The 113,289-nt window shown below is 73.6% G+C and carries 98 protein-coding genes, 1 pseudogene and 1 riboswitch (2 of these 100 cut by a window edge); of the genes and pseudogenes, 64 read left to right on the top strand and 35 right to left on the bottom strand.

Annotated elements, in window-relative coordinates; translation table 11 throughout:
- From ACFYXU_RS04375 to ACFYXU_RS04350, 6 genes are all read left to right on the top strand, one after another.
- Nucleotides 1-334: the 3' portion of a holo-ACP synthase gene (locus ACFYXU_RS04375; RefSeq protein ID WP_329854382.1), read on the top strand. Its footprint begins 35 nt before the window's first position; 334 of the gene's 369 nt are visible here — the last part of the coding sequence; its start codon lies beyond the left edge, outside the window; its stop codon occupies nt 332-334.
- A 539-nt stretch (nt 335-873) separates the two neighbouring features.
- The gene (locus ACFYXU_RS04370) at nt 874-2,325 is read left to right on the top strand and encodes an NAD(P)H-hydrate dehydratase (protein WP_389407464.1); all 1,452 of its coding nucleotides are present in this window, start codon (nt 874-876) and stop codon (nt 2,323-2,325) included.
- Between the two features lie 246 nt (nt 2,326-2,571).
- The gene (alr, locus tag ACFYXU_RS04365; RefSeq protein ID WP_389407463.1) at nt 2,572-3,720 is read left to right on the top strand and encodes an alanine racemase; all 1,149 of its coding nucleotides are present in this window, start codon (nt 2,572-2,574) and stop codon (nt 3,718-3,720) included.
- Nucleotides 3,721-3,726: 6 nt separating this feature from the next.
- Nucleotides 3,727-4,896 carry an alpha/beta fold hydrolase gene (locus ACFYXU_RS04360; protein ID WP_389456475.1) on the top strand — a complete coding sequence of 390 codons (1,170 nt, stop codon included), beginning with the start codon at nt 3,727-3,729 and terminating at the stop codon, nt 4,894-4,896.
- Between the two features lie 10 nt (nt 4,897-4,906).
- On the top strand, nt 4,907-5,407 hold the full coding sequence (gene tsaE, locus ACFYXU_RS04355; protein ID WP_376507665.1) for a tRNA (adenosine(37)-N6)-threonylcarbamoyltransferase complex ATPase subunit type 1 TsaE: 501 nt from the start codon (nt 4,907-4,909) through the stop codon (nt 5,405-5,407).
- 109 nt (nt 5,408-5,516) lie between these two features.
- The gene (locus tag ACFYXU_RS04350; RefSeq protein ID WP_376507667.1) at nt 5,517-5,678 is read left to right on the top strand and encodes a hypothetical protein; all 162 of its coding nucleotides are present in this window, start codon (nt 5,517-5,519) and stop codon (nt 5,676-5,678) included.
- Nucleotides 5,679-5,785: 107 nt separating this feature from the next.
- On the opposite strand, the gene ACFYXU_RS04345 is transcribed toward ACFYXU_RS04350, so the two are convergent.
- A complete protein-coding gene (locus ACFYXU_RS04345) occupies nt 5,786-6,352 on the bottom strand; it encodes a hypothetical protein (protein WP_376507668.1) in 567 nt (188 codons plus the stop codon).
- Between the two features lie 95 nt (nt 6,353-6,447).
- On the opposite strand from ACFYXU_RS04345, the gene tsaB reads away from it, so the two are divergent.
- The 8 genes from tsaB to ACFYXU_RS04305 all read left to right on the top strand — a co-directional run bounded on the left by tsaB (nt 6,448) and on the right by ACFYXU_RS04305 (nt 12,343).
- Entirely contained in the window at nt 6,448-7,104 is a 657-nt protein-coding gene (gene tsaB, locus ACFYXU_RS04340; protein WP_329854374.1) for a tRNA (adenosine(37)-N6)-threonylcarbamoyltransferase complex dimerization subunit type 1 TsaB, read from the top strand.
- Between the two features lie 23 nt (nt 7,105-7,127).
- Entirely contained in the window at nt 7,128-7,589 is a 462-nt protein-coding gene (gene rimI, locus ACFYXU_RS04335) for a ribosomal protein S18-alanine N-acetyltransferase (RefSeq protein ID WP_329854539.1), read from the top strand.
- A complete protein-coding gene (gene tsaD / locus ACFYXU_RS04330) occupies nt 7,589-8,695 on the top strand; it encodes a tRNA (adenosine(37)-N6)-threonylcarbamoyltransferase complex transferase subunit TsaD (protein ID WP_376507669.1) in 1,107 nt (368 codons plus the stop codon). Before rimI ends, tsaD begins: the two co-directional genes overlap by 1 nt.
- Complete coding sequence (locus ACFYXU_RS04325; RefSeq protein WP_329854372.1) at nt 8,692-8,952, top strand: hypothetical protein; 261 nt, start codon at nt 8,692-8,694, stop codon at nt 8,950-8,952. Before tsaD ends, ACFYXU_RS04325 begins: the two co-directional genes overlap by 4 nt.
- Nucleotides 8,953-8,998: 46 nt before the next feature.
- A complete protein-coding gene (locus ACFYXU_RS04320; protein WP_376507671.1) occupies nt 8,999-9,841 on the top strand; it encodes a polysaccharide deacetylase family protein in 843 nt (280 codons plus the stop codon).
- Between the two features lie 143 nt (nt 9,842-9,984).
- Nucleotides 9,985-10,350, top strand: coding sequence for a YciI family protein (locus ACFYXU_RS04315; RefSeq protein WP_389456472.1), 366 nt, complete (start codon nt 9,985-9,987; stop codon nt 10,348-10,350).
- A 67-nt stretch (nt 10,351-10,417) separates the two neighbouring features.
- The gene (locus ACFYXU_RS04310) at nt 10,418-11,623 is read left to right on the top strand and encodes an RNA polymerase sigma factor (protein ID WP_376507785.1); all 1,206 of its coding nucleotides are present in this window, start codon (nt 10,418-10,420) and stop codon (nt 11,621-11,623) included.
- Between the two features lie 54 nt (nt 11,624-11,677).
- A complete protein-coding gene (locus ACFYXU_RS04305; RefSeq protein WP_389456470.1) occupies nt 11,678-12,343 on the top strand; it encodes a hypothetical protein in 666 nt (221 codons plus the stop codon).
- Here the strand turns inward: ACFYXU_RS04305 and ACFYXU_RS04300 are convergent.
- Nucleotides 12,282-13,472, bottom strand: a complete 1,191-nt coding sequence (locus ACFYXU_RS04300; protein ID WP_389456468.1) for an SAM-dependent methyltransferase — start codon at nt 13,470-13,472, stop codon at nt 12,282-12,284. The two genes, ACFYXU_RS04305 and ACFYXU_RS04300, sit on opposite strands and share 62 nt — an antisense overlap.
- Nucleotides 13,473-13,602: 130 nt before the next feature.
- On the opposite strand from ACFYXU_RS04300, the gene ACFYXU_RS04295 reads away from it, so the two are divergent.
- The 4 genes from ACFYXU_RS04295 to groL all read left to right on the top strand — a co-directional run bounded on the left by ACFYXU_RS04295 (nt 13,603) and on the right by groL (nt 16,974).
- Nucleotides 13,603-14,505, top strand: coding sequence for a polysaccharide deacetylase family protein (locus ACFYXU_RS04295; protein ID WP_376507675.1), 903 nt, complete (start codon nt 13,603-13,605; stop codon nt 14,503-14,505).
- Nucleotides 14,502-14,774 carry a hypothetical protein gene (locus ACFYXU_RS04290; RefSeq protein ID WP_376507676.1) on the top strand — a complete coding sequence of 91 codons (273 nt, stop codon included), beginning with the start codon at nt 14,502-14,504 and terminating at the stop codon, nt 14,772-14,774. Before ACFYXU_RS04295 ends, ACFYXU_RS04290 begins: the two co-directional genes overlap by 4 nt.
- Nucleotides 14,775-14,920: 146 nt before the next feature.
- Complete coding sequence (gene groES / locus ACFYXU_RS04285) at nt 14,921-15,229, top strand: co-chaperone GroES (protein ID WP_017239619.1); 309 nt, start codon at nt 14,921-14,923, stop codon at nt 15,227-15,229.
- 119 nt (nt 15,230-15,348) lie between these two features.
- Entirely contained in the window at nt 15,349-16,974 is a 1,626-nt protein-coding gene (groL, locus tag ACFYXU_RS04280; protein WP_329854364.1) for a chaperonin GroEL, read from the top strand.
- An 88-nt stretch (nt 16,975-17,062) separates the two neighbouring features.
- Here the strand turns inward: groL and ACFYXU_RS04275 are convergent, their stop codons facing one another.
- From ACFYXU_RS04275 to ACFYXU_RS04250, 6 genes are all read right to left on the bottom strand, one after another.
- A complete protein-coding gene (locus ACFYXU_RS04275) occupies nt 17,063-17,761 on the bottom strand; it encodes an ester cyclase (RefSeq protein ID WP_389407457.1) in 699 nt (232 codons plus the stop codon).
- Nucleotides 17,762-17,812: 51 nt separating this feature from the next.
- Nucleotides 17,813-18,832, bottom strand: a complete 1,020-nt coding sequence (locus ACFYXU_RS04270; RefSeq protein ID WP_389407456.1) for a hydroxyacid dehydrogenase — start codon at nt 18,830-18,832, stop codon at nt 17,813-17,815.
- Nucleotides 18,833-18,849: 17 nt separating this feature from the next.
- Nucleotides 18,850-19,701, bottom strand: a complete 852-nt coding sequence (locus ACFYXU_RS04265) for a carbohydrate ABC transporter permease (protein WP_376507680.1) — start codon at nt 19,699-19,701, stop codon at nt 18,850-18,852.
- The gene (locus ACFYXU_RS04260; protein ID WP_376507681.1) at nt 19,698-20,642 is read right to left on the bottom strand and encodes a carbohydrate ABC transporter permease; all 945 of its coding nucleotides are present in this window, start codon (nt 20,640-20,642) and stop codon (nt 19,698-19,700) included. The genes ACFYXU_RS04265 and ACFYXU_RS04260 overlap by 4 nt, the downstream gene beginning before the upstream one ends.
- 4 nt (nt 20,643-20,646) lie before the next feature.
- The gene (locus ACFYXU_RS04255; protein ID WP_389456465.1) at nt 20,647-21,960 is read right to left on the bottom strand and encodes an ABC transporter substrate-binding protein; all 1,314 of its coding nucleotides are present in this window, start codon (nt 21,958-21,960) and stop codon (nt 20,647-20,649) included.
- A 102-nt stretch (nt 21,961-22,062) separates the two neighbouring features.
- Nucleotides 22,063-23,160, bottom strand: coding sequence for a LacI family DNA-binding transcriptional regulator (locus ACFYXU_RS04250; RefSeq protein ID WP_389456463.1), 1,098 nt, complete (start codon nt 23,158-23,160; stop codon nt 22,063-22,065).
- Between the two features lie 197 nt (nt 23,161-23,357).
- On the opposite strand from ACFYXU_RS04250, the gene ACFYXU_RS04245 reads away from it, so the two are divergent.
- Nucleotides 23,358-25,175 (top strand): DUF2264 domain-containing protein, encoded by a 1,818-nt coding sequence (locus ACFYXU_RS04245; RefSeq protein ID WP_389456461.1) that lies wholly within the window; start codon nt 23,358-23,360, stop codon nt 25,173-25,175.
- A gap of 92 nt (nt 25,176-25,267) precedes the next feature.
- Here the strand turns inward: ACFYXU_RS04245 and ACFYXU_RS04240 are convergent, their stop codons facing one another.
- Together ACFYXU_RS04240 and ACFYXU_RS04235 are read right to left on the bottom strand one after the other, a co-directional pair.
- A complete protein-coding gene (locus ACFYXU_RS04240) occupies nt 25,268-26,041 on the bottom strand; it encodes an SDR family NAD(P)-dependent oxidoreductase (RefSeq protein ID WP_389407452.1) in 774 nt (257 codons plus the stop codon).
- A gap of 28 nt (nt 26,042-26,069) precedes the next feature.
- On the bottom strand, nt 26,070-26,744 hold the full coding sequence (locus ACFYXU_RS04235) for an MOSC domain-containing protein (RefSeq protein ID WP_389456459.1): 675 nt from the start codon (nt 26,742-26,744) through the stop codon (nt 26,070-26,072).
- An 80-nt stretch (nt 26,745-26,824) separates the two neighbouring features.
- Here ACFYXU_RS04235 and ACFYXU_RS04230 point away from each other — a divergent pair, with 80 nt between their 5' ends.
- Nucleotides 26,825-27,718, top strand: coding sequence for a LysR family transcriptional regulator (locus ACFYXU_RS04230; RefSeq protein WP_329854353.1), 894 nt, complete (start codon nt 26,825-26,827; stop codon nt 27,716-27,718).
- 94 nt (nt 27,719-27,812) lie between these two features.
- On the opposite strand, the gene ACFYXU_RS04225 is transcribed toward ACFYXU_RS04230, so the two are convergent.
- Nucleotides 27,813-28,196, bottom strand: a complete 384-nt coding sequence (locus ACFYXU_RS04225; protein WP_389456457.1) for a WhiB family transcriptional regulator — start codon at nt 28,194-28,196, stop codon at nt 27,813-27,815.
- Nucleotides 28,197-28,625: 429 nt separating this feature from the next.
- On the opposite strand from ACFYXU_RS04225, the gene ACFYXU_RS04220 reads away from it, so the two are divergent.
- The 4 genes from ACFYXU_RS04220 to ACFYXU_RS04205 all read left to right on the top strand — a co-directional run bounded on the left by ACFYXU_RS04220 (nt 28,626) and on the right by ACFYXU_RS04205 (nt 32,956).
- Nucleotides 28,626-29,237, top strand: coding sequence for a response regulator transcription factor (locus ACFYXU_RS04220; RefSeq protein ID WP_003948568.1), 612 nt, complete (start codon nt 28,626-28,628; stop codon nt 29,235-29,237).
- 243 nt (nt 29,238-29,480) lie between these two features.
- Entirely contained in the window at nt 29,481-30,083 is a 603-nt protein-coding gene (locus ACFYXU_RS04215; protein WP_030211429.1) for a sigma-70 family RNA polymerase sigma factor, read from the top strand.
- A gap of 140 nt (nt 30,084-30,223) precedes the next feature.
- Nucleotides 30,224-31,726, top strand: coding sequence for an IMP dehydrogenase (gene guaB / locus ACFYXU_RS04210; protein WP_361393305.1), 1,503 nt, complete (start codon nt 30,224-30,226; stop codon nt 31,724-31,726).
- A gap of 105 nt (nt 31,727-31,831) precedes the next feature.
- The gene (locus tag ACFYXU_RS04205; protein WP_329854349.1) at nt 31,832-32,956 is read left to right on the top strand and encodes a GuaB3 family IMP dehydrogenase-related protein; all 1,125 of its coding nucleotides are present in this window, start codon (nt 31,832-31,834) and stop codon (nt 32,954-32,956) included.
- Between the two features lie 206 nt (nt 32,957-33,162).
- On the opposite strand, the gene ACFYXU_RS04200 is transcribed toward ACFYXU_RS04205, so the two are convergent.
- Entirely contained in the window at nt 33,163-34,404 is a 1,242-nt protein-coding gene (locus tag ACFYXU_RS04200; RefSeq protein ID WP_389407451.1) for a nucleotide sugar dehydrogenase, read from the bottom strand.
- 344 nt (nt 34,405-34,748) lie between these two features.
- On the opposite strand from ACFYXU_RS04200, the gene ACFYXU_RS04195 reads away from it, so the two are divergent.
- The 6 genes from ACFYXU_RS04195 (at nt 34,749) to ACFYXU_RS04170 (ending at nt 47,907) form a co-directional block, all read left to right on the top strand.
- The gene (locus ACFYXU_RS04195) at nt 34,749-36,455 is read left to right on the top strand and encodes a glycerol-3-phosphate dehydrogenase/oxidase (protein ID WP_376507690.1); all 1,707 of its coding nucleotides are present in this window, start codon (nt 34,749-34,751) and stop codon (nt 36,453-36,455) included.
- 189 nt (nt 36,456-36,644) lie between these two features.
- Nucleotides 36,645-39,134 (top strand): protein kinase, encoded by a 2,490-nt coding sequence (locus tag ACFYXU_RS04190; RefSeq protein ID WP_389407450.1) that lies wholly within the window; start codon nt 36,645-36,647, stop codon nt 39,132-39,134.
- Between the two features lie 156 nt (nt 39,135-39,290).
- On the top strand, nt 39,291-42,446 hold the full coding sequence (locus tag ACFYXU_RS04185; protein WP_389456736.1) for a protein kinase: 3,156 nt from the start codon (nt 39,291-39,293) through the stop codon (nt 42,444-42,446).
- Between the two features lie 112 nt (nt 42,447-42,558).
- A complete protein-coding gene (locus ACFYXU_RS04180) occupies nt 42,559-44,229 on the top strand; it encodes a protein kinase (RefSeq protein WP_389407449.1) in 1,671 nt (556 codons plus the stop codon).
- Between the two features lie 152 nt (nt 44,230-44,381).
- Nucleotides 44,382-46,049 (top strand): succinic semialdehyde dehydrogenase, encoded by a 1,668-nt coding sequence (locus ACFYXU_RS04175; protein WP_389407448.1) that lies wholly within the window; start codon nt 44,382-44,384, stop codon nt 46,047-46,049.
- A gap of 52 nt (nt 46,050-46,101) precedes the next feature.
- Entirely contained in the window at nt 46,102-47,907 is a 1,806-nt protein-coding gene (locus ACFYXU_RS04170; protein ID WP_376507695.1) for a GMC oxidoreductase, read from the top strand.
- 824 nt (nt 47,908-48,731) lie between these two features.
- Here ACFYXU_RS04170 and ACFYXU_RS04165 read toward each other — a convergent pair.
- Entirely contained in the window at nt 48,732-49,022 is a 291-nt protein-coding gene (locus tag ACFYXU_RS04165) for a chorismate mutase (protein ID WP_329854338.1), read from the bottom strand.
- 335 nt (nt 49,023-49,357) lie between these two features.
- Here ACFYXU_RS04165 and guaA point away from each other — a divergent pair, with 335 nt between their 5' ends.
- The 4 genes from guaA (at nt 49,358) to ACFYXU_RS04145 (ending at nt 54,113) form a co-directional block, all read left to right on the top strand.
- Nucleotides 49,358-50,950, top strand: a complete 1,593-nt coding sequence (guaA, locus tag ACFYXU_RS04160) for a glutamine-hydrolyzing GMP synthase (RefSeq protein ID WP_361393313.1) — start codon at nt 49,358-49,360, stop codon at nt 50,948-50,950.
- 111 nt (nt 50,951-51,061) lie between these two features.
- The gene (locus ACFYXU_RS04155) at nt 51,062-51,850 is read left to right on the top strand and encodes a class II aldolase/adducin family protein (RefSeq protein WP_389456454.1); all 789 of its coding nucleotides are present in this window, start codon (nt 51,062-51,064) and stop codon (nt 51,848-51,850) included.
- A gap of 187 nt (nt 51,851-52,037) precedes the next feature.
- Entirely contained in the window at nt 52,038-53,270 is a 1,233-nt protein-coding gene (locus ACFYXU_RS04150; RefSeq protein WP_389456450.1) for a hypothetical protein, read from the top strand.
- 366 nt (nt 53,271-53,636) lie between these two features.
- On the top strand, nt 53,637-54,113 hold the full coding sequence (locus ACFYXU_RS04145) for a DoxX family protein (protein WP_389456448.1): 477 nt from the start codon (nt 53,637-53,639) through the stop codon (nt 54,111-54,113).
- On the opposite strand, the gene ACFYXU_RS04140 is transcribed toward ACFYXU_RS04145, so the two are convergent.
- The gene (locus ACFYXU_RS04140; RefSeq protein WP_376638841.1) at nt 54,023-54,283 is read right to left on the bottom strand and encodes a hypothetical protein; all 261 of its coding nucleotides are present in this window, start codon (nt 54,281-54,283) and stop codon (nt 54,023-54,025) included. The two genes, ACFYXU_RS04145 and ACFYXU_RS04140, sit on opposite strands and share 91 nt — an antisense overlap.
- Nucleotides 54,270-55,610, bottom strand: a complete 1,341-nt coding sequence (locus ACFYXU_RS04135; RefSeq protein WP_389456445.1) for a PspC domain-containing protein — start codon at nt 55,608-55,610, stop codon at nt 54,270-54,272. The genes ACFYXU_RS04140 and ACFYXU_RS04135 overlap by 14 nt, the downstream gene beginning before the upstream one ends.
- A 156-nt stretch (nt 55,611-55,766) precedes the next feature.
- On the opposite strand from ACFYXU_RS04135, the gene ACFYXU_RS04130 reads away from it, so the two are divergent.
- Nucleotides 55,767-57,029: a PspC domain-containing protein gene (locus ACFYXU_RS04130; protein ID WP_329854330.1), complete on the top strand. Its 1,263-nt coding sequence runs from the start codon at nt 55,767-55,769 to the stop codon at nt 57,027-57,029.
- Nucleotides 57,026-57,742 carry a response regulator transcription factor gene (locus ACFYXU_RS04125; protein WP_329854329.1) on the top strand — a complete coding sequence of 239 codons (717 nt, stop codon included), beginning with the start codon at nt 57,026-57,028 and terminating at the stop codon, nt 57,740-57,742. Before ACFYXU_RS04130 ends, ACFYXU_RS04125 begins: the two co-directional genes overlap by 4 nt.
- 158 nt (nt 57,743-57,900) lie before the next feature.
- Here ACFYXU_RS04125 and ACFYXU_RS04120 read toward each other — a convergent pair whose 3' ends face one another.
- The gene (locus ACFYXU_RS04120) at nt 57,901-59,055 is read right to left on the bottom strand and encodes an NlpC/P60 family protein (protein WP_389456443.1); all 1,155 of its coding nucleotides are present in this window, start codon (nt 59,053-59,055) and stop codon (nt 57,901-57,903) included.
- Nucleotides 59,056-59,571: 516 nt separating this feature from the next.
- Between ACFYXU_RS04120 and ACFYXU_RS04115 the strand changes: the two genes are divergently transcribed.
- Nucleotides 59,572-59,925: a hypothetical protein gene (locus tag ACFYXU_RS04115; RefSeq protein WP_376507704.1), complete on the top strand. Its 354-nt coding sequence runs from the start codon at nt 59,572-59,574 to the stop codon at nt 59,923-59,925.
- Nucleotides 59,926-59,993: 68 nt separating this feature from the next.
- Nucleotides 59,994-62,444: a DNA helicase PcrA gene (gene pcrA, locus ACFYXU_RS04110; RefSeq protein WP_329854325.1), complete on the top strand. Its 2,451-nt coding sequence runs from the start codon at nt 59,994-59,996 to the stop codon at nt 62,442-62,444.
- A gap of 64 nt (nt 62,445-62,508) precedes the next feature.
- Here pcrA and ACFYXU_RS04105 read toward each other — a convergent pair whose 3' ends face one another.
- Both ACFYXU_RS04105 and ACFYXU_RS04100 read right to left on the bottom strand, forming a co-directional pair.
- Nucleotides 62,509-64,080: a M23 family metallopeptidase gene (locus ACFYXU_RS04105; RefSeq protein WP_389407444.1), complete on the bottom strand. Its 1,572-nt coding sequence runs from the start codon at nt 64,078-64,080 to the stop codon at nt 62,509-62,511.
- A 221-nt stretch (nt 64,081-64,301) separates the two neighbouring features.
- On the bottom strand, nt 64,302-65,183 hold the full coding sequence (locus ACFYXU_RS04100) for a lipase family alpha/beta hydrolase (RefSeq protein WP_389456441.1): 882 nt from the start codon (nt 65,181-65,183) through the stop codon (nt 64,302-64,304).
- Nucleotides 65,184-65,484: 301 nt separating this feature from the next.
- On the opposite strand from ACFYXU_RS04100, the gene ACFYXU_RS04095 reads away from it, so the two are divergent.
- Nucleotides 65,485-65,892 carry a cobalamin B12-binding domain-containing protein gene (locus ACFYXU_RS04095; RefSeq protein WP_329854321.1) on the top strand — a complete coding sequence of 136 codons (408 nt, stop codon included), beginning with the start codon at nt 65,485-65,487 and terminating at the stop codon, nt 65,890-65,892.
- Between the two features lie 376 nt (nt 65,893-66,268).
- Here ACFYXU_RS04095 and ACFYXU_RS04090 read toward each other — a convergent pair whose 3' ends face one another.
- Together ACFYXU_RS04090 and ACFYXU_RS04085 are read right to left on the bottom strand one after the other, a co-directional pair.
- Entirely contained in the window at nt 66,269-67,900 is a 1,632-nt protein-coding gene (locus ACFYXU_RS04090; protein WP_389456439.1) for a DUF5691 domain-containing protein, read from the bottom strand.
- Between the two features lie 38 nt (nt 67,901-67,938).
- Nucleotides 67,939-69,279, bottom strand: coding sequence for an SWIM zinc finger family protein (locus ACFYXU_RS04085; protein ID WP_389456437.1), 1,341 nt, complete (start codon nt 69,277-69,279; stop codon nt 67,939-67,941).
- A gap of 145 nt (nt 69,280-69,424) precedes the next feature.
- Between ACFYXU_RS04085 and ACFYXU_RS04080 the strand changes: the two genes are divergently transcribed.
- The 6 genes from ACFYXU_RS04080 to sucD all read left to right on the top strand — a co-directional run bounded on the left by ACFYXU_RS04080 (nt 69,425) and on the right by sucD (nt 77,473).
- Nucleotides 69,425-69,838, top strand: coding sequence for a hypothetical protein (locus tag ACFYXU_RS04080; RefSeq protein ID WP_376507711.1), 414 nt, complete (start codon nt 69,425-69,427; stop codon nt 69,836-69,838).
- Between the two features lie 134 nt (nt 69,839-69,972).
- Nucleotides 69,973-71,130: an AAA family ATPase gene (locus ACFYXU_RS04075; RefSeq protein WP_376507712.1), complete on the top strand. Its 1,158-nt coding sequence runs from the start codon at nt 69,973-69,975 to the stop codon at nt 71,128-71,130.
- On the top strand, nt 71,127-73,820 hold the full coding sequence (locus tag ACFYXU_RS04070) for a DUF5682 family protein (protein WP_389456434.1): 2,694 nt from the start codon (nt 71,127-71,129) through the stop codon (nt 73,818-73,820). Before ACFYXU_RS04075 ends, ACFYXU_RS04070 begins: the two co-directional genes overlap by 4 nt.
- Complete coding sequence (locus tag ACFYXU_RS04065; RefSeq protein WP_376507714.1) at nt 73,817-74,965, top strand: VWA domain-containing protein; 1,149 nt, start codon at nt 73,817-73,819, stop codon at nt 74,963-74,965. The genes ACFYXU_RS04070 and ACFYXU_RS04065 overlap by 4 nt, the downstream gene beginning before the upstream one ends.
- 425 nt (nt 74,966-75,390) lie before the next feature.
- The gene (sucC, locus tag ACFYXU_RS04060) at nt 75,391-76,569 is read left to right on the top strand and encodes an ADP-forming succinate--CoA ligase subunit beta (protein WP_329854314.1); all 1,179 of its coding nucleotides are present in this window, start codon (nt 75,391-75,393) and stop codon (nt 76,567-76,569) included.
- A 19-nt stretch (nt 76,570-76,588) separates the two neighbouring features.
- Nucleotides 76,589-77,473 (top strand): succinate--CoA ligase subunit alpha, encoded by an 885-nt coding sequence (gene sucD / locus ACFYXU_RS04055; protein WP_329854313.1) that lies wholly within the window; start codon nt 76,589-76,591, stop codon nt 77,471-77,473.
- Nucleotides 77,474-77,605: 132 nt separating this feature from the next.
- Here the strand turns inward: sucD and ACFYXU_RS04050 are convergent, their stop codons facing one another.
- Nucleotides 77,606-78,988 carry a sigma factor-like helix-turn-helix DNA-binding protein gene (locus tag ACFYXU_RS04050; RefSeq protein WP_389456431.1) on the bottom strand — a complete coding sequence of 461 codons (1,383 nt, stop codon included), beginning with the start codon at nt 78,986-78,988 and terminating at the stop codon, nt 77,606-77,608.
- A 119-nt stretch (nt 78,989-79,107) separates the two neighbouring features.
- On the opposite strand from ACFYXU_RS04050, the gene ACFYXU_RS04045 reads away from it, so the two are divergent.
- Entirely contained in the window at nt 79,108-80,907 is a 1,800-nt protein-coding gene (locus tag ACFYXU_RS04045; RefSeq protein ID WP_389456429.1) for a DUF6350 family protein, read from the top strand.
- 98 nt (nt 80,908-81,005) lie between these two features.
- Here ACFYXU_RS04045 and ACFYXU_RS04040 read toward each other — a convergent pair whose 3' ends face one another.
- Nucleotides 81,006-81,776: a hypothetical protein gene (locus tag ACFYXU_RS04040; protein WP_389456427.1), complete on the bottom strand. Its 771-nt coding sequence runs from the start codon at nt 81,774-81,776 to the stop codon at nt 81,006-81,008.
- Between the two features lie 312 nt (nt 81,777-82,088).
- Between ACFYXU_RS04040 and purN the strand changes: the two genes are divergently transcribed.
- The 3 genes from purN (at nt 82,089) to ACFYXU_RS04025 (ending at nt 86,027) form a co-directional block, all read left to right on the top strand.
- Nucleotides 82,089-82,718: a phosphoribosylglycinamide formyltransferase gene (gene purN, locus ACFYXU_RS04035; RefSeq protein WP_376507718.1), complete on the top strand. Its 630-nt coding sequence runs from the start codon at nt 82,089-82,091 to the stop codon at nt 82,716-82,718.
- On the top strand, nt 82,693-84,258 hold the full coding sequence (purH, locus tag ACFYXU_RS04030) for a bifunctional phosphoribosylaminoimidazolecarboxamide formyltransferase/IMP cyclohydrolase (RefSeq protein ID WP_389407435.1): 1,566 nt from the start codon (nt 82,693-82,695) through the stop codon (nt 84,256-84,258). The genes purN and purH overlap by 26 nt, the downstream gene beginning before the upstream one ends.
- 335 nt (nt 84,259-84,593) lie before the next feature.
- Nucleotides 84,594-86,027 (top strand): DUF2079 domain-containing protein, encoded by a 1,434-nt coding sequence (locus ACFYXU_RS04025; protein WP_376507721.1) that lies wholly within the window; start codon nt 84,594-84,596, stop codon nt 86,025-86,027.
- 53 nt (nt 86,028-86,080) lie between these two features.
- Here the strand turns inward: ACFYXU_RS04025 and ACFYXU_RS04020 are convergent, their stop codons facing one another.
- Entirely contained in the window at nt 86,081-86,686 is a 606-nt protein-coding gene (locus tag ACFYXU_RS04020) for a hypothetical protein (protein WP_376507722.1), read from the bottom strand.
- Nucleotides 86,687-86,936: 250 nt separating this feature from the next.
- Here ACFYXU_RS04020 and ACFYXU_RS04015 point away from each other — a divergent pair, with 250 nt between their 5' ends.
- From ACFYXU_RS04015 to ACFYXU_RS04005, 3 genes are all read left to right on the top strand, one after another.
- A complete protein-coding gene (locus tag ACFYXU_RS04015) occupies nt 86,937-87,797 on the top strand; it encodes a bifunctional methylenetetrahydrofolate dehydrogenase/methenyltetrahydrofolate cyclohydrolase (protein ID WP_376507723.1) in 861 nt (286 codons plus the stop codon).
- 1 nt (nt 87,798) lies between these two features.
- The gene (locus tag ACFYXU_RS04010; protein WP_376507724.1) at nt 87,799-88,269 is read left to right on the top strand and encodes a DUF3017 domain-containing protein; all 471 of its coding nucleotides are present in this window, start codon (nt 87,799-87,801) and stop codon (nt 88,267-88,269) included.
- A 510-nt stretch (nt 88,270-88,779) separates the two neighbouring features.
- A complete protein-coding gene (locus tag ACFYXU_RS04005) occupies nt 88,780-89,769 on the top strand; it encodes a malate dehydrogenase (protein WP_329854305.1) in 990 nt (329 codons plus the stop codon).
- A 101-nt stretch (nt 89,770-89,870) separates the two neighbouring features.
- On the opposite strand, the gene ACFYXU_RS04000 is transcribed toward ACFYXU_RS04005, so the two are convergent.
- Together ACFYXU_RS04000 and ACFYXU_RS03995 are read right to left on the bottom strand one after the other, a co-directional pair.
- Nucleotides 89,871-90,605: an isocitrate lyase/phosphoenolpyruvate mutase family protein gene (locus ACFYXU_RS04000; RefSeq protein ID WP_384566968.1), complete on the bottom strand. Its 735-nt coding sequence runs from the start codon at nt 90,603-90,605 to the stop codon at nt 89,871-89,873.
- A complete protein-coding gene (locus tag ACFYXU_RS03995; RefSeq protein ID WP_329854302.1) occupies nt 90,602-91,117 on the bottom strand; it encodes a carboxymuconolactone decarboxylase family protein in 516 nt (171 codons plus the stop codon). The genes ACFYXU_RS04000 and ACFYXU_RS03995 overlap by 4 nt, the downstream gene beginning before the upstream one ends.
- A 46-nt stretch (nt 91,118-91,163) precedes the next feature.
- Between ACFYXU_RS03995 and ACFYXU_RS03990 the strand changes: the two genes are divergently transcribed.
- The gene (locus ACFYXU_RS03990) at nt 91,164-92,576 is read left to right on the top strand and encodes a PLP-dependent aminotransferase family protein (RefSeq protein WP_389456423.1); all 1,413 of its coding nucleotides are present in this window, start codon (nt 91,164-91,166) and stop codon (nt 92,574-92,576) included.
- Between the two features lie 9 nt (nt 92,577-92,585).
- Here ACFYXU_RS03990 and ACFYXU_RS03985 read toward each other — a convergent pair whose 3' ends face one another.
- Nucleotides 92,586-93,428, bottom strand: a complete 843-nt coding sequence (locus ACFYXU_RS03985) for a hypothetical protein (protein WP_389407430.1) — start codon at nt 93,426-93,428, stop codon at nt 92,586-92,588.
- A 284-nt stretch (nt 93,429-93,712) separates the two neighbouring features.
- On the opposite strand from ACFYXU_RS03985, the gene ACFYXU_RS03980 reads away from it, so the two are divergent.
- Both ACFYXU_RS03980 and ACFYXU_RS03975 read left to right on the top strand, forming a co-directional pair.
- Nucleotides 93,713-94,018 carry a hypothetical protein gene (locus ACFYXU_RS03980; protein WP_389456421.1) on the top strand — a complete coding sequence of 102 codons (306 nt, stop codon included), beginning with the start codon at nt 93,713-93,715 and terminating at the stop codon, nt 94,016-94,018.
- A gap of 15 nt (nt 94,019-94,033) precedes the next feature.
- Nucleotides 94,034-95,218, top strand: a complete 1,185-nt coding sequence (locus ACFYXU_RS03975; protein WP_389407428.1) for a glutathionylspermidine synthase family protein — start codon at nt 94,034-94,036, stop codon at nt 95,216-95,218.
- An 8-nt stretch (nt 95,219-95,226) separates the two neighbouring features.
- On the opposite strand, the gene ACFYXU_RS03970 is transcribed toward ACFYXU_RS03975, so the two are convergent.
- Together ACFYXU_RS03970 and rocD are read right to left on the bottom strand one after the other, a co-directional pair.
- Nucleotides 95,227-95,919, bottom strand: coding sequence for a polysaccharide deacetylase family protein (locus ACFYXU_RS03970; protein WP_389456419.1), 693 nt, complete (start codon nt 95,917-95,919; stop codon nt 95,227-95,229).
- A 238-nt stretch (nt 95,920-96,157) separates the two neighbouring features.
- Nucleotides 96,158-97,363, bottom strand: coding sequence for an ornithine--oxo-acid transaminase (rocD, locus tag ACFYXU_RS03965; RefSeq protein WP_389456417.1), 1,206 nt, complete (start codon nt 97,361-97,363; stop codon nt 96,158-96,160).
- A gap of 107 nt (nt 97,364-97,470) precedes the next feature.
- Nucleotides 97,471-97,561, top strand: a riboswitch (ZMP/ZTP riboswitch).
- Between the two features lie 63 nt (nt 97,562-97,624).
- Here rocD and glyA point away from each other — a divergent pair.
- The 3 genes from glyA (at nt 97,625) to ACFYXU_RS03950 (ending at nt 100,877) form a co-directional block, all read left to right on the top strand.
- Nucleotides 97,625-98,893, top strand: a complete 1,269-nt coding sequence (gene glyA, locus ACFYXU_RS03960) for a serine hydroxymethyltransferase (RefSeq protein WP_389407426.1) — start codon at nt 97,625-97,627, stop codon at nt 98,891-98,893.
- A gap of 284 nt (nt 98,894-99,177) precedes the next feature.
- Complete coding sequence (gene trpS / locus ACFYXU_RS03955) at nt 99,178-100,191, top strand: tryptophan--tRNA ligase (protein WP_376507733.1); 1,014 nt, start codon at nt 99,178-99,180, stop codon at nt 100,189-100,191.
- A 95-nt stretch (nt 100,192-100,286) separates the two neighbouring features.
- Entirely contained in the window at nt 100,287-100,877 is a 591-nt protein-coding gene (locus ACFYXU_RS03950) for a 2'-5' RNA ligase family protein (protein ID WP_389456415.1), read from the top strand.
- A gap of 53 nt (nt 100,878-100,930) precedes the next feature.
- On the opposite strand, the gene ACFYXU_RS03945 is transcribed toward ACFYXU_RS03950, so the two are convergent.
- Entirely contained in the window at nt 100,931-101,686 is a 756-nt protein-coding gene (locus ACFYXU_RS03945) for a decaprenylphospho-beta-D-erythro-pentofuranosid-2-ulose 2-reductase (RefSeq protein ID WP_389456413.1), read from the bottom strand.
- On the bottom strand, nt 101,683-103,080 hold the full coding sequence (locus tag ACFYXU_RS03940) for an FAD-binding protein (RefSeq protein ID WP_389456411.1): 1,398 nt from the start codon (nt 103,078-103,080) through the stop codon (nt 101,683-101,685). Before ACFYXU_RS03940 ends, ACFYXU_RS03945 begins: the two co-directional genes overlap by 4 nt.
- Nucleotides 103,081-103,307: 227 nt before the next feature.
- Here ACFYXU_RS03940 and ACFYXU_RS03935 point away from each other — a divergent pair, with 227 nt between their 5' ends.
- Nucleotides 103,308-104,318, top strand: coding sequence for a YhjD/YihY/BrkB family envelope integrity protein (locus ACFYXU_RS03935; RefSeq protein WP_389456409.1), 1,011 nt, complete (start codon nt 103,308-103,310; stop codon nt 104,316-104,318).
- A 340-nt stretch (nt 104,319-104,658) separates the two neighbouring features.
- On the opposite strand, the pseudogene ACFYXU_RS03930 reads toward ACFYXU_RS03935, so the two are convergent.
- Nucleotides 104,659-105,384: pseudogene (locus ACFYXU_RS03930) on the bottom strand (D-alanyl-D-alanine carboxypeptidase family protein); the annotation flags it as partial.
- Between the two features lie 238 nt (nt 105,385-105,622).
- Between ACFYXU_RS03930 and ACFYXU_RS03925 the strand changes: the two are divergent.
- From ACFYXU_RS03925 to ACFYXU_RS03915, 3 genes are all read left to right on the top strand, one after another.
- Nucleotides 105,623-105,868 carry an SCO4848 family membrane protein gene (locus ACFYXU_RS03925; protein WP_361396408.1) on the top strand — a complete coding sequence of 82 codons (246 nt, stop codon included), beginning with the start codon at nt 105,623-105,625 and terminating at the stop codon, nt 105,866-105,868.
- An 18-nt stretch (nt 105,869-105,886) separates the two neighbouring features.
- A complete protein-coding gene (locus tag ACFYXU_RS03920) occupies nt 105,887-107,164 on the top strand; it encodes a metallophosphoesterase (protein ID WP_389456407.1) in 1,278 nt (425 codons plus the stop codon).
- Between the two features lie 193 nt (nt 107,165-107,357).
- The gene (locus tag ACFYXU_RS03915; RefSeq protein WP_389456405.1) at nt 107,358-108,911 is read left to right on the top strand and encodes an ABC transporter substrate-binding protein; all 1,554 of its coding nucleotides are present in this window, start codon (nt 107,358-107,360) and stop codon (nt 108,909-108,911) included.
- Between the two features lie 11 nt (nt 108,912-108,922).
- On the opposite strand, the gene ACFYXU_RS03910 is transcribed toward ACFYXU_RS03915, so the two are convergent.
- The 3 genes from ACFYXU_RS03910 to ACFYXU_RS03900 are packed head-to-tail and all read right to left on the bottom strand — an operon-like array spanning nt 108,923 to nt 110,566.
- Entirely contained in the window at nt 108,923-109,678 is a 756-nt protein-coding gene (locus ACFYXU_RS03910) for a TetR family transcriptional regulator (protein ID WP_361396398.1), read from the bottom strand.
- 10 nt (nt 109,679-109,688) lie between these two features.
- Entirely contained in the window at nt 109,689-110,126 is a 438-nt protein-coding gene (locus tag ACFYXU_RS03905; protein ID WP_376507789.1) for a thiol-disulfide oxidoreductase DCC family protein, read from the bottom strand.
- 5 nt (nt 110,127-110,131) lie between these two features.
- Complete coding sequence (locus tag ACFYXU_RS03900; RefSeq protein WP_329854283.1) at nt 110,132-110,566, bottom strand: hypothetical protein; 435 nt, start codon at nt 110,564-110,566, stop codon at nt 110,132-110,134.
- A 126-nt stretch (nt 110,567-110,692) separates the two neighbouring features.
- On the opposite strand from ACFYXU_RS03900, the gene ACFYXU_RS03895 reads away from it, so the two are divergent.
- Nucleotides 110,693-111,457 carry an alpha/beta fold hydrolase gene (locus tag ACFYXU_RS03895; RefSeq protein ID WP_376507740.1) on the top strand — a complete coding sequence of 255 codons (765 nt, stop codon included), beginning with the start codon at nt 110,693-110,695 and terminating at the stop codon, nt 111,455-111,457.
- Nucleotides 111,458-111,476: 19 nt separating this feature from the next.
- Here ACFYXU_RS03895 and ACFYXU_RS03890 read toward each other — a convergent pair whose 3' ends face one another.
- Nucleotides 111,477-112,700: an MFS transporter gene (locus tag ACFYXU_RS03890; RefSeq protein ID WP_376507741.1), complete on the bottom strand. Its 1,224-nt coding sequence runs from the start codon at nt 112,698-112,700 to the stop codon at nt 111,477-111,479.
- 86 nt (nt 112,701-112,786) lie between these two features.
- Between ACFYXU_RS03890 and ACFYXU_RS03885 the strand changes: the two genes are divergently transcribed.
- On the top strand, nt 112,787-113,289 hold the 5' portion of the coding sequence (locus tag ACFYXU_RS03885; RefSeq protein ID WP_389456402.1) for a MarR family winged helix-turn-helix transcriptional regulator. It continues 43 nt past the right edge of the window; 503 of the gene's 546 nt are visible here — the first part of the coding sequence; its start codon is at nt 112,787-112,789; its stop codon lies off the right edge, out of view.

Below are 113,289 nucleotides of genomic sequence, written 5' to 3'. Positions count from 1 at the left end.
CGACCGCTTCGCCGCGTCGATCGAACGCACACCGGGGCTGCTCCAGCGCCTCTTCGTCGAGCGGGAGCTGCTGCTCCCCAGCGGCGATCGGCGCGGCCCGGCCTCGCTGGCGGTCCGGTTCGCCGCGAAGGAGGCCCTCGCGAAGGCGCTCGGCGCGCCGGGCGGGCTGCACTGGACCGACGCCGAGGTGTACGTGGAGGGCACGGGGCAGCCCCGGCTGCGGGTCCGGGGGACGGTGGCGGCACGGGCGGCGGAACTGGGCGTGAGGCACTGGCACGTCTCGCTGAGCCATGACGCGGGGGTGGCGTCGGCGGTGGTCATCGCGGAGGGCTGACACGCGCCGCCCACCGCCGGCGCGGGCCCGCCCGTGGTGGGCGCCGCGCCCGCCCGTGGTGGGCGCCGCGCCCGCCCGTTGCGCGCCCGCGCGCGCGTTGTGGGCAGGCGTTCCGCTGTTGTGGGCCGCGCCCCGCCCGTTGTGGGCAGGCGTTCCGCAAGGGGCGGAACGGGTGGGCACAACGGACCAGCGCCCTGCCGGCGCGGGAGGCCCTTGTGCCCTGACCCGCACCCCCGTGCACGGTCTCTGGGCGGTGCGGGCCCAGGCACAGGACGCGGAGGCGCCGCGAGAGGGCGCCGTCCCGTGTGCCCACCCGTCCCGCCCCAGCGGGACGATTGCCCACACGGGCAGCCGGTGAACGCCCACACGGGCAGCCGGCGAACGCCCACACGGGCGCGGGCCGGAGGTCCGCGCGGGTACGGGCCCACCCGAGGCGAGGGCCCACGTGGGCAGCGGGCGCGGGCCCGCACGGGCGCGGGGCGCGGGCCGGTGCCGGGTCGGGGCGCGCGGGTGCCGGAGCGGCGGGGCAGACTGCTGGCATGCGTACCGCCCATCGCGTAGAGACCGTCCGGGCCGCCGAGGCCGCCCTCATGGCCCGCCTTCCCGACGGCGCCCTCATGCAGCGCGCCGCCGCCGGGCTCGCCGCCGCCTGCTGCTCCCTGCTCGGGAAGGGGCGGGTCTACGGCGCCCGGGTCGTCCTGCTCGTCGGCGGCGGCGACAACGGCGGCGACGCCCTCTACGCCGGGGCCCGGCTGGCCCGGCGCGGTGCCGGGGTCACGGCGGTGCTGCTCGGCGACCGCGCCCACGAGGGCGGCCTGGCCGCGCTCCGGGCGGCCGGGGGCCGGGTCGCCGACGAGCCCTTCGCCGTCCTCGCGGGCGCCGACCTCGTCCTCGACGGCATCACCGGCATCGGCGGCCGGGGCGGCCTGCGCCCCGACGCCGTGCCGGTCGCCCGGGCCGCGCGCGGCTCCGACGCGGTCGTCGTCGCCGTCGACCTGCCGAGCGGCGTCGACGCCGACTCCGGGGAGGTCCACGGGGAGGCGCTGCGGGCCGACGCGACGATCACCTTCGGGGCGTACAAGCCGGGTCTGCTCGTCGACCCCGCGCGGGAGTACGCCGGCGCCGTGCGGCTCGTCGACATCGGCCTCGGCCCCGTCCTGCCCGGCGTACCGGACCTGGAGGCGCTCCAGCACCGGGACGTGGCGTGGCTGCTGCCCGTGCCGGGCGCCGAGAGCGACAAGTACCGGCGCGGGGTCGTCGGCGTCGTCGCCGGGTCCGGCCGCTATCCCGGCGCCGCCGTCCTCGCCGTCGCCGGTGCGCTGCGCGGCGGGGCCGGGGCCGTCCGGTACGTCGGGCCCGCCGGCGACCAGGTCCTCGCCGCCCATCCGGAGACCCTCGTCCACTCCGGGCGGCCCGAGAAGGCCGGGCGGGTCCAGTCCTGGGTCGTGGGCCCGGGCCTCGGCGAGGGGACGGGGACCTCGGTCGCGGTGTCGGAGGTCCTCGCCGTCGACGTGCCCGTGCTCGTCGACGCGGACGGGCTGCGGGGCCTCGACCCGGCGGTCGTCCGGGGGCGCGGCGCCCCCACCCTGCTCACCCCGCACGCCGGGGAGGCGGCGGCCCTGCTCGGCGTCGCGCGGGAGGAGGTCGAGGCCGGGCGGCTCGCGGCGGTCCGCGAACTGGCGGGACGGTTCGGCGCGACGGTGCTCCTGAAGGGCTCGACGACGCTGGTGTGCGGGCCGGACGGGAGCGGTCCCGTACGGGTCAACCCGACCGGGACGTCCTGGCTGGCGACGGCCGGCAGCGGCGACGTCCTCTCCGGCCTGGCCGGCTCCCTCCTCGCGGCCGGGCTGCCGCCCCTGGACGCCGCGTCCTGCGCGGCCTACCTCCACGGGCTCGCCGCGCGCCGGGCGTCGGAGGGGGGCGCACCGGTGACCGCGACGGACGTGGCGGACGCGCTGCGGGCGGCGTGGCGGGACGTGACGGAGGAGTAGCGCCGCCGGCGGGCTCCCGCCGGTCGGCCGTCCACGGCACGCCCGTCCCGTACGCCCGGTTTCTCCCGTGGTGGCCGGGCCCTCCGCCTCGGCCGCGGGCGGCTCGCCACGCCCGGCGGGAGCCGTGGTCGCGTCGATCTCCGCCGCGGCGGCGCGCGGAATCTCCGGAGCGTCCTCCCCGAGGGTGACCGGGGCTACATCCGGGGTACGCGGCCCGGGGGCCGACACCTGAGAGACTGTTGCGCGATGACTGAGACACCTCCGCCCCACAGGGCCCGCGCCGAGATCGACCTCGGTGCGCTGCGCGCGAACGTCCGCACGCTGCGCGCCCGCGTCGACCCCCACGTCCGGATCATGGCCGTGGTCAAGGCCGACGCGTACGGACACGGCGCCCTGCGGTGCGCCCGCGCCGCCCTGGACGCGGGTGCGGACTGGCTCGGCACGGCCACCCCGGACGAGGCGCTCGCGCTGCGCGCCGCCGGGATCACGGACGTGCCGGTCATGTGCTGGCTCTGGACTCCGGGCGACCCCTGGGACCGGGGCATCGAGGCCGGGCTCGACATGTCCGTGAGCGGGATGTGGGCCCTGGAGGAGGTCTCCGAGGCCGCCCGGGCGGTCGGGCGGACGGCCAGGATCCAGCTCAAGGCCGACACCGGGCTCGGGCGCAACGGCTGCCAGCCCGCCGACTGGCCGGAGCTGGTCGGGGCCGCCCTGAAGGCCGAGGTCGACGGGCTCGTGAAGGTGACCGGCCTCTGGTCGCACTTCGCCTGCGCCGACGAGCCGGATCACCCGTCCATCGCCGCCCAGCTCACGCTCTTCCGCTCGATGCTCGACCACGCGGAGAAGGCGGGCGTCCGGCCCGAGGTCCGGCACATCGCGAACTCGCCGGCCACCCTCACCCTGCCCGAGACCCACTTCGACCTCGTCCGGCCCGGCATCGCGATGTACGGGGTCTCGCCCAGCCCCGAGCTCGGCACCTCCGCCGAGCTGGGCCTGCGGCCCGTCATGTCGCTCAAGGCGAGCGTCGCGCTGGTCAAGCACGTGCCCGCCGGGCACGGGGTGAGCTACGGGCACCACTACGTCACCGAGGGCGAGACCACCCTCGGCCTCGTGCCGCTGGGGTACGCCGACGGGGTCCCCCGGCACGCCTCCGGCCGCGGCCCCGTCCTCGTCGGCGACCGGGTCCGCACGGTCGCCGGCCGCGTCGCCATGGACCAGTTCGTGGTGGACCTCGACGGGGACACTCCCGAGCCGGGCACCGAGGCCGTGCTCTTCGGACCCGGCGACCGGGGCGAGCCGACCGCCGAGGACTGGGCGGTGGCCGCCGACACCATCGCCTACGAGATCGTCACCCGGATCGGGGCGCGCGTCCCGCGGGTCTACCTGGGGGAGTAGCCGGCCGTGGCGGAGTCGAGTGGCAGCAGCAGCAGCTGGCGGCGTGCCGGGTTCGCCGGCGCCGCGATAGGCGTCCTCGCCGCCGGGGCGGCCGCGGGCGTCGCCGTCGAGCGGCTCACCGTCGGCCGTTCCGTACGGCAGAAGGCCCGGCTCGCGCTGGACGCCACCGGCCCGTACGGCGGTCTGCGCGGCACTCCCGGGCGGGCGCTCGCCGACGACGGGACCGTCCTGTACTACGAGGTGGACGAGGTCGAGGCGGACGCCCCGGACGCCCGGCGCCGCCGGCTCTTCGGACGCCGCGAACCCGCTCCCGTCACCGTCGTCTTCAGCCACGGCTACTGCCTGAACCAGGACTCCTGGCACTTCCAGCGGGCCGCCCTGCGCGGTCTCGTCCGCACCGTCCACTGGGACCAGCGCAGCCACGGCCGCTCCGGGCACGGAGCCGCGCAGGGCGGGGCCGAGCCGGTGCCCGTCTCCATCGACCGGCTGGGCCGGGACCTCAAGGCCGTCATCGACGCGGCGGCGCCCGAGGGGCCGCTCGTCCTGGTCGGGCACTCGATGGGCGGTATGACGGTGATGGCGCTCGCCGCGCAGTACCCGGAGCTGATCCGCGACCGGGTCGTCGGCGTCGCCCTCGTCGGCACCTCGGCGGGGAAGCTCGGCGAGGTGACGTACGGGCTGCCGCTCGCCGGCGTGAACGCCGTCCGGCGGGTCCTGCCGGGCGTCCTGCGGGCCCTCGGATCGCAGGCCGAGCTGGTCGAGCGCGGGCGGCGGGCGACCGCCGACCTCTTCGCCGGGCTGATCAAGAAGTACTCGTTCGCCTCGAAGGACGTGGACCCGGCGGTCGCCCGCTTCGCGGAGCGGATGATCGAGTCGACCCCGATCGACGTGGTCGCCGCCTTCTACCCGGCCTTCACCGAGCACGACAAGACCGAGGCGCTCGCCGCCTTCGGCGCGCTGCCGGTGCTCGCGCTCGCCGGGGACAACGACCTGGTCACCCCCAGCTCGCACACCGAGGCCATCGCGGCCCTGCTGCCGGACGCGGAGCTGGTCATCGTCCCGGACGCGGGCCACCTGGTGATGCTGGAGCACCCCGAGGCGGTCACCGACCGGCTCGCCGACCTGCTGGTGCGGGCGGGTGCCGTCCCGGCCGGGGAGGCCTTCCGCACGCGCTAGGTTTGCGGGTATGGAAGCAGCGCACCCGCCCCTCTCCGGCGCCACCCTCTCCGTCGAGTCCCCGCAGCAGATGCAGGAGCTCGGCCGCCGGCTCGCGAAGATCCTCCGCCCCGGCGACCTCGTCATGCTCACCGGTGAGCTCGGCGCCGGGAAGACCACTCTGACCCGCGGCCTCGGCGAGGGCCTCGGCGTGCGGGGCGCCGTCACCTCCCCGACCTTCGTGATCGCCCGGGTCCACCCCTCCCTGACCGGCGGTCCGGCCCTGGTCCACGTCGACGCGTACCGCCTCGGCGGCGGTCTCGACGAGATGGAGGACCTCGACCTGGACGTCTCGCTGCCCGAGTCCGTGGTCGTCGTCGAGTGGGGCGACGGCAAGGTCGAGGACCTGACCGACGACCGGCTGCACCTCCTCATCCACCGGGTCACCGGCGACACCGACGACGACCGGCGCACGGTCGAGCTGCGCGGGATCGGCGCGCGCTGGGCCGGGGAGGACCTGGAACTGCTCTGAACCACGTATGTTCCGACAACGTGTCGGGAAGGTGTTGCGTGGGCCGCGCGCGCCGTGGTCACATGGATGCACGAGCTGGTTAGGTGCACCTAACCTACGGGAGGCATGCATGGCGACGCCCGAACGCGCGGAACCCGGCCGGGACCACGTCTCGATGAGCGAGCTGCTCGCGTCCTGCGCGGCCGCCCGCACCCTCTCGACGCCGCCGCGGACCGAACCCGGAGAGCCGGAAGAGACGGAAGCGGAAGCCCTGCGGGACGAAGCCGCCTAGAGGCACGACCAGGGAGGCGGAGCCCGAACGGGGCACGTCGCCGTACGGCCCCCCGGGCCACGCCCCTGCACGGAGCGCCCGCGCGGGCACTCCCGGCGGCGGCTTCCCTAGCCGACCACGACGACCTTCGCGCCGATCACCGCGAACGTCCACAGCGCGTCGCCGTCGGCACGCTTCATCCGGATGCCGCCGGTCTTCCGCGCCGGGTCCGGGGACGGCGTCGAGCCGTCCACCGCCGCGCTGAAGCCGATCGCCACGTCCTCGGCCGTCGCGAACCGCACCACGTGCTCGATCTGCACCCCGTCCGAGCCGCGCACCGAACCCGAGCGCGAGGTCACCGCGTAGGCGCCCGCCACCGGGTCGACCGTGCTCGGCCACACCGTGAACGTCCGGGTCGCCTTGCCCTTGCCGTCCACGAGCCACACCCGGCGGTCCGAGAGCGCGTACACGACCCGCTCGCCGGTGCCCGAGTCCGCGGGGACGGCCAGCGGGTTCCTGGCGGGCCGCTTCGGGCCGCCGCTCGGCGCGGCCGAGGGGGCGGACGTGCCCGGCGTCCGCGGCTTCACCGACAGGTCCGCGGGCGCGCTCGCCGAGGCCTGGTAGGCGAGGACGCCGACCGCGACGACGGCCGCCGCGGTGAGCCCGGCCACGAATCCCGAGCTGCTCCTTGCCACCGTGCCCACCTCTCGTACGAACGTATCGAGGGTGACGGTAGCAGCCGCCGCCCCGAGGTTCGGGGCACCGTGCCCGGGAGCCGTAGGCTGTTCGCGTGCTGTTGCTCGCCATGGATACCGCCACCCCCGCCGTCACCGTCGCCCTCCACGACGGCGAGGCCGTCGTCGCCTCGTCGAGTCAGGTCGACGCCCGCCGCCACGGGGAGCTGCTGCTCCCCGCCGTCGACCGGGTCCTCCACGAGGCCGGTCTGAAGCTCGACGCGGTCACCGGGATCGTCGTCGGGGTCGGCCCCGGGCCGTACACCGGCCTCCGCGTCGGCCTCGTCACGGCCGCCGCCTTCTCGTCCGCGCTCGGCGTCCCCGTGCACGGCCTGTGCACCCTCGACGGCCTCGCGTACGCCTCCGGGATCGACGAGCCCTTCGCCGTCGCGACGGACGCGCGCCGCAAGGAGGTCTACTGGGCGCGGTACGAGGACTCCCGCACCCGGGTGGGCGACGCCGCCGTCGACCGGCCCGCCGAGATCGCCGGAACACTCGCCGGGCTCCCCGTCGTCGGCGCGGGCGCCCGCCTCTACCCCGAGGCCTTCCCGGACGCCCGCGACCCCGAGCACCAGTCGGCCGCCGCGCTCGCCGGGCTCGCGGCCGAGCGGCTGGCCGCGGGCGGGGACGGCTTCCTCGACCCGCTGCCGATGTACCTGCGCCGCCCCGACGCGCAGGTGCCGAAGAACTACAAGGTGGTCACGCCCCAGTGACCGGCGTCGCGGAACTGCGCGAGATGCGCTGGTGGGACATCGAACCGGTGCTCGCCCTGGAGGGTGAGCTCTTCCCCGAGGACGCCTGGTCGGCGGGGATGTTCTGGTCCGAGCTGGCGCACTCCCGCGGGCCGGGCGCCACCCGCCGGTACGTCGTCGCGGAGGACGCCGACGGCGGGATCGCCGGATACGCCGGGCTCGCCGCCGCCGGCGGTCTCGGCGACGTGCAGACGATCGCCGTCTCCCGCGACCAGTGGGGCACCGGCCTCGGCGCCCGGCTGCTCACCGACCTGCTCCAGCACGCCACCGCCTTCGAGTGCGACGAGGTCCTGCTCGAAGTGCGCGTGGACAACACCCGGGCCCAGAAGCTCTACGAGCGCTTCGGCTTCGAGCCCATCGGTTTCCGGCGCGGCTACTACCAGCCCGGAAACGTCGACGCGCTCGTGATGCGACTGACCGTCCAAGGAACCGGAACCGATATCTGATGGCTGCTGACGAACCCCTGGTGCTCGGGATCGAGACCTCCTGCGACGAGACCGGCGTCGGCATCGTCCACGGGACCACGCTGCTCGCCGACGCCGTCGCCTCCAGCGTCGACACCCACGCCCGCTTCGGCGGCGTCGTGCCGGAGATCGCCTCCCGCGCCCACCTGGAGGCCATGGTCCCGACGATCGAGCGCGCCCTGAAGACGGCCGGGATCTCCGCCAAGGACCTCGACGGCATCGCCGTCACCGCCGGGCCCGGCCTCGCGGGCGCCCTGCTCGTCGGGGTCTCCGCCGCCAAGGCGTACGCCTACGCCCTCGGCAAGCCGCTGTACGGCGTCAACCACCTGGCCTCGCACATCTGCGTGGACCAGCTGGAGCACGGCAAGCTGCCCGAGCCGACGATGGCCCTGCTGGTCTCCGGCGGCCACTCCTCGCTGCTGCTCTCCTCCGACATCACCTCCGACGTGCGGCCGATGGGCGCCACCATCGACGACGCGGCCGGCGAGGCCTTCGACAAGATCGCCCGGGTGCTCGACCTCGGCTTCCCCGGCGGCCCGGTCATCGACCGGCTCGCCAAGGAGGGCGACCCGGCGGCGATCGCGTTCCCGCGCGGTCTGAGCGGCTCGCGGGACCCCGCGTACGACTTCTCCTTCTCCGGTCTCAAGACCGCCGTGGCCCGCTGGATCGAGGCCAAGCGGGCGTCCGGCGAGGACGTGCCCGTCCGGGACGTGGCCGCGTCCTTCCAGGAGGCGGTCGTCGACGTGCTGACCCGCAAGGCCGTCCGGGCCTGCAAGGACGAGGGCGTCGACCACCTGATGATCGGCGGCGGGGTCGCCGCCAACTCGCGGCTGCGGGCCCTCGCCCAGGAGCGCTGCGAGCGCGCCGGGATCCGTCTGCGGGTGCCCCGGCCGGGCCTGTGCACGGACAACGGGGCCATGGTCGCGGCGCTCGGCTCCGAGATGGTCTCCCGCAACCGGCCGGCCTCGGACCTGGAGCTGTCGGCGGACTCCTCGCTGCCGGTGACGGACCCGCACGTGCCGGGCCACTCCCACTCCCACGATCACGACCACGTGCACGAGGTCAGCAAGGAGAACCTGTACTCGTGAGGCTCACGCTCATGTGGGAGGCCAGGGCCACCGGGGGCAGGGGCGCCGAGCTCCTGGAGTGGGCGCGGGACCGGGCGCGGGTCCTGGCGCGTGAGCCGGTGCGCCGGGAGGTCTTCCGGGCCCCGCAGGACCGGGTCCTCGTCCTCACCTGGTGGGAGGCGGAGACCTTCGACGCCGAGCTGCCCGAGCTGCCGGAGCCGGACGCGGAGCTGATCACCCGTCCGGTCCACCGCTGGCGTTTCGAATCGGTCGAATAAGCGAGCTTCGAGCAACCTTTCGACCCTGTCGGGCATCCCACAGCGCGTGAAGAAGACGATCGCGCTGTGGGGGGCCCTGACCGCCGCCGCCCTCCTGGTGACGGGCTGCACCGTGGAGGAGCCCGCCGCCGCCCAGACCCCCGCCCCGGCGCGGACGACCGCGCCCCCGGACGGACACAAGGCGCCCGGGGATCCCGCGGCCGCCCGGGCCGCCGCGTACCGGAAGTGGGGCCTGAAGCCCTTCGCCGCCCCGCCCGCCCCGCCCTCGGCCAAGCCGGTGGTCCGCCCGGCCGGCGGGCCGGTGCCGGTCATCAGCGAGATACCCACCCGCGAGAAGATCGTCTTCCTCACGATCGACGACGGGGCCGAGAAGGACCCCGGCTTCGTCCGGATGATGAAGGACCTGAAGGTCCCGTTCACGATGTTCCTCACGGACGCCTCGATCCGCGCCGACTACCCGTACTTCGCGCCCCTGATCGCCCAGGGCCACGGCCTCGCCAACCACACCCTGACCCACCCGAACCTCCCCACCCTCGGCGCGGAGGCCCAGCGCCGGGAGATATGCGGCCAGCAGACGAGGCTGAAGGAGCGGTACGGCATCACCCCGCGGCTCTTCCGGCCGCCCTACGGCAACTGGAACGAGGCCACCCGCGCCGCCGCGGGGGAGTGCGGGGTCGACGCGATCGTGCTGTGGCGCGAGTCCATGCAGATCAAGAACATGCAGTACCAGCGCGGCGACCGGAAGCTGCGCCCCGGCGACATCATCCTGGCCCACTTCCGCGGCCCGTCCGAGCTCAAGGGCCGCACCATGACCGAGATGACGGCCACCCTGCTGCGCCGCGTCCAGGAGCAGGGCTTCACCGTGGCCCGCCTGGAGGACTACGTCTAGGCCCCGGTCCTCCGGTTCAGGAGGGGGTCGGGAGCGGGCCCGGGAAAATTCTTCGGGCGCGGTGTCGATGCGGGCCCGGCCCGTTCGACGTATGTGTGGACGGCGGGGAACGGCCCCGCCCACCGCACCACCGAGGAGTCGTCATGCCCCGCTTCCTGTCCCTCGTCCGCATCGAGGAGAACACCATCGACATGGAGAGCGCCGACCCCGGCTTCGAGCAGCGCATGGGCGCCCTCTTCGAGGAGATCACCAAGGCCGGCGCCATGGTGGACACGGCCGGCCTCAGGCCGACCGCCGAGGCCACCCGGATCACCTGGTCGGACGGGAGCCTGTCCTTCACCGACGGCCCGTTCACCGAGACCAAGGAGGTCGTCGGCGGCTACGCGATGCTCCAGTGCAAGGACATGGCCGAGGCCGTCGAGTGGGGCAAGCGGTTCCTGGCCGTCCACCCGACGCACTGGAAGGTCGGCCTGGAGGTCCGCGAGGTCGAGGAGATGCCGGAGAGCTGAGCCGCGTCGTGGTGTCATGTGACCTGTGACGGCCACGGTGGAGAGCACGCTGGAGACGGTCTTCCGGATGGAGTCGGCGCGGATCATCGCCACGGTGGCGCGGATCGTCAGGGACGTCGGCATCGCCGAGGAGATCGCCCAGGACGCGCTCGTCTCCGCCCTGGAGCAGTGGCCGCGGTCGGGCGTCCCGGAACGGCCGGGCGCCTGGCTGACGGCCGCCGCGAAGCACCGCGCCGTCGACCTCGTGCGGCGCCGCGAGACGTACGCGCGGAAGCTGGCCGAGGTCGGCCGGACGCTCGCGGAGGAGTCGTACGACCCCGAGCCGTCCGGGCCGGGGGACATCGACGACGACGTGCTCCGGCTCGTCTTCACGGCCTGCCACCCGGTGCTCTCCGCCGAGGCCCGCGCGGCGCTCACGCTCCGGCTCGTCGGCGGGCTGCGGACGGAGGAGATCGCCCGCGCCTTCCTCGTGCCGGAGGCGACGGTCGCCGCCCGGATCACCCGCGCCAAGCGGACCCTGGCACGGGCGGGCGTCGAGTTCGAGGTGCCCTACGGGGAGGACCGGGCCGCCCGGCTGGGCTCCGTCCTGGAGGTCGTCTACCTGATCTTCAACGAGGGGTACGCGGCGACCGCGGGCGACGACCTGCTGCGCCCCGGGCTCTGCGAGGACGCGCTGCGGCTCGCCCGGGGCCTGGCCGCCCTCATGCCGGGGGAGAGCGAGGTCCACGGCCTCGCCGCGCTCCTCGAACTCCAGGCCTCCCGGACGGCGGCCAGGACCGGCCCCGGCGGTGAACCGGTGCTCCTCGCCGACCAGAACCGGAGCCGCTGGAACCGGCTGCTCGTCCGGCGCGGGTTCGCCGCCCTGGGACGGGCCGGGGACGGGCGCTCCTACGGCCCGTACGCCCTCCAGGCCGCGATCGCCGCCTGCCACGCGCGGGCCGCCTCGTACGAGGCCACGGACTGGGCCACCATCGCCGCGCTGTACGGACGGCTCGGCACCCTCGCGCCGTCCCCGGTGGTCGAGCTGAACCGCGCGGTCGCCGTGTCGATGACCGAGGGCCCCGCGGCGGCGCTCCCGCTCGTCGACGCCCTCGCCGCCGAACCGGCCCTGGCCCGCTACCACCTGCTGCCGAGCGTCCGCGGCGACCTGCTCGCCCGGCTCGGCAGGACGGCGGAGGCGCGCGCGGAGTTCGAGCGGGCGGCCGCGCTCACGAGGAACGAGAGCGAGCGGGCCCTGCTCCTCGGCCGGGCCCGCAACGCGGTCGGCCCGTAGGGGAGTCGGGGGCGCCCGGTCCTCCCGGGACGGGGCCGCCTTAGGGTGCTGGACATGTCCCCACGCACCCCGCTGCCGCCCCCGCCCCCGCCCGTCGAGCTCCGCAGCTGGCCCGACCGGGAGGCCCTGCTCGCCGACCGGGCGACGGCGCTCGACGCGCTCGGCGGGCGGCTGATGGGCGGCGGGCGGCTCGCGCTCTTCCTGCTCTGGTTCCTGCTGATCGAACTGGGCTGGTCCCTGGTCGGCGTGTTCGTCACCGCGCTCGGCGCGCCGCTCGCCGACCCGATGACGGCGATGCTGGGGCTCTTCGCGGCGATCCCCGGCATCGGCGTCCTGGTCCCCGCCGTGTGGCTGACCGTCCGTAGCCTGCGCCGCGACCGGATCGTGCGGGAGCGCCTCGCCCTGTGGGCGGCCCTCGACCGGCACGGGCCGACGGACGCCCGGCTGCGCGCCCCCGTCCTCAGCGCCGTGTGGCTGCTGGTGTCCTTCGCGCTGTGCGCGGTCGGTCTCTGGCTGGGCTTCGCGGTCCCGGCGGGGGCCGGCCCCGACGACGGCTACGGCTTCGTCGCGTACGGCATGGGGGCCGCCCTGATCCTCTGGGTCACCGGTCTCACCGGCCTGGCGAAGGCCGTCGGCCACTTCCGCTTCGCGCTGCGGCTCAACGGCCCCCGTGTGCCGGCCGGCCGATCAGCATCGTCGGGGCGCCCGCGACCCGAGTGAGCAGCACGGTCGCGGCGTTGGGACCCTTCGGCTTCACCTTCCGCCGGATCTCCTCGGGTTCGACCGCGGAGCCCCGCTTCTTCACGGTGAGGGTGCCGACCTCGCGCTCCCGCAGCAGGGCCTTCAACTTCTTGAGGTTGAAGGGAAGTTCGTCGGTGATCTCGTACGCGGCCGCGTACGGGGTGGAGGCGAGGGCGTCCGCCGTGACGTACGCGATCGTCTCGTCGATCAGGCCGCCGTCCAGCTCCTCGGCGAACTCGGCGACGAGGTGCGCGCGGATGACGGCGCCGTCCGGCTCGTACAGGTAGCGGCCGACCGGGCGGACCGCCGGGTCGGGCAGGCCCCGGCCCAGGAGGCCCGCGCCGGAGGGCAGCAGGGTGGCCCGGCGGGCGCCCGGCTCCGTGCCGAACCAGAGCACGGCCTCCTTCACGTCGCCGCCGTCCGAGATCCACTCGGCCTCGGCCTCCTCGGGCACCGCCTCGTGCGGGATGCCGGGCGCGACCTTCAGCGCGGCGACGGGGGCCCGGCGGGCGGCCCCGATCGCCCAGGACAGCGGCGGTGAGTAGGCCTCGGGGTCGAAGATCCTGCCCCGGCCGCCGCGCCGCGCGGGGTCGACGAAGACCGCGTCGTAGGGGCTGGTGTCGATCTCGGTGACGTCCGCGCACCGCACCTCGACGAGGTCCGCCAGGCCGAGGGCGGCGGCGTTGGCGCGGACGGTCTCGGCGGTCAGCGGGTCCCGGTCGACGGCGAGGACGGAGATCCCGGCGCGGGCGAGCGCGATCGCGTCGCCGCCGATCCCGGAGCAGAGGTCCGCGACGCGGCCGATGCCCAGCGCCTTCAGCCGGGTCGCCCGGTGGGCGGCGACCCGGGCTCGGGTCGACTGCTCGACGCCGTGCGGCGTGAAGTACATCCGGTACGCGTCCTCGGCGCCGAACTTCGCCACCGCCCGCTGCCGCAGCCGCGCCTGGCCGAGGGCGGCGCTCACGAGCTCGGCGGGGTGGTCGCGGCGCAGCCGGGAGGCGACCGCCAGCTCCTGGGCGGGGTCGTAGTCGCGCAGGGCGGCGAGGAGCGCCTGCCCCTCGGGGGCGAGCAGGGCGGCGAAGGAGGCGAGGTCGTTCACCCGTCCCATTCTGGGCCCTGGGAGGCAGTGGGCCGGCCGGGGGACGGTGGACGCGGTACGGCGGTGTCGCGCCCCGGAACGGGCTCTCGCGCTGACAGGATGCGGCGCCATGCAGCTCGTACGACAAAAGGAACAGATGATGGCAAACGGCGCGCGTCGCTCCCGTCGGACCCTCGGTGCGGCGCTCGCCGTGGCCGCCCTCGCCTCCGCCGCCACGGCCTGCTCCGGCGGCGCCGAACCCCCGCGCGGCGCCCCCGCCCCCGCCGCGGGACAGCAGGCCCCCGCCGCCGGCGCCCTGAACGCGTACCTGGAGAAGGTCCGCGCCCAGCGTGCCGCCCGCGTGGTCGCCGCCAAGAAGTGGGGCCTCGCGAAACCCCCGCTCGAAGCGCCCGCCCCGCCCGTCACCAAGCCGAAGATCACCACCCGCAAGGGCTTCGAGACCGACGGGGAGGGGCTCCCGCCCGTCTTCACCACCGTGCCGACCAAGGAGAAGGTCGTCTTCCTGACGATCGACGACGGCTCCGACAAGGACCCCGAGCTGCTGCGGATGATGAAGGAGCTGCGGATCCCCTACAGCGCCTTCCTCAGCGACTACGTCGTCAACGACGACTACGGCTACTTCGCCGGGATGCAGAAGAACGGCGTCACCCTGAACAACCACACCCTCAACCACCGCTACCTGCCCGCGCTCTCGTACGGCACGCAGAAGCGCGAGATCTGCGGGATGCAGGACATCATCCAGAAGCAGTTCGGCAAGCGCCCCTCGCTCTTCCGCCCGCCCTACGGCAACTACAACGAGGACACCCTGCGCGCCGCCCGGTCCTGCGGCGTCAAGGCCGTCCCGCTCTGGGCCGCCGAGGCCTTCCCCGACCACATGGAGTGGCGCGAGTGGGACCAGGACCTGCACCCCGGCGACATCGTGCTCACGCACTTCCGGGGCAAGGAGGACTGGAAGGGCACCATGCCCGACATGATCCGCCGGGTGATGAACGTGATCACGTCCAAGGGGTACGCGGTCGCGAAGCTCGAGGACTACGTGTGAGAACCGGGCCGGGCCTCCGGGCCGCCGTCCCGGCCGTGGCGGCCGCCCTCCTCGCAGTCGCCGCCCTCACCGTCCTCACCGCCTGTGCCTCCTCCGTCGACCCGATCGAACGGCTCGGCCGGAAGGCCGCGGAGCGGGTGAGTCCCGGGCCCGCGTCGGCCGGACCCGTACGGGCGGCGGTGGACGCGAAGACCTGCGCGGGGGTGGGAGCACCCCGTACGGTCACGCCACAGAGCGAGGAATTGGCACTCCGCTTGACCGAGTGCTAATCGCGGTCATAGTCTCGGCTCTGGCACTCCCCACTGGAGAGTGCCAACACAGCGACGGGCAGGTCCGGCACCCGCGACGACGGATCCACCTGGTCGCCACCTCAGACAGTTAACCCCGTGAGATCTCCGAAGGGGGAGGTCGGATCGTGACGACCACCAGCTCCAAGGTTGCCATCAAGCCGCTCGAGGACCGCATTGTGGTCCAGCCGCTCGACGCCGAGCAGACCACCGCCTCTGGCCTGGTCATTCCGGACACCGCCAAGGAGAAGCCCCAGGAGGGCGTCGTCCTGGCCGTGGGCCCGGGCCGCTTCGAGAACGGCGAGCGTCTGCCGCTCGACGTCAAGACCGGCGACATCGTGCTGTACAGCAAGTACGGCGGCACCGAGGTGAAGTACAACGGCGAGGAGTACCTCGTCCTCTCGGCTCGCGACGTGCTCGCGATCGTCGAGAAGTAATTCACCGAAGTACCGAAGTACCTGAAGCAGATGCTTTGAGCTGCGCCCCGAGGCCCCTTTCCCAGGCGCCCCGGGGCGCGGTTCGTTCCACCCGATTCCGAGAGGGCTGAACCGCTCCCATGGCGAAGATCCTGAAGTTCGACGAGGACGCCCGTCGCGCCCTTGAGCGCGGCGTCAACAAGCTTGCCGACACGGTGAAGGTGACGATCGGCCCCAAGGGCCGCAACGTCGTCATCGACAAGAAGTTCGGCGCCCCCACCATCACCAACGACGGTGTCACGATCGCCCGCGAGGTCGAGATCGAGGACCCGTACGAGAACCTCGGCGCCCAGCTCGTGAAGGAGGTGGCGACCAAGACCAACGACATCGCGGGTGACGGCACCACCACCGCCACCGTGCTCGCCCAGGCCCTGGTCCGCGAGGGTCTGCGCAACGTCGCCGCCGGCGCCTCCCCGGCCGCCCTGAAGAAGGGCATCGACGCCGCCGTCAAGGCCGTCTCCGAGGAGCTGCTCGCCACCGCGCGCCCGATCGACGACAAGTCCGACATCGCCGCCGTCGCCGCGCTCTCCGCGCAGGACCAGCAGGTCGGCGAGCTCATCGCCGAGGCGATGGACAAGGTCGGCAAGGACGGTGTCATCACCGTCGAGGAGTCCAACACCTTCGGCCTGGAGCTCGACTTCACCGAGGGCATGGCCTTCGACAAGGGCTACCTGTCCCCGTACATGGTGACCGACCAGGAGCGTATGGAGGCCGTCCTCGACGACCCGTACATCCTGATCAACCAGGGCAAGATCTCCTCGATCCAGGACCTGCTGCCCATCCTGGAGAAGGTCATCCAGGCCGGCGCCGGCAAGCCGCTGCTGATCATCGCCGAGGACGTCGAGGGCGAGGCGCTCTCCACCCTCGTCGTCAACAAGATCCGTGGCACCTTCAACGCCGTGGCCGTCAAGGCCCCCGGCTTCGGTGACCGCCGCAAGGCCATGCTCGGCGACATCGCCACCCTCACCGGTGCGACCGTCATCGCCGAGGAGGTCGGCCTCAAGCTCGACCAGGCCGGTCTCGACGTGCTCGGCACCGCCCGCCGCGTCACCATCACCAAGGACGACACCACCATCGTCGACGGTGGCGGCGACTCGTCCGAGGTGCAGGGCCGCGTCAACCAGATCAAGGCCGAGATCGAGTCCACGGACTCCGACTGGGACCGCGAGAAGCTCCAGGAGCGCCTCGCGAAGCTCGCCGGCGGCGTGTGCGTCATCAAGGTCGGCGCCGCCACCGAGGTGGAGCTGAAGGAGAAGAAGCACCGTCTGGAGGACGCCATCTCCGCGACCCGCGCCGCGGTCGAGGAGGGCATCGTCTCCGGTGGTGGCTCCGCGCTCGTCCACGCCGTCAAGGTCCTCGAGGGCAACCTCGACAAGACCGGCGACGAGGCCACGGGTGTCGCGGTCGTCCGCCGCGCCGCCGTCGAGCCGCTGCGCTGGATCGCCGAGAACGCCGGCCTCGAGGGCTACGTCATCACCTCGAAGGTGGCGGAGCTCGACAAGGGCCAGGGCTTCAACGCCGCGACCGGCGAGTACGGCGACCTGGTCAAGGCCGGCGTCATCGACCCGGTGAAGGTGACGCGCTCCGCCCTGGAGAACGCCGCCTCGATCGCCTCCCTCCTCCTCACCACCGAGACCCTCGTGGTGGAGAAGAAGGAAGAGGAGCCGGCGGACCACGGCCACGGCGGCCACGGCCACTCGCACTGAGGCAGCTGACCGAACCACCGAGGCCCGGTACCCCCGTCGCGGGGGCACCGGGCCTCGGTGCGTTCCAGGGGATTCCCCCGGGGTGTCGTTAGCCCTCCACGGCCCCCAGCTGCCCCATGAGCCCGAGCATGTCGTACATCCACCAGCCCTCGACGGCCTTGCCGTCCTCCCGGAAGCGCTGGACCAGCATCCCGGTCATGCTCACCTCCATCCCCGTCGGCTGGAGCCCCATGAAGTCGCCGACATGGGTGCCGTTCCACGTCCAGCGGGTGCAGACCCGGTCGCCGTCGGCCATCTGGTCCTCGACGGTGAAGGAGAAGTCGAACGCGGCCCGCCACATCTCGGCCTCGCGCCGCACCGCGTCCATGCCGACCGAGTCGGCCGGGCTGGTCGGATCGTGGTCGTGGTACCCCTCGGCCAGTACCTCGTCGAGCGGCGCGAGTTCCCCGGGCGCGGCGATCAGCTCCAGGTACCGCCGGGACGCCGCCTTGTACATCTGCTCGTCCCGGACCACGTCCAGATCGGTGAAGGTCGGCATCTCGTCACAGAGCGCCACCATCTCCCGGAAGATCCGGTCGGTCTCGGGGAGCTGAGAGTTCCGCATGGCCACGGCGTACGAGGGGAACTCGACGATCTCCACCACGTGCGAGGCGTCGGAGCGGTCCTTGCCGACGATGCTGTGCGTCGCGGTCCTGCGCCCCTCGGTCTGCTCGACCCACCGGTCCATGAGCCGGTTCAGGTCCTCCATCCGGCTCGTCCTGCAGTCGATGATCTGCACGAATGTCATGACGCCTCCCGAACCAGGTAGGACCTCTCCAGTCTAGGCGGGATGGACCGGTCAGGCCGATCGTGTCAGGTCCGACGCCCGGACCTCCTCCGCGAAGGGCTCCCCCCGGCCGTAGCGCGCCACCTCGTCCAGGGCCTGGTCCGCCATGCGGTGGAGTTCGTTGCCCAGGGAGCCGGCGACGTGCGGGGTGAGCAGCACGTTCGGGAGGGTGTAGAGCGGGGAGTCCGGGGGTGGGAGTTCCGGGTCGGTCACGTCGAGGATCGCGTGGAGGCGGCCCGACACGAGGTGGGGGAGCAGCGCCGTCTCGTCGACGAGGGAGCCCCGGGCCGTGTTGATCACGGTCGCTCCGTCCGGCATGGCCGCCAGCTGGGCCGCGCCGATCATGCGGTACGTGGCGGGGAGTTGGGGCGCGTGCACCGAGACGACCGTGCTGCGGGCGCACAGTTCGTCGAGGCCCACGAGCTCCACGCCGGGCGGCGGGACGTCCACGTACGGGTCGTACAGCAGGATCTCGACGTCGAAGGGGCGCAGCAGGTCGACGACCCGGCGGCCGATGCGCGAGGCGCCGACGATGCCGATGGTGCGCCGGTAGTTGCCCCAGGTGGTGGACTCCTCCAGCCAGGCGTGGTCGGTGCGGAGTTCGCCGTACCGCTGGGCCGAGCGCAGGACCCGCTTCCCGGCGAAGAGGATCGCGGCGAGCGTGTACTCGGCGACCGGCAGCGCGTTGGCCGCGGCGGCCGAGGTGACGCGCAGGCCGCGCTCCCAGCAGGCGTCGGTGACGTGGTGCTTGACCGAGCCGGCCGCGTGGACGACGGCGCGCAGCCGGGGCGCGCGGTCGAGGACCTCGGCGGTGAGCGGGGGCGCTCCCCAGCAGGTGAGGAGGATCTCGGCCCCGGCGAGGGCGGCGGTGACGCGGGGGTCCGGGCCGGTCAGGTCGTGGGCGACGAGCCGGGGGTCGGTGTCCGCGAGTGCGGCGAGGCGGGTGCGGTGGGCGTCCGTGAGGAGGCGTCCGTCGACTCCCGGGCCCATGGCCAGGAGGACGGTGGGGCGGTTGTCAGTGGTCGGGTGCATCGTGGTACCTGTGCTCCTCACTTGACGCTGCCGGCGGTCAGGCCGGCCTTCCAGTGGCGCTGGAGGGAGACGAAGGCGACGACGAGGGGGACGACGGCGAGCAGGGATCCGGTGACGACGAGGGGGTAGTAGTCGGGTTCCGCGTGGGCGTTGCTGTTCCACGCGTACAGGCCGAGGCTCACGGGGAAGAGCTTCTGGTCCGAGAGCATCACCAGGGGGAGGAAGAAGTTGTTCCAGACGGCGGTGAACTGGAAGAGGAAGACGGTCACGAAGCCGGGCATGACCATGCGCAGGCCGATGGACCAGAAGACCCGCATCTCTCCCGCCCCGTCGATACGGGCGGCCTCCAGGGCCTCGTCGGGGATGTAGCCGGCGCAGAAGACCCGGGAGAGGTAGACGCCGAAGGGGTTGACGAGGACGGGGATCAGGACGGCCCAGTAGGTGTTGACGATGCCGACCTCGCTGGCGAGGAGGTACATCGGCAGGGCGAGCGCGGTGGTGGGGACGAGCACGCCTAGGAGGACGAGGCCGAAGAGCTTCTCCTTGCCCCGGAAGTCGTAGACGTGGAAGGCGTATCCGGCGGCGACGCTCACCAGCGAGCAGGCGAGGGCGCCGAGGCCCGCGTAGAGGAGGCTGTTGGCGTACCAGCGGAAGTAGATGCCGTCGTTGTACTCGGCGAGCCGGGAGAGGTTGCCGCCGAGGTCGAAGCCCTCGAAGGAGAAGGCGTCTCCGGCGAGGAGGCCTCCGGCGTCCTTGGTGGCGGCGGTGAGCAGCCAGACCAGCGGGAAGAGCATGTAGACGACGGCGAGGACGAGGGCGCCGTTGACGGCCGCCCCGGAGAGCCATCGCTGCGGGGAGCGGGTGCTCATGCCGGCTGCTCCTTCCGGGCCGGTGCGGTCCGCCGCGCGGGGGCCGGGCGGCGTGCCGTGCCGGCCTTGCGGCGGCCGGTCAGCCGGGTCACCGCGAAGGAGAGCAGGGCGGCCGTCAGGGCGAGGAGGACGGAGGCCGCGGCGGCGAGTCCGTAGTCGTTGCGGTCGAAGGCCGCGGTGTAGGCGTACATGTTCGGCGTCCAGGTGGAGGTGACGGCGGAGCCGGTGCCCTTGTTGAGGATGAGCGGCTCGGTGAAGAGCTGGAGGGAGCCGATGACCGTGAAGAGGCCGACCATCGCGATCGAGGCCCGGACGAGCGGGACCTTGATGGCGAAGGCGATCCGCCAGGCCCCGGCGCCGTCGACGGTGGCCGCCTCGATGACGGAGCGGTCGATGGCCTGGAGGGCGGCGTAGAAGATGACCATGTTGTAGCCGAGCCACTCCCACAGGGCGATGTTCACGACGGACGGCAGGGTGCCTTCGGGGGAGAAGAAGTCGAAGCCGACGCCTCCGGCCTCCATGGCCTGGACGACCGGGCTGAGCTGGGGCGTGTAGAGGTAGACCCAGATCAGCGCGGCGATGATGCCGGGCACGGCGTGCGGCAGGAAGAGCGCGAGCTGGAAGAAGCGGCGGGCGCGGGCGAGCGCCGAGTCGAGGAGGAGGGCGAGACCGAGGGCCCCGGCGAGCAGCAGCGGGATGTAGAGCAGGCAGTACCCGAGGAGGACGCCGAAGCCCTCGACGAAGGCCCGGTCACCCAGCGCCGCGGTGTAGTTGTCGAGGCCGGTGAAGAGGGTCTCGGTGCCCCCGAAGCCCAGTCCGGACTGTTTCTCGGTGAAGAGGCTGAGCCAGACCGCGTATCCGATCGGCACCACCATCACCGCGGTGAACAGGACGAAGAAGGGGGTCAGCAGGAGCGTGGCGGCGCGGGTGCGGGCCTTCACCGGGTCAGCCCTCGACCTTCAGGCCGCGCTTGGTGAGCTCGGCGACGGTGGCGTCGTGGCCGCCCTTGACGGCGTCGGCGATGCCGGGCCCGCCCGGGGCGATCCTGCCGAAGCGGTCCTTGATCGCGGTGTTGGTGGTGCCGGTGGTCGGGCCCCAGGACCAGTGGGGGTTGATGGAGGCGCCGGAGGCCTCGAAGAGGGCGTAGATGTCCTGCCCGCCGTAGAAGCTCGCGTCGAAGGCCTGCTTGGCGACGGGGCGGAGGCTCGCGGCGGCCGGGAAGGCGCTGGAGGTGCCGGACGCGATGCGGGCCTTGATGCCGGCCTCGGTGGTGGACATCCACTCGGCGAAGGCGACGGCCGCGGCCTTGTGCCCGCTGTCCTTCGTCACGGCGAAGGAGGTGCCGCCGAGCATGCCGCTGGCGGGCTTGCCGTCCCAGGTGGGGATGGGGGCGACGGCCCACTTGCCGCCCATCTCGGGGACGTTGCCCTTGAGGACTCCCGCGCCCCAGGAGGCGCCGAGGTAGCCGACGGTGGTGCCGTTCTTGAGGGAGCCGACCCATTCGGGGCTGAAGGAGGCGTCCTTGTGGACGAGGTCGGCGTCGAGGAGGCCCTGCCAGTAGGCGGTGACCTTCGTGGTGGCCGGGTCGGTGGTGTTCACCTTCCACGTGTCGTTCTCGGCCTTGAACCACTGGGCGCCGGCCTGCCAGGCCATGGCCTCGAAGGTGGTGGGGTCGTCGGGGAAGAAGGTGGCGATGCGGGCCTTGGCGTCGGCCTTCCTGATCTGCTCGGCGGCCTTCTTGAACGCGTCCCAGGTGGTGGGGACCTGGACCTTGTACTTCGCGAAGAGGTCCTTGCGGTAGAAGAAGGCCTGCGGGGCGGCGTCGAACGGGACGGCCCAGGACTTCCCGCCGAGGGTGGTGAGTTCGACGGACTGCGGCAGGAGCTTGGCGCGGTCGGCCTCGGTGAACTGGTCGCCGATGTCCTGGAGGGCGCCGGAGCTCACGAACTCGGGGAGCGAGGAGTACTCGATGGAGACCAGGTCGGGGGCGTTGCCCGCCTTCACCGCGTTGGAGATCTTGGCGTAGCCGCCGGCGGTGCCGGAGGGGATCTCCTCGAACTTCACCTGGATGTCGGTGTGGGAGGCGTTGAAAGCGTCCACGACGTCCTTGGAGCCCTTGGCCCAGCCCCAGAAGGTGAGGGTCACGGGCCCGTTCGGCTTGTCGGCGGTGTCGTCACCGCCGCCGCAGGCCGTGAGGACGGCCAGGGCGGTGGCGGCGCCGGCTATGACGCGGGACGTTCTGCTCCAGGTACGGGTCACGGCACGGCTCCTGAGGGCGGGGCGGCTGGGAGGTTGTGGCCGTGATCCTGTGACCGTTCATGACCGAAGTCAAGAGCGAAAGATTGATTGATCGAAAAAGGATCAAATCGTGGATGCCGGGGCCGCCCCGCAGGAGGACCGCACCCGCAGCCACGGCAGCAGGCTCAGATGGCGCCGCGCCGCGTCCTCGTCGGGCCCCTCCGTCAGCCGCTCCACCAGCAGTTCCGCGGCGTGCCGCCCCACCTGCCGCTTCGGCGGGGCGACCGCCGTCAGCGGGGTGTCGGCGAGGGCGGCGACCTCGTCGTCGTACGCGATCAGGGCCAGGTCCTGAGGCACCCGCACGCCCAGCTCGGCCAGCCGCTGCACGATCTCGATCGCGTCCACGTCGTTGTGGACCAGGGCCGCGCTGGCCAGACCCGAGCCGACGGCCTCGTGCAGCGCCCGCACCGCCCGCTCGAAGCCCTCCGGGTCCGCCTCGGCCGGTACGGAGTCGATGACCGGGCGCGGCTTCTCCAGGCCCAGCGTCCCCAGCGCCTCGGCGTACCCCGCGCGCACCGCGAGCGCGGTCGGGGAGTCCCGGCGGGCCACCAGGAGCGGCGTCGCGTGGCCGAGCGCCAGCAGGTGGCGCAGGGCGAGCAGCACCCCGTGGGCGTGGTCGGAGGCGACCCGGTCCAGGCCGTCCAGCGGGCTGCCGGGCTCGGCGCGGCGCTCCAGGAGGACGGCCGGCACGGGCAGCTCGGCCAGCCAGTCCCCGTACGCGAGCCGGTCCTCGGGGCCCCGCCAGCCGGGCGCGACGAGGACGCCCTCGGCGCCCGCCGCGAGCAGCCCCTCGGTGCGGGCGCGGTCCTCCTCCGGCCGGTAGTCGGAGATCCGCAGCACGAGCCGCGCCCCGGCACGGGCCGCCGCCTCGTGCGCCCCCCGGATGACCTCGGCGAAGTAGTACGTGGCGGAGGGCGCGAGCAGGCCCAGGACCAGGCCCTCGCCGGTGCGTCCGCCGCCGGACGCGCCCTGCCGCCGGGGCCAGGACACCTGGCCGTGCACCCGGTCGAGCAGGCCCCGGCCGGCCAGGACCTCGACGTCGCGGCGGGCGGTGACGGGGGAGACCCCGAGGCGTTCGGCCAGTTCGGAGACGCGGGCGGTGCCCCGCTCGCGCACCAGGGCCAGCAGTCGGTCGTGTCGTTCGGCAGCGCTCTCGCGCACGGCGGTTCCCCCTCGCGGTGGTGGTGGTCCGTCGGCCCCGGGGCGGGCCCGGCGGACCGGGGCCGCCCACCCTAGCCGAGAAATGATCGAACGACGGGAGTTTCGATCATTCGCTCTCCAACTCTTGACGTCCGATCGGACGCTGTCCAGGATTCCCGGCGACGCGGACGTCCCCGCACGGAGCCCCAGGGAGCATCATGCCCACGCCACCCGAAGACCGTGAGCTCAGCCCGTACACCGGCTGGACCCGCGCCCACTGGGAAGCCGCGGCCGACCGACTCCTCCTGGACGTCCGCCCGTTCGCCTCACCGGGGCACGGCCTCGTCGACCTCCCCGGGCCCCGCCCCAGCTGGTCGGGCCCCCGCTCCGACGGCCTGGAGGGCTGGGCCCGCACCTTCCTCCTCGCCGCCCTCCGCGTCGCGGGCGCCCACGGCGAGGACCCGCACGGCCACCTCGACCGGTACGCCGCCGGGCTCGCCGCCGGCACCGCGCACCCCGGACGGGACGACCGCGAGTCCTGGCCCCCGATGGCCGGCACCCGCCAGGCGGTCGTCGAATCCGCCTCGGTCGCCCTCGGCCTCCGCCTCACCCGGCCCTGGCTCTGGGACCGCCTCGACGACCGCACCCGGCAGCGGACCGCCGACTGGCTCCGGCCCGCCCTCGGCCCGTCCCCGGTCGACAACAACTGGTGGCTCTTCGGCCTCACCGTCGCCGGCTTCCTCCGGGACGCCGGGATCGAGACCGACCGCGCCGCCGCCACGATCGACCGCTCCCTCGCCCGCGTCGAGGACTGGTACCTGGGCGACGGCTGGTACAGCGACGGCGACAACCGCGCCTTCGACCACTACAACGCCTGGGCCCTGCACTTCTACCCCGTCCTCCACGCCCACCTCTCCGGCGAGCAGGACCTCCTCGACCGCTACGGCCCCCGGCTGCGCGCCCACCTCGACACCTACGTCCACCTCTTCGACGCGAACGGCGCCCCCGTCCCGTACGGGCGGTCCCTGATCTACCGCTTCGCCGCGGCGGCCGCCCCCTGGCTCGGCGCCCTCACCGGCCACACCCCGCTCACCCCCGGCGCCACCCGCCGCCTCGCCTCCGGCACCCTGCGGTACTTCCTCGACCGGGGCGCCACCGACGAGCGCGGGCTCCTCGGCCTCGGCTGGCACGGCCCGTACCCGCCGCTCGTCCAGGAGTACTCCGGACCCGGCTCCCCCTACTGGGCCTCCAAGGGCTTCCTCGGCCTCCTCCTGCCCGCCGGACACCCCGTCTGGACCGACCCCGAGGAACCCCTGCCCGCCGAACGCGCCGACACCGTCCGCCCCGTCGCCCCCGCCGGGCTGCTCGTCCAGACCACCGCGGCCGACGGGCTCGTCCGACTCCACAACCACGGCAGCAACCACGTCCACAGCGCGCCCGGCGAGCCGGACGACCCCGGGTACGCCCGGCACGCCTACTCCACCCGTACGGGACCCAGTACGGGCACGGCGGTGTCCGACAACCACTTCGCGCTGCTCGTCGACGGCACGCCCACCACCCGCGGCCCCGCCGCCCCGCTCACCACCGGCCCCGACCGGGCCGCCTCCCTGCACCACCCGCTGCCGGGCGTCCGGGTCCTCTCCGCGACGCTCGTCGACGGCCGCGCCGAGCTCCGCGCGCACCTCGTCCTGGACGCCCCGGAGGGGACCCCCGTACGGCAGACCGGCTGGGCGGTCACCCCGGACGGCCCGCACGCCCAGCTCCACCCGGTCCACGGCTACCGGCCCGAGGTCCTCGAACTCCCCACCGGGGAGACCCTCCAGGGTCCGGGGACCCGTACCCTCGCCCTCCACGGCACCACGTACGGCCCGGCCGCGCTCTTCGTGGCCCTCGCCTCCCTGACCGGCGAACCCGAGCCCGTCCCCGTGCCGGACCTCGCGGAGGTCCGGGTCACGGGCCCCGGCACCCTCACCGTGACCTGGCGGAGCGGCACCACCGCGCACCTCGACCTCGGGGCCCTCGAACCGCTTCTCTGAGCGTCCGCCGCGGCCCCTGCCGCGGCCCCGCCGTGGTCTTGCCGTGGCCCCGTCCGGGCCGGTTGCGTCTCCGCCGTCTCCCCGCTCCGGCCCTACTCCGGCCCGTACTTGCGGCCCGCCTTGGAGGACACCCCGCCGAGCAGGCCGCGGGGCGCCAGCTTCACCACGCCCATGAGGGCCTTGTAGCGGGGGTCCGGGATCGACACGGTCCGGCCCCGCTCCAGGTCCGCGAGCGCCGCCGTCACCAGCTTGTCCGCGTCGAGCCACATCCAGCCCGGGATGTTGTCCGTGCCCATCCCGGCCCGCTCGTGGAACTCGGTCCGTACGAAACCGGGGCAGAGCGCCATCAGCCGCACCCCGCTGCCCGCGAGGTCCCGCGCCGCGCCCTGGGTGAACTGCACGACCCAGGCCTTCGAGGCGCCGTAGGTGCCGCGCGGCAGGAAGGCCGCCACCGACGCCACGTTCACCACGGCGCCCCGGCGGCGGGCCTTCATCGACGTGGCCGCGGCCGAGGTCAGCCGCAGCACCGCCTCGCAGTGCACCGTCAGCATCTTCAACTCGTCGGCCATGGAGACCTCGAGGAACCGGCCCCTGTTCCCGAAGCCCGCGTTGTTCACGAGCATGTCCACCGGCCGCTTCGGGTCCGAGAGCCGGGCCTCGACGGAGGCGATGCCCTTCTCCTCGGCGAGGTCCGCCGCGAGCACCTCGGCCTCGACGCCGTGCCGGTCGTGCAGTTCGGTCGCCTGCTCCCGGAGCCGCTTCACGTCCCTGGCCACCAGCACGACGTCGTGGCCGTCCGCCGCCAGTCTCCGTGCGAAGGCGGCCCCGATGCCCGCGGTGGCGCCCGTAATCAGTGCTGTCGTCATACGGGCAACCTAGTGCCCCGTCCGGCGCCTACGACGTGGCGTACTTCTCCTTGTACTGGCGGGCGAGCGCCAGCAGTCCGGACTCCATCCACTCGGCGGCGGCCAACGTGTCGGGCAGCAGGGCGCGTTCGGTGGTCGCCGCGCGGTGCAGCCGGGCCACGGTGATGTCGTGGTCCGGCCGGTGCAGCACCGTGATCGTGTCCCCGGCCCGCACCTCGCCGGGCACGATGACCCGCAGCAGCGCGCCCGGACCGGCCTCGGACCGGGTGAACCGCTTCACCCAGCCCTTCTCCTCCAGGAAGCCGGCGAAGGTGCGGCACGGGATGCGGCCGCCGGTCACCTCCAGGACCACCTCCCCGCCGATCCGCCACCGCTCGCCGATCAGCGCCCCGTTCACGTCGAGGCCGCGGGTGGTGAGGTTCTCGCCGAACGAACCGTTGGCCAGCTCACGGCCGAGCTCCCGCTCCCACAGGTCCAGATCCTCCCGGGCGAAGGCGTACGCCGCCCGGTCGTCACCGCCGTGGAAGCGCAGGTCGCAGACCGCGTCCCCGGCGACCCCGCTCGCCCCGACACCGGGCGCGCCCGGCGCCTCGATCCGCACCGGCCCCTCGACCGGGCGCTTGTCGATGCCCGTCAGGCCCGAGGCGGAGTCCGAGTAGTCCACGGGCCTGGCGCGGCCCACATTCACACTGAGCAAGGTCATGTGGGCACTTTACGGGCGCCGATCTCAAAGCCGCACGCGAGAATGGGAAGCTTCACCCAAGAGTCGCTTATGCTGGACGCATGATCGAGGCCCGCCACCTCCGCGTCCTGCGCGCCGTCGCCGCGACCGGCTCCTTCTCGGCCGCCGCGCGCGAACTCGGCTGCACCCAGCCCGCCGTCAGCCAGCAGATGAAGGCGCTCGAAGCCTCCGCCGGCACGCCGCTGCTGATCCGCACCGGACGCGAGATGCGCCTCACCCAGGCCGGCGAGGTTCTGGTGCGCCACGCCTCCGGCATCCTCGCCGGGCTGACCGCGGCCGAGGAGGAGGTCGCGGCCATCGCCGGGCTCCGCGCGGGCCGGGTCCGCCTCGTGTCGTTCCCGAGCGGCAGCTCCACCCTGGTGCCCACCGCCCTCGCCGCCCTGCGGGCCGCGCACCCCGGGACCCGGGTCTCCCTCGTCGAGGCCGAACCGCCGCGCTCGATCGAGATGCTCCGCGAGGGCGACTGCGACATCGCCCTGGCGTTCCGCTACGGGGCGGGGCAGGCCGAGTGGGACGACCTGGTGGTCCGCCCGCTCCTCGCCGACCGGCTCGTCGGCCTGGTGCCGGAGGGGCACCGGCTCGCCGGCGCCGGGGCCGTCGGGATCGCGGAGCTCGCGGACGAGTCCTGGATCGCGGGCTGCCCGCGCTGCCGCCGGCAGCTGGTGGAGGTGTGCGAGGAGGCGGGCTTCACCCCCCGCATCGACTTCGCCACCGACGACTACCCCGCCGTGGTGGGCCTGGTCGGCGCCGGTCTGGGCGTCGCCGTCCTGCCGGAGCTGGCCATCGAGTCCGTACGCCCCAAGGGCGCGCGGACGGTGGCCGTCGAGCCGTCCGTGGAGCGGGAGATCGTGGCCCTGACGCTGCCCGACCTCGCCCAGGTCCCGGCCGTCGCCGCCACCCTCGACGAGCTGATGCGCGCGGCCGCGCGCGCGTAGGACGCGCGGGAGGGGCGGAACAGGTCCGCGCGGCCACACGCGCGTCGGGCGACGCGCGCGGGCGCGCGGCTCAGGGCTTAGAAGAAACGTTCCTTCACATACGTTCCCCGAGCGAGGTCATCGACGTCATGGATGTCGTGGAGGTGGCGGACGTGGCGGACGTGACCGGCGGGGAGGCCGGCGCCGTCGTGATCAGGCGATTGCGCGCGCGTCCCATGAGCTCTTCGCGTTCGTCCTCGGTGAGGCCGCCCCATACGCCGTAGGGCTCCCGCACGGCGAGTGCGTGTGCCGCGCACTCCGCGCGCACCGGGCACCGCATGCAGACCTCTTTCGCCGAGTTCTCACGCGCACTCCGTGCCGCGCCGCGCTCTCCCTCGGGGTGGAAGAACAGGGAGCTGTCGACGCCGCGGCAGGCCGCGAGCAGTTGCCAGTCCCACAGGTCGGCGTTGGGTCCGGGAAGGCGGGAGAAATCTGCCATTGCGCTTGTCCCCTTGAAACCGTGTCGAACGGATTGGTGGGCGGGTGGATGGCTGATGGTCGGGCTCCTCGGGCCCGACGGGTCCGGTGGTTACACCTACTGTCGAAGTAGATGTAAATATGACTCATTGCGAATCTAGCCACAGACACCGCGAAAAGGGAAGAAAAGCCGCTAAATGGGGCATAGCTTTCGATGTTGGGGCGAACGACCCGCGACACTCTCCTCCGCGCACGACCCCTCACGTAGAGTGCCGAAGACGTCGTCCGACCCGTAACTCTTTCGAGTGACCGTCGTTGAGAGTGCGATGGCGGTTGAAGGAACAAGCGATCGGGCAAACGTCCGAGAGCGTCAACCGCACAGGTGACGATACGTACAGCCCTGGAGGCTCAAGGTGACGCGCAACAGCTGCGAGAGCCGCGGAGGTCAGGCATGACATCCGTCCTCGTCTGCGACGACTCCCCGCTTGCCCGAGAGGCGCTCCGCCGCGCGGTCGCGACCGTGCCCGGCGTCGAGCGCGTGACCACCGCGGCCAACGGCGAGGAAGTCCTCCGCCGCTGGGGCGCGGACCGCTCGGACCTGATTCTGATGGACGTGCGCATGCCCGGTCTGGGCGGCGTGGAAACCGTCCGCCGGCTGCTCTCCGCGGACCCCGGCGCCCGCATCATCATGCTCACGGTCGCCGAGGACCTCGACGGCGTCGCCCTCGCGGTCGCTGCGGGCGCCCGTGGCTACCTGCACAAGGACGCCTCGCGCGCCGAGCTGCGGGCCACGGTCACCCAGGCGCTCGCCGACCCGACCTGGCGGCTCGCCCCGCGCCGCCTCCGTTCGGCCGAGATGGGCGCCGCGCCCACCCTCACCGCGCGCGAGATCCAGGTCCTCGAAGGCATGAGCCACGGCCGGTCCAACGCCGAGATCGGGCGCGAGCTCTTCCTCTCCGAGGACACGGTCAAGACCCACGCCCGCCGTCTCTTCAAGAAGCTCGGCGCCTCCGACCGGGCGCACGCCGTCGCGCTCGGATTCCGCTGGGGCCTGGTCCGCTGAATCGCAGGTCACCTGCCGTCTCCCCGTCCTCGCCCGCGTCCGTCGTGGGGTGGACGGGGTGGGCTTGTGTCACTTCCCCGCCGAATGCCGCATCCTTGAGATGTGGAGTTCCTCGGGGACGAGTCGATCGAGCGGGAGGGGAGGGCGCGGGAGATGAGTACCGGCGCACCTGCTCATAACGCTTCGGTGCACAACTACGGACGCGGTGCCACCGACGCCGAGACGTCGGGGCACCATGGAGCGATGCGCGACGACGAGACCGTGGGTTCCCCCATGCCTGCCGGGCAGGGGGAGATCGGCGCGCTCGTCCACCGCGCGGTCGACGGCGACGCCCAGGCCACGCACGACCTGCTCGCGCGTGTCCACCCGCTCGCCCTGCGGTACTGCCGCACCCGCCTCAACCGGCTGCCCGGCGACGCCCGGCACTTCGTCGAGGACCTGGCCCAGGAGGTCTGCGTCGCCGTCCTGATGGCGCTCCCGCGCTACAAGGACACGGGCAGACCCTTCGAGGCCTTCGTCTTCGCCATCGCCGGGCACAAGGTCGCCGACCTCCAGCGCGCCGCCATGCGCCACCCGGGGTCCACCGCGGTGCCCTCCGACGAGATGCCCGAGCGGCCCGACGACTCCCTCGGTCCCGAGGAGCGCGCGCTGCTCAGCGACGACGCCGAGTGGGCCAAGAAGCTGCTCGCCAACCTCCCGGAGAACCAGCGCGAGCTGCTGGTGCTGCGGGTCGCGGTCGGACTGACCGCCGAGGAGACCGGCCAGATGCTCGGCATGTCCCCGGGCGCCGTCCGGGTCGCGCAGCACCGCGCCCTGAGCCGGCTCCGCGCACTGGCCGAGCAGTAAGCCTTGCCGGGCACCGTCGTCCCTTTCGTACACGTGCGAACGTCCAAAGCTTCCCGCTGATCTTGGTCGTGGAATGAGACACGGCTCAGGCCCGTTAGCATGGACATCCCGCACCGATCAAGGCCATTTGGGAAGGTGTCATGACTGCCAACGTCGACGGAGTGCCCGAGAAATTCGCGACACTCGGGCTGACCTACGACGACGTGCTGCTGCTGCCGGGCGCGTCCGACATGGCGCCCGACCAGATCGACACCGCCTCGTACATCTCGAAGAACGTGCGGGTGAACATCCCGCTGCTCTCCGCCGCGATGGACAAGGTCACCGAGTCCCGCATGGCGATCGCCATGGCGCGGCAGGGCGGTGTCGGCGTGCTGCACCGCAACCTCTCCATCGCCGACCAGGCCAACCAGGTCGACCTGGTCAAGCGCTCCGAGTCCGGCATGGTCTCGGACCCGATCACGGTCCACCCCGACGCCACGCTCGCCGAGGCCGACGCGATCTGCGCCAAGTTCCGCATCAGCGGCGTCCCGGTCACCGACCCGGCCGGCAAGCTGCTCGGCATCGTCACCAACCGCGACATGGCCTTCGAGTCGGACCGCAGCCGCCAGGTGCGCGAGGTCATGACCCCGATGCCGCTGGTCACCGGCAAGGTCGGCATCTCCGGCGTGGACGCCATGGAGCTGCTCCGCCGCCACAAGATCGAGAAGCTGCCGCTGGTCGACGACGCGGGCATCCTCAAGGGCCTCATCACGGTCAAGGACTTCGTCAAGGCCGAGAAGTACCCGAACGCCGCCAAGGACAAGGAGGGCCGCCTGCTCGTCGGCGCGGCCGTCGGCGTCGCCGGCGACGCGTACGAGCGCGCCCAGGCCCTCATCGAGGTCGGCGTCGACTTCATCGTCGTCGACACCGCCCACGGCCACTCCCGCCTGGTCGGCGACATGGTCGCCAAGATCAAGTCGAACTCCTCGGTCGACGTCATCGGCGGAAACATCGCCACCCGTGACGGCGCCCAGGCGCTGATCGACGCCGGCGTCGACGGCATCAAGGTCGGTGTCGGCCCCGGCTCCATCTGCACCACCCGCGTGGTCGCCGGCATCGGCGTCCCCCAGGTCACCGCGATCTACGAGGCCTCCCTCGCCGCCAAGGCGGCGGGCGTCCCGGTCATCGGTGACGGCGGCCTCCAGTACTCCGGCGACATCGCGAAGGCCCTCGTGGCCGGCGCCGACACGGTGATGCTCGGCTCGCTCCTGGCGGGCTGCGAGGAGTCCCCGGGCGAGCTGCTCTTCATCAACGGCAAGCAGTTCAAGTCGTACCGCGGCATGGGCTCGCTCGGCGCCATGCAGACCCGCGGCGAGCAGCGCTCCTTCTCCAAGGACCGCTACTTCCAGGAGGGCGTCGCCTCCGACGAGAAGCTCGTGCCCGAGGGCATCGAGGGCCAGGTGCCCTACCGCGGCCCGCTCTCGGCCGTCGTCCACCAGCTGGTGGGCGGTCTGCGCCAGTCGATGTTCTACGTCGGCGGGCGCACGGTCCCGGAGCTTCAGACGAACGGCCGCTTCGTCCGGATCACCTCGGCGGGCCTCAAGGAGAGCCACCCGCACGACATCCAGATGACGGTCGAGGCGCCGAACTACAGCAGGAAGTAACACAGCGCGACGCGGGGGGCGGTTCCGGCATGCGGCCGGAGCCGCCCCCCGCGCGCGTGTCGGGGATACTGGTAGGCGCAGACGTAGAGGGAAAGGCCACACATCGTGACTGAGATCGAGATCGGGCGCGGCAAGCGCGGCCGCAGGGCGTACGCGTTCGACGACATCGCCGTCGTGCCGAGCCGGCGCACCCGGGACCCGAAGGAGGTCTCGATCGCCTGGCAGATCGACGCCTACCGCTTCGAGCTCCCCTTCCTGGCCGCCCCGATGGACTCGGTCGTCTCGCCGCAGACCGCCATCCGCATCGGCGAGCTGGGCGGCCTCGGCGTCCTGAACCTGGAGGGTCTCTGGACCCGGTACGAGGACCCGCAGCCGCTCCTCGACGAGATCGCCGAGCTGGACGAGGCGACCGCGACCCGCCGTCTCCAGGAGATCTACGCCGCCCCGATCAAGGAGGAGCTGATCGGGCAGCGCATCAAGGAGGTGCGCGACTCCGGCGTCGTCACCGCCGCCGCGCTCTCCCCGCAGCGCACCGCCCAGTTCTCCAAGGCGGTCGTCGACGCGGGCGTGGACCTCTTCGTCATCCGCGGCACGACGGTCTCCGCCGAGCACGTCTCGGGCGCGGCCGAGCCGCTGAACCTGAAGCAGTTCATCTACGAGCTGGACGTCCCGGTCATCGTCGGCGGCTGCGCCACGTACACGGCGGCCCTGCACCTGATGCGCACCGGCGCGGCGGGTGTCCTCGTCGGCTTCGGCGGCGGCGCGGCGCACACCACGCGCAACGTGTTCGGCATCCAGGTCCCGATGGCGACCGCGGTCGCCGACGTGGCCGCGGCCCGCCGCGACTACATGGACGAGTCCGGCGGCCGGTACGTGCACGTCATCGCCGACGGCGGGGTCGGCTGGTCCGGCGACCTGCCGAAGGCGATCGCCTGCGGCGCCGACGCGGTCATGATGGGCTCCCCGCTGGCCCGCGCCACGGACGCGCCCGGCAAGGGCCACCACTGGGGCATGGAGGCCGTCCACGAGGACGTGCCGCGCGGCAAGCTCGTCGACCTGGGCGTCGTCGGCACCACCGAGGAGATCCTCGCGGGCCCGTCGCACATTCCGGACGGCTCGATGAACTTCTTCGGCGCCCTGCGCCGCGCGATGGCCACCACGGGCTACAGCGAGCTCAAGGAGTTCCAGCGCGTCGAGGTCACGGTCGCGGACTCGCAGCACAAGCGCTGACCACCGCACACACACGGAAGGGGCCCCGCACCGGCTGGTGCGGGGCCCCTTCCGCGTCCGGACGCGCCCGGAGGAGCGGTCGCGCGGGTCAGGCGGAGACCTTCCTGGTGATGACGAAGCCCTCGTATCCGGCGATGCCGCGGGGATTTCGGGTGCCGTGCCCGGTCAGAGGCGGTGTCCTGTGGGTTTCGGGTGCCGTGCCTGGGTCAGAGGCGGTGGGCCGCACCGCCCGGGGTGGCGCCGCGGGTGTCGAGGAGGAGCTGGGCCTTCACCGAGAGGCCCTGGAGGTCGTACGTGCGGTGCTGCTGGAGCAGGACCGTCAGATCGGCGTGCGCGGCCGCCTCGTAGAGGGAGTCGGCGCGGGGGACGGGCAGGTCGCGGACGCGCCAGTCGGGGACGTGCGGGTCGTGGTAGCTGACGGCCGCGCCCAGGTCCATGAGGCGGCGGGCGATCTCGTCGGCGGGGGAGCCCTGGCGGTCGGGGAGGTCGGGCTTGTACGTGATGCCGAGGAGCAGGATCCGGGCGCCGCGGGCCGACTTGCCGTGCTCGTTGAGGAGGGTGGCGGCGCGCTGGACGACGTACTGCGGCATGCGTTCGTTGACCTGGCCGGCGAGTTCGACCAGGCGGAGCGGGCGGTGGGCTCCCACGGTGTCGACGGGGAAGCCGTGGCCGCCGACGCCGGGGCCGGGGCGGAAGGCCTGGAAGCCGAAGGGCTTGGTCTCGGCGCAGCGGATGACGTCCCACAGGTCGACGCCGAGCTCGTGGCAGAGGACCGCCATCTCGTTGACGAGGGCGATGTTGACGTGGCGGAAGTTGGTCTCCAGGAGCTTGACGGTCTCCGCCTCGCGGGGGCCACGCGCGCGTACCACCTTGTCGGTGAGCCGGCCGTAGAAGGCGGCCGCGGACTCGGTGCAGGCGGGGGTGAGGCCGCCGATGACCTTGGGGGTGCCGGCGTAGCCGGGGATGCGGGCGCCGGGGTCGAGGCGGCCGGGGGAGTACGCCAGGTGGAAGTCGCGGCCGGCGCGCAGCCCGGAGCCCTCCTCCAGGACGTCGCGGAGCAGGCCCTCGGTGGTGCCCGGGGGGACCGGGGACTCCAGGAGGACGGTGGTGTGCGGGCGCAGCCGGGCGGCCAGGGCGCGGGCGGCGTCGGCGACGGCGGTGAGGTCGAGGGTCCGGTCGGGGCCCGGGGAGGTCGGGGCGCAGAGCACGGCGGTGCGGACCCGGCCGAGCTCGGCGGGGTTGGCGGTCGGCCGGAAGCCTCCCGCGAGCATGCGGCGGATCTCGGGGGCGGTGAGGGAGCCGTCGACGGGGGAGCGGCCGGCGGCGAGTTCGGCGGCGGGGCGGGGATCGGTGTCGTAGCCGATGGTGTCGATGCCTGCGGCGGTGGCGGCCTGGGCCAGGGGGAGTCCGTGATGGCCGAGGCCGATGACGGCGAGATCAGCGGGCATGGGGGATGGGCCGTCCTTCCCAGTGGCCGGAGGGGGCGCGGGGCGCGGGCCCCGTGCACAGAACGGGTCGAGCGCAATGTCAGACTAGGCGTAAATATGACCGTTCTGCGGCATTGTGGAGCCGAAGGTCGCCGAGTGTTATCCACAGGTCGGTGGCGAGGCGGTGGCTGAAGTCGCCGGACCGGGACAGAATCGAGCTGTGAGCCGGACCACACGGGCCCGGTTCGCCGTGTGCGTACGGCCCGTGCGGGACAGGCGGGAGACGGCGTACGGGACCCGTGCGGACAGACGGGGGCGGCGCACGGCCCGTGCGGGACAGACGGGGGACGACGGGAGGCAGCAGCGTGAGGACAGCGACACTGGGACCCGCGGAGCGCGCCGAGGCGCTCGCGGCCATGGCCGAGCGAGAACTGGACGTGCTGGTGGTCGGCGCCGGAGTGGTCGGTGCCGGAACCGCCCTCGACGCCGTCACGCGAGGGCTCTCCACCGGCATCGTGGAGGCCCGCGACTGGGCCTCGGGCACCTCCAGCAGGTCCAGCAAGCTCATCCACGGCGGCCTGCGCTATCTGGAGATGCTGGACTTCGCCCTCGTCAGGGAGGCGCTCAAGGAGCGCGGACTCCTCCTGGAGCGGCTCGCGCCCCACCTGGTGAAGCCGGTCCCCTTCCTCTATCCGCTCCAGCACCAGGGCTGGGAGCGGTTCTACGCCGGCTCCGGCGTCGCGCTGTACGACGCGATGTCGCTCTCCTCCGGCCACGGCCGCGGCCTCCCCGTCCACCGGCACCTCTCGCGCCGGGGCGCCCTGCGGGTCGCGCCCTGCCTGAAGAAGGACGCGCTGGTCGGCGCCCTCCAGTACTACGACGCCCAGATGGACGACGCCCGCTTCGTCACCACCCTCGTGCGCACCGCCGCCTCCTACGGCGCCCTGGCCGCCAGCCGGGCCCGCGTCGTCGGCTTCCTCCGCGAGGGCGAGCGGGTCGTCGGCGCGCGCGTCCAGGACGTCGAGGCCGGGGAGGAGTACGAGATCCGGGCCAAGCAGATCGTCAACGCCACCGGCGTGTGGACCGACGACACCCAGGCCCTCATCGGGGAGCGCGGTCAGTTCCACGTCCGCGCCTCCAAGGGCATCCACCTCGTCGTGCCCAAGGACCGCATCCACTCGACCACCGGGCTCATCCTGCGCACCGAGAAGTCCGTGCTGTTCGTGATCCCCTGGGGACGGCACTGGATCGTCGGCACCACCGACACCGACTGGGACCTCGACAAGGCCCACCCCGCCGCCTCCAGCGCCGACATCGACTACCTCCTGGAGCACGTGAACACCGTGCTCGCCACCCCGCTCACCCGGGACGACGTCCAGGGCGTCTACGCGGGCCTGAGACCCCTCCTCGCCGGCGAGTCCGACGCCACCAGCAAGCTCTCCCGCGAGCACACGGTCGCCCACCCGGTCCCCGGCCTGGTCGTCGTCGCCGGCGGCAAGTACACGACCTACCGCGTGATGGCGAAGGACGCCGTCGACGAGGCGGTCCACGGACTCGACCAGCGCGTCGCCCCCTGCGTCACCGAGGACACCCCGCTCCTCGGCGCCGAGGGCTACCGCGCCCTGTGGAACGCCCGGGCCGGGATCGCCGCGCGGACCGGGCTGCACGTCGTCCGGGTCGAGCATCTCCTCAACCGTTACGGCTCCCTGACGGAGGAGATCCTGGACCTGATCGCGGCCGACCCCGGCCTGCGCGAACCGCTCGCGGCGGCCGAGGACTACCTGCGCGCCGAGATCGTCTACGCCGCCTCGCACGAGGGCGCCCGCCACTTGGACGACGTCCTCACCCGGCGGACCAGGATCTCCATCGAGACCTTCGACCGGGGCACGCGCAGCGCCCGCGAGTGCGCGGAACTCATGGCTCCGGTCCTCGGCTGGGACGAGCACCAGATCGACAAGGAGGTCGAGCACTACGAGAAGCGGGTGGAGGCGGAGCGCGAGTCCCAGCGGCAGCCCGACGACCTGACGGCGGACGCCGCACGGCTCGGGGCGCCGGACATCGTGCCCCTCTGACAGGGCGTCCGGAAGCGTCCCTCACGGAGGGAACCTCGGGGCCGTGCGGAGGCGTCGTATCCCGGAGTGCGGACCCGGGGGCGTCACCCGCCCCGAGGTGAGGGACAATGGCCTCTCTTCCAGGGCGGGTTACCGCATCGCGCGGCAAGCGGCAGACGCGGCGCAGATCAGGGATCGCAGAGGGGACGCATGTCGGAGGCGGAGCAGTCGCGGGACAGGGCGAGGGACCCCAGGCGGGACGCCGCCGCGGGGGCCGCGACCGACGGCGACCGAGGAGCGGTTCCGGCCGCGCGTGAGCCGGCGCAGGACACCAAGGACGCGCAGGTCAGCAGGGGTGCACAGGCCTCCGGGGACACGCACGCGCCGGAGCGGGACGTCGCGGACGCGAAGCCCGCGGACGCGAAGCCCGTGGACCCGGCCGGGTCCACGTCGGGCGCGGCGGACCCCCGTGGCCGGGAGGCCGCCGGGGACGTGAAGGACCCTCAGGACGCGCAGCCCGAGAGGGCGACGGGGACGAGCGGGGCCGAAGCCGGTGCCGCAGCCGAAGCCGGTGTCGGTTCTGGCGTCGGTCCCGGTGCCGGTTCCGCGTCCCGCGCCGCCGACGGCGCAGGTGACGGCGGCACGGGTGACGACGCCGCGGCCGGGCGGCTGCGCGGCACCGAGCCTTCGACCGGACGGGCCGGATTCGGAGCCGGCGACGGCGACGGCGAGGGTGACCGGGCTGCGGCCGGAGCCACCGCGCGCGGCGGCGACCGGCTCAGGAAGGCTCCCGTCGGCGAGGGAAGGCTGCTCGCGGGCCGCTACCGGCTCGGCGTGGTCCTCGGCCGCGGCGGCATGGGCACCGTGTGGCGCGCCGTGGACGAGACCCTCGGCCGCACCGTCGCCGTCAAGGAGCTCCGCTTCCCCACGAGCATCGACGACGACGAGAAGCGACGCCTCATCACCCGGACCCTGCGCGAGGCCAAGGCCATCGCCCGGATCCGCAACAACGGCGCCGTCACCGTGTACGACGTCGTCGACGAGGACGACCGTCCGTGGATCGTCATGGAGCTCATCGAGGGCAAGTCCCTCGCGGACGCCGTCCGCGAGGACGGCACGCTCACGCCCCGGCGCGCCGCCGAGGTCGGCCTCGCCATCCTCGACGTGCTCCGCTCGGCTCACCGCGAGGGCATCCTGCACCGCGACGTGAAGCCGTCCAACGTACTGATCGCCGAGGACGGCCGGGTCGTGCTCACCGACTTCGGCATCGCCCAGGTCGAGGGCGACCCCTCGATCACCTCCACCGGCATGCTCGTCGGCGCCCCCTCGTACATCTCCCCGGAGCGCGCCCGCGGCCACAAGCCCGGTCCCGCCGCCGACATGTGGTCGCTGGGCGGCCTGATCTACGCGGCGGTCGAGGGCAGCCCGCCGTACGACAAGGGCTCGGCCATCGCCACCCTCACGGCCGTCATGACCGAGCCGGTCGACCCGCCGAAGAACGCCGGCCCCGAGCTGGAGCAGGTCATCTACGGCCTCCTCGCCAAGGATCCGGCGCAGCGGCTCGACGACGCCCGCGCCCGGGTCCTGCTGCGGGCCGTGCTCGACGCGCCCGAGGCGCCGCCGGCCGTCTCGCCCGAGGCCACCGCGGTCATCCCGCTCCCGCCCCGCCCCGAGCGGACCGCCGCCGCGCCGGCCGCCGACAAGACGCCCGACGCCGCCGCCGACCGGATGCGCGGCGCGCTGAACTCCGTACGGAACGCGGCCGCCTCGGTGAAGGCCGAGCCGAAGCCGTCCGCCGGGCTCGCGACCGAGCCGCTGCGGGGCGGCGGGAAGCCGCCCGCGCCGACCCGCGCCGCGCTGACCGACGTCGTGCCGCGCCGCACCCTGGTGATCATCGCCGCGGTCGTCGTCCTCGCCCTGCTCGGGACGATCATCGCGGTCTCCCTCAGCGGCGGCGACGAGGGCACCCAGGGCAAGGGCGACGGGGGCACCACGTCCTCGGCCGGCGCCACGGCGGGCGGTGACGGTTCCGGCGGCGCCCAGGGCTCCGGCGGGAACGGCGGAGCCCAGGGCCAGTCCTCGGGCGGCACCGGCCAGCAGGGCGGAGTCCAGCCCGGCGGCGACACCGGCAGCGGGTCCACGGGCGCGAACGGCGCCAACGGCACCACGACGGGTTCCACCACCGGGCAGAACGGCGGCACCACGCCCTCCGGGAAGCCCGGCGGCGAGCCCGGCGCGGGGCTGCCGGCCGGGTACACCCTCGTCAGCAACGGCCAGTTGCACTTCTCGATGGCCGTGCCGGCGAGCTACAAGCTCCGCTCGATCCCCGGATACGCCCTCGGCAAGATCTTCAGCGAGAGCGGCGGCTTCCCGCGCGTCCAGGTCGACTACAACGGCAGCCCGAAGGACAACGCCGCGAGCGCCTGGGAGCTGGCCAGGTACGGCGTGGCCGCCACCAGCCAGGACTACAAGCACCTCGGCATACGGACCGTCTCCTACAAGGGCTACCCGACCGTCGCCGACTGGGAGTTCGAGCGCACCCAGAAGGGCATCCGGGTCCACGTGCTCAACCGGGGCTTCAAGGTGGACGCCACGCACGGCTACTCCATCATGGTCAGCTGTGCGGCGGACGAGTGGAACGGCGCGGAGTGCAAGACCCTGCGGGAGACGGCGTTCGCCACGTTCAGCCCCAAGGACTGACCGTGCCACGTATCGTGAGGGCCGAGGACCGAACGCAACCGAACAGAGCCGTCAACCGCGTGGTGACGGACCGGAACTGACGGACTCGCGATCCCGTCCGATCCCTGGGGGACCGGCGGGTCCACGAGGAACAGCGTGCGCGCGTGGGGAGGCGTCGTGGACGACTACGCGGGAAGGGTGCTCGCCGACCGCTACCGCCTGCCGCTGCCGCCGTCGGACGCCGACGCCTACGAGCCGGTGGAGACGCGCGCGTTCGACACCTACAGCGGGCAGGAGGTCCTGGTCCGCCAGGTGCCGCTGCCGGAGTTCGTCGACGCCGAGGTCCTCGACGGCCAGCACGGCCCCGGCGGGGCCCACGGCGGCACGGGCCAGGCCACCCGCAGGCCGGCCGAGCCCGTGGTGCGCCGCGCGATAGAGGCCGCCCAGGCCGCCGCGCAGATCCCCGACCACCCGCTCCTCGACCAGGTCTTCGACGTCTTCGCGGAGGCCGGCTCGCTGTGGATAGTGAGCGAACGCGTGGCGGCCAGACCGCTGGCCGCGCTCCTCGCCGAGCGCCCCCTCAACCCGTACCGCGCCGCCGAGATAGGCGCCGACGTCCTCACCGCCCTGCGCGCCCTCCACGCCCACGGCTGGGTCCATCGGAACATCACCGCCCGGACGGTCCTCGTCTGCGACGACGGCCGGGTGGTCCTCAGCGGCCTCGCGGTGGGCGCCGCCGAGGAGGCCCTCTGCGGCTACGCCCCGGTCCCGGACGAGACCGACGCGTTCGCCCCGCCCCCGTTCCCCGAGGGGGAGGACCCGGAGGGGACGGACCCCGAGACGGAGGGGGACGGCCCGGAGGGGTACGGGACGGGGGAGTATGCGGAGGACGAGTACGTCACGGGGGAGTACGGGGCGGAGGAGTACGGGGCGCGCGGGTACGAGCCTGAGCCGTACGAGCCCGAGTCGTACGAGCCTGCGTCGTATCAGCCCGAGACGCACGCGGCCGACGTGGAGCTCTACGGGACCGGGACGGAGACAGGGGCGGAGACCGGGACCTGGACCGGGACCGGGGCTCAGGCCGACCCCGCGACCGAACCCCTCCCGCCGTACGGCTCCCAGGAGTACGGCCCGGAAGCGTACGAGGTCGACACCTACGAGGTAGACCCGCACGAGGTCGAAGCGCACGAGGCCGAGGGGCACGGGGAGCCCGGCACGGAACACGGTGCCGGGCCGTACCCGGCCGCCCCCGACCCCTACGGTTCCGACCCCTACGGTTCCGACCCCTACGGCCGCGCCGCGCCCGCCGCCGAGACGCAGCCCGTGGCCACGCCGCCCACCGCCGACGTGCGGGCCGCCCGGGCCGGGGCCATCGCCGCCTACCGGGCCGGTGCGCGGGCCGCCGCCCGACTCGGCGAGACCGGGGCGCTCCCCGTCCAGCGCCCCGCGCCTCCCGAGACGCCCGCCCCCCCGCCTCCGCCCCCGACCGCCCCGGCGTCCGGCGCGCCCGAGCCGCAGTGGTGGGCGCGGGTGGCGGACGAGGAGGACGACGAAGACGACGGCGACGAGCCGTACGGCACGGGCCGCCCCGGGGCCGGACCGCCGCCGCCGCGCGTGATGCTGGCCGGCAGCTGGAGCGACGGCCCGCACGCGGCGCGGGACGGCTCCGGGCCGATCCCGGCCGGCGGCAGCCCCGTCCTGCCCGGCTCGGGCCGCCTGGCCCTGCCCGCCGGGTACACCGCGGCGAACCCGGAGCCGAAGCGACTCCCGGTCCCCGCGGGGCCACGGGACGACGCGCCCCTCGCGATCCCGGCCCAGGCGCACCGGGGCCCGACCACGCGGCTCGACGCCGAACGGGCCCGCCAGACCCGGATCGCGGTCGTCGGCGCGGTGACCGAGCGCTGGGCACCGGAGCAGGCGGGCCCCGTCCACGACAACTGGCGGCTCGCCCCGCCCATCGGTCCCGCCACCGACCTGTGGGCGCTCGGCGCGCTCCTCTACCGGGCCGTCCAGGGCCACGCCCCGTACCCCGAGGACAGTGCGGGCGAGCTCGTCCAGCTGGTCTGCGCCGAGCCGCCGGCCTTCGCCGAGGAGTGCGGGCCGCTGCGCCCGGTCGTGGAGTCCCTGCTGCGTCAGGACCCGACCGAGCGGCCCGACTTCGAGGAGCTGCGCGGCTGGCTGCGCTCCCTGGTGCGGTCCGCGCCGGAGCCGGACGCCGGGCTCGGAGTCGTACCGCTGCCGTCCTTCGACGAGGCGCGGCTGCCGATCGTGCGCCGGCGCGGCGAGCTGGTGCGCCGGTGGCGCGGGAAGGCGGGGGCGGGCCGTCACCGTCACAGGGGCGGCAAGGACGTGCGCCCCGGGACCCGGTACGAGGAGCGGCGGGCCCCCGATCGGGCGCCCGCGACCGGCCACGAGCACGAGCACGACCAGGAGTTCGACCAGGAGTACGGGCAGGCGTACGGGCCCTCCCAGGGTCAGGAGTACGGCCAGGAGTACGGGCCCGCGCAGGGGCAGGAGTACGCCCAGGAGTACGGCCGTGCGCGCGCCCCCCGGGAGCACCACGAGGAGTTCCGGGACGGGTTCCGTGAGAAGTCCCGGGGGTCCTCCCGCGCCCCGGGTTCCCCCAGGTCCCTGGGCCGGACGCTCCTGATCCTGGTCTTCCTGCTGCTCGGAGGGGCCGTCGCGTACGCCGTGCTGTTCCTGCCCGGGGACGGCGAGCGGCCCACCCCGCGGGCCACGCCCACGGCCGGTCCGGCGTCCTCGGCGCCCGGCACCGCCCCGCCCACGAGCGGCCCGCCCGCGACCGCGAAGCCGTCCGCCGACCCCACCACGGGACCGGCCACCACCCCGCCCCCGGCGGATCCCGCGGCACCCGCGCTCGCCGCCGGGTACGAACTGCGCCGGGACCCGGAAGGGTTCCGGGTCGGGGTCGCGAAGGGGTGGCGCCGCAGCCCGATCAACGACGCCGGGCAAGTCCGCTACACGAACGGCGACTTCACCCTGATCGTCGTCCCCGGCCGGGACGCCGTCCGGGACAACGGCGCGGATCCGCTGGAGTACCAGAACGTCAAGGAGCGGGAGCTGGAGCCCTACCGGTCGTCCAGCTGGTCGCAGGCGGAGAAGACGCGCCGGGTGGACATCGGGCGGACGCCGACGGCCGAGGGGTCCTACACCTGGCCGGACAGCACGGGCCGCATGGTGTTCGTCCGCAACCTCGCCCTCATCGACGGCGGTCGCTACCACGTGGTCCAGGTCATCGGCCCGGAGAGCGAGCGGGACAAGGTGTCGGAGATCTACGACCAGGCCACGAAGGGTTTCCGGCCGGGGCGCTGATACGAAAGTCCCACCGGGCCCCGGTCACAGTGCTGTTCCTATGACCGCCCCGAGGTTCCGCAGCCCGTGCCCCCCTCCGTAACCTTGCATCAGAAGGAACGGGCGGGGGCAAGTGGAACATTCTCAGAGCACAGGTGCGGGACTGCTGCTCGCCGGTCGCTACCGGCTGGGCGAGTCCATCGGACGCGGCGGCATGGGCAAGGTCTGGCGCGCGCACGACGAGGTCCTCCACCGCGTGGTGGCGGTGAAGGAGTTGACGGCGGGCCGGTTCGTGGCCGAGGCCGACCGGCTCGTCCTGCACGCCCGCACGCAGAAGGAGGCGCGGGCCGCGGCGCGGATCACGCACCCGGGCGTGGTCACCGTCCACGACGTCCTGGAGCACGACAACCGGCCCTGGATCGTGATGCAGTACGTCGACGGGCCCTCGCTCGCCGACGCCGCCAAGGAGGCCGGCACGATCGAGCCCCGCGAGGCGGCCAGGATCGGTCTGCACGTCGTCGGCGCGCTGCGCGCCGCGCACGCGGCCGGGGTGCTGCACCGGGACGTCAAGCCGGGCAACGTGCTGCTCGCGCGCGACGGGCGCGTCCTCATCACCGACTTCGGCATCGCGGCGATCGAGGGCGACTCCACGATCACCCGTACCGGTGAGATCGTCGGCTCCATCGACTACCTGGCACCCGAACGGGTCCAGGGCGCCGACCCCGGTCCCGCCTCCGACCTCTGGTCCCTGGGCGCCACGCTCTACACGGCGGTGGAGGGCACGTCACCGTTCCGCCGGACCTCCCCGATCAGCACCATGCAGGCCGTGGTGACCGAGGAGCCGCCGCGCCCCGAGAAGGCGGGCCCGCTGGCCTCCGTCATCGTGGCCCTGCTGCGCAAGGACCCGGCGCAGCGGCCGCGCGCGGACGAGGCCGAGCGGATGCTGCTCGACGCGATGGAGGGGCGCGCGCCGACGTCCGCCCACGCGTACGTGCCGACCCAGCGCGTGACCAGGGAGGAGCTGGACCCGGCACCGCGCGCGCACGCGCCGGACGGTGCGGGCACGGGCACGGAGCTCCTCGCGGGCGAGCCGGTGAAGGCGACCGCCCAGTGGCCCCAGTCGGCCCAGCCGCCCCACGGACCGCACCCCACCCCGAGCCCCGCGCCCCCGCCGCCCTCCGGCCGGGGCCGGTGGCGCTCCGCCGTCCTCGCGGCGGTGCTCGCCGGGGTGGTCGCGGGTGGTGCCGTCTTCGCCGCCATGAACTACGCGGGCGGCGACCGCGACCCCCGCGGCGACGGAGGCCGGAGCACGTCCGTCACGCCCTCTCCCACCGGCAAGGGCGCTGAGGACATCCCGGCCGGCTGGCACCGCGTCGAGGATCCGAAGGGCTTCAGCCTCCTCGTACCGGCGGGCTGGAAGCGCCAGACGGAGGGCGACCAGGTCGACTACACCCCGGACAACGGCAAGCACCGCATCCGGATCAGCATCGACAAGAGTCCCGACTTCGAGAACCCGTACGCGCACGCCCTCGACCTGGAGCGCCTGCTCGAGAAGCGCATGGACTACGACCGGGTCAAGCTCAACCAGACCACGTACCGCGACCAGGTCCGCTCCGTCCTGTGGGAGTTCAGCTGGACCGAGCGGAAGGACTTCCCGGGGCCCCGGCACGCGATCGACCTCATGTACTACGAGGACGACGGCACCGAGTACGCGATCTACATGTCCTCGCCGGAGTCGAGCTGGGAGAAGACGCGGGAGCAGTTCGACATCGTCCTCCAGCACTGGCGCGCGCCGGGCGAGTGAGGGGCGGGAAAATCTCCGCGTCCGGCCCTCGGCGGCCGTGAGCCGCTGATCAGGACTTATGTGCCAGTGATCGCTGGCGCGGTGTGTGGAGAGGTGGAAAACGCGTTACCGACGGGTACCCAAAGGTCGGAACGCGGCCTACCCTCGGGCTCATGACGGACTCGCAGGCCCCGGCCGCCCTCACGGTTCCCGCCGACACCGCCGCCGAGGCGGCCCGCCCGGCCGCCCCCGCCGGCGCGACCAACCCGGTCGCGCCCGCGCCCGCGGGCGTGCGGACCGCCGCCGACGTCGTGACGCCCGAGCTGGTCGCCCGGCTCACGCGCGGTGTCGTCGGCTCCGGCCGCACCGCCAACCACACCCCCTTCACCGGGGCGAAGCTGGCGGACCTGCCCGAGTCCACCCCCGAGGACGTCGCGGAGGCCTTCTCGCGCGCGCGTGCGGCCCAGGCCGCCTGGGCCGCCACCCCGGTCCGGGCCCGCGCCGCCGTCCTCCTGCGCTTCCACGACCTCGTCCTCCAGCGGCAGGCCGAGGTCCTCGACCTCATCCAGCTGGAGACGGGCAAGGCACGCCTGCACGCCCACGAGGAGGTCCTGGCGGTGGCCGTCGCCGCCCGCCACTACGGCCGCAAGGCCTCCTCCTACCTGCGCGCCAAGCGGCACACCGGCGTCGTGCCGACCCTGACCAAGGTCACCGAGCTGCGCCAGCCGCGCGGCGTGATCGGCCAGATCGCCCCGTGGAACTACCCCCTGGAGCTCTCCGTCGGCGACGCGCTGCCCGCCTTCGTCTCGGGCAACGCCGTCGTCATGAAGCCCGACACGGAGACCGCCCTCACCGCGCTCTGGGCCCGGGACCTGCTCGTCGAGGCGGGCCTGCCCGCCGAGGTCTTCCAGGTCGTCCTGGGCGAGGGCCCGGTCGTCGGCCCCGAGGTCGTCGCCCACGCCGACTACGTCTCCTTCACCGGCTCCACCCGCACCGGCCGCGAGGTCGCCCGGGGCGCCGCCACCCGGCTCGTCGGCGTCTCCCTCGAACTCGGCGGCAAGAACGCGATGCTCGTCCTGCGGGACGCCGACATCGAGAAGGCCGCCGCCGGAGCCGTCCGCGCCTGCTTCTCCTCCGCCGGACAGCTCTGCATCTCCATCGAGCGGCTGTACGTGCACGAGTCCGTCGCCGACGCCTTCCTGGAGCGCTTCGCCGCCCGCACCCGGGCCATGCGGCTCGGCAGCTCCCTCGCGTACGGCGCGGACATGGGCTCCCTCGTCGGCGAGCGCCAGCTGGAGACCGTCACCCAGCACGTCGAGGAGGCCGTCGCCAAGGGCGCCCGGCTCGTCGCGGGCGGCGTCGCCCGCCCCGACATCGGCCCGCTCTTCTTCGAGCCCACCATCCTCGACGGCGTCGAGGCCCCCATGGCCGTCTGCTCCGAGGAGACCTTCGGCCCCGTCGTCTCCGTCTACCGCTTCACGGACGAGGACGAGGTCGTCGACCGCGCCAACGCCACCCCGTACGGCCTGAACTCCTCCGTCTGGACGAAGGACTCGCGCCGCGGCCACGCCGTCGCGGCCCGGCTGCGCACCGGCACCGTCAACATCAACGAGGGGTACGCGCCCGCGTACGGCAGCGTGCAGTCCCCGATGGGCGGCATGAAGGACTCCGGGCTCGGCCGCCGGCACGGCTCCGAGGGCATCCTCAAGTACACCGAGGCACAGACCGTCGCCCAGCAGCGGCTCATCCCGCTCGCGCCCTCCTTCGGGATGGACGACGAGAAGTACGCCGCGTTCATGAGCGTGTCCCTGAAGGCGATGAAGGCCCTGCGCCTGCGCTGACGCCCTTCCCCGGCGACCCTTCCCCTTCCCACCGTTCCGTACGAGGAGAGCCATGACCGCGGTACCCCCTGCCCAGAATCAGGGCGAGGACAGTGCGTACGACTACGACGTCCTCGTCGTCGGCTCCGGCTTCGGCGGTTCGGTCACCGCCCTCCGCCTCACCGAGAAGGGCTACCGGGTCGGCGTCCTGGAGGCCGGGCGCCGCTTCACCCGCGCGACCCTGCCGAAGAACTCCTGGGACCTGAAGAACTTCCTGTGGGCCCCCGCCCTCGGCCTGTACGGCATCCAGCGCATCCACCTCCTCGGCAACGTCATGGTGCTCGCGGGCGCCGGCGTGGGCGGCGGATCCCTCAACTACGCCAACACCCTCTACGAGCCGCTGGCGCCGTTCTTCGACGACCCGCAGTGGAAGGACATCACGGACTGGCGCGCGGAGCTGAGCCCGTACTACGACCAGGCCAAGCGGATGCTGGGCGTGCGCCTCAACCCCACGATGACGCCCTCCGACGTGCACCTGAAGGCCACCGCCCAGGCGATGGGGATCGGCGACACCTTCCACATGGCCCCGGTCGGCGTCTTCTTCGGGGACGGCCGGGACGGCGACGGGACCGCGAAGGCGAAGCCGGGCGGCGAGGTGCCCGACCCGTTCTTCGGCGGGGCCGGCCCCTCCCGCAAGGCCTGCACCGAGTGCGGCGAGTGCATGACCGGCTGCCGGCACGGCGCCAAGAACACCCTCAACGAGAACTACCTCCACCTCGCCGAGAAGGCCGGAGCCGTCGTCCACCCCATGACCTCGGTCGTCGCCGTCACCGAGGACTCGCGCGGCGGCTACGCGGTCAGGACCCTGCCGACCGACAACAGGAAGAAGGGCGCGGGCCGCACCTTCACCGCCCCCCGGGTGGTCGTCGCCGCGGGCACGTACGGCACGCAGACCCTGCTCCACCGCATGAAGGACACCGGGCTGCTGCCCCGCGTCTCCTCCCGGCTCGGCGAGCTGACCCGTACGAACTCCGAGGCGCTGGTCGGCTCGCAGACCACCGACCGCCGCTACCGCAAGCGGCACGGCAAGGACCGGGCCGACTTCACCAAGGGCGTCGCCATCACCTCGTCCATCCACCCGGACGACAACACCCACATCGAACCGGTGCGCTACGGCAAGGGCTCCAACTCCATGGGCGGCATGACCGTCCTCCAGGTGCCCTACGGCGCCCACCGGGTCCGCAGGTGGCTCCTCGAACTGGTCAAGCACCCCGCCCTCGCGGCCCGCTCGCTGTCCAACCGCCGCTGGTCGGAGCGGACCATCATCGGACTGGTCATGCAGTCCCTCGACAACTCGCTGACCACGTACCGCAAGCCCGGCGGCGTCGGAAAGGGCCTGCTCACCGCCCGCCAGGGGCACGGCGCGCCCAACCCCACGCAGATCGAGGCCGCGACCCGGGCGGCGCGTCTGATGGCCGAGGAGATCAACGGCTTCGCGGGCTCCAACATCGGCGAGCTCATGGGCACTCCGCTCACCGCCCACTTCCTCGGCGGCTGCCCCATCGGGGCGGACGCGGAGACCGGCGTCATCGACCCGTACCACCGGCTCTTCGGCCACCCCGGGATCTCCGTCGTCGACGGCGCGGCCGTCTCGGCCAACCTCGGCGTCAACCCGTCCCTGACGATCACCGCGCAGGCGGAGCGGGCCATGTCCTTCTGGCCGAACAAGGGCGAGGAGGACCCCCGGCCGCGGCAGGGGGAGGCGTACGTACGGCTCTCGGCCGTCGAGCCGAAGTCCCCCGCGGTCCCCTCCGAGGCCTTCGGTGCCCTGCGGCTGCCGTTCCTCGGGATGCCGACGGTCCCGCCGAAGAAGGACTGACACCCTTAGAGCGCCGACGCCTTCCGGCGCCCTCGGGGCGGTCGTGAGCTGACGTCGGCGTGCGCTGAGACCGTCTGTGCGGTGACGTCGGCGGGCGCTGAGACCGTCCGTGCGGTGACGTCGGCGTGCGCTGAGACCGTCTGTGCGGTGACGTCGGTCCTGCGCCGAAACCGTCCGTGCGCTGACGTCGGTCCTGCGCCGAAACCCTCCGTGCGCTGACGCCGCTCATGCGAAAGGGCGCTGCACCCCCCTCCGAGTGCAGCGCCCTTCCAGCTTTTGTGTTGCTGCATAGATGACCCGCCGCCCCCGCGAAGGGTTGTAGCGGTTGCGCGGGATCTTTGTGTGACGCGCGTCACGTCGCGGGGGAGGGCGTGAGGAGGGCCCCGCGCTCGCGATTCCGGTCGCGGCGCGGGGCCCTTCGGGTCGGCACCGGTGTCAGGGCAGCGGCGGTGCCGAGCGGGGCGGCGCCGGGGGGTTGCGCCGCGAGGGGGAGGGATCGGGGGATCGCCGGGACTGGGGGAGGGGGTCGGGAGATCGGCAGGTTGCGGCCGGCCCCGGGCGTCCCCGGGACCGACCGCCCTTTCTGGGTGACCGGGCTGCTGTCCCCTGCTGTCCGGTCACGCGCGCTGGTGCGAGGTCCCACGGCGTACCGGAGAGGTACGCCACACGCCCCAGCGAAGCCACGCGTGGTTTCTTCGGGCCCGCCCCTGGCTGGCACGGACAACCGGACCAACGAAGCCCGTCCGGAGCCGGTCACGCGCCGTACGGGTGAGACCGGCCCCGAACTCCGGTGCGGGGACCCACCCGGGCGCGTCGGGTGCGGATCAGACGCGGCCCCGGCACAGCTCCAGCATCGTCATCGCGAGCGTCGTCCCCGGCTTGCCGAGCGCGTCGCTGTAGTGGCCGAGGACCTCCATCTCCCGGGCCAGGTTCACCCGGCGGCCGCCGGAGGTGATCCGGGCCTCCTGGATCACGGCCGAGACGGCCATCCGTTCCTGGATGAGGCCGATGATCCGGTCGTCGAGCGCGTCGATCCGCTCACGGGCGTCGCCGATCAGCGTCGCCGCCTCGTCGGTGCGGGCGCCGGTCTTCTCCGGGGTGGCGGTCTGCGTCATGGTGGGGCTCCTCGTGGTGTCGGGAGGCCCCGGAGCGGCACGGCCCGGAGGGAAAGCAGAGCGCCCCGGGCCTTGTCGGCCCGGGGCGCCTGGGAAGTCGCTTGTCAGTTGCTCAAGCAGCACGACCATGGCAGCCGGTGGGCCGGGTGCCATAGGTAAAGAGGAAGGTCGTGAGCTTGCGCATGGCCCCAGTATGGACCCCTTCCCGAAGCCGGGGACAAGCCGGGTTCGGATGGTGAGACGAAAAGCGACACCGGCGCGCCGGTAGAATCGACAAATAGCCCCCCTTCGGGGGAACCCCAGGGAACCTCTCCTACCGCCGGAAGGCCGCCGTAGTGTCATCAGCGACTCCCGCTGCCGCGCCCGACGTCTCCAACCCGGACGTAGTCCTCGTTGTCGACTTCGGCGCCCAGTACGCCCAGCTCATCGCCCGTCGCGTCCGTGAGGCGCGGGTCTACAGCGAGATCGTCCCGTCCACCATGCCGGTGGCCGAGATGCTGGCCAAGAACCCGAAGGCGATCATCCTCTCCGGCGGCCCGTCGTCCGTGTACGCCGAGGCCGCCCCGCGCCTCGACCGCGCGCTGTTCGAGGCGGGCGTCCCCGTCTTCGGTATGTGCTACGGCTTCCAGCTGATGGCCCAGACCCTCGGCGGCACCGTCGACGACAACGGTGCCCGCGAGTACGGCCGCACCCCGCTGCACGTCTCCAAGGCCGGCTCCACCCTCTTCGAGGGCACCCCGGTCGAGCAGTCGGTGTGGATGTCGCACGGCGACGCCTGCTCCGCCGCCCCCGAGGGCTTCACCGTCACCGCCTCCACGGACGTCGTGCCGGTCGCCGCCTTCGAGAACGACGAGAAGAAGCTGTACGGCGTCCAGTACCACCCCGAGGTGCTGCACTCCACGCACGGCCAGCAGATCCTGGAGCACTTCCTGTACCGGGGCGCCGGCATCGCGCCGAGCTGGACCACGGGCAACGTCATCGAGGAGCAGGTCGCGGCCATCCGCGCCCAGGTCGGCGACAAGCGCGCCATCTGCGGTCTCTCCGGCGGCGTCGACTCCGCCGTGGCCGCCGCGCTCGTGCAGAAGGCCATCGGCTCGCAGCTCACCTGCGTGTACGTCGACCACGGTCTGATGCGCAAGAACGAGACCGAGCAGGTCGAGAAGGACTTCGTGGCCGCCACCGGCGCCAACCTGGTCGTCGTCGACGCGCAGGACCGCTTCCTCGACGCGCTCGCCGGCGTCTCCGACCCGGAGACCAAGCGCAAGATCATCGGCCGCGAGTTCATCCGCGTCTTCGAGCAGGCGCAGCTGGAGATCCTCCAGGAGGACGGCCCCGAGGTCGCCTTCCTGGTCCAGGGCACGCTGTACCCGGACATCGTCGAGTCCGGCGGCGGCACCGGCACCGCGAACATCAAGTCCCACCACAACGTCGGCGGCCTCCCCGACGACATCGAGTTCGAGCTCGTCGAGCCGCTGCGCCAGCTGTTCAAGGACGAGGTCCGCATGGTCGGCCAGGAGCTCGGCCTGCCCGAGGAGATCGTCCAGCGCCAGCCGTTCCCCGGCCCCGGCCTCGGCATCCGCATCGTCGGCGAGGTCACCAAGGAGCGCCTGGACCTGCTGCGCGAGGCCGACGCCATCGCCCGCGAGGAGCTCACCGCGGCCGGCCTCGACCGCGACATCTGGCAGTGCCCGGTCGTCCTGCTCGCCGACGTCCGCTCCGTGGGCGTCCAGGGCGACGGCCGCACCTACGGTCACCCGATCGTGCTGCGCCCCGTCTCCTCCGAGGACGCCATGACGGCCGACTGGTCGCGCCTGCCGTACGAGGTGCTGGCCAAGATCTCGACCCGCATCACCAACGAGGTCGCCGACGTGAACCGCGTCGTCCTCGACGTCACGAGCAAGCCGCCGGGCACCATCGAGTGGGAGTAGTCGCTCCCGCGCGCCCGTGAAGCCGTCGCCCCGGACCTCCGGGGCGACGGCTTCGTCGTGTTCCCGTCCGGACTCTGGTGACTTGACCGGCCGGGCGTTACCTTCCGGCGCATGAGCGTGATACCGGACCCCGTCCCCGTCGAACGGCTCCACTTCGCCCTCCCGCCCGTCCACGCGACGGCCGAGGAGGAACGCGCCCACCGCAAGCAGCGGCTCGCGGGCGCGCTCCGGCTCTTCGGGCGGCTCGGGTACGAGGAGGGCGTCTCGGGCCACATCAGCGCCCGCGACCCCGAGCACCCCGACTGCTACTGGGTGAACCCCTTCGGCGCGCCCTTCGAGGAGCTGACCGCGAGCGACCTCGTCCTGGTCAACGGCGACGGGCAGGTCGTCCGGGGCGGCCACCACGTCAACCAGGCGGCCTTCACCGTCCACGCCCAGGTCCACCGGGCCCGCCCCGACGCCGTCGCCGTCGTCCACACCCACTCGGTCCACGGGCGGGCGCTGGCCGCGCTCGGCGAGCTCCTCGACCCGATCACCCAGGAGGCCTGCGCCTTCTACCAGGACCACGCGCTCTACGACGCCTACACCGGCGTCACCGTGGACGCCGAGGAGGGCCGCCGGATCGCCGTCGCCCTCGGCACGTTCAAGGCGATCGTGCTCCGCAACCACGGGCCGCTCACCGTCGGCACCTCCGTCGACGCGGCCGCCTGGTGGTTCATCGCCCTCGAACGCTGCGCCCGGATCCAGCTGACGGCGCGAGCCGCCGGCAAGCCCGTGCTCATCGACCACCGTGAGGCCGTCGCCACCCGCGAACAGCTCGGCAGCGACCTCGTCGCCTGGATCAACTACCAGCCGCTGTGGCGCAGGATCAGCCGGACGGACCCCGAACTCCTGTCGTAACACCATCGCTTCACCCTTCTGTACGTCAATGGGATGGCTCGGCAATCACTCTCCGGCGGGGCGCGCGCGGCAGGCGCGAGAGCCGCCGGTACGGCACAATTCCGTTGAATCAACGGTTGGTTGGCCCTTCGGGGCGCTCCGGTCCGCATCCGCGCGGACCGTGAAGTGAGCTCCGGGAGTGGACACCGTGGCGGTTCAAGAGGCGAGACAGTACGGCGAGCACGCGACGGCCTGTGCCGGCTGCGCCCACTGCGGGCAGGCCGGGCACCGGAGGGCCGTCGCCGCCTTCCTGGCCAAGCGCGACGAGCTCGCCGCCGGGCACGGTGTCCCCGCGGCCGTCGCCCACTCCCCGGTCGCCGCCCGCCAGTGGGTCTCCGACGAGCTCGCCCAGTCCGCCCGCGCGGTCGCCGTGCACGGCCGCGAGGCGGGGCTCGCCTGGCGCGACCGGGTGCGGCGCGGAGGCCTCGGCGCCGTCTGGGGCGCCGTCCTCGCCCTCCTCCTGGGCCAGGCCCTCACCGCCGTCGGCGGCGGCTGGACCGGCGCCCGCACGGCCGGGCTCTGCACCGCCCTGGTCCTCGCCGCGCTGCTCACCGCGGCGGCCCACGCCCACCGGGCCCGGGGCGGTCTCCTCGCCCCGCTGATCGGCGAGGACAACCGGCTCTCCACCCCGCGGGCCGTCGCCGCCGGCTGGCTGCTGCTCCTCGGCTTCACCCTCCTCCTCCTGGCCTTCCGGTCGCCGGGAGCGACCGCCTTCGGCCTCGCCCGGGGCGCGGGCCTGCTGACCGTCCTCGCCGTCGTCGCCTCCGTCACTGTCGCCGCCCGTCTCGTCGCCGCCCGGGGGATCGCGGCCGGCCGCCTCCAGAAGGTGCGCGCCGACCGCCCGCGCGCCGCCGACCTGGTGTGCGACGACAGCGGCCGGGCGGCCCTCGCCGACGTCCAGTACCTCCTCGTCCCCGGCTCCGTCCTGGCCCTGACCGCCGTCGGCCTGGCCCGTGACCCCGACCGGCTCCCCGAGGTCCCCTGGTCGCTCGTGCTGCTCGTCGGCGTCTCGGCGGTCTGGCACCTCGCCACGACGTGCACCGAGGGCGTCCGCCCCAGGATCCACTCCGTGGTCCGGTCCCGGGAGGCCGGTGACCTCGACGCCCCGATCCGTACCGGCGACGACATCGAGATCCGCGGCTGCGGCTTCGTCCCGCCCGGCGCCGGGGCCCCCGACCCGCTGACCCGGCTGGTCGTCCGCATCGGCCCCGTCCACGCCCACGTGCCGCTCGTCCCGGTCCCGGGCGGTTTCGCCAACCCCACGGACGCCGCCCTGACCGTCCCCCTCCCGGTGGACGTCGAGCCGGGCCGGGTGGAGGTGTGGGTCGTCACGGCGGCCGGCGTGGAGACCAACCGGGTCACGATCGACGTCCTGGACTGAGCGTCCCGCCCCCTTTCCGTGTCTCGGGCGCCAGGTGCGAGGAGAATCGTTCCGCGAACAGTCGTACGGGGTGTGGAGAGGTGACCGACGATGACGGGACAGACGGACCGACCGCACGACACGGGCGACGGCCGGGGCGGCTCCGGTGCCCCTGGAGGCGACGCCGCTGGTCGCGGCAGCGGCAGCGGCAGTAGCGGTGGCGATGGCGGAGACACCGGTCGTGGCGGCGGCAGCGGCGGTGACGGCTACGCCGGTCGAGGCAGTGGCAGTGGCAGAGGCGGTGGCGGCTACGCCGGTCGGGGCGGCGACAGCGGCCGTGGTGACGGTGGTGACGGCGAACGTGGCAACGGACATTTCGTCGAGCGGGTGGCCACCTTCGACCAGTGGAAGGCCATCGCCTCCCGCTACGCCCTCCTCCCCCTGCGGATCTTTCTCGGCGTGACCTTCATCTACGCCGGACTCGACAAGCTCACCGACCCCGCCTTCTTCGCCGACACCGGCAACGGCTCCATCGGCGAGATGATGCGCGGGGTCCGCGACGGCTCCGCGATCCCCGCCCTCGTCGACGTCGCCCTCAACAATCCGACCGGCTTCGGATACGCCATCGCCTTCGGAGAGCTCGCCGTCGGGCTCGGGACCCTCTTCGGTCTCTTCACCCGACTGGCGGCGCTCGGCGGCGCGCTGATCTCACTGAGCCTCTGGCTGACCGTGAGCTGGCAGGTGCACCCGTACTACCTCGGCAACGACCTGGCCTATCTGATGTCCTGGCTGCCGCTGCTGCTGGCCGGGGCCCCGGTGCTGTCGCTGGACCGGGTCCTCGCCGAACGGCGCCGTATTCGATAGGCGACCCAGGTCGCGAGGGCGGCGGTGCCCAGGCCGCCGCAGAGCACGGGGATCACCGTGTACCACGGGGTGGTCCAGGCGCCGGCGGCGTCGCCCGCGTACACGGCGGCCACGGCGAGGGCGGTCAGGCCCGCCAGCAGCCGGCCCGGGCGGAACTCATGAAGCAGCACGGGTGACCTCCACCTGTCCGAGTCCGACCTCCAGCGAGAGGTCCAGGGTGCCCGCCGGGGTGGTCCCGGCCGGCGGCGTGAGCGTCCGGGTGACCTCGCGGTCCGGCTCGATGTCTATGTCGTCGGCGGGCGCCCCCGGAAGTTGCAGATCGCCCAGGCTGACCTGCGCGCGCAGCTTGACCACCGCGCCCTCCGGGACGATCACCTTGAGCTTTCCGGCGCCCACCGAGGCACGGGTCGACGCCGTGGCACCCGCCGGGAGCGGGACCGCGGACAGGTCGAGCGTCCCGACGCCGGTGCCCAGCTGGTACTCCGGCCGCACGCCGGCGACCGACACCGGCCGCCACGTCTCGCGGACCCATTCGGTGCTGATCCGGTCGGGCACCGCCGAGGACAGCGCGAGCAGGCCCGCCGTGACCACGGTCAGGAGGACCGTGCCGAAACCGGTCCGGCCGAGGAAGCTGCTGACGACGAGGCCCAGCCCGAACACCGCGAGCGCCGCCGCGAGACCGACCTGCAGGCTGGTGCCCAGGGGGTGGGTGTCCCAGGTCAGGCCCGTGCCGAGACCGCCCGCGAGCAGGGCGAGGAGGAAGACGAGACCTCCGATGGAGAACGGGCTCCGGCGCACGGAGGGCGTCGGCCGCCCGGGCGCCGAGGGGTCGGGACCCCACTGGCTGCCCGGCGCCGGCACCTCGCCGCCGACCTTGCCGTCGTCGTCCAGGATCCCGTGCGGACCCCACAGGTAGCCGATGGCCAGCCGCCCCGTCGAACCGTCTTTGACGATCGGGTCCTTCCACCAGGAGGGGGACTCGAAGATCGGCGGGGCCTTGGTCTCGGGCGGTGCCTCGGCGACCGCGAGCACGGCGGCCGCGTCCGGTCTCCCATCGGCCTCGCCGCCGGCCCGCCGCCGCTGCGACCAGACCGCGGCCCCGCACACGGCGAGCGACAGGACCAGGGTGAAGCCGAGCACCTCACCGCTGTGCAGGGTCGAGAGGAACACCCCGCAGCCGATCAGCGCCATCAGCAGCGCGGCGAGCGAGGCTCCCGACACCCGGCCCGTCAGCAGCCGGCGTCCCTCGCTCTCCTCCTCGCCCGCGAGCGGGATCAGCAGCCACGCGAAGCCGTAGAAGACCAGGCCCAGGCCGCCCGCCACGGCCAGCACACCGAGCACCACCCGGAAGACCACCGGGTCGAGGTCGAAGTGCCGCCCGAGGCCTCCGCAGACACCGCCCACGACGTTGCTCCCGCGCGAGCGCCGGAGCGGCGGGGCGGGATCGGCCTCCGCCGGCGGCGGGGCCTCGTGCTGCGAAGGCATCGAACTCGTCATGCCTCCATGGTGACGGCCGGTGACGCCGGGCGGCACCGGGACCGACCCTGGCCCGTCCCTGATATTCGCGGGGGCGACACCCCTGAGTCCGTACCAGGGACGATCTCAGGGCCGACCCTGATGTCCCGGGCGGGCCCCTCGTGTGACGATCGGTGCATGTCCGCAACCGCTCGTGTCACCGAGACCGACGAACCGCCCGTGCGCAGGCTCTACCGCAGCGCCGACGGGCGCTGGCTCGGTGGTGTCGCGAGGGGCCTCGCCGGCCACCTCGGCCTGCCGGTCGTCTGGGTGCGCGTGCTGTTCGTGGTGCTGTCGTTCTCGAACGGCCTGGGCATCGTGCTCTACGCGGTCTTCTGGATCGTCGTCCCGCTCGGCGTCGGCGGCCGGTCCGCCCCGCGCTCCCTCTTCGAGACCACCTCGGACGGGCGCCGCAGACTCCGCAAGCCCGACCGGGGCCAGGTCGTCGCCCTGATCGCGCTCGGCATCGGCCTCGCGGCCCTCGTGGGGAACGTCAGCGTCGACACCCAGACCGGGCGCTACATATGGCCGCTGATCCTCATCGCGGTCGGCGTCGCCCTCGTATGGCGCCAGGCGGACAACGCCCGCCGCGCCAGCTGGACCGATCCCGGCCGCCGCAGACGCGCGTTCCAGCTCGTCCGCGGGCTCGTCGGCGTCGCCCTCGTCGGCACCGGTCTCGCGATCTTCGTGGTGGTCCGCGGCTCCGTCGCCCAGCTCGGCACGGCCGTCACCGCCGCCGTCGCGGTCCTCACCGGCATAGCGCTCCTCGCCGGCCCCTGGCTGGTCCGCATGTCGCAGGACCTCACGGACGAGCGGACTATGCGCATCCGCGCCCAGGAGCGCGCCGAGGTCGCCGCCCACGTCCACGACTCCGTGCTGCACACCCTCACCCTGATCCAGCGCAACGCCGACGACGCCGGCGAGGTGCGCCGCCTGGCCCGCGCCCAGGAGCGCGAGCTGCGGAACTGGCTCTACAAGCCCGAGGGCACCGGCAGGGACGAGGAGCCCGAGACCCTCGCCGAGGCGGTGAAGCGGGCCGCGGCCGAGGTCGAGGACAAGCACGGGGTCCCGCTGGAGGTGGTCGTCGTCGGCGACTGCCCCCTCGACGAGAAGCTCTCCGCGCAGATGCAGGCCGCGCGCGAGGCGATGGTCAACGCCGCGAAGTACGGTGGCGAGGGTGGGGCCGTGCAGGTGTACGCCGAGGTGGAGGGGCGCACCGTCTTCGTCTCGGTGCGGGACCGGGGGCCGGGCTTCGACCTGGACTCGGTACCCGAGGACCGGATGGGCGTACGAGAATCGATCATCGGCCGTATGCAGCGCAACGGCGGTACGGCCCGGCTGCGGTCACCGCAGGGCGGCGGCACCGAAGTGGAGCTCGAGATGGAGAGGGCGGACGGATGAGCGACGAGACCGGAGCGGCGACCGGAGGCGACGCGGGGGCGCAGGGCACGGAGCGCCGGGTGCGGGTGGTGCTCGTCGACGACCACCGCATGTTCCGCACCGGGGTCCAGGCCGAGATCGGCCGGACCGAGATCACCGGCGTCGAGGTGGTCGGCGAGGCCGCCGACGTCGACCAGGCGGTCACGGTCATCACCGCGACCCGCCCCGAGGTCGTCCTCCTCGACGTGCACCTGCCGGGCGGCGGCGGGGTCGAGGTGCTGCGGCGCTGCGCGAGCCTCATGAGCGCGCACGAGGACCCGGTCCGCTTCCTGGCCCTTTCGGTCTCGGACGCGGCCGAGGACGTCATCGGGGTGATCCGGGGCGGTGCCCGCGGCTATGTCACCAAGACGATCACCGGTACCGACCTGGTCGACTCGGTCTTCCGCGTGCAGGAGGGCGACGCCGTCTTCTCGCCTCGCCTCGCCGGCTTCGTCCTGGACGCGTTCGCCTCCACGGACGCGCCCCCGGTGGACGAGGACCTGGACCGGCTCACCCAGCGGGAGCGGGAGGTACTGCGCCTGATCGCCCGGGGGTACGCGTACAAGGAGATCGCCAAGCAGCTCTACATCTCGGTGAAGACGGTCGAGTCGCACGTCTCGGCGGTGCTGCGCAAGCTCCAGCTCTCCAACCGCCACGAGCTGACCCGCTGGGCCACCGCCCGCCGCCTGGTCTGAGGTCGCCGCTCCGGGCCCATCGGGTCCTCCGGCTCCTCCGGTCCTGCGGCGCTCCGGGGCTCGGGCCGCAGATCCGGGGCAGGCGGTCGGGCCGAGGGATCCGGGCCCGCGGGATCCGGGCAGGGGCAGGGGCCGGTCCGATGGTCCGGCCCGTGGGGTCAGCCGATTCGGGTCGCGCCGGCGAAGGGCATCTCGTCGATCGGCGCGACGCGCACCGGGGCGCCCGGGCGGGGGGCGTGGATCATCTGGCCGCCGCCGATGTAGAGCCCGACGTGACTGATGCCGGAGTAGAAGAAGACCAGGTCGCCAGGGGCCAGCTGGGAGCGGGAGACGCGCTGTCCGGCGTTGATCTGGGTGTAGGTGGTGCGGGGCAGGGTGACGCCGGCCGCGCGCCAGGCCGCCTGGGTGAGGCCGGAACAGTCGTACGCGGAGGGGCCCGTCGCCCCCCACACGTACGGCTTGCCGAGCTGGGCGCGGGCGAAGGAGATCGCTGCGGCGGCCCGGGAGTTCGGGGCGTTCACCGACGCGCGCCCGGCGCCCGAGGAGCGGTCGGCCCGCGCGGTCGCGGAGCTCCCGCCGGTGGTGCCGGCGGCGGCGGAGCTTCGGGTGGTGCTTCCGGCCGAACCGTTCGTGTTGTCGGCCCGGGTCGTCGAGGTGCCGGAGCCGTTCCGGGCCGCGACGGCGGCCTCGTACCGTGCCCGCTCCTCGTCCGTCAGCCGGTCGAGCAGTCTCCTGGCCTCCGCCAGCTTGCCGACCACGGCCGCCTTCTGCCGCCGCAGCTCCGTCTCGTGCCCGCGCAACGCCGTCAGCTTCCCCGCGGATTCGCCGCGCAGCTGCCGGATCGCGGCGAGCTCGCGCCGTACGGACGTGACGGCGGCGGCCTGCCGCTCCCCGGCCTTCTCGGCGAGCGCGGCGCGCTCCAGGTACTGGTCCGGGTCCGAGGTGAGGGCGAGCTGCACGGCCGGGTCCAGGCCTCCGCTGCGGTACTGGGCGGCGGCCATGGCCCCGAGGCCCTCCCTGGCGGTGTTGAGCCGCTCGGTCCTGCGGGCCGCCTCGTCGCGCAGCCGGTCGAAGGCCGTGCGCGCCTGGTCGGCCTTCTCCTTCGCCCCGTTGTACCGCTCGGTCGCGACCTCGGCCTCCTCGTAGAGCCGGTCGACCTCCGCCTTGACCTGGGCGGTGGTGGGCCGGGGGTCCGCGTGTCCGGACCCTTCGAAGAGCGTCGCCGTCGCCGCCGAGGCGAGGGCGAGGGTGGCTGCGGTACGGACCGCCGAGCCGCCGAGGGGGGACTGTTTGGACTTCCGGTGCGCTGCCACGAAGGCGGGTCACATCCTCTTCCCTGGGGGAACGGGGCCCGCCGGGCCGACGGCGGGCCGCACAGGGGAGACGGACCGCCGCCGGGTTCCTCGGCGGGGGTGACCGACAGCCGCCGGATCGCCGGCGGCGGTGGTGGGAAGCCGGTCACCTGGTGGAGGACGCTAAACCTGGGGTCACGGCCGGATGGGGAGTTGACCGCAATTGGCGCCAGAAGACGTGTCGCCGATCGATTTCGCCCGTCTGGGAGCCCTGGATCTTCGTCTGGCGTCCCGGAGTGACGGACCCGCCCGTCCCCGCAGTGACGGACCCGCCCGTCCCGGCGTGAGGGACGTCGTCGTCCCGAAGCGAGGGACCCGGCCCGTCCCGGCGTGAGCGCCCCGACGGTCCCGGAGGGCCGAGCCCCTGCCGTCCGGAGGGCCGAGACCCGGCCGTCCCGGAGGGCCGAGACCCGGCCGTCCCGGAGTGAGGAGACCCGGCCGGAGGGCGGTGTCGGGGCCCCGGTTAGGCTCCGCCCCATGGACGTCCTCATCAATGTCTTCGTCGCCCTGCACATCATCGGCATCGCCTCCCTCCTCGGCGGATTCCTCACCCAGATGAAGGCGATGGGCGCCGGTACGGCCCGCTTCAGCCCCGCGATGCTGCACGGCGCGCTGACCATGCTGATCACGGGCATCGCGCTCGTCGGCCTCAACCAGGCCGACGACCAGACCGTGAACAACCTCAAGATCGGCATCAAGCTCGCGATCCTCGTCGTGATCCTCGGCCTGGTCTACGTCAAGCGGGACGAGGAGAAGGTCGACAAGGGCCTCTTCGCCGCGGTCGGCGGCCTGACCATGGCGAACATCTTCATCGCGACCCTCTGGGTGTGAGGGCTTCCACAGAGACCGTCCTGAAGGCGGACCCGGATGTCGGTGGGGCGCCCTAGACTCGTGAGGCGATGAGCAGCCTCTTTGACGACAGCTTCCTGGCCGGCCTCCAGAACCCTTCCTCGGAGGAGCCCCCGCCCCACCCCGAGGACGACGAGCACGGCGCTCCGGCCGCGGAGGAGGTCCCGCACGACCTCTTCGGGGAGCACTTCGACGTGCCCCCGCCCGCCCGGGACACGCACTACCGCGACGGCCACCCTCGTCCCGTGGTGGACCCCGCCGCGCTCCTGGAGGGGCTGAACGAACAGCAGCGCGCCGCCGTCGTCCACACCGACACCCCGCTGCTCATCGTCGCCGGCGCCGGCTCCGGCAAGACCCGGGTGCTGACCCACCGCATCGCCCACCTCCTCGGCACGCGGCACGTCCACCCGGGCCAGATACTGGCGATCACCTTCACGAACAAGGCCGCCGGCGAGATGAAGGAGCGCGTCGAGCAGCTCGTCGGACCGCGCGCCAACGCGATGTGGGTGATGACCTTCCACAGCGCCTGCGTCCGCATCCTGCGCCGCGAGTCGAAGCGGCTCGGCTTCACCTCCTCCTTCTCGATCTACGACGCCGCCGACTCCAAGCGTCTGATGTCGCTGGTCTGCCGCGACCTGGACCTCGACCCGAAGAAGTTCCCTCCGAAGTCGTTCAGCGCCAAGATCTCGAACCTCAAGAACGAACTGATCGACGAGGAGGCCTTCGCCGACCAGGCCGCCGACGGCTTCGAGAAGACGCTCGCCGAGGCGTACCGGATGTACCAGGCGCGGCTGCGCGAGGCCAACGCCCTGGACTTCGACGACATCATCATGACGACGGTGCACCTGCTCCAGGCGTTCCCGGACGTCGCCGAGCACTACCGCCGCCGCTTCCGGCACGTCCTCGTCGACGAGTACCAGGACACCAACCACGCCCAGTACACCCTCGTGCGGGAGCTCGTCGGCACCGGCTACGAGGACCTCGGCCCGGCCGAGCTGTGCGTCGTCGGCGACGCCGACCAGTCGATCTACGCCTTCCGCGGCGCGACCATCCGCAACATCCTCCAGTTCGAGGAGGACTACCCGGACGCGACGACGATCCTCCTGGAACAGAACTACCGCTCCACCCAGACGATCCTCTCCGCGGCCAACGCCGTCATCGAGCGCAACGAGTCCCGCCGCCCCAAGAACCTGTGGACGAACGCGGGCGCGGGATCCACGATCACCGGATACGTCGCCGACACCGAGCACGACGAGGCGCAGTTCGTCGCCGACGAGATCGACCGGCTCACCGACGCGGGCGACGCCAAGGCGGGCGATGTCGCCGTCTTCTACCGGACGAACGCCCAGTCCCGCGTCTTCGAAGAGATCTTCATCCGCGTCGGGCTGCCCTACAAGGTCGTCGGCGGCGTGCGCTTCTACGAGCGCAAGGAGGTCCGCGACGTCCTCGCGTACCTGCGCGTCCTCGCCAACCCCGAGGACAACGTCCCGCTGCGCCGCATCCTGAACGTCCCCAAGCGGGGCATCGGCGAGCGCGCCGAGGCGATGATCGACGCCCTCTCGCTGCGCGAGAAGATCACCTTCCCGCAGGCCCTGAAGCGCGTCGACGAGGCGTACGGCATGGCGGCGCGCTCGGCGAACGCCGTGAAGCGGTTCAACGCGCTCATGGACGAGCTCCGCACGGTCGTCGAGTCCGGCGCCGGTCCGGCCGTCGTCCTGGAGGCGGTCCTGGAGCGGACGGGCTATCTGGCCGAGCTCCAGGCCTCGACCGACCCGCAGGACGAGACCCGGATCGAGAACCTCCAGGAACTCGCCGCCGTCGCCCTCGAATTCGAGCAGGAGCAGGGCGAAGAGCCCGCGACGCTCGCCGAGTTCCTGGAGAAGGTCGCCCTCGTCGCCGACTCCGACCAGATCCCCGACGAGGACGAGGAGGGCCGGGGCGTCATCACGCTCATGACCCTGCACACCGCCAAGGGCCTCGAATTCCCGGTCGTGTTCCTCACCGGCATGGAGGACGGCGTCTTCCCGCACATGCGCGCCCTCGGGCAGGCGAAGGAGCTGGAGGAGGAGCGGCGCCTGGCGTACGTCGGCATCACGCGCGCGCGGGAGCGGCTCTACCTCACGCGCTCCTCGATGCGCAGCGCCTGGGGCCAGCCCTCGTACAACCCGGCCTCGCGCTTCCTGGAGGAGATCCCGCCCGCGTACCTGGAGTGGAAGCGGACCGGTCCGATGGTGAAGCCCGCCGGGCCGACCTCGGGGATCACCTCCTCGCTGTCGTCCTCCCGCTCGCGCTCCGGCCCCTCCGGATTCGCCACCCGGCGCGCGGGGGAGAAGCCGGTGATCTCCCTCCAGGTCGGCGACCGCGTGACGCACGACCAGTTCGGCCTCGGCACCGTGATGTCGGTGACGGGCGCGGGCTCGGACGCGCAGGCGACGATCGACTTCGGCGACGAGAAGCCGAAGCGGCTGCTGCTGCGGTACGCGCCGGTCGAGAAGCTGTAGCGGTACGGGAAGGGGCCCCGGCGATGTGCGCCGGGGCCCCGCCCTGTTCCGTACGAGGAAGGGCTCAGCTGGTCGGGTCGAGGCCGTGGCTGCGCAGCCAGGCCAGCGGGTCGATCGCGGAGCCGCCGCCGGGCCGGACCTCGAAGTGGAGGTGCGGGCCGGTGGAGTTGCCGGAGTTGCCGGAGTACGCGATGACGTCGCCGGCCTTGACGTAACCCGAGCGGAGCTTGGTGCTGCTGAGGTGGCAGTACCAGGTCTCGGTGCCGTCGGGGGAGGTCACGATCGCCATGTTGCCGTAGGCGCTGTTCCACTGGGTGCGGACGGTGCCGTCGGTCGCGGCCATCACGGGCGTGCCGTACTGCACGGGGAAGTCGATGCCCGTGTGCACCGACATCCAGTTGACGCCCGACTGGCCGAAGCGCGCGCTGAGCTGGTGGAGCTTCACCGGCAGCAGGTACTTGGGACGCAGCGCCTCCTTGCGGGCCGCCTCCTCCTCGCGCTTCTTCTTGTCGGCGGCCTGGCGGGCCTTGAGGTCGATGCGCTCCTGGGTGCGGCTGGCGCGGTCGCCGAAGTCGCGGGCGTCGGCGCTGAGCGCGGCGAGCTGGGTGTCGAGCGCGTTGTTGGCGGCGACCTGCTGGACCGAGGCCGGGTCGGCGGCGGCGAGAGCGGTCGTGTCGTCCTTCTGCCCGCCGGTCGCCGTGGGTCCGGTGAGGCCTCCGACGGAGGCGGCGGCGATGCCGGCGACCCCCATGACGCAGGCGGACGGGACGGCGACGGTCAGCAGCGCGGACCGTTTGGCGGGCGTACGGCGGCGGCCGCGGGCGCCGCCGGAGGAGCGGCGCACGGGGCGGCCCGCGAGGGGCGCGTCGGTGCGGACCTCGACGGCGGGCCCGTCACCGGCGGCCGGCTCGTCGTGGTCGTAGTCGTGGTCGCCGTCGTGCTCGTAGTCGTAGGCGTCGTCGCCCTCGAAGGCCTCGGGCGAGCCCGCGTCCTCGGACTCGGCCTCGTCGGCGGCGTGTTCCTCGTGGCCCTCGGGGACGTACTCGAAGGCGAACTCCGCGGTGTGCTCGGCCTGCGGGGTGTACTGCTGGGGGACGACCGGCTCGGGCTCCGGGGCCGCCTGGTTCCACGCGGTCGCGTCGAAGGCGCCCGTCTCGGTCGCGAAGGCGGGGGCGGCCCACTGGCCGGTGGCGTCGTAGGTGTCGTAGCCGTACGTGCCCTGGGCGGCGTAGGCGCCGGCGTGGGCGGTCTCGTACGGGGCGGTGTGCTGGGCGTCCGTCCAGGCGGAGGCGTCCCATTGGCCGGTGGCGTCGTACTGGCCGGTTGTGTCGTACGCACCGCCGGCGTCGTACTGCGCCGTGGTGGTCGCGTACCCGCCGGTGGCCTCGTAGCCGGTGGCGGCGGCGTTCCACTGGCCCGTGGTGTCCCACTGGCCGGTCGTGTCGTACGTCCCGCCGGTGTCGTACTGCCCCGTCGTCCCGTACGTGCCGGTGGCCGCGTACTGGCCGAGGTCCCACTGGCCGCTGTGGTCGGCCTGGCCGTCGGGATAGGCGCCGAACAGCGGGTCGATGGCGAAACTGCCGGTGGTGTGGGCGCCGTCTCCGACGTACCCGGCGTGGGGGTGCTGGTCGTTCACCAACGTCTCTCTCGCCTCGGCAGCAGGACCAGTCCGGGGCGGCCCGTGAGGGGTGTCCCGGGGGTAAGCAGTGGCGCGACTGTACCCGGCAGTACGCGCGGCGGACAATCTTCGACGGGGTTTGGTCCTGTAGGAAAAGGGCAATCGACCGTGTTTCGGCAGGTCGGGTGGAGAGCTTTGGCCTTGTGTTCGATGGACGTTCGAAATCCGGTGTCGCGTGCTCAGGCGACGGACGTCGATCCGTGCCCCTCTTCCCGTGTTCCGGAGGCGACCGGACCGCCCGCGTCGAGGGCTTCCCGGACCCCGGCGGCCACCGTCGGGTGCACGGGCAGCGCGAGGTGGCCGATCCCGCTCACCCGCACGTTGTGCACGAGAAGGTCGGGGTGGTCCAGTCGGGCGGTCTCCACCGGCACCATCACCTGGTCCAGATCGCTCCAGAAGCTCACGAACCGGGTCCGGCAGCCGGGCACGGGCGCGGCGAGCTCTCGCAGCACCTCGGAACCGGGCCGCATCTGCCGCACCAGCGGATGCGCGTCCGCGAGCGGCGCCACGGTGGTGCCCGCGTGCGGGGTGCCGAGCATGACCAGGGTCCGCACCCGGCTGTCACCGCCCAGGCGCTGTACGTAGTAGCGGGCGATGAGCCCGCCCAGGCTGTGCCCGACGACGTCGACCTCGGTGTGCCCGGTGCGGGCGCGGATCTCGTCCACCCGGCGGCCCAGCAGCTCGGCGGCGGCCCGCAGGTCGCAGGTGAGCGGGGAGTAGTTGAGCGACTCGACGCAGTCACGGCCGTTCCGGGTGAGGGAGCGGCGCAGCAGCACGAAGACGGATCGGTTGTCGACGAGGCCGTGCAGCAGGACGACCGGACGGCTGCCGTCACCCTGCGCGATCGACGTGGGGGCCGGGTCGGGGGCCTCTTCGTCGGCCGGGTCGGGGCCCTCGCCGGAGGTCGTGCAGCGCGTCCGCGCGGGCGTCTTCTCCGGGGCCGGGGCGGCGGCGAGCCGCTCGGCGACGATCCCGGACGGGTAGAGGACGAGATGACCGGCCAGGATCGCGACTTCCAGCGCGGTGGCCTTCATCAGGGCGGTGACCTTGGTGAGCTCCATGGCCGGCCTCCCGATCGGCACGCGGGGCCGAACGGTTCGCCGGTCCGCCGCGCCCCCGCGCCGCACGGACGGCGGCACGGGGGCGCGGCGACCTCGTCGCGGCTCCCTTCGCGACCGGCCCCGCTCGCGGCTGGTGGGCCCAGGAGGAGGGCCCGAAAGCGGGGACGGCGCAGAGCGAACATGTCCCACGTGTGATTTCCCCCTCGGTCGCCTCCGCGAAACAGCCGGGTGCGGGATGCTGGAGATAACGTTCGTTCACCTCCCCGGCAACGAGGCGCGGGGGTCGCATGTGGAGGCAGTGATGGGTGTGAGCGGTCCGATCCGCGTCGTGGTCGCCAAGCCGGGTCTCGACGGCCACGATCGCGGAGCCAAGGTGATCGCGCGGGCGCTCCGCGACGCCGGTATGGAGGTCATCTACACGGGGCTCCACCAGACGCCCGAGCAGATCGTCGACACCGCGATCCAGGAGGACGCCGACGCGATCGGCCTCTCGATCCTCTCCGGAGCGCACAACACGCTGTTCGTGAAGGTCCTGGAGCTGCTCAAGGACCGTGACGCCGAGGACATCAAGGTCTTCGGCGGCGGCATCATCCCCGAGGCGGACATCGCTCCGCTGAAGGAGAAGGGCGTGGCGGAGATCTTCACACCGGGCGCGACCACCACGTCCATCGTCGAGTGGGTCAACGCGAACGTCCGCGTCGCCGCGTAGTCGCTGCGCTCGCGGCCGGGTGAAAGGGCCCTCCCCTGCGGGAGGGCCCTTTCGTCGTGTGGGGAGTGGCTGCTCCCCGTGCGGTGGCGGGCGCGGTACGTCCGGGGCGCGGCGGCTTTGGACGGCCGGGGGGGCGGTCGGAGTCCGGGGGCGCGGCTGTTCCGGCCGACCGGCCGGGCTTGCCCGGTGCGGCATGGGCGGGTGCGGCCCGGCCCGGGGGGCGTGGGCGGGTGCGACCTGGCCCGGTGGGGCGTGGGTGGGTGGTTGTCTGTGGCCGGAAGGCCGTCCCGGACGGCCGTCCCGGACGGGTGGACGGTCGTCGCCGGGGGCGGTCAGGGAGTGTCGGGAGCGTGGAGGGGGATGGCGCCGGCGACCGTCAGGGGGACGGTGGCGGGGTGAGTTCGGCCTGCATGGCCGCGCGGAGGCGCAGTGTGGAGACCAGGCGCTGGAACGCCTCCGCCCAGTAGGCGCCCGCGCCGGGGGAGTGGTCCTCGGCCTCGTCGGACCGGGCGGTCAGGGACTCCAGCCGCCCCGCCGCCTCCGGGGCGAGGCAGCGCTCCGCCAGGCCCATCACCCCGCTGAAGCTCCACGGGTAACTGCCCGCCTCCCGCGCGATGTCGAGGGCGTCGATCACCGCCGCGCCGAGCGGCTCCGCCCACGGCACGGCGCAGACGCCGAGCAGCTGGAACGCCTCCGAGAGCCCGTGGGCCGCGACGAACGCGCCGACCCAGCGCGCCCGTTCCTCCACCGGGAGCGTCGACAGGAGCTGCGCCCGCTCGGCCAGGGAGGAGGTGCCGGGGCCCGTCGCGGGCGGGATCGCGGGGGATCCGAGCAGCGCGCGCGACCACGCCGGATCCCGCTGCCGTACCGCCGCCCGGCACCAGGCCGCGTGCAGTTCGCCCTGCCAGTCGTCGGCCACCGGCAGCGCCACGATCTCCTCCGGGTCCCGCCCCCCGAAGCGGGCGGGCCAGGAGGACAGCGGCGCCGCCTCGACGAGCTGGCCGAGCCACCAGGAGCGCTCGCCCCGGCCCGCCGGAGGCGTCGCCACCAGGCCGTCCCGCTGCATCGCCGCGTCGCACTCGTGCGGGGCCTCGACGGCGATCGTCGGGACCGGGGCCGTCCGGTCCAGGCCGACGCAGGTGGCGGCCCGGCCTGCCATCCGGCCTGCGAGGGCGGAGGCGGGCAGGGCGGAGAGCAGCTCGGCGGCGGTGGCGCGGACGTTACGGCTCCGGTCGCCGAGGGCCGCCTCCAGGAACTCCTCGTCGGCGTCGGAGAGTCCGGTGCGCAGCGAGTCCAGGAACATCAGCCGGTCCTCCGCCCGCTCGGCGGACCAGGTCGAGGCGAGCAGCGCGAGACCGGCGGCCGGGTCGTCGGTCCGTACGGCCGACAGCAGGGCGACCCGCTCGGCGAACAGGCCCTCGTCCCACAGCGCGCGGACGCCCTCCGGGTCCTTCGGCGAGGGGAGACCGGTGCCCGTCCCCGTGCCCCGGAGGGCGAATCTCCAGTCGGGGTTGAGCCGGGCCAGCCACAGCCCGCGCGGCCCGGCCAGACGCAGCGCCCGGGGCCGCAGGTCGGTGCGGGCCCGGGCCGCGTCGAGCAACGCCGGCAGGGTGGCGGGCGGCGCCTTGTAGCCGTGCCGGTTGGCGAGGGCCAGCCACTGCGGGAGCAGTTCGGCCAGGTCGGGGGCGGCCCCGCGCCGTCCCGCGGGCGAGGGCGCGGCGCGGCCCGCGAGCAGCTGGTCCAGGCGGCGCCGGGCGGCCTCGGGCAGCGGCGCGCGCGGGTCCTCCGGAGCGGGCTCCGGCAGGGGAGCCGCGGGTCCGGGCCGCAGCCCTGCCCTGCGCCGCACGGTGTGCAGCGCGGCGGCGCCGAGCAGGGCGCCGGGTATGTCCCGGGCGGCCAGGGGACCCGGCAGTCCGGTGGGTGGCCGCCGATCCGTCCCCAGGAGCGCCGAGCTGACGAGCTCCTCCCAGAGGCGGTCGGCCCCGTCGGTGGTCGTGGTGGTGTCCATCGGGCTCCTTCCGTGGGGCGGTGCGGGGTGACCGGGCGTCATAGGAGGGGAACCGTCTCTCCCGGCGACTCGGGCGACCAGGCGGCGAGCGGCGTGAACCCCCGGTGCCCGCACTCCCCGAAGACGGTCACCGGTGCCCCGCCGGACAGGGCGACCAGCCGCCAGAGACCGGGCCGGGACTGGGCGGCGGGCGTCAGCGGCAGGGCCTCGCGACCGTCGGCGTCGGCGAGCTGCCAGCCGTACTCCGCGCGCGCGGGCACGACCCCGTCCAGCGTCACCGGCCAGGACTCCAGCCAGGGATCCTCGGTCAGCGCTCTGCCGTACGCGTCGAGCGCCGAGCCGACCGGTCCGCCCGGCGGCGGGGCGACGGGCCCGGTGACCGGGACGAACTGCCCGCCGGGCTCCGCCCGCACCTGGCCCGCGCCGGTGTGCGGGGTCAGTTCGCCGTCGAGCAGCGCGCCCACGGGGAGCGCGAGCTGCGGCGCCCGGCCCGCCGCGCCGTACGAGAGCAGGAGCGCGGTCCGGCCCGTCGTCGAGCCGTGCAGCCAGATCCGGCGGGTCGTCAGCCGGGCGTCGGCCGTGTCGTACTGCGCGAGGACCAGCCAGTGGTCGCGCACCCGGGCGCCGTCGGCCGGGGAGGGAAGGCCCACCCGGGTCCGCACCGTCGTCGCGAACGGGGCGGGCAGCCGGTCCGCCGCCAGCCACGCCCGGTCGAGCAGATGCGTCAGGGCGCACTCCTCCAGGAGCCGCACCGGCCAGCCCGCCCCCGACCCCGGTATCGCCCCCAACTCCCGGACGCGCCCGGCGAGGCCCGGCGCCTGGGCGTCGACCATGCGGGCCGCCGTCTCCTCCCACAGCCCGTAGCCCGCCTGCCCGGCCACCGCGAGGCCGCCGCGCAGCAGGTCGGCGAGCCGCTGCTCCAACTCCTGGGCACCCGAGGTGATCCGGGCCGCCCTGCGCTCGGCCCTGCGGCGCGCCGCCTCCGCGTCGGCCGTCGCCTCCGCGGCCCCGTCCCCCGCCGCCCGGTCCGCGCCCCGGCCGCGGCGCGCGGTGAGCCACCGCGCGACCCAGTCGGGCACGGGGGAGTCCTCGGCTGCGATCCCGTCCGCCGCCCGGAGCAGCAGCAGGCCCAGCGCGTGCTTGCAGGGGAACTTGCGGCTGGGGCAACCGCAGGAGTACGCGGGGCCCGTGGTGTCGACGACCGTCCGGTACGGCGTGCTCCCGCTGCCCTTGCACAGGCCCCAGACCGCGCCGTCGCCGCAGCCCGTCTCCGACCAGGGCCCGGCCGTGCCGAGCCTGCTCCCCGCTCTGCGCGACGCCTCGTCAGGAGCCAGTGCCAGCACCTGTTCCGACGTCCAGCGCACCCCCATGGCATTCATGTCCCCGACGGTAGAGGCCGCCACTGACAACGCGGCGGGTCCGGCGGGATCAAGGGCTTAAACGGCGGAAGATGATTTGACTTTACCTTCTCTTTACGATTCTCTGCGGCGACCGACGAAACGCATTACGCCGTCCAGGGGACCCATGAACCGCACCGTCCGCACCGTCGTATCGGCCCTCGCCGTCACCGGCCTCGCCCTCGGCCTCGGAGCCTGCTCCGAGGCCGCCGAGAAGGCCGCCGACCAGGTCGACAAGTCTGTGAACGAGACCTACGAGGTCACCTACGAGGTCAGCGGCCAGGGCATCGAGTCGATCGACTACCACGCCGGCGGCGGCACCGCGATGGAGCCGAAGGTCGAGTCGGAGAAGAAGCCGACCGCGCCGTGGAAGAAGACCGTGACGCTCAAGGGCATCATGCCGCCGGCCGTCATGCCGATCTCGCTCGACCCGGCCGGCCTCACCTGCAAGGTCGTCTACCAGGGCAAGGTCATCAAGGAGGCCAAGGCCGAACAGGCGATGGCCGGCGGCTGCGTCGCCGTCTCCCCGATCGTCGGCTGACCCTCCCTCACCCCGATCGCCGGCTGACGCCCCCTCACCCCGCCAACCAGCCCTGACCTGCGGTGACATCCGATTGTCAGTGGCATGGTGCACGGTGGATCGCACAGCAGGTCGAACGATCTGGAGGGGGATCCATGCCCGTGCCCGAAACCATCGCGAAGCCCGGTTCCGGTGTCGAGACGGACACCGGACCGGGACGGCCGCAGACCGCCGCCGAGGCCCTGCGGCCGCACGCGGAGCACGCCTTCGCCCATGAGCTCGCGGCCCTCGCCGCGGCCGACGACCGGCCCCGGCCCGCCCGCTGGCGCCTCTCGCCGTGGGCCGTCGCCACCTACCTCCTCGGCGGCACGCTCCCCGACGGGACCGTCGTCACGCCCAAGTACGTCGGACCCCGCCGCATCGTCGAGGTCGCCGTCACCACGCTGGCCACCGACCGCGCGCTGCTCCTGCTCGGCGTCCCCGGCACCGCCAAGACCTGGGTCTCCGAGCACCTCGCGGCCGCCGTCAGCGGCGACTCCACCCTCCTCGTCCAGGGCACCGCCGGCACCCCCGAGGAAGCCATCCGGTACGGCTGGAACTACGCCCGGCTCCTCGCCCACGGCCCCAGCGGCGACGCCCTCGTCCCCAGCCCCGTGATGCGCGCCATGGCCCAGGGCACGACCGCCCGGGTCGAGGAGCTCACCCGCATCCCCGCCGACGTGCAGGACACCCTCATCACGATCCTGTCCGAGAAGACCCTGCCCGTCCCCGAGCTGGGACAGGAGGTCCAGGCCGTCCCCGGCTTCAACCTGATCGCCACAGCCAACGACCGCGACCGGGGCGTCAACGAGCTCTCCAGCGCCCTGCGCCGCCGCTTCAACACCGTCGTGCTCCCGCTGCCCGCGACCCCCGAGGCCGAGGTCGACATCGTCGCCCGCCGCGTCGAGCAGCTCGGCCGTTCCCTCGAACTGCCCGCACCGGCCGACGGCGTGGACGAGATCCGCCGGGTCGTCACCGTCTTCCGCGAGCTCCGCGACGGGGTGACCGCCGACGGCCGGACACGGGTCAAGTCCCCCTCGGGGACGCTCTCCCCGGCCGAGGCGATCTCCGTCGTCACCGGCGGACTCGCCCTCGCCGCCCACTTCGGCGACGGCGTGCTGCGCCCCGCCGACATCGCCGCCGGCATCCTCGGAGCGGTCGTCCGCGACCCGGCGGCCGACCGGGTCGTCTGGCAGGAGTACCTGGAGACCGTCGTCCGGGAGAGAGACGACTGGAAGGACTTCTACCGCGCCTGCCGCGAGGTGAGCGCATGACGCCCGCCGTCACGGAGCGGACCGCGCACGACGACCGCCGCGCGCCCCGGCCGGACCCCCGCCGGACCGAGGACGGCGGGGACTCCCGGGCCGCGCGCGGGCCCCTGCTGCTCGGGGTGCGGCACCACGGCCCCGGCTCCGCCCGCGGGGTGCGGGCCGCCCTCGAAGCCGCGCGGCCCGCCGCGGTGCTCGTCGAGGGCCCCGCCGAGGCCGACGCCCTCGTCGCGCTCGCCGCCGACCCCGCCATGCGGCCCCCCGTCGCGCTGCTCGCGCACGCCGTGGACGACCCCGGTCGCGCCGCGTTCTGGCCGATGGCCGCCTTCTCGCCCGAGTGGGTCGCGATCCGCTGGGCCCTCGACCACGGCGCCGCCGTCCGCTTCGTCGACCTGCCCGCCGCCCACACCCTCGCCGCCGCCGACCCCACGTGGAGCGACGGGGACGACTCGGACGACGAGGAGGCGGTCAGCGGGAGCGGCCTGCGGATCGACCCCGTCGCCGAACTCGCCCGGGTCGCCGGGTACGAGGACGCCGAGCGCTGGTGGGAGGACGTCGTCGAGCTGCGCGGCGACGGCGACCCCACCGCCCCCTTCGAGGCCCTCGCCGAGGCCATGGGCGCGCTCCGCGAGACGTACGGGCACGGCGGCCACCCCCGCGACCTGGTCCGCGAGGCGCACATGCGGCTCCGGCTGCGCGCCGCCCGCAAGGAGTTCGGGGACGCCGTCGCCGTCGTCTGCGGCGCCTGGCACGTGCCCGCGCTCGCCCGCAGGACCACCGTCGCCGCCGACAAGGCCCTCCTCAAGGGCCTGCCCCGCGCCAGGACCGAGCTGACCTGGGTCCCCTGGACCCACCGCAGGCTCGCCCGCCGCTCCGGGTACGGCGCCGGGATCGACGCGCCCGGCTGGTACGCCCACCTCTTCGCCGCCCCCGACCGGCCCGTGGAGCGGTGGATGACCGCGGCCGCCGGCCTCCTCCGGGCCGAGGACCACCCCGTCTCCTCCGCCCACGTCATCGAGGCCGTCCGCCTCGCCGAGACCCTCGCCGCGCTGCGCGGCCGACCGGCCCCCGGCCTCGACGAGACGACGGACGCCGTCCGCGCCGTGCTCTGCGAGGGCTCCGACGTGCCGCTCGACCTCGTCCGAGACCGGCTCGTCGTCGGCGACGTCCTCGGCGAGGTCCCGGCCGCCGCCCCGGCCGTCCCGCTCCAGCGCGACCTGGCCCGCCGGCAGCGCACCCTGCGCCTCAAGCCCGAGGCGCATGAGCGCGACCTCGGACTCGACCTCCGCAAGGAGACCGACGCCGGGCGCAGTCGCCTGCTGCACCGCCTGCGACTCCTCGGCGTGCCCTGGGGCGAGCCCGCCGCCGGCCGTGCCGGCACCGGCACCTTCCGGGAGACCTGGCGCCTGCGCTGGGAGCCCGAGCTGCACGTCCGGGTCGCCGAGGCCGGCGTCTGGGGTACCACCGTCGAGGCCGCCGCCACCGCGAAGGCCGAGTCCCGGGCCCTCGCCGCGACCGCGCTGACCGACCTCACCGCCCTCGCCGAGCGGTGCCTCCTCGCCGGGCTGGCCGACGCGCTGCCCGTCGTCATGCGGGCGCTCGCCGACCGGGCCGCGCTCGACACCGACGTCGCCCACCTCGCCGACGCCCTCCCGGCCCTGGCCCGCTCCCTGCGCTACGGCGACGTGCGGGGCACCGGCACGGCGGCGCTCGGCGAGGTCGCCGCCGGGCTCGCCGAGCGCGTCTGCGTCGGCCTGCCCCCCGCCTGCGCCGGGCTCGACGCGGACGCCGCCGCCCGGATGCGGGACCGGCTGGACGCCGTCCACACGGCGATGGGCCTCCTCGACGACCGTCCGCCCACGGGCGGCGACGGCGACGTCCCGGGCCCGGCCGACCGCACGGACCCCGCTGCCCGTACGGGCCACACCGACCGCACGGACTCCGCCGCCCGTACCGACTGCACCGACAACCCCGACCACACCGTCAGCCCCGTCAGTACTGCCCGCGCCGACCGCACGGACCCCGCTGCCCGTACGGGCCACACCGACCGCACGGACTCCGCCGCCCGTACCGACTGCACCGATACCCCCGACCGCACCGTCAGCCCCGTCAGTACTGCCCGCGCCGACGGCACTGCCCCCGCTGGCCCCACGGGCCGCACCTCCCACCCCGCCCCCACCGGACTCGCCGACCGTTGGAGTGGGGTGCTGCGGCGGCTTGCCGAGCGGGATCGGATCCCCGGGGTCATCCGGGGGCGGGCCGCGCGGCTGCTGCTCGACGAGGGGCGCATCGGGGAAGGGGAGGCCGCGACGCTCATGAGCCGTGCCCTCTCGCCCGGCACCCCGCCGGCCGACGTCGCCGCCTGGATCGACGGCTTCGTCGGCGGCGCCTCCGGCGGCGGTCTGCTCCTCGTCCACGACGAGCGCCTCCTCGGCCTGGTCGACGCCTGGCTCACGTCCGTGCCGGACCGCGCCTTCGGCGACGTCCTGCCGCTGCTGCGCCGCACCTTCTCCGCGTACGAGCCGGGCGTGCGCCGCACCCTCGGCGAGCTGGCCGCCCGGGGGCTGCGGCGCTCCCACGGGCCGGGGCCCTCCGATCCCGGCACGCCCGGCTTCGCCGCCACCGCCGACCCCGCGCGCGCCGACGGCGTCCTGCCCCTGCTCCACCTCATCCTCGGAAGGGAGGCCCTCGCATGACCCGCGCGACCACCGACGACGAGCGGCTGCGGCGCTGGCGGCTGGTCCTGGGCGGCGGCGACGCCGACGGCACCGGCCGGACCCTCGCCGGCACGGACGCCGCCATGGACGGGGCCCTCACCGCGCTCTACGACCGCACGGGCCGGGACGGCGGCGGGCGCTCGGCCGGGCTCGGCGCCTCCGCGCCCTCCGTCGCCCGCTGGCTCGGCGACATCCGCACCTACTTCCCCAGCTCCGTCGTCCAGGTCATGCAGCGCGACGCGATCGACCGGCTCGGGCTCGCCACCCTCCTGCTGGAGCCGGAGATGCTGGAGGCCGTCGAGCCCGACGTGCACCTCGTCGGCACCCTGCTCTCCCTCGGCCGGGCCATGCCCGAGACGACCCGGGAGACCGCCCGGGCCGTCGTCCGCAAGGTCGTCGACGACCTGGAGAAGCGCCTCGCCGCCCGCACCCGCGCCACGCTCACCGGCGCGCTCGACCGCTCCGCCCGGATCAGCCGCCCCCGACACCGCGACATCGACTGGGACCGCACGATCCGCGCCAACCTGAAGCACTACCTGCCCGAGCGGCGCACCGTCGTCCCCGAGCGGCTCGTCGGCCACGGGCGCGCCTCCCGGGGGCTCAGGAAGGAGGTGGTGCTCTGCGTCGACCAGTCGGGCTCCATGGCGGCCTCCGTCGTCCACGCCGCCGTCTTCGGCGCGGTCCTCGCCTCGATGCGGTCGCTCGCCACCCGCCTCGTCGTCTTCGACACCTCCGTGGTCGACCTCACCGAGCAGCTCGACGACCCGGTGGACGTCCTCTTCGGCACCCGGCTCGGCGGCGGCACCGACATCAACCGCGCGCTCGCCCACTGCCAGTCCAGGATCACCCGCCCCGCCGACACCGTCGTCGTCCTCGTCAGCGACCTGTACGAGGGGGGCATCCGCGACGAGATGCTGAAGCGGGTCGCGGCGATGAAGGCCTCCGGCGTGCAGTTCGTCGCGCTCCTCGCGCTCTCCGACGAGGGAGCCCCCGCCTACGACCGGGACAACGCGGCGGCGCTCGCCGCGCTCGGCGCCCCGGCCTTCGCCTGCACCCCCGACCTGTTCCCGGAGATCATGGCGGCCGCCCTGGAGCGGCGCCCCCTGCCGATACCCGAGGCCTGACGCCCGTCCGAGGGGCGGCCGCCGGGCCCGAGAGGTGCGGAATCCGTCGCCGCCGGGCCACCCGCACGGGTGCCGCGACGCCACTGAGGCTCATATCACAGTCGTGGCCGAGCGGCCCTCGTCCCGGTGCCCGGCGCGTCGCGAGGGCCCCGGAGCCCAGTCCCCGCCTGCCGCGAGGGCCTCCCCGGCCCACCCCGTCACCCCTACGGACAGCCCCCCGGCCCGTACGGTCTGTGACCCGTATCACCGCTCTGCGGGTATCCGCGATTTAGGGACCCACGGCCCACGGGGATAACCTGCGAGACGGACATGCCGCGTCCACGGACTCCGTGCACGCCTCCCTTGTGACAGCGCAGTCACGTTGCCCTTCGCGGCACGCCCACGCAGACAACGAACCGCGATCATCAGAAAAGGGACGGACGCGCGTGGACCTGTTCGAGTACCAGGCGAGGGACCTCTTCGCCAAGCACGGTGTACCGGTGCTGGCCGGTGAAGTCATCGACACGCCTGAGGCGGCGCGCGAGGCCACCGAGCGTCTTGGCGGCAAGTCGGTCGTCAAGGCGCAGGTGAAGGTCGGTGGCCGAGGCAAGGCCGGCGGCGTCAAGCTGGCGGCGAACCCGGACGAGGCCGTCGCCCGCGCGACGGACATCCTCGGGATGGACATCAAGGGCCACACGGTCCACAAGGTGATGATCGCCGAGCTGTCCCCGGAGATCGAGGCGGAGTACTACGTCTCGTACCTCCTCGACCGCACCAACCGCACCTTCCTCGCGATGGCGTCGGTGCAGGGCGGCATGGACATCGAGGAGGTCGCGGAGAAGACCCCCGAGGCCCTCGCGAAGGTCCCGGTCAACGCCGTCGACGGCGTCGACATCGAGAAGGCCCGCGAGATCGTGGCCCTCGCGAAGTTCCCGGCCGACGTGGCCGAGGGCGTCGCCGAGGCCCTGGTCACCCTGTGGAAGACCTTCGTCGCCGAGGACGCGCTCCTCGTCGAGGTCAACCCGCTGGTGAAGACCAAGGACGGCCGCATCCTGGCGCTGGACGGCAAGGTGTCTCTCGACGAGAACGCCGACTTCCGTCAGCCCGAGCACGAGGCCCTCGAGGACAAGGCCGCAGCCAACCCGCTCGAGGCTGCCGCCAAGGCCAAGAACCTCAACTACGTCAAGCTCGAGGGCGAGGTCGGCATCATCGGAAACGGTGCCGGTCTGGTCATGTCGACCCTGGACGTCGTCGCGTACGCCGGTGAGAACCACGGCGGCGTGAAGCCGGCCAACTTCCTCGACATCGGTGGCGGCGCCTCCGCCGAGGTCATGGCGAACGGCCTGGAGATCATCCTGGGCGACCCGGACGTCAAGTCCGTCTTCGTCAACGTCTTCGGTGGCATCACCGCCTGTGACGAGGTCGCCAACGGCATCGTCCAGGCCCTGGAGCTCCTCGCCTCCAAGGGCGAAGAGGTCACCAAGCCGCTGGTCGTGCGCCTCGACGGCAACAACGCGGAGCTGGGTCGCAAGATCCTGTCGGACGCGAACCACCCGCTCGTGCAGCGCGTGGACACCATGGACGGCGCGGCCGACAAGGCCGCCGAGCTCGCGGCTGCGAAGTAAGGGACGAGGTCAGAACACCATGGCTATCTTCCTGACCAAGGACAGCAAGGTCATCGTCCAGGGCATGACCGGTGCCACGGGCATGAAGCACACCAAGCTCATGCTGGGTGACGGCACCAACATCGTCGGTGGCGTGAACCCGCGCAAGGCCGGCACGTCCGTCGACTTCGACGGCACCGAGGTCCCGGTCTTCGGCTCCGTCGCCGAGGCGATGAAGGAGACCGGCGCCGACGTCTCGGTCCTCTTCGTCCCGCCGGCCTTCGCGAAGGCCGCCGTGATCGAGGCGATCGACGCCGAGATCCCGCTGGCCGTCGTCATCACCGAGGGCATCGCGGTCCACGACTCCGCCGCCTTCTGGGCGTACGCGCAGGCCAAGGGCAACAAGACCCGCATCATCGGCCCGAACTGCCCCGGTCTCATCACCCCGGGCCAGTCCAACGCCGGCATCATCCCGGGCGACATCACGAAGCCGGGCCGCATCGGCCTGGTCTCGAAGTCCGGCACGCTGACGTACCAGATGATGTACGAGCTCCGTGACATCGGCTTCACGTCCGCCGTCGGCATCGGTGGCGACCCGGTCATCGGCACCACGCACATCGACGCCCTCGCGGCGTTCGAGGCGGACCCCGACACCGAGCTGATCGTCATGATCGGCGAGATCGGCGGCGACGCCGAGGAGCGTGCGGCCGACTTCATCAAGGCCAACGTCACCAAGCCGGTCGTCGGCTACGTCGCGGGCTTCACCGCGCCCGAGGGCAAGACCATGGGCCACGCCGGCGCCATCGTCTCCGGCTCCTCCGGCACCGCCCAGGCGAAGAAGGAGGCCCTCGAGGCCGCCGGTGTCAAGGTCGGCAAGACGCCGACCGAGACCGCCAAGCTGGCGCGCGCCATCCTCGCCGGCTGAACGGGCTGTGAATCGCACAGCGGCCTGACAGGCGGTACGACGCGTGGGCCCCGCCCCTCCCGGGAGACCGGACGGGGGCGGGGCCCACGCGCGTACGGCCCGCGTGTACGGCCCGCGTGTACGGTGCGGGGGCTAGCCGACCGCCGGGACCAGGCGCTCCGGGCCCGGGTTGGGCTCCGAGCGGAGCTTGTCGCGGAGCTCCAGGTCCTCCGGGCCGAGCTTCTGCGGGCCGCCGCGCACCGGCACCCCGTTGACGGTCTCGCCGGGGGCGTTCACCGGGATGTAGCGGGTCGGCGCGGTCGCCACCGTGAACCCGGTGACCACGATCAGCGCCGCCGTCACCCCGAGCACCGCGCGCGTCCAGGTGCGGGCCCGGTGCTCGCTGCCCGTCCGGACCGCGCGGGCGGCCGGCAGGGTCGCCGCCGGGGCCTCCGCGACCAGGGTGCTCAGCCGGTGGTGCAGGGCCTCCGGCTCGGCGAGCTCGGGGATCCGCTGCCCGAGGACCGTCCGGGCGTGCAGCAGCCGGTTGGCGGCCGCGGGGGTGCTCGCCTCCGTCTCGGCCGCCGTGTCCGGCAGGTCCAGGCCGAGGCCGTCGTAGAGCAGCACCGTCCTGCGGTAGGCCGGCGGCAGTTCGAGGAGCGCGCCGAGCAGCGCCCGCCGGGTCGCCTCGGCCGGAGGCGCGTCGGGGTGCTTGTGGGCGCGGCGCAGCCGGTGCCACGGGGAGAGGGCGTACTCGTACGCCACCGCCCGCACCCAGCCCACCGGATCCGCGTCCACGGCCACCTCGGGCCAGTGCTCCCAGGCGTGGTGGAAGGCCCGCTCGACGGACTCGCGGGACAGCGCCCGGCGCCCGGTGAGCAGATACGTCTGGTGGACGAGGCCCGGCGCGGTGTGGGCGTAGAGCGCGTCGAAGGCCTGCTCGGGGGTGAACGACGGTCCCGCGGGGGACGGCGCCACGGGATCCGGTTCCACAGGGGCCTCCGACGCCACCGGTTTCAGCCGCTCCGGCGGCTTCGGGGGGCCCTTGCGGGCGGGACCGGGAGCGATGCCCGGGGCGGGGGAGGGGGCCCGTGGCGGCTTGGCGGCCCGCTTGGCGGCGGCCCTGGGCCGGACGTCGGCGGAGGCGGAAGCCTGCGGCTGGGCGCGCGGGAGGGGCGGCGGCTGCGCCCGGTCCCGGTCCTGGTCCGGCGCGGGCGGCTGCGAGCGGCGCGACTCCGGGCCGAGCGGCTGCGGGCCGTGCGACGCGGCCCCCTGCGACGCGGCCCCCTGCGACTCCGTCGCCTGCGGCTCCGGGGCCTGCGGCTCGTGGGAGCCGAGAAGCTTCGCGTAGGCCTCGCGCTTGCGGCCCCGTGGCGTCGAGCGGCCGGTCTCCCAGGACCTGACCGTCGCCTTCGTGACGCCCATGGCCTCGGCGACCTGCTCCTCGCTCAGGGCGAGGGCCTCACGCAACCTGCGCCGCTCCTTCGGAGTCGGCAAGGTGCCCGAGGGTGCGGAATCCGCGGTGTTCCGGCTCATCGGCGTCGACCTCCCGCAGAGCTGCTATGGGCGGAAAAGTACATAAACGTATATTGAGCGACACAACGGAGGTTTGCCTGTTACGCGGCGAAAGCGCGTGTCGTTGGCAGCATGACCCCGTGACCCATGTGACCGAACACCCCCTGGTCCGGGGCGGGCGTTCCGCCGCGCTCGCCACCGCCTGCGTCCGGGGCGGGGTCGCCGCCGGACTCGGGCTCGGCGCCCTCGCGGTCCTGGTGATCGCGGCCTGGATCAGCTCCCCGTACCCCGACAGCGGCGCCGTCGGCGCCCTGCGCGTCGCCGCGGGGATCTGGCTGCTCGCGCACGGCGCGGACCTGGTCCGTACGGACACCCTGTCCGGCCTTCCCGCCCCCGTCGGGATCGTGCCGCTGCTCCTCGTCGCCCTGCCGGTCTGGCTCGTCCACCGGGCCGCCCGCGACACCCTCGACCCCGGGGGCGACAGGAGCCGCCCGCGCCCCTCACCGGGCGCCGCCGTCGCCGCCGTGGCCGGGGGATACCTGCTGGTCGCGGCCGCCGTCGTGGTCTACAGCGCGAGCGGCCCGCTCCCGGCGGACCCGGTCACGGTGGGGATCTGGCTGCCCGCGGTCGTCACCGGCGCGGCCGGAGCGGGCGTCTGGACGGCGCTCGGCCGCCCGCTGCCCGGCCGGTGGCAGGCCGCCGTGGCCCTGCGCGCCGCGGGGCTCGGGACCCTGACGCTGCTCGGCGGCGGCGCGGTCGCCGCGGCGGTCTCGCTGGCCTGGCACGCGGGCCGGGCCCAGGCCTCGTTCGAGGGTCTCGGCGGCGAGTGGTCCGGTCGGGTGACGGTCCTGCTCCTCGTGCTGGCGCTGCTGCCGGACATGGCCGTCTGGGGAGCCGCGTACGGTCTCGGGCCCGGCTTCACCCTCGGCACGGGCGCGTTCGCGACCCCGCTGGGGCTCGTCGGCGACCCGACCGTGCCGCGCTTCCCGCTGCTGGCCGCGCTGCCCTCCGAGGGGCGCGGCACCTGGGTCCACTGGGCCGCCGCCGCGGTCCCCCTGACCGCCGCCGTGGTCCAGGGCCTGCGGGTGGGCCGTGCGGCGCGGATCCGGACGGCCCGGGACACCGCCCTGACCGCCCTCGGCGCGGCCTGGGGGTGCGGGGTGGCGGTCGCCGTCCTGGCGGGTGCTGCGGGCGGCCCGCTCGGCACCGGCCGGCTCGCGGCCTTCGGTCCGGTGTGGTGGCAGGCGGGCGCGGCGGCGGTCCTGTGGGGCGCGTGCGTGGCGCTCCCGGTGGCCCTGGGCGTACGGGCCTGGGGCCGCCGGATCCCGCGCTCCGAGCGGCCGCGGCGCGTGGCGCCGTCCACGCCGGGCCCCGTGGCGGCCGCGCTGGCGGCGGCGGCCGGGGCCGTCGGGGCCGTCGGGGCGGCGGTCGGCCTGCCCGGCTCGGCGTCCTCCGGTCCGGCCGCGTCCCCCTCGGCCTCGTCCGGCTCGCCGGGGAGCCGCCCGGAGGGCGCCCCGGCCCCGGTTCCGACGCCGCCGGAGTCCGGCGAGGGCGGCGACCCGGACACCGACGGGGACCCGGACGCGGACGCCGAAGCGGTCGCCGGTCCCGGCACCGGTCGGAGCGCGACGGAACCCGCCCCGGGCACGGAAGAAGGCCGATCACCCGGCAAGAACCGTTCCCTCGGCAAGGACAAAGCCCCCGGTAAGAAAAAAGCCTCCGGCAAGGACAAAGCCTCCGGCGAGGAAAAGGCCCCCGGCAAGGCCAAGGCCACGGGTAAGCCCCTCACCCCCGGCAAGCCCCCCGCCGACTCCCCGCACACCGGACCCGGCGCCGATCCGCTGGCCGACCCCTTCGACGACCCCGGCTACGAGCCGTACGACTACCTCCCGGCGGCCTGGGAGCCCTCCGTGCCGCTTCCGCCCCCGCGCGCCGACTGACGCCGCTTCCGCCCCCGCACGCCGACTGACGCCACCTCCGCCCCCGCACGCCGGCTGACGTCGTCTCCGCACCCTCAGCCCGAACAGACGCCGGGGTGCTACTCCCGCACCCCGAAGCCCGCGCGCAGCGGCTTCGGCAGGAGGTCGTTGCAGGCCAGCTCGCCCGCGTGGGTCAGGGCGTCGTCGCGGCACTCGTAGAAGTCGCGGTAGACGATCTGCAGGGTGAAGCCCACCGCCACGATCATCAGGGCCAGGCTCGCCGCGACGAGACCGCTGATCGCCGCCGTCCGCATCGAGCGGAGCGGCACGATCGCGGCGGACGCGCCCTGGCCGGAGGGCCGGGCCTGCGGCGGAGCCGCCTGCGCGGCCGCGGGCGTGGACGGGGACTGTGACGTCGGCGACACTTCCGCGGCCGCCTTCGGCTTGGCGCGCAGCGCGCTGATCCCCCAGTAGAGGCCGAGGGCGCCGAGCAGCAGCGCCAGCTCCGGGATCTCGAAGATGGCGAAGAAGAAGCCCCACATGCCCGCGAGGATCGCGTACCGCGCGCGTCGCTGCGCGGGGTCCGTCGGGTCCCAGCGGAGCCCCGGGCCGTTCCCGGGACCGCCCTGGCCGGGGCCGCCCTGTCCAGGGCCGCCCTCCGGACCGTCCTGGCCGCCGCCCCGGCGCTCCGGTCCCCGGCCGAAGCCGTCCTGGGACGGGCCTGGCTGGCGCGGGCTCCAGCGGCCGTCGGACGGCCCCGACGCGTCCGGGGTGCCGGACGGGTCGTCGTCCGAGCCCTCCGGCCGCCGCGGCTGCCACGGCTGGTCCGGCCGGCCCTCGGGCGGCGGAGCGAACGGGTTGTTGTCGTCCGTGGACTGGCGTTCCGGCATCTGCTGAACGTCTTCCCTCTGTCGTCTCGACCACGGCCGCACCCGTGGTCTCCGCTGCTGTCTCGTGCTGTCACGTCTGCTGCTCGTCCGCCGGGCCGTCCGCCGTCCGGAACCGGCCCTGCTCCCGGCCCGGTCCGGTGCGTGACCGGCGTAGGCCCCTGACGCTACCGCCCTGCTCCGCCCCCGTCCCGTGGGGGCCGTCCCGGTGTGCCGGTATCGTTGCTGACGGTCGAGCCATTCGTAGGGTTCCCCGTATCGCGGGGCACGATTCGTTCGTACGACCGCACAAACTCCACGGAAAGAGTGACCCCAGTGGCTGCCGCCCGCCTCGTCGTCCTGGTCTCCGGGTCCGGTACCAATCTCCAGGCCCTCCTCGACGGCATCGCCGCCGACCCCGAGGGGTACGGCGCCGAGATCGTCGCCGTCGGCGCCGACCGCGCTTCCATCGCGGGACTGGAGCGCGCCGAGCGGGCCGGACTGCCCACCTTCGTGTGCCGGGTCAAGGACCACGCGACCCGCGAGGAGTGGGACCGCGCGCTGACGGAGGCGACCGCCGCGTACGAGCCGGACCTCGTCGTCTCGGCCGGGTTCATGAAGATCGTCGGCAAGGAGTTCCTCGCCCGCTTCGGCGGCCGGGTCGTCAACACCCACCCGGCGCTCCTCCCCAGTTTTCCCGGTGCCCACGGGGTGCGTGACGCCCTCGCCTACGGCGCGAAGGTCACCGGGTGCACCGTCCACTTCGTCGACGACGGTGTCGACACCGGCCCGATCATCGCCCAGGGCGTGGTCGAGGTGCGGGACGAGGACGATGAAGCCGCTCTGCACGAGCGCATCAAGGAAGTCGAGCGCTCGCTGCTCGTCGACGTCGTGGGGCGTCTCGCCCGGCACGGCTACCGCATTGAGGGACGAAAGGTTCATGTCGGTGAACACGGACACCGTTAAGCCCATCCGCCGCGCGCTGGTCAGCGTCTACGACAAGACGGGGCTCGAGGAGCTGGCCCGCGGTCTGCACGAGGCCGGTGTCGAGCTCGTCTCCACCGGCTCCACCGCCGGGAAGATCGCCGCCGCCGGGGTGCCCGTCACCAAGGTCGAGGAGCTGACCGGTTTCCCCGAGTGCCTCGACGGGCGGGTCAAGACCCTCCACCCGCGCGTGCACGCCGGGATCCTCGCCGACCTGCGCCTGGAGTCGCACCGCGCGCAGCTCGCCGAGCTCGGCGTGGAGCCCTTCGACCTGGTCGTCGTGAACCTCTACCCGTTCAAGGAGACCGTCGCCTCCGGCGCCACTCCCGACGAGTGCGTCGAGCAGATCGACATCGGCGGCCCGTCGATGGTCCGCGCCGCCGCCAAGAACCACCCGTCGGTCGCGATCGTCACCAGCCCCGAGCGGTACGCCGACGTGCTCGCCGCCGTCCAGGCCGGCGGCTTCGACCTGACCGCCCGCAAGCGGCTCGCGGCCGAGGCCTTCCAGCACACCGCCGCGTACGACGTGGCCGTCGCCGCCTGGTTCGCCGACGACTACGCGGCCGCCGACGACTCGGGCTTCCCCGACTTCCTGGGCGCCACGTACGAGCGGAACAACGTCCTGCGCTACGGCGAGAACCCCCACCAGGGCGCCGCGCTGTACGTCGACGGCACGGGCGGCCTCGCCGAGGCCGAGCAGCTGCACGGCAAGGAGATGTCGTACAACAACTACACGGACACCGACGCCGCGCGCCGGGCCGCGTACGACCACACCGAGCCCTGCGTCGCGATCATCAAGCACGCCAACCCGTGCGGCATCGCGATCGGCGCCGACGTCGCCGAGGCCCACCGCAAGGCGCACGCCTGCGACCCGCTGTCCGCGTTCGGCGGCGTCATCGCGGTCAACCGCCCGGTCTCCGTGGCGATGGCCGAGCAGGTCGCGGAGATCTTCACCGAGGTCATCGTCGCCCCCGGCTACGAGGACGGCGCGGTCGAGATCCTCGCGAAGAAGAAGAACATCCGCGTCCTGAGGGCCGAGGGCGCCCCGGCGAACCCGGTCGAGGTCAAGCCCATCGACGGCGGCGCGCTCCTCCAGGTCACGGACCGCCTCCAGGCCGAGGGCGACGACCCGGCGCACTGGACCCTCGCGACCGGCGAGGCGCTCTCCGCCGAGGAGCTCGCCGAGCTCGCCTTCGCCTGGAAGGCCTGCCGCGCGGTGAAGTCCAACGCGATCCTGCTCTCCAAGGACGGCGCCTCGGTCGGCGTCGGCATGGGCCAGGTCAACCGCGTCGACTCCGCGAAGCTCGCGGTCGAGCGGGCCGGCGAGGAGCGGGCGCGCGGCTCGTACGCCGCCTCGGACGCCTTCTTCCCCTTCCCGGACGGCCTGGAGATCCTCACCGCGGCCGGCGTGAAGGCGGTCGTGCAGCCGGGCGGTTCGGTCCGCGACGAGCTGGTCGTCGAGGCCGCGAAGAAGGCGGGCGTGACGATGTACCTCACGGGCACGCGCCACTTCTTCCACTGATCCGCGTCGCCCCCCGACGCACGGGCGGGAGCGGAGCGGTCCCGTCGGCACCCACGCGGTACCGACGCACGCGCCAGGAGCGGGGCGGCCCGCCGGTACCCACGCGATACCGGCGGGCCGCCCCGCCCGCGCGTGGGACCGGTGTGCGCCGACGGCAGCGCGCCCGGCCCGTACGCGGCCGCCCCGCCCGCGCGTGGGACCGGTGTGCGGCCGATCCCCTGATCCCGGGCCGCCCCCGCCCGGCCGTGGGGGCCGGTGAACGGCGGATCCGCCGATCGGGTGGACTCTGGTCTAATGGGTTGCTCTTTTGTCGGCCGCCGGTAGTGGGGGACGTGGTGTTGGACGTACTGAACAGGCCGGCTCCGGAGTCCACCGAGACGGAGCCGTCCGACGGACTCTCCCCGGCCCCGATACGCCCGTACCTGATCCTCGCGGGCGTCCTGTGCGCCCTGTACTTCCTCTACTCCTGGGCCCAGTACGCGCACTTCCGCACGCCCTCCTGGGACCTCGGGATCTTCGGGCAGTCGGTCCGGGCGTACGCCGAGTTCCGGGCCCCCGTCGTCGACATCAAGGGCCCCGGCTTCCCCATACTCGGCGACCACTTCAGCCCCGTCACCGCGCTCCTCGCGCCGCTCTACTGGATCTGGCCCTCGCCGGTCTCGCTGCTCTTCGGGCAGGCCGCGCTCTTCGCCGCCTCCGCCGTCGTCGTCGGCCGCACCGCCCAGCAGATCCTGGGCAGCCGGGCCGCCGGCATCGGACTGACCGTGGCGTACGGGCTGTCCTGGGGGCTCCAGGAGGCCGTCAAGTCCGACTTCCACGAGATCGCCTTCGCCGTCCCGCTGCTCGCCCTGACCTGCCGGGCCCTGCTCCTGGGGCGCTGGACCGCGGCCGCCGCCTGGTCCGCCCCGCTCGTCCTCGTCAAGGAGGACATGGGCCTCACCGTCGCCATGGTCGGCGCGGTCCTCTTCCTGAAGGGGAGCAAGCGGCTCGGCGCGGCGCTCGCCGGCTTCGGCGTCGCCGCCTTCGCGCTGACGGTCCTCGTCCTGATCCCGGCGGCGAGCGCGCTCGGCCAGTACGACTACTGGTCCAAGATCGAGAAGACCGGTGAGGGCGCCGACACCTCCTTCGGGCAGGTCGTCGCCGGCGCCCTCGGCTCCGGCGAGCGGTGGGAGATGGTGTTCTACCTGCTCGCGATCACCGGCTTCCTCGCCCTGCGCTCCCCGCTGGTCCTGCTCGTCCTGCCGACCCTCGGCTGGCGCTTCCTCTCCCAGGACCCGAACCACTGGGGCATGCACTGGCACTACAGCGCGATCCTGATGCCGGTCGTCTTCCTGGCCCTCGTCGACGGCGTCCGCGCGGTCCGCACCTCGCCGCGCGCCTGGCTCGTCTCGTACGGGAAGGTCGTGGTCCCGGTGGCCACGGCGGTCGCGCTCGTCCTCGCGGCGAACCTGCCGCTGCGGGATCTGACCAAGGCGGAGACGTACCGGACGGACAGCCGGACCCGGGAGGCGCGGGCGGCGGTGGACGCGGTGCCCGAGGGGGCGAGCGTCGAGGCGGACGTCTCGCTGCTCGCGCACCTCACGGCGGACCACCGGGTCTACTGGGTGGGCACGTCGAAGGGGGCCACTCCGGACTATCTCGCCTTCGACCTGCGCGGGTGGGGGCAGCAGGTGTCGGACCCGGTGCAGCTGGCTTCGCAACTGCACCCGGAGGCGCGGTACGAGATCACCTACCGCTCGGACGGCTTCGCGGTCCTGAGGCGGGCCTGAAACACGTGTGAGGGGCGGGATCCGGCCGGATCCCGCCCCTCACACGTTCACGCTCAGTACTGCTGCTTGTTCCGGTTGAACCAGGCCGCGGCGTCCGACTTCGCGTAGAAGACGATGATCAGGATGCCGAGGGCGAGGCTGACCAGGGCGAAGACGTTTCCGCCGAGCAGGTTGACCAGGCTGCCGAGGGTGGACAGCGAGCCGTAGACGATCGCCGAGATGCGGATGCCGTTGCCGCCGGTGGCGGACTTGACGGCCATCATGATCGCCCAGACGCCGAAGGCGGCGATGACGATGCCGAAGACCACGAAGACGCCCGTGACCGCGGCGGCGGCACCGTCGGTGTTCTCGAACTCGGAGGAGTTCGAGAGCTGGTCGGCGAACCAGCCGCCGGCGAGGGCCATGACGATGCCGATCAGGATCTGGAGGACGCCGAGGATCCAGAGGATCACGCGCGCGGCCTTCACACCGCCGGGCATCACCATCGCGGCGCCCGGGTAACCGCCGTACGGGGAGACCGGCGGGGCCGCCGGGTAGCCGTAGCCCTGCTGCGGCACGCCCTGCGGGGCCTGCTGCGGGTACCCGTAGCCGGGCTGCTGGCCGGGCTGCTGGCCCTGCCCCTGCTGGCCGTAGGGGTTGTTCGGGTCGCCGAAGCTCATCGCGGGATTCCTCCGTGAATTTCTCTGTGCGGGGACGACGCGGCCCGCGCGGAGGACTTTCACGGCATTTGAGCGGATTTCCCCCCGGCACTTTCCGCGGTACTACGCGGATCATCGTCGTCGCAATGGCGAGTTCTTGTCCAGTCGATAGGTCACGGAGTTGTGCAGATGCAACCTGCCGTTCCGCATCGCGGGCCCTGCGGCGGGAGCGAATTGGAAGAAGGCGGGGGTCATCCGGGAGGATGTCTCCATGAGCGCCCAGATTCTCGATGGCAAGGCCACCGCAGCCGCGATCAAGTCCGATCTGACCGTCCGTGTGGCGGCCCTCAGGGAGAAGGGCGTCACGCCCGGCCTCGGCACGGTCCTGGTCGGCGACGACCCGGCCAGCCAGAAGTACGTCGCAGGAAAGCACCGCGACTGCGCGCAGGTCGGCATCGCCTCCCTCCAGCGCACCCTGCCGGGCACCGCCACCCAGGAGGAGATCGAGGCGGTCGTACGGGAGCTCAACGAGGACCCGGAGTGCACCGGTTACATCGTCCAGCTGCCGCTGCCGAAGGGCATCGACGAGAACCGCATCCTGGAGCTGATGGATCCGGCCAAGGACGCGGACGGTCTGCACCCGACCAACCTCGGCCGGCTCGTCCTCAACGAGCCCGCCCCGCTGCCCTGCACGCCGAACGGCGTCATCACCCTGCTCCGCAGTCACGGCGTGCAGATCGACGGCGCCGAGGTCGTGGTCGTCGGCCGGGGCGTCACCATCGGGCGCCCGATGCCGCTGCTGCTGACCCGCCGCTCCGAGAACGCCACCGTGACCCAGTGCCACACCGGCACCCGGGACCTGGCGGCCCATCTGCGCAACGCCGACATCATCGTCGCGGCCGCCGGCGTGCCGCACCTCGTCCGGCCCGAGGACGTGAAGCCGGGCGCGGCCGTCCTCGACGTCGGCGTCTCGCGCAACGGCGAGGGCAAGATCGTCGGCGACGTCCACCCCGGCGTCGCCGAGGTGGCCGGCTGGATCTCCCCGAACCCCGGCGGTGTGGGCCCGATGACCCGCGCCCAGCTCCTCGTCAACGTCGTCGAGGCCGCCGAGCGCGCGGCCGCGGCGCTCTGACGTGACCCCCGGGACCCCGGACGGGGCGGCGCCCGAAGACGACGGCGCCGCCGCGGAGACCGGGCGCAAGGGCGGCCCCCGGCGCCGGCCGCCCACCGTCACCACCGCCACCGTGCCCCCCGAGGGCGGCGGCCGCGCCGCCCCGCGCGACGCCCCGGCGCCCGCGCGTCAGTGGCCGCTGCTCACCGTCCTCGTGCTCGCCGGGCTCGGTCTGCTCGTGGTGGGCACCGATCCGTTCCCGCAGGCCTTCCGGGTGGGGGCGGTGCTGGTGGGCGCGGCGCTGCTCACGGGTGCGGCGATGCGCCGCGTCCTGCCGTCCGTCGGCATGCTGGCCGTCCGCTCCCGCTTCACGGACGTGATCACGTACGGGGTGATGGGCGGCGTCATCGTGCTGCTGGCGCTCATGGTCCAGCCGCACCCCTGGCTGCGGATCCCGTTCCTGGAGGACGTGCTCCACCTGACGGTGACCTGAGACCGTCCCGCTGACCGTGCTGACGGTGACCTGGACCGTCCCGCGGAGAGGTCTGGCGGTGACCTGAATCTTCCCGTCGATCGGGCTGACGGTGACCTGAATCGTCCGCCGATCCGGCCGGACGCTCCATCGGTGTCTCCGGCGGCGTACTCGGCCCGGATCCGGCCCGACGCCTCCCCGGCCCTCAGGAGCGGCGCCCACCCTCTCCCCCGTGGGAGGGCGGGCGCCGTCCCACGTCAAGGGTCATGGACGCGCCAACCCGGTTCAAGCTCCGTCGGCGCGCTGTGGCACGGAAGTGACCATTCCGCTACGTCGCCCCCGCACACCCCCCGGGGGCTTCCCGGACGGGTGGCAGTGAGCCGGACCACAAGGGGGTGGGGATTGGCGGGGGCCCGGGTCGGATAGCCTGACCGCTGGATATCTCTTCATGTCGAGACACCGATCGATCAAGAGAGCTATCCCGCACCAGGGGCAGGGACCCCCACCGCCAGCTGTCTTACGGAGATCGCCATGACCCGCACTCCCGTGAATGTCACCGTGACCGGCGCGGCCGGCCAGATCGGCTACGCGCTGCTCTTCCGCATCGCCTCCGGCCACCTGCTCGGCGCGGACGTGCCGGTCAAGCTGCGCCTCCTCGAGATCCCCCAGGGCGTGAAGGCCGCCGAGGGCACCGCCATGGAGCTCGACGACTGCGCGTTCCCGCTGCTCAAGGGCATCGACATCTTCGACGACCCGAACAAGGGCTTCGAGGGCGCGAACATCGGCCTGCTCGTCGGCGCCCGTCCGCGCGGCCCGGGCATGGAGCGCGGCGACCTGCTCGCCGCCAACGGCGGCATCTTCAAGCCGCAGGGCGAGGCCATCGCCGCCCACGCCGCGGACGACGTCAAGGTCCTGGTCGTGGGCAACCCGGCCAACACCAACGCCCTGATCGCCCAGTCCGCCGCCAAGGGCGTCCCGGCCGAGCGCTTCACCGCGATGACCCGCCTGGACCACAACCGCGCGCTGACGCAGCTGGCCCAGAAGACCGGCTCCTCGGTCACGGACATCAAGCGCCTCACCATCTGGGGCAACCACTCCGCGACCCAGTACCCGGACATCTTCCACGCGGAGATCGCCGGCAAGAACGCCGCCGAGGTCGTGGGCGACGAGGCGTGGCTGGCCGACACCTTCATCCCGACCGTCGCCAAGCGCGGCGCCGCGATCATCGACGCCCGTGGCGCGTCCTCCGCGGCCTCCGCCGCCAACGCCGCCATCGACCACGTGTACACCTGGGTCAACGGCACCGCCGCGGGCGACTGGACCTCCATGGGTGTCCCGTCCGACGGCTCCTACGGCGTCCCCGAGGGCCTCATCTCGTCCTTCCCGGTCACCTGCAAGGACGGCGCGTACGAGATCGTCCAGGGTCTGGACATCAACGAGTTCTCCCGCGCCCGGATCGACGCGTCGGTCCAGGAGCTCTCCGAGGAGCGCGACGCGGTCCGCGAGCTCGGCCTCATCTGAGCCGATCCCGGCTCCCCACGCCCGGCGCCCCCGGACCGTACGACCGACCGTACGGCCCGGGGGCGCCGTCTTTTCCGGGCACGGGCAGGGGCGGCAGGAGCTCAGAGGGCGGGCACGGCCAGCAGTTCGGCGGCCGTCGCCGCCACCCCGGCCAGCGCCCTCCGCAGGAGCCCGTCGCCGAAGGTGATCCGGGTCGCCCCCAGGCTCCCGAGCTCCGGGAACGAGGGACCGCCCGGCACGGCCAGCGCGTTCAGCGGCAGGTCGCCGAGGGCGGCGCGCAGGGCCGGCAGATCGGCGGGCGGCGCCGCGATGGGATAGACGCAGTCCGCGCCCGCCTCCGCGTAGCGCAGGGACCGGGCGAGCGCTTCCTCCAGCGGTGCGGGCGCCCGGCGCGCGTACACGTCCACGCGTGCGTTCAGGAAGAGGTCGGGCCCGGCCGCGGCCCGCACCTCCGCCAGCCACTCCGCGTGCGCCTCCGGGTCCTTGAGGGTGCCGCCGGGACCGCTGTCCTCCAGGTTGACGCCGACCGCCCCTGACTCCCGGACGCGCTCGACCAGTTCGGCCGCCGCGAGGCCGTACCCGCCCTCCAGGTCCGCCGTGACCGGTACGGAGACGGACCGGACGATCCTCGCCACGGCGGCGAACATCTCCGCCGGCGGCGTCGCCCCGTCCTCGTACCCCAGGGACGCCGCGATCCCGGCGCTCGGCGTGGCGAGCGCCGGATGGCCGGCGGCCTCGAACGCGCGGGCGCTCGCCGCGTCCCACGGGCCGGGCAGCACCAGCGGACCGTCCCCGGGGAGCACCCGGTGGAGGGCCCGCAGGCGCGCGGCGGTCACGCGGGGCGCGGGGTGTAGTGGCCGGGCACCATCCGGGTGGTGACGCCGATCCGGTTCCACGCGTTGATCGTGACGATCGCGGCGATGACCCGGGCGAGCTCGGTCTCGTCGAAGTGCTCGGCGGCCTTCGCGTACACCTCGTCCGGCACGAAGCCGTCGGTGAGGACGGTGACGGCCTCGGTGAGCGCGAACGCGGCGAGCTCCCGCTCGGTGTAGAAGTGCCGGGACTCCTCCCACGCGGACAGCTGCACGATCCGCTCGACGCTCTCGCCCTCCGCCAGGGCGTCCTTGCTGTGCATGTCGACGCAGAACGCGCAGCGGTTGATCTGCGAGGCCCGCAGCTTGATCAGGTGGTACAGGGTCGGGTCGATGTCCTTCGCGGCCGCCGTCTCCAGCCGGATCATGGCCCGGTAGAACTCGGGGAGGCGCTCGGCCAGGGGGAGTCGGGGCGCGTGCTCGTGCGCGTACACGGTCGGCTCGGTCGTTTCCGTCGTCTTCGCTGTCGTCGTCATGCGTCCACCGTACGAAGCGGATGGCACACCGGTATGGTCCATTTCCATGGCGAGTGACTGGGCCACTTTCGGGGCCGACCTCCATCTGGAACTCCGCGGCACCCGGCTCCGCGCCGGCCTCATGGACGCGCTGCGGGAGGCCGTCCGCAGCGGGCGGCTCGCTCCCGGCACCCGCCTGCCGTCCTCCCGGTCCCTCGCCGCCGACCTCGGCATGGCCCGCAACACCGTCGCCGACGCCTACGCCGAACTCGTCGCCGAGGGCTGGCTCACCGCCCGGCAGGGCTCCGGGACCCGCGTCGCCCGCCGGACCGCGCCCCGCCCCCCGGCCGCCGCCGTCCCGCCGTCGGCCGGCACCGTCCGCCGCCGCCCCGCCACGCCCGTGCACAACCTCAACTCGGGCACCCCCGACCTCGCCTCCTTCCCGCGCGCCGACTGGCTCAAGGCCTACCGCCGGGCGCTCACCGACGCCCCCAACGAGGCCTTCGGGTACGGCGATCCGCGCGGCAGGCCCGAGCTGCGCACCGCGCTCGCCGAGTACCTCGCCCGCGCCCGGGGCGTGCACGCCCGGCCCGAACGGATCGTGATCTGCGCGGGCTTCGTGCACGGCCTCATGCTCATCGGCCAGGTGCTGCGCGCCCGGGGCGTGCGGGACGTGGCCATCGAGTCGTACGGGCTCGACCTCCACGACGGCCTGCTGCGCCGGGCCGGGCTCGGCACGCCGGTCCTGGGCTTCGACGAACGCGGCACGAGGACCGGGGAGCTGGCCGGCCTCGACGGGTGCGGGGCCGTCCTGATGACGGCCGCCCACCAGTACCCGCTGGGCGGCGCCCTGCCCCCGGACCGGCGGGCGGAGGTCGTCGACTGGGCGCGCGCCTCCGGCGGCCTCGTCCTGGAGGACGACTACGACGGGGAGTTCCGCTACGACCGGAGGTCGGTCGGCGCGCTCCAGGGCCTCGACCCCGAGCGCGTCGCCTACCTGGGTACCGCGAGCAAGTCCCTCGCCCCCGGGCTCCGCCTGGCCTGGATGGTCCTGCCGCGGGACCTGGCGGTGGAGGTGGCGGAGGCGAAGGGGGCCGTGGGCTGGTCGTCGAGCACCCCGGACCAGCTGGCGTTCGCCGAGTTCCTGCGCTCGGGAGCGTACGACCGGCACGTACGGGCGATGCGGCTGCGCTACCGCCGCCGCCGCGACCAGCTGGTGGCGGCCGTCGCCGCGCATTCGCCGGAGACCCGGGTCAGCGGCATCGCCGCCGGGCTCCACGCCGTCCTGGCCCTGCCGCCCGGCACCGAACAGGCCACCCTGCGGGCCGCCGCCTGGCGCGGCCTCGCCGTCCAGGGCGTCAACACCTTCCGCCGCCCCACGGTCCCGCCCACCCTCGACGGCCTCGTCGTCGGCTACGCCACGCCGCCGGACAGCGGCTGGCAGGGCGCGCTCGGGGCGCTGTGCGGGGTGCTCCCGTGACGGGCGTCCTCAGGGGGTCTCCGCCGCCGGGTCGCGGCCCGGCTCCGGGGCCGGGGCCTCGCCGAAGCGGGCCAGTGTCAGGGAGCCCGCCACCGCCACCGCGAAGCCGGTGACCGCCAGCCAGCCGAACCCCTCCCGCGTGCTGTCCCCCAGCCAGGCCACCCCGACGATCGCCGGACCGACCGTCTCGCCCAGCACCGCGCCGGCCGTCGCCGTGGTCACCGAGCCGCGCTGCAACGCCGAGGTCAGCAGCAGGAAGGCGGCCCCGCCGCCGACCAGCAGCGCGTACCAGACCGGGTCGGTGAAGTCGATGCCGTCGATCAGCCGGACCGCCACCTCCACCACCCCGAAGCCGATGCCCGCCCCGAGCCCGAGGACCAGCGCCCGGGGCTTCTCCGGCAGCCGGCCCGCCGCCAGGCCGACCAGCAGGACCCCGAAGGCGATCACCAGGAGCGCCCAGTCCAGCACCTCGGAGGGCTCCCGGTGGCCCTCCTTGCCGGAGGCGAGCGCCAGCATCGCGAGCCCCAGGCAGACGACGCCCACGGCGGCCCACTCCACCCGGCTCAGCCGCACCCGCAGCACCCGGGAGGCGATGACCGCGGTCACCGCCAGACTCGCGGCCAGGGCCGCGCCCACCACGTAGATGGGCAGCGTCCGCAGGGCCACGATCTGGAGGACGAAGCCGAGACCGTCCATCCCGAGACCGGCGAGGTACCGCCACTGCCGCAGGGCCCGCCACATCAGCGCGACGTCGACCCCGCTGCCCGTCCCCGGCTCGGCGGCCCGGGCCGCCATCGCCTGGAGGACCGAGGCGGCGCCGAAGCAGACGGACGAGGCCAGCGCGCAAATCATCCCAAGGAGCACGAAGCGACTCTAGGGGGTGTCGTGTCGATCGGGCCGGATCAGGGAGCGGCGTCCGGTGCCGTGCATCGCAAGGCGGAGGAGGGAGGCATGGCTATGCCATGCCTCCCTCCTCCTCGGCCGCCAACGCGGCGAGGCGCGGTGCCGGACGCCGCGAGCCCGGCCCGATCGACAAGACGCCCCCTAGGGGCGTGCGGCCGGAAATCACCGGCCTACACTGTGCGGTCGCGACGGGGTCGCCAGGTGGCCGCGACGGTGAGGGGAAGGCGAGAGACATGCGCAGGCTGAGGTCGAGCACGGTCGTGCTCGGCGGGATGGGTGTGCTCGCGGCGACGATCACCGCGTGCGGTTCCGAACCGGACAAGCGGTGCGTCGACCCGCTGACCCGCGAGGAACTGCCGAGCTACGAGTGCCGGAGCGGCGGCGGCAGCGACGACGACGACGACGACAACGGCTCCACCCACCGCGGCTCGTACTACTACGGAGGCTCCGTCCGCGACAAGCGCGTCAGCGGCGGCAGCTTCGACCGGAAGGCCGTCGACACCGGCGGCTTCGGGTGCTCCGGCACCGGCGGCGGCTGAGGCGGGACCGGCACCGTGGAACGCCACACCATCGCACCCCGCGCCGGCTGGCAGGAGACGGTCGAGGAGCAGGGGCTCGTCTACCCGCTGACCCGCCACCCGGACGGTTCGCTGCGCCCGTACTGGGACGAGAGCGCGTACTACTCCTTCTCGCTGCCCGAGGTCGAGGCACTGGAGGAGGTCGTCGAGGAACTGCACGCGCTGAGCCTCGCGGCGGCCGCGCACATCGTCGAGAAGGACCGTTTCGCCGAGCTGGGGATCACCGACCCGAAGCTGGCGGGCCTGGTCGCCGAGTCCTGGCACCGGCGGGCCGAACTCCCCTCGCTCTACGGACGGTTCGACCTGCGCTACGACGGCACCGGCCCGGCGAAGATGCTGGAGTACAACGCCGACACCCCCACCTCGCTCGTCGAGGCCGCGAGCCCGCAGTGGTTCTGGATGGAGGAACGGTTCCCCGGCGCCGACCAGTGGAACTCGCTCCACGAGCGGCTCGTCGAGGCCTGGCGGCGGCAGGCACCGCTGCTCCCGCCCGGCCCCGTGCACTTCGCCCACTCGGACGGCGACGAGCTCGGCGAGGACCTGATGACGGTCGCGTACCTGCGCGAGACCGCCCAGCAGGCCGGACTCGACACCGAGGCGCTGTCCGTCGAGCGGATCGGCTGGGACCGGCTCTCGCGGCGCTTCGTGGACGACCGGCTCCGCTTCATCCGCAGCTGCTTCAAGCTCTACCCGTGGGAGTGGCTCACCACCGACCGCTTCGGCCGGCACGTCCTGGACACCCTCGACAACGGCGGCGGCACCGGCACCACCTGCTGGATCGAGCCCGCCTGGAAGATGCTGCTCTCCAACAAGGCGCTGCTCGCGATCCTGTGGGAGCTGAACCCGGGCCACCCCCACCTGCTCCCCGCGTACCTGGACGGGCCGCGCGAACTCGCCGCGACCACCGGCTGGGTCGCCAAGCCGCTGCTCGGCCGCGAGGGCGCGGGCATCACCCTGCACGAGGCCGGCACGGCGCCGTTCGTCCGGGACGGGGAGGCCTGCTGCTACCAGGAGCTGGCCCCGCTGCCCGACTTCGACGGCAACCGGGTGGTGCTCGGCGCGTGGGTCGTCGAGGACGAGGCGGCGGGGCTCGGCATCCGGGAGTCGGCGGGACCCGTCACCGACGAGTACGCCCGCTTCCTCCCGCACGTGATCCTCTGAGGCGCGTCCTACTCGGGGACGTAGTCGCGCAGCGGCGCCGGCGTCAGGCCCGCCGCCCGGGCCGCGTCCAGGGCCCGCTCCAGATCCTGCGTCACCGTCTCGTTGAAGTGCAGCAGGATGATGTCGCCGGGCCTGAGGGCCGGGGTCGGCGGGGTCCACCCGCCCCAGGTCGTGAGGTCGTACGTCCAGGTCACCAGGGCCTTCGCACCGCAGGCGCGGGCGGTGGTCCGGGTGGTCGCGTCGTACGTGCCGTACGGCGGGCGCAGCAGCCGGGGGCCGTCGCCGAATTGCGCGAGGTGCCGGTCCCGGGCCCCGCACACCTGCGCCTTCTGGCCCTCGGCGTCCAGCGCGGTCAGGTCGGGGTGGTCGACGGTGTGGTTCTCGACGCGGGAGCGGCCCTGGTCGAGCAGGGTGCGGAAGTAGCCGGAGTCGTACGCGTACGCGCCGGGGAGCAGGAACAGCGAGGCGGGCACCCGGCGGTCGAGGAGCAGCCGCGCCGCGGCGGGGTCGTGGTTCCAGCCGTCGTCGAGGGTGATGAAGACGACCGGGTCGGTGGTCTCCACGCGGGAGACCACCGGGACGGGCTCGGGCCAGGCCGCCGGGGCGGCGTGCGCGGGTCCGGCGAACGCGCCGAGGAGCGCGAGCGGGACGAGGGCGGCGAGCGCGGCACGCGGGGCGCGACGCAGACGGAGTCTCGGCATGGCGGCATCATTGGCCTAGACCAAGTGCCGTGTCAATGAGCCGAGTTGCCCCCGGACCGCCCACCCGGAACCGGATCCCGCCGGTCCACGGCCGGGACCCCTCCGGTCCGTCGCCGGGACCCCTCCGGTCCGTCGCCGGGACCCCCGTCGCTTTGGTGGCCGGGACCGTGGGGGACGGGGGCCGTCCCTTCCGTGGCCGGGCCCGACGGGCCCCGTCACGGCGCCCGCGCGGCCCCCGTCACTCCGAGAGAACTCCCCTCAACTGCTCCAGCCCCCAGTCCAGATCCTCCTTCGAGACCACCAGCGGCGGAGCGATCCGGATCGTCGACCCGTGCGTGTCCTTCACCAGGACGCCCCGCTCCATCAGCCGTTCCGAGATCTCCCGGCCCGTGCCCCGCGCGGGCGCGATGTCGACCCCCGCCCACAGCCCGCGGCCCCGCACCGCCTCCACCGCGCCGCCGCCCACGAGCAGCCCCAGCTCCGCGTGGAGGTGCTCGCCCAGCTCCGCCGCCCGCTCCTGGTACTCGCCCGTCCGCAGCATCGCGATCACCTCCAGGGCCACCGCGCACGCCAGCGGGTTCCCGCCGAACGTCGACCCGTGCTCGCCCGGCCGGAACACCCCGAGCACGTCACGGTCGGCCACCACCGCCGACACCGGCACCACCCCGCCGCCCAGCGCCTTCCCCAGGATGTAGACGTCCGGCACCACGCCGTCGTGCTCGCACGCGAACGTCCGCCCCGTCCGGCCCAGCCCCGACTGGATCTCGTCCGCCATGAACAGCACGTTCCGCCGGCGCGTCAGTTCCCGGACCCCCGCCAGATAGCCGGCCGGCGGCACCAGGACCCCCGCCTCCCCCTGGATCGGCTCCAGCAGCACCGCCACCGTGTTCTCGGTGACCGCCGCCTCCATCGCCGTCAGGTCCCCGTACGGCACGATCTCGAACCCCGGCGTGTACGGCCCGAAGTGGTCCCGCGCCTCGTGGTCCGTCGAGAAGCTCACGATCGTCGTCGTCCGGCCGTGGAAGTTGTTCGCCGCCACCACGATCTTCGCGTGCCCGTCCGGCACGCCCTTGACCTCGTACCCCCACTTCCGGGCGGTCTTCACGGCCGTCTCGACCGCCTCCGCCCCCGTGTTCATCGGCAGCACCGCCTCCTTGCCGCACAGCTCCGCGAGCCGCGCGCAGAACTCGGCGAACCGGTCGTGGTGGAAGGCGCGCGAGGTCAGCGTCACCCGCTCCAGCTGCGCCTTCGCCGCGTCGATCAGACGCCGGTTGCCGTGCCCGAAGTTGAGCGCCGAGTACCCGGCGAGCAGGTCGAGGTAGCGGCGGCCCTCGACATCGGTCATCCAGGCCCCGTCCGCCGAGGCGACGACGACCGGAAGGGGGTGGTAGTTGTGCGCGCTGTGCGCGTCCGCGGCAGCGATCGCGTCTTCTGTCCTCGACACGGGATCTCCGTTCGTCCTGCGGCTCGGGGGTACGTATGGCCCCTTTCTTATCGTCGCTCGTATGCCGGACGGGGAAACCTCGGCGACGGCACGCCAGCTACCCTGGAATCACGCACGGCGACTGGCGTACGGGGAAGCGACCCCGGGGAAGCCGTGCGCGCTCCACCACACGAGGTGCCGCTCGCCTGGGCATCACGGGCCCCAGGTCCCGTGCGCACCTCAGCCCCGGGACCGTTCCGCCGAACGCCCGGAGGACAGACCATGACCGACCCCGCGCAGCACCCCGCGCTCACCGCGGCCGACCCCGAGCTCGCCGCCCTCGTCGGCGCCGAGGAGCGGCTCCAGGCCGAGACCCTGCGGCTCATCCCCAGCGAGAACTACGTCTCCGCCGCCGTGCTCGAAGCCTCCGGCACGGTCCTCCAGAACAAGTACAGCGAGGGCTACCCCGGCCGCCGCTACTACGAGGGCCAGCAGAACGTCGACCAGGTCGAGACCCTCGCGATCGAGCGCGCCAAGGCCCTCTTCGGCGTCGACCACGCCAACGTCCAGCCCTACTCCGGCTCCCCGGCCAACCTCGCCGTGTACCTCGCCTTCGCGCAGCCCGGCGACACCGTCATGGGCATGGCCCTGCCCATGGGCGGCCACCTCACCCACGGCTGGGGCGTCTCCGCCACCGGCAGCTGGTTCCGCGGCGTCCAGTACGGCGTCCGCCAGGACACCGGTCTCATCGACTTCGACGAGGTCCGGGAGCTCGCCCTCAAGGAGCGCCCGAAGGTCATCTTCTGCGGCGGCACCGCGCTGCCCCGCACCATCGACTTCGCCTCCTTCGGCGAGATCGCCCGCGAGTCCGGCGCCGTGCTCGTCGCCGACGTCGCCCACATCGCCGGCCTGATCGCGGGCGGCGCCCACCCGTCCCCCGTCGGGCACGTGGACGTCGTCTCCACGACCACCCACAAGACCCTCCGCGGCCCGCGCGGCGCCATGCTCATGTCCCGCGAGGAGCACGCCAGGGCCCTCGACAAGGCCGTCTTCCCCGGCCTCCAGGGCGGCCCGCACAACCAGACCACCGCCGCCATCGCCGTCGCCCTCCGCGAGGCCTCCCAGCCTGCCTTCCGCGACTACGCCCACGCCGTCGTGGCCAACGCCCGGGCCCTCGCCGAGGCGCTCCTCGCGCGCGGCTTCGACCTGGTCTCCGGCGGCACCGACAACCACCTGATCCTGATCGACCTGACCCCCAAGCGGGTCCCCGGCAAGATCGCCGCGAAGGCCCTCGACCGCGCCGGGATCGTCGTCAACTACAACACCGTCCCCTACGACCCCCGGAAGCCCTTCGACCCGTCCGGCATCCGCATCGGCACCCCGTCCCTCACCTCCCGCGGCCTCACCGCGGAGCACATGGACCAGGTCGCCGAGTGGATCGACCGCGCCGTCACCGCCGCCGGCACCGGCGACGAGGACGCCCTGCGCGCCGTCCGCGCCGAGGTCGCCGACCTGATGGCCGCCCACCCGGCCCCCGGCCTGCCCGTCTGACGGCCGCCGGACGCCGGTGCCGCGTCCGGCACCGGCGCCCGGCAGGTCGCCGAGGGGACGGCCCGTCACAGACGCCCGGCACGTCACCGAGGGCCTGCCCGGCGCCCGCGCCCGAGCCCACCGCCGCCCCCGCGGCCGGCCTCCCGATACGTCACCGAGCGCCCGCCCCCGGTGTGTTCCTGGTCTCATCGGCGGCGGTCCGCGGCCGCTCCGGGCGGAGCGCCGACGCCCCTCGGCCCACCGGCAGTCGGGGATCGCCTCCCGCACCTGAGAGAATGATGTGCATGGCCTCTGACAGTCCCCGTGTGCTCTCCGGAATCCAGCCCACCGCAGGCTCGTTCCACCTCGGCAACTACCTCGGCGCCGTCCGCCAGTGGGTCGCCCTCCAGGAGACCCACGACGCCTTCTACATGGTCGTCGACCTGCACGCGATCACGGTCCCGCAGGACCCCGCCGAGCTCCGCGCCAACACCCGGCTCGCCGCCGCCCAGCTGCTCGCCGCGGGCCTCGACCCGGAGCGCTGCACCCTCTTCGTCCAGAGCCACGTCCCCGAGCACGCCCAGCTCGGCTGGGTCATGAACTGCCTCACCGGCTTCGGCGAGGCCTCCCGCATGACCCAGTTCAAGGACAAGTCCGCCAAGCAGGGCGCCGACCGCGCCACCGTCGGCCTCTTCACCTACCCGATCCTCCAGGTCGCGGACATCCTGCTCTACCAGGCCAACGAGGTCCCGGTCGGCGAGGACCAGCGCCAGCACATCGAGCTGACCCGCGACCTCGCGGAGCGCTTCAACGGCCGCTTCGGCGAGACGTTCACGGTCCCGAAGCCGTACATCCTCAAGGAGACGGCGAAGATCTTCGACCTCCAGGACCCGACGATCAAGATGAGCAAGTCGGCGTCCTCGCCGAAGGGCCTGATCAACCTCCTGGACGACCCGAAGGCCACCGCGAAGAAGGTCAAGAGCGCGGTCACCGACACCGACACGGTGATCCGCTTCGACCCGGAGCACAAGGCCGGCGTCTCCAACCTCCTCACCATCATGTCCACGCTCACCGCCACCTCGGTCGAGGACCTGGAGAAGAGCTACGAGGGCAAGATGTACGGCGCGCTGAAGACGGATCTCGCCGAGGTCATGGTGGACTTCGTCACGCCCTTCCGGGCCCGCACCCAGGAATACCTGGACGACCCGGAGACGCTGGACTCGGTCCTGGCCAAGGGAGCCGAGAAGGCCCGCGCGGTCGCCGCGGAGACGCTGGCCCAGACGTACGACCGGATGGGCTTCCTGCCCGCCAAGCACTGAGTCCGAGGACCCTGGCCACGAGGGTGGTGCAGGCCGCACACTGGCGGCTGCACCACCGCACACCGACCCGACGAAGGACGACGGAGGAGAACGACGTGGGGACCGTAACGCTCGGCGTTTCGATCGCGGTCCCGGAGCCCTACGGCAGCCTGCTCCAGGAGCGGCGCGCCGGCTTCGGGGACCAGGCCGCGTACGGCATCCCCACGCACGTCACCCTGGTCCCGCCGACCGAGGTCCCCGAGGAGCGGCTGCCGGAGATCGAGGCGCACCTCGCGGACGTGGCCGCCGACCACGAGCCGTTCCCGGTGCGCCTCCGGGGCACCGGCACCTTCCGCCCGCTCTCCCCGGTCGTCTTCGTGAAGCTCGCCGAGGGCGTGCCCCACTGCAACCGGCTCCAGCAGCGGATCCGGGACGAGGCCGGACCCCTGGTGCGCGAGCTCCACTTCCCTTACCACCCGCACGTCACCGTGGCGCACGGCATCTCCGAGGAGGGGATGGACCGGGCGTACGAGGAGCTCGCCGGGTACGAGGCGGCCTGGACCTGCCGCTCCTTCGCGCTGTACGAGCAGGGCCCGGACGGGGTCTGGCGGAAGCTGTACGACTACGAGTTCGGCAGCGGCCGCCCGATCTCGGCCGTCCCCGCGCAGGGCGGCAGCCCGGTGGACACCCCGACGCCGACGGCGTAGCGCGGGTCCGGAGGATCACACCGGCAGCCGTCGATCGCACCGGCAGCCGTCGATCACACCGGCAGGCGCCGGAAGAGCGGCCTCGGTACGTGCCGCACGGCCGCCATTACCATCCGCAGCGCCCCCGGCACCCACACCGTCTCCGAACGCCGCCGCAGGCCCAGCTCGATCGCGCCCGCGACCGCCTCCGGGGTCGTCGCGAGCGGCGCCCGGGCGAGCCCGGCCGTCATCCTCGACCGCACGAACCCGGGCCGTACGACCATGACGTGCACCCCCGTGCCGTGCAGCGCGTCCCCGAGGCCCTGGGCGAAGGCGTCGAGCCCCGCCTTCGACGAGCCGTAGATGAAGTCCGCGCGGCGGGCCCGCTCGCCCGCCACCGAGGAGAGCACCACCAGCGAACCGTGCCCCTGCGCCTGGAGCGCGCCCGCGCACACCAGACCCGCCGAGACGGCGCCCGTGTAGTTGGTCTGCGCGACCCGGACCGCCGCGACCGGGTCGGACTCGTCCCGCGCCTGGTCGCCGAGGACCCCGAACGCGAGCAGCACCATGTCGATGTCGCCCTCGGTGAAGACCTTCCCGAGGCGCTCCTCGTGCGACGCGGTGTCGAGCGCGTCGAAGGGTACGGTGCGGACCTCCGCCCCCAGCGCGCGCAGCGAGTCGGCGGCGGCCGCGAGCGCGGGGGAGGGGCGGCCGGCCAGCCAGACCGTACGGGTGCGGCGCGCGATCAGCCGGCGGGCGGTGGCGAGCCCGATCTCGGAGGTGCCGCCGAGGACGAGCAGGGACTGCGGGGCACCGAAGGCGTCCTTCAACGGGAGCTCCTGGAGGGCTGGAGACGGAGACGGCGGGCCAGGTCCGAGGTGAAGACGGACCGGGGGTCGAGCGCGGCGCGCAGCTCCCGGAACTCGTCGAGGCGCGGATACATCGCGGCCAGAAGCTCCGGCCGGACCCGGGAGTCCCTGGCGAGGTAGACCCGGCCGCCCGCACCCGCGACCTCCTCGTCGAGCTCGTCGAGGAAGCGGCCGAGGCCGGGGAGACCGAGGGGGAGGTCGAGGGCGAGCGTCCAGCCGGGGAGGGGGAAGGAGAGCCAACCGGGATCGGCCGCGCCGAACCGTTTCAGGACGGCGGGGAAGGACGGGCAGCGCCGGTCCGCGAGGCGCCGCACGATCCGCCGGAGCGTCTCCTCCCGCCCGTACGGGACGACGAACTGGTACGGGAGGAGGCCGCCGGGCCCGTACACCCGGTTCCAGTGCGGGACGGCGTCGAGCGGGTGGAAGAAGGCCGGCACGGACTGGAGGCGGCCGGTCGTGGCGCGCGGCGCCCCGCGGTACCAGAGCTCGTTGAGGAGGCCGACGGAGGCGCGGCCGAGGAGCCCGCCGGGGAGGTGCGGCGGCGGCGCGGGCAGCCGGACCGGCCGGAAGGCGAGCGGTGCGCGGCGGGCCCGGTGGCGGCGGGGCAGCGTGTCGTACGGGGCGTGGTCGCCGCGCGTGAGGACGGCGCGGCCGGTGGCGGAGCCGCGCGCGAGCAGGTCGATCCAGGCGACCGAGTAGCGGTACGCGTGGTCGCCCGCGGTGAGCCGGGCCATCAGCTCGTCGAGGTCGGGGACGCGTTCGGTGTCCACGCGCAGGAGGGAGGTCTCGACGGGCAGCAGCCGCAGGGTGGCGGAGAGGATCACGCCGGTCAGGCCCATGCCGCCGGTGGTGGCGTCGAAGAGCGGGGTCCCGGGCGTCACGGTCCGGATCTCGCCGTCGGCGGTGAGGAGTTCGAGCGCCGTGACGTGACGGCCGAAGGAGCCCGAGACGTGGTGGTTCCCGCCGTGGACGTCGGCGGCGATCGCGCCGCCGACGGTCACGTACCGGGTGCCGGGGGTGACCGGCACGAACCAGCCGAGCGGCAGCAGGGTCTCCATCAGCCGGTGCAGGCTGACGCCCGCCTCGCAGACGACGAACCCGGCGGCGGTGTCGACGGCGAGGATCCGGTCGAGACCGGTCATGTCGAGGACGGTGCCGCCGGCGTTCTGCGCGGCGTCGCCGTAGGCACGGCCGAGCCCCCGGGCGACGGCGCCGCGGGGCCCGCAGGCGAGGGCGGCCTCGACGGCCTCGGCGTGTCCCCGGGGGCGCAGCAGGCGCGCGAGGGTGGGGGCGGTGCGGCCCCAGCCGGTGATCGCCTCGCAGTCGTCGTCCAGGACACGGGTCTCGACAGCCATGAGGGTGACCGTATAGCCGGTTCTGTGGCTTATGCCGGTATTGGCGGGCGGTTCGTCGAAAGGGGTGATTAAAGGAGTGTCGGGAAAGGTGGCGGCGGGACGGCCTGGGCCGCCGTCATCGGCCCCGTACGGGCCGCGGCGTACGGAATGTCGGTCGCGGGCATGCGGGCTCCGACGGGAGATTCTCGTACCCGGTTGATCCGACGGCGGAGGAGAAGACGTACGACATGGACTGGCTGACCAAACTCCCCGTCATCGGCCCGTGGGTGGCCCGCTTCATGCGGACCCACGCGTGGCGCTCGTACGAGACCCTCGACGAAGCCCACTGGACCCGCCTCGCAGCCGCGATCACCTTCATCTCCTTCCTCGCCCTCTTCCCGCTGATCACGGTCGCCGCCGCCATCGGCGCCGCGCTCCTCAGCCGCGACCAGCTCGACACGATCGAGGACAAGCTCGCCGACCAGGTGCCCGGCATCTCCGACCAGCTCGACATCGGCGGGCTCGTCGCGAACGCCGGCACCGTCGGACTCGTCGCCGGCGCCCTGCTGCTCCTCACCGGCATCAGCTGGGTCGGCTCGATGCGGGAGTGCCTGCGCGCCGTCTGGGGCCTCGAAGCCGTCGAGGGCAACCCGATCCTCCTCAAGGGCAAGGACGGGCTCGTCCTCGTCGGCCTCGGCGGCGTCGCGCTCGCCTCGCTCGCCGCGTCCTGGCTCGGGTCCACCGCCGTCGGCTGGAGCGCCGACCACCTCGGCATCTCCGGCGAGGGAGCGGGCGGCTATCTGCTCCAGGCGGCCGCCGTCCTCGTCGGCGTCGTCGCCGACTTCCTGATCCTGCTGTACGTGCTGACGCTGCTGCCGGGAGTCGAACCGCGCCGCCGGGACCTCGTGGTCGCGGCACTCATGGGCGCGATCGGCTTCGAACTGCTGAAGCTGCTGCTCGGCGGCTACATGAAGGGCGTCGCGGCGAAGTCGATGTACGGGGCGTTCGGCGTGCCGATCGCCCTGCTCCTCTGGATCAACTTCACCGCGAAGCTCCTGCTGTTCTGCGCGGCCTGGACGGCTACGAACTCACGTCCGAGGACGACTCCCGCCGCTCCGGAGACCCCGGACCCTGCCCCGGAGACCCCGAGTCGGTCTCCTGAGACCCCGAGCCCTGCTCCTGGGACTCCTCGGACTCCGGGTCCGTCTCCGGACGGCGGCGACGTGCCGCCGACGCGGCCCGCGGCCAGCGCCGGTTGACGAGGAAGACGGCCGCGGCCAGCAGGACGAGGACCCCGCCCGCCACGCCCAGCGCGATGCCGACCCCGCCGGACCGCCCGGCGGCGGTCGCGTGGACCGGACCCTCCGGGGTGCCCTTGCCGGCCGCGGGGACCGTGCCCTCGTCCTGGCCGGGCGGCGTCGTCACGGCCGAACGCGGCGCCACCAGCTCGCCGACCGGCGTCACCTTCCCGGACGCGGCGAAGCCCCAGTCGAGCAGCCGGGCGGCCTCCCGGTAGACCGCGTGCTGCTCCTCCGAGGAGGGGTTCATGACGGTGACGAGCAGGACCCGGCCGTTGCGCTCGGCGACTCCGGTGAAGGTGGCACCCGCGTGCGTGGTGTTGCCGTTCTTGACCCCGGCGATGCCCGGGTAGGGGGCGACGCCGATGTCACCGGTCAGGAGCCGGTTGGTGTTCTGGATCTCGAAGGTCTCGCGCTTCTTGCCCGGCTTGGCCTCGCCGGGGAAGGCGGCCCGGGGCGTCGCGGCGTAGTCGCGGAAGTCCGGCTTCTGAAGGCCGCTGCGGGCGATGAGCGTCAGGTCGTACGCGGAGGAGACCTGGTGCGGGGCGTCGTAGCCGTCCGGCGTGACCACGAAGGTGTCGAGGGCCTGGAGGTCGGCCGCGTGCTCGTTCATCTCGCCGACGGTCTTGATGAGACCGCCGTTCATGCTGGTCAGCACGTGCACGGCGTCGTTGCCGGAGCGGAGGAAGACGCCGAGCCAGAGGTCGCGGACGCTGTAGGTCTGCTTCTCCTTGATGCCGACGAGGCTGGACCCCGCCCCTATGCCGGCCAGGTCCTGGCCGGTGACCAGGTGGTTCTGCGTCCGGGTGGAGAAGCTCGGCAGCAGGGTGTCCGCGAAGAGCATCTTGAGCGTGGAGGCCGGGGCGAGCCGCCAGTGCGCGTTGTGCGCGGCGAGGACCTGGCCGCTCTCGGCGTCCGCGACGATCCAGGACCGCCCGGACAGCTCCTTCGGAAGCACCGGGGCGCCGGGCAGGAGCCGCACCTGCGTCCCCGGCCTGCTGAGCTGGGCCCCGCCGACCGTCGACATCACGGCGGGCGGCTTGGGCTGCTTGTCCTTCCCGTCCTTCCCGTCGGCGTGGGCCGCGGGCGCGGCGGTGACGAGTGGCAGGAGCACAGCAGCGGCGACCGCCCAAGCGGTCTTCTTCGAAGCAGACACGGTCGAGAACGTACAGGTACGCCCAACGGAACCGAACTCCGGCAGGCGCTTCGCCCCCGCCCCTCCACCCGGAAGCGGGGGCCGTGGGACCGACGGTGATACTGGGGTCATGAAGCTCAGCCGCCGTGTCTCCTGGTTCCTGCTCGCGTTCGGGGTGTGGTCCTGGTTCATCTGGGTCACCTTCGTCAAGAACCTCTGGAACGACGGGAGCGGCCTCGCCTTCGACGACGCCGGAGACCCGACGGCCTACTTCTGGGTTCATCTGCTGCTCGCCGTCACGTCCTTTGTCCTGGGGACGGTGATCGGCGCGATCGGGTTGCGTGGGGTGCGTGCCGCGCGTCGCGCGGACGCGTAGACGAGGGGTTCCGGGGGCGTGGTCGTGTTTCTGCTGGTCCTGGTCGTGGTGCTCGCGCTGCTCGGCGCGGTCCACTGGTACGTGTGGCGGCGCCTGGTGCGGGACGTGACCGCGCCCGGAGGTCTGGCGAGGCGGCTCGGCACGACCGTCGTGGTCGTCCTGCCGCTGCTCTCGCTCGCCGCCCTGGTCTCCTCGCGGGCCGGTGCGCCCTTCCCGGTCCAGCAGGCGGTCGCCTGGCCCGGCTTCCTGTGGCTCGCCGTGCTCCTGTACCTGGTCCTGGCCCTGCTCGTCGGTGAGGCGGTCCGGCCCCTCCTGCTCGCCCGGGCGCGCCGCCGCGCCTCCGCGCGCGAGGCCGGGTCGCCGCCCGAGGCCGTGACCCAGGCCGGATCGCCGGAGCCCGAGGCCGCCTCCGTACCCGAGACGCCCGCCCCGGAGCCCGAAGCCCCGCCCGAGCCCCCCGCCGCCGACGTCTCCCGGCGGCTGTTCGTGGCGCGGGTCGTCGGGGGGTCCGCCGCCGCCGTCGCCCTCGGGACCGTCGGGTACGGCACGTACGGCGTGCTGCGCGGGCCGCGGGTCAAGCGGGTCACCGTGCCGCTCGCCAAGATCCCGCGCGCCGCGCACGGGTACCGGATCGCCGTCGTGTCCGACATCCACCTCGGGCCGATCCTGGGCCGCGCCCACACCCAGCGGATCGTGGACACGATCAACGCCACCCAGCCCGACCTGATCGCGGTCGTCGGCGACCTCGTCGACGGGACCGTCGAGAACCTCGGCCCGGCCGCCGAGCCGCTCGCGGGGCTGCGCGCCCGGCACGGCTCCTTCTTCGTGACCGGCAACCACGAGTACTTCTCGGGCGCCGACGCCTGGGTCGACCACGTCCGCGAGCTCGGCCTGCACCCGCTGCGCAACGCCCGCGTGGAGGTCCCGGCCGGCTTCGACCTGGCCGGCGTCGACGACGTCGCCGGGGAGAGCGAGGGCCACGGCCCCGACTTCGTACGCGCCCTCGGCGACCGCGACCGGGCCCGGGCCGCCGTGCTCCTCGCGCACCAGCCGGTGGTGATCGACGACGCCGTGCGCCACGGCGTGGACCTCCAGCTCTCCGGCCACACCCACGGCGGTCAGCTCTGGCCCGGCAACTACCTCGCCGAACTGGCCAACCCGACCGTCGCGGGCCTGGAGCGGTACGGGGACACCCAGCTGTACGTCTCGCGGGGCGCCGGCGCCTGGGGGCCGCCGGTCCGGGTCGGCGCGCCCTCCGACATCACGATCGTCGAACTCGCCTCGAAACAGGCCTGATCGGGCGACGTCACTCCCCGCGCCGAGAGCGATACGGGCCGCTCATCGACTTAAATTCGCATATCCCGGACATATACATGTGGTGTGAAAGTTTTTCCTTCCGCTTGTGAAATCCGTGTGATGGGATGCAGCCATCGCGACGTTTCCGGGGGCCGTCGCATCAGGGGTGGTACCAAAAAAAGGAAGCACGGCAATGCGGTCGACGGTCCGTCTGCGGATCCTCATCACTTGTGGAGTACTGGTGGCCGCCGGAGTGGGGGGCTGGCAACTGCTGCCCTCCGACGGCGTCCGGACCGATCCGATCACCGTCGGCACGACCGACGAAGTGACCTCACTCGACCCGGCCGGCGCCTACGACGCCGGCTCCTGGGCGATGTACAGCAACGTCTTCCAGTCGCTGATGACGTTCAAGCCGGGCCTGAGCCAGCCCGTTCCCGACGCGGCCGAGAGCTGCAAGTTCGTGGGCACGAAGCTCACCACGTACCAGTGCGTGCTCCGCGACGACCTCACCTTCGCCAACGGGCGCAAGATCACCGGCGAGGACGTCACGTACTCCTTCGAGCGGATGCTGCGCATCAAGGCGGACGTCGGTCCGCAGCCGCTCTTCCCGACGCTGAAGAGCGTCTCGGCCGAGGGCCGGACCGTCACCTTCCACCTGAGCGGCCGTGACGCCACCTTCCCGCTGAAGGTGGCCACGGGCGCGGGCTCGATCGTGGACAAGGACCTGTACCCGGCGAACGCGCTGCGCGGCGGCAACGCGGTCGACGGCTCGGGTCCGTACGTCCTCAAGGAGTACAAGGAGGGCGAGTCCGCGCTCCTGGAGCCCAACCCGAGGTACAAGGGCGCCGTCACGAAGACCGGTCACACGGTCCTCGTGAAGTACTACGGCCAGTCCGAGGACCTCGCGAACGCGTGGAAGGCGAAGGACGTCCAGGTGACGCACCGCCAGCTCCCGCCGGACTTCCTCGCGAAGCTGGACACCAACGACGGCACCCGGGTCACCGAGGCGGAGAGCGCCGAGATCCGCAACCTCAACTTCAACGTCCGGCCCGGCTCGGTCATGGCGGACAAGGCCGTGCGCCAGGCCGTCGCCGCCGTCCTGGACCGTCCCGCGATCACCGAGGGCGCCTACAAGGACACGGTGGAGCCGCTCTACTCCCTCATCCCGCAGGGCTTCGTCGGCCACAGCACCGCCTTCTTCGACGTGTACCCGGAGCCGAGCGGGAAAAGGGCCAAGGCGCTCCTGAAGGACGCCGGGATCTCGACGCCGGTGAAGTTCACGTACGGCTACCGCAAGGACGCCACCTACGGCGCCGAGGCCGCCGAGATCAAGCGGCAGCTGGAGGAGACCGGCCTCTTCGAGGTCAAGGTCGTCGAGGCCGACTGGCAGAGCTTCCAGAAGGGGTACGCGAAGGGCGCCTACGACGTCTATCCCGTCGGCTGGCTCCCCGACTTCCCCGACTCCGACAGCTTCACCGCTCCGCTCGTCGGCACCGAGAACACCCTGCACAACGGCTTCTCCAGCAAGCGGATCGACAGCCTGATCGCCTCGACGCAGCAGTACAGCGACCGGGGCCGGGCGACGGGCGACTTCAAGGAGATCCAGAGCCAGGTCGCCGCCGACGTCCCGCTCGTCCCGCTCTGGCAGAAGAAGGACTACGTCCTGTCGACGGAGGCCGTCGCCGGCTCCCAGTACCTGTCGGACGGCACCGGCATCTGGCGGCTGTGGGAGCTCGGCTGGATCTAGCCGGGCCCCGGCTAGGGCTTCGGGCTCGCCTTCTTCTTGGGCCTGCCCGAGGCCGCCATCCCGGCCGCCGTCGGCATGAAGTCGGCGAGCAGCTCGTGCGTCTCCTTGACCAGCGGGCGCAGGATCCGGAAGCGGGAGAGGGAGATCGCGCGGGCGGTGACCGGCGCGAGGCGCTCCACCAGGCGCCGGCTGTTCGCCGCGCCCTCGGAGCGGTCGTACACCCAGAACAGCACCAGGCCCATCTGCTGGAGCCACAGCAACTGCGGGAGGGCCTCCTTCAGTTCCGGGTCGACCTTGACCGAGGCGCCGGAGATGACCCGCCGCTGCACGGTGATCGCGGCCTCGCGCGGGCCCTCGGACTCGGGGGAGAAGGGGCTGAGCGGGCTGTCCGGGTCGGCGGCGTTCTTGAAGAACTGGGCCGCGAACTCGTGGTACGGCCCCGCGATGTCGAGCCAGGCGAGGTAGACCCCGCGGATCCGGGCGGTGAGGTCCTTCTCGGGGCCGGTCAGGAGGGGCTCGACGGCGGCCTGGTGCTCCTCGGCGATCCGGTCGTAGAAGCCCTGGACCAGGTGCTCCTTGGACGAGAAGTAGTAGTACGCGTTGCCGACGGAGACCCCGGCCTCCTGGGCGATGGCCCGCATGGTCGTCTTGTCGTAACCGCGCTCCTTGAAGAGCCGGAGCGCGGTCTCGAGGATGAGCGTGCGGGTCTGCTCGCTCTTGGGGGCCTTCTTCTCGTCGGCCGTCTTCTCTTCCTTCACGTCCTTCACAGGGCCGAGCCTAACGGGGCGGCCCGGGCGGCCCGCAGTGCCCGGTCGCGCAGGACCGGGCGTCCGCTCCCGGTTCCCTGAGGGCCTCGCGCCACTTCGCCGCCGCGAGGACGGTCATCCGGGCGAAGGGCTGTCCTGCGGGGGTGGCCAGCCAGTGGGCCCGGGGCCGGTGCTCGGCGAGGGCCCAGAGGCAGACGATCCAGGCGGAGGTGGACCGGTAGACCTGGCCCCGGTCCCCGATCACGGTGATCTCCCGCAGGGTGGTGGCGTGGTCGAGGGCCGGGAAGAGGTGCCGTGCCTGCTGCGAGCCGGCCGGTACGAGGTCCAGCGGGACGAGCTGCCGCTGGCGGAGCAGCCAGTGCCGCAGGTGCACGCAGAGCGGGCAGTCGGCGTCGTACAGCACGGTCAGGCGTCCCACCGGGGTCGTGGGGCGGGCCGGGGTGGACACCGTGCTCACGCCTGGGGGGCGGGCGGGGTCCAGGGGCCGGCCTTGGGGGCCGCGGTCCAGCCCTGCGGGCGGACGGGCGGCACCTGTTCGCGCTCCATGACGCCGCGGCGGCGGATCTTGTTGAGCACGTACACGTTGGCGAGGTGCATCACGCCGAGGACGAGCAGGACCACGCCGAGCTTGACGGAGAGGGCCTCGAAGAGGGCCCGGGCGTCGAGGACGGCGGCGTCCTGGCTCAGGTAGAGGGCGACGAAGCCGAAGTTGACGAGGTAGAAGCCGACCACGAGGAGGTGGTTGACGGCGTCCGCGAGCTTCTCGTTCCCGTGCAGGACGTCGGCGAGGAAGATCTTTCCGTTGCGGCTGAGCGTGCGGGCGACCCAGATGGTGAGGGCGACGCTGATCAGCAGGTAGACGATGTACGCGACGACAGTGAGGTCCATGCCCCACGCTCCCTTGAACGCGTTCAAAAGCTGGCAGTCATGACTGTAGACCTGTTCTTGAACGTGTTCAAGTGACGGGTGGAAAGAGACTGGTCGGTCCGTGTGTCGGCGCATAGAGTCGCTCGAATGACGCTCGCTCATGATCTGGCCGGCACCGGCCCCTCGACCGTTGTCCTTCTGCACTCCGGGGTCTGTGACCGCCGGATGTGGGACGGGCAGTTCCACGCGCTGGCCGGGGCGGGGCACCGTGTCGTCCGCTGTGACCTCCGCGGTTTCGGGGACACCCCCATCGATGCCCCGCACACCCACGCCGAGGACGTGCGCGAGCTCCTCGACCACCTCGGCGCCGACCGCGCCGCCGTCGTCGGCTCTTCCTTCGGCGGCCGGGTCGCCCTCGAACTCGCCGCCCTGCACCCCGGACGCGTCTCCGCGCTCGCCCTGCTGGGCGCCGCGAAGCCCGGCATGGCCCCGAGCGAGGACCTGCGGGCCTGGGGCGCCCGCGAGGACGCGCTCATCGAGGCGGGCGACCTCGACGCCGCCGTCGAGCTCAACGTCGACACCTGGCTCGGGCCCGAGGCCTCGGACGCCGCCCGAGCCCTCGTGCGCGACGGGCAGCGTCGCGCCTTCGACCTCCAGCTCGCCGCCGCGGAGGAGAACCACCCGGTCGAGCCCGAGGTCACGCACGACGACCTGGCCGGGATCCAGGCCCCCGCCCTGGTGGCCGTCGGTGCCCACGACCTGCCCGACTTCCGGGCGACAGCCGACGAGCTCGGCGGCCTGCTGCCCTCCGCCCGCCGCGTGGACCTCGACTGGGCCGGCCACCTCCCCGCCCTGGAGCGCCCGGACGAGACCGCTCGGCTGCTCCTCGCCTTCCTCTCCGAAGTCTCCTAGGACCCTTCGACGACACGCCCTAGCGGAACCGCCTCACCCCCGGCACCAGGGCCGTGCCCAGGCAGCAGCCGCCGACCACCACCGCGGCGGCGAGCAGTGGCACCTCGGGCCCCCACGCCGCGGCGGCGGCGGGCGCGAGGACGTACCCCAGGGGCATGGCGGCCAGGGAGAGCAGCCAGTCGTACGAGGTGACCCGGGCGAGCGCGTGGGCGGGCACGGCGCGCTGCACGGCGGTCTGCCACACGGGGGAGAGGAAGCCGAGCCCGGCCTGCGCGAGCCCGTAGGAGGCGATCGTCAGCGGCGCGGGCGCGGCGAGGGCGAGCAGCACCAGCGGCAGCGCGTAGGTGGCGAGGCCGAGGTTCGCGGTCAGGACCGGGCGCCGGGGGCTGACGCGGTCGGCGAGCAGCGCCCCGAGGAGGAAGCCGACGGCGCCGACCTGGAGGAGGACGACCCAGGTGGTGCCGCCGCCGAGCTGCCGCACGGCGATCGCGGGGCCGAGGGTCATCAGGACGGCGGCGGCGCCGTTCCAGGCGCTGTGGCCGATGAGGCTGGTCCAGTACCAGTCCCGGGAGCGGACCTCCTGCCAGCCCTCGGCGAGGTCCGCGCGCAGCGAGCGGCGCGGGATCGGGATCCGCTTCACCCGGACGGCGGTCAGCAGCAGGGCGCTGACGGCGAAGGTGGCGGCGTCCAGGACGAACGCCCAGCCGGCGCCCACGGTCAGCACGAGGGTGCCCGCGAGCGCGGGTCCGGCGAGGCGGGTGGCGCTCTGGGCGACGCCCATCGCCGCGTTGGCCCGGTGCAGCGCGTCCGCCTCCACCGTGCCCTTCACCAGAGGTGAGACGGTCGGCATGGCGAAGGCGCCGGCCGCGCCGCCGACCGCCTCGGAGACCGCGAGGACGGCGAGGCTGGGGGAGCCGCCGAGCAGCTGGACGCCGACGAGGAGCTGGGTGGCGCAGCGGACGAGGTCCGTGGTGAGTGCGACCGTGCGGGCGTCGAAGCGGTCGCCGACCACTCCGCCCACCGGCAGCAGGAGCAGCTTGGGGACCATCGCGCAGCCGAGGACGAGGGCGAGCGCCGAGGTGGAGCCGGTGGCTTCGAGGACGGCGAGGGCGAGGGCGGCGGGGATGGCGGCGTCGCCGAGGAGGGAGAGGGCGCGGCCGGCGAAGAGGAGGCGGAAGGACCGGCTGCGCAGGGGGTGGCGGACGGACGGGGGTGCGGCGGGGTGCGCGGGAGCCGTGGGCATGACACGCAGAGTATTTCGGTAACGAATAATTCGTCAACGAAGTACTTCGGGAGGGAAGAGTGCCCGCGCCCACGTACGATCACCCCATGGCGACCCCCGAGGAACCGCGTGCCCCCCGTGCGCCGCGCGACTGGACCGATGACCACGTCGCCCGCTGGCAGCCCGTCCTGCCCGGCCTCGACCCCGTCGTCGAGGGCGCCGTCACCCGCATGAAGAAGCTCTCGGTCCATCTGCGCCGGGTCCGCGAACAGTCCCTCGTCGACTTCGACCTGGAGCGCCACGAGTTCGACACGCTCCACAAGCTCGCGGGGCGCGGCGGCAGCGCCGCCCCCTCCGAACTCGCCCAGGACCTCGATCTGGCCCCCGCCTCCGTCTCCGGCCGCCTCGACGTCCTGGAGAAGCGCGGCTTCGTCCGGCGCACCCCGTCCACGACCGACCGGCGCCGGGTCGTCGTGGAGCTCACCGCCTCCGGCCGCGAGACCTGGCTCGGCGCGATGGACGTCCTCGGCCACGAGGAGTACCGGCTGCTCGGCGTCCTCGGCCCCGAGGAGCGCGAGCTGCTCAACGACATGCTGCGCCGGGTCATGGT

The organism is Streptomyces sp. NPDC002232 (assembly GCF_042890295.1).
Lineage (GTDB): Bacteria > Actinomycetota > Actinomycetes > Streptomycetales > Streptomycetaceae > Streptomyces.
Note: the sequence above shows the minus strand (reverse complement) of the source record. Positions and strands in the feature narration are given on the sequence as shown.

Bases quoted from the DNA above. Each gene is read 5' to 3' on its own strand.
- ACFYXU_RS04265 (WP_376507680.1), bottom strand. From the start codon at position 19,701: ATGAGCACCCGCTCCCCGCAGCGATGGCTCTCCGGGGCGGCCGTCAAC.
- ACFYXU_RS04305 (WP_389456470.1), top strand. From the start codon at position 11,678: ATGTCCCCACGCACCCCGCTGCCGCCCCCGCCCCCGCCCGTCGAGCTC.
- ACFYXU_RS03995 (WP_329854302.1), bottom strand. From the start codon at position 91,117: ATGACGACGACAGCGAAGACGACGGAAACGACCGAGCCGACCGTGTAC.
- sucD (WP_329854313.1), top strand. From the start codon at position 76,589: ATGGCTATCTTCCTGACCAAGGACAGCAAGGTCATCGTCCAGGGCATG.
- ACFYXU_RS04175 (WP_389407448.1), top strand. From the start codon at position 44,382: ATGACGGACTCGCAGGCCCCGGCCGCCCTCACGGTTCCCGCCGACACC.
- ACFYXU_RS04170 (WP_376507695.1), top strand. From the start codon at position 46,102: ATGACCGCGGTACCCCCTGCCCAGAATCAGGGCGAGGACAGTGCGTAC.
- ACFYXU_RS04225 (WP_389456457.1), bottom strand. From the start codon at position 28,196: ATGGCAGATTTCTCCCGCCTTCCCGGACCCAACGCCGACCTGTGGGAC.
- ACFYXU_RS04015 (WP_376507723.1), top strand. From the start codon at position 86,937: ATGAGCGCCCAGATTCTCGATGGCAAGGCCACCGCAGCCGCGATCAAG.
- ACFYXU_RS04080 (WP_376507711.1), top strand. From the start codon at position 69,425: ATGAACCGCACCGTCCGCACCGTCGTATCGGCCCTCGCCGTCACCGGC.
- ACFYXU_RS03925 (WP_361396408.1), top strand. From the start codon at position 105,623: ATGAAGCTCAGCCGCCGTGTCTCCTGGTTCCTGCTCGCGTTCGGGGTG.
- ACFYXU_RS04095 (WP_329854321.1), top strand. From the start codon at position 65,485: ATGGGTGTGAGCGGTCCGATCCGCGTCGTGGTCGCCAAGCCGGGTCTC.
- tsaE (WP_376507665.1), top strand. From the start codon at position 4,907: ATGGAAGCAGCGCACCCGCCCCTCTCCGGCGCCACCCTCTCCGTCGAG.
- ACFYXU_RS03980 (WP_389456421.1), top strand. From the start codon at position 93,713: ATGCGCAGGCTGAGGTCGAGCACGGTCGTGCTCGGCGGGATGGGTGTG.
- ACFYXU_RS03970 (WP_389456419.1), bottom strand. From the start codon at position 95,919: ATGCCGAGACTCCGTCTGCGTCGCGCCCCGCGTGCCGCGCTCGCCGCC.
- tsaD (WP_376507669.1), top strand. From the start codon at position 7,589: ATGGCTGCTGACGAACCCCTGGTGCTCGGGATCGAGACCTCCTGCGAC.
- ACFYXU_RS04005 (WP_329854305.1), top strand. From the start codon at position 88,780: ATGACCCGCACTCCCGTGAATGTCACCGTGACCGGCGCGGCCGGCCAG.
- ACFYXU_RS04020 (WP_376507722.1), bottom strand. From the start codon at position 86,686: ATGAGCTTCGGCGACCCGAACAACCCCTACGGCCAGCAGGGGCAGGGC.
- trpS (WP_376507733.1), top strand. From the start codon at position 99,178: ATGGCCTCTGACAGTCCCCGTGTGCTCTCCGGAATCCAGCCCACCGCA.
- ACFYXU_RS04085 (WP_389456437.1), bottom strand. From the start codon at position 69,279: ATGAATGCCATGGGGGTGCGCTGGACGTCGGAACAGGTGCTGGCACTG.
- ACFYXU_RS04200 (WP_389407451.1), bottom strand. From the start codon at position 34,404: ATGCCCGCTGATCTCGCCGTCATCGGCCTCGGCCATCACGGACTCCCC.
- ACFYXU_RS04350 (WP_376507667.1), top strand. From the start codon at position 5,517: ATGGCGACGCCCGAACGCGCGGAACCCGGCCGGGACCACGTCTCGATG.
- glyA (WP_389407426.1), top strand. From the start codon at position 97,625: ATGACCGACCCCGCGCAGCACCCCGCGCTCACCGCGGCCGACCCCGAG.
- ACFYXU_RS04300 (WP_389456468.1), bottom strand. From the start codon at position 13,472: ATGGGACGGGTGAACGACCTCGCCTCCTTCGCCGCCCTGCTCGCCCCC.
- ACFYXU_RS04165 (WP_329854338.1), bottom strand. From the start codon at position 49,022: ATGACGCAGACCGCCACCCCGGAGAAGACCGGCGCCCGCACCGACGAG.
- ACFYXU_RS04245 (WP_389456461.1), top strand. From the start codon at position 23,358: ATGCCCACGCCACCCGAAGACCGTGAGCTCAGCCCGTACACCGGCTGG.
- ACFYXU_RS04230 (WP_329854353.1), top strand. From the start codon at position 26,825: ATGATCGAGGCCCGCCACCTCCGCGTCCTGCGCGCCGTCGCCGCGACC.
- ACFYXU_RS04240 (WP_389407452.1), bottom strand. From the start codon at position 26,041: ATGACGACAGCACTGATTACGGGCGCCACCGCGGGCATCGGGGCCGCC.
- ACFYXU_RS04100 (WP_389456441.1), bottom strand. From the start codon at position 65,183: ATGGAGCTCACCAAGGTCACCGCCCTGATGAAGGCCACCGCGCTGGAA.
- ACFYXU_RS03940 (WP_389456411.1), bottom strand. From the start codon at position 103,080: ATGGCTGTCGAGACCCGTGTCCTGGACGACGACTGCGAGGCGATCACC.
- groL (WP_329854364.1), top strand. From the start codon at position 15,349: ATGGCGAAGATCCTGAAGTTCGACGAGGACGCCCGTCGCGCCCTTGAG.
- ACFYXU_RS04125 (WP_329854329.1), top strand. From the start codon at position 57,026: ATGAGCGACGAGACCGGAGCGGCGACCGGAGGCGACGCGGGGGCGCAG.
- ACFYXU_RS04275 (WP_389407457.1), bottom strand. From the start codon at position 17,761: ATGACATTCGTGCAGATCATCGACTGCAGGACGAGCCGGATGGAGGAC.
- ACFYXU_RS04065 (WP_376507714.1), top strand. From the start codon at position 73,817: ATGACCCGCGCGACCACCGACGACGAGCGGCTGCGGCGCTGGCGGCTG.
- ACFYXU_RS04270 (WP_389407456.1), bottom strand. From the start codon at position 18,832: ATGCACCCGACCACTGACAACCGCCCCACCGTCCTCCTGGCCATGGGC.
- ACFYXU_RS03890 (WP_376507741.1), bottom strand. From the start codon at position 112,700: ATGCCCACGGCTCCCGCGCACCCCGCCGCACCCCCGTCCGTCCGCCAC.
- ACFYXU_RS03915 (WP_389456405.1), top strand. From the start codon at position 107,358: ATGCGGTCGACGGTCCGTCTGCGGATCCTCATCACTTGTGGAGTACTG.
- pcrA (WP_329854325.1), top strand. From the start codon at position 59,994: ATGAGCAGCCTCTTTGACGACAGCTTCCTGGCCGGCCTCCAGAACCCT.
- ACFYXU_RS04050 (WP_389456431.1), bottom strand. From the start codon at position 78,988: ATGAGCCGGAACACCGCGGATTCCGCACCCTCGGGCACCTTGCCGACT.
- guaB (WP_361393305.1), top strand. From the start codon at position 30,224: ATGACTGCCAACGTCGACGGAGTGCCCGAGAAATTCGCGACACTCGGG.
- alr (WP_389407463.1), top strand. From the start codon at position 2,572: ATGACTGAGACACCTCCGCCCCACAGGGCCCGCGCCGAGATCGACCTC.
- rimI (WP_329854539.1), top strand. From the start codon at position 7,128: ATGCGCTGGTGGGACATCGAACCGGTGCTCGCCCTGGAGGGTGAGCTC.
- ACFYXU_RS04040 (WP_389456427.1), bottom strand. From the start codon at position 81,776: ATGCCGGAACGCCAGTCCACGGACGACAACAACCCGTTCGCTCCGCCG.
- ACFYXU_RS04220 (WP_003948568.1), top strand. From the start codon at position 28,626: ATGACATCCGTCCTCGTCTGCGACGACTCCCCGCTTGCCCGAGAGGCG.
- ACFYXU_RS04315 (WP_389456472.1), top strand. From the start codon at position 9,985: ATGCCCCGCTTCCTGTCCCTCGTCCGCATCGAGGAGAACACCATCGAC.
- ACFYXU_RS03990 (WP_389456423.1), top strand. From the start codon at position 91,164: ATGGCGAGTGACTGGGCCACTTTCGGGGCCGACCTCCATCTGGAACTC.
- ACFYXU_RS04130 (WP_329854330.1), top strand. From the start codon at position 55,767: ATGTCCGCAACCGCTCGTGTCACCGAGACCGACGAACCGCCCGTGCGC.
- ACFYXU_RS04075 (WP_376507712.1), top strand. From the start codon at position 69,973: ATGCCCGTGCCCGAAACCATCGCGAAGCCCGGTTCCGGTGTCGAGACG.
- ACFYXU_RS04135 (WP_389456445.1), bottom strand. From the start codon at position 55,610: ATGACGAGTTCGATGCCTTCGCAGCACGAGGCCCCGCCGCCGGCGGAG.
- ACFYXU_RS04070 (WP_389456434.1), top strand. From the start codon at position 71,127: ATGACGCCCGCCGTCACGGAGCGGACCGCGCACGACGACCGCCGCGCG.
- ACFYXU_RS04155 (WP_389456454.1), top strand. From the start codon at position 51,062: ATGAGCGTGATACCGGACCCCGTCCCCGTCGAACGGCTCCACTTCGCC.
- ACFYXU_RS03985 (WP_389407430.1), bottom strand. From the start codon at position 93,428: ATGATTTGCGCGCTGGCCTCGTCCGTCTGCTTCGGCGCCGCCTCGGTC.
- ACFYXU_RS04090 (WP_389456439.1), bottom strand. From the start codon at position 67,900: ATGGACACCACCACGACCACCGACGGGGCCGACCGCCTCTGGGAGGAG.
- ACFYXU_RS03900 (WP_329854283.1), bottom strand. From the start codon at position 110,566: ATGGACCTCACTGTCGTCGCGTACATCGTCTACCTGCTGATCAGCGTC.
- ACFYXU_RS04310 (WP_376507785.1), top strand. From the start codon at position 10,418: ATGGAGTCGGCGCGGATCATCGCCACGGTGGCGCGGATCGTCAGGGAC.
- ACFYXU_RS03935 (WP_389456409.1), top strand. From the start codon at position 103,308: ATGGACTGGCTGACCAAACTCCCCGTCATCGGCCCGTGGGTGGCCCGC.
- ACFYXU_RS04295 (WP_376507675.1), top strand. From the start codon at position 13,603: ATGGCAAACGGCGCGCGTCGCTCCCGTCGGACCCTCGGTGCGGCGCTC.
- ACFYXU_RS04235 (WP_389456459.1), bottom strand. From the start codon at position 26,744: ATGACCTTGCTCAGTGTGAATGTGGGCCGCGCCAGGCCCGTGGACTAC.
- ACFYXU_RS04370 (WP_389407464.1), top strand. From the start codon at position 874: ATGCGTACCGCCCATCGCGTAGAGACCGTCCGGGCCGCCGAGGCCGCC.
- ACFYXU_RS04190 (WP_389407450.1), top strand. From the start codon at position 36,645: ATGTCGGAGGCGGAGCAGTCGCGGGACAGGGCGAGGGACCCCAGGCGG.
- ACFYXU_RS04215 (WP_030211429.1), top strand. From the start codon at position 29,481: ATGCGCGACGACGAGACCGTGGGTTCCCCCATGCCTGCCGGGCAGGGG.
- purH (WP_389407435.1), top strand. From the start codon at position 82,693: ATGTCGGTGAACACGGACACCGTTAAGCCCATCCGCCGCGCGCTGGTC.
- ACFYXU_RS03895 (WP_376507740.1), top strand. From the start codon at position 110,693: ATGACGCTCGCTCATGATCTGGCCGGCACCGGCCCCTCGACCGTTGTC.
- ACFYXU_RS04115 (WP_376507704.1), top strand. From the start codon at position 59,572: ATGGACGTCCTCATCAATGTCTTCGTCGCCCTGCACATCATCGGCATC.